Raw genomic sequence first — 111366 nt, forward strand, 5'->3', positions numbered from 1 at the left:
TGACGTACGCGGTGACGTCCTTCGCCGACCGGTACGAGTACCTGCGGTCGAGGGTCCGCTTGCGCTGGTCGATCCGGTCCAGGCCCCACGTGGCGCCGGGCTGGGTGGCCGACGTGCCGATCACCGCGTCCTGCTCGACGTACTGCACGGCCGGGTCGCCGGCCAGCCGGGCCGCCTGAGCCCGCGACATCCGGGCGTGGAAGCCGCGGACGGTGGCCTGGTAGTTGTCCAGGACCTGCCCGCCGTACGCGGAGGTCAGGTCCCGCGAAGCGGAGGTGACGCGCTGCGCGGCGCCGGAACCGGGCTTGAGCACCACGATGTAGCTGTCCGGGATGGCGCCGGCGGCGCCGGCCTGCAGGATCGTCCCGGTGCGCGCAGCGGCCGGGGCCGGCGCGGCCGCGGCCGGACCGGTGAAGCCGGACAGGGTAGCGGTGGCGGCGCTCGCGACGGCCGCGAAACGGACGGCCAGGCGACGGGCGTCGGAACCGAACATCAAGTGTCTCCTCACGGGATGTGCCTGGGCTCCAGGGGGAATGCCGAGGCGACTTGAGGGAAATGGTGAGGACGAAGAGGAGCGGTTCCGGGTCGCGCCGGGTTGCACAGCCGTTGCGCAGGTCCGGGCGAGCCGTCGGACGTTTCACAGTGATCCGATGGGCTAAGCGCTAAGGGGTTCCGGGGGTGGGCCGATCTACCCGCTGTCAGGACCGCTGCACACCGCCAATGAGCACGCCGCACACCGCCTTTGAGCAAGGAGAGCGATATGACCACCCTGCTGTCGCCCGACATCCACACCGTCGGCGAACTGACCGATCGCTGTGATCGCTGTGGCGCGGCCGCCAAGCTCGAGGTGACCCTGAGCAGCGGCGGCGACCTGGCGTTCTGCGGCCACCACGCGAATCGGATGCATACCGACATCGCCCGGGTGGCCAGCAAGATCCGCCTGGCCGAAGGCTTCACCTGGGCCGGCAAGTAACGGCGTAAGCCGCGATATGCTCTTTTCCTCACGTCATGGGGGTATAGGTGCATATCGCGGCACGCGGCGTGGGCAGGATGTCCCGGCTGATCGCCGGGTGCGCCGGGGTCACGGTCACCGTGCTCGGCGCCCTGAACACGCGTACGTCCGATCTGAGTGCGCCGCCGGAGGGGCTTTCGCCCGCTCCGGCGCTCGCGTTGATACCCGCCGGGCTGGCCCTGCTGCTGCACGTCACGCCCCCGGCCGGCGGCCTGCCCGGCCGGCTGCGCACCGGCGCGGCCGCCGCGTTCGCGCTGGCCGCGGTCGTCCTGGGAGCCACCGCCGCGGACCGGCACCCGGCCGCCGCGCTGGCCACCGTGCTCTCCGGCCTGGCCCTGGCCTGCCTGGACGTGCGGCTGCCCCGCCGCGCCGGGGCGGCGCCGGTCCGCATCGCCGATCCCCTGCTGCTGGGGGCGGCCACCATCGCGCTGGTCGCGCTCGTGCCCCGGCTCTTCGCCGCGTCCTTCCCGAGCGGGCAGGGCCCGGCCGGGGTGATGCCCCTCTGGCTGGCCGGCGGTCTGCTCGCGCTCACCGCCGGCGCCATCCTGGCCCGGCCCGAGGCCGGGCCGTTACGCACCCTGGACCGGTCCGGCCCGCGCACCGCGGTGCGCCGGCTGGCCCCCGCGCTGGTCGCGGCACCCCTGATCGCCGCCCTGGTCAGCGCGTTCGCGGTACGCACCGGCCTGAGCCGGCCGGCCGCCGCGGTCAGCACCGGCGCGATCCTGGCCGCTCTCGCCCTGCTCGCTCTGCTGGCCTTCCTGGTACGCACCCTCGACCGCGCCGACCGCCGCCAGCGCCGCCTGGTCGCCGAGCTGCGCGACCGCCAGGACTTCGCGGACACGCTGCTGCAGTCGATGAACGAGGCGGTGATGGTGCTGGACGCCAACTACCACGTGATCGACGTGAACCGGCGCTGGCGTGAGCTCACCGGCCAGCAGGACGACGTCCGCGAACCGCCGCCGCTGCCGCCACCGGGCAGCGGCGGCGACTGGCTGCTGCCCCGCGCGGACGGCACCGCGGTGCCCGTGCTGGCCACCATGGCCGCCATCCCGGACGCCGCCGGGGCACCCCGCGGATACGTCGCCACCTGCGTGGACATCGCCGAGCGCAAGGAGGCCGAGGAGGCGCTCAGCGAGCACGCCGCGGAGCTGGAGCGCGGCAACGCCGAGCTGGCCGCGGCCCTGGCTTTCAAGAACGACCTGACCTCGATGCTGACCCACGACGTGGCGCAGCCGATCAGCTCGATCGCCAGTCTCGCCGAGCTGCTCTGCGCCGACTGGTCCGACCTGCCGGACGACATCCGGCTGGAGCTGGCCACGAAGATCGACAAGAACACCCGGCGGCTGGTCAAGATGATGAACGACCTGCAGCTGCTGTTCCGGCTGGACACCGGGGCGGTGACCGCCCGGCGGGTGCCGGTGCCGCTGCTCGAGGTGGTGCGCGCGACCAGCGCCGAGACCCCGGGCGCCGGTGAGGTGGAGGTCGCCATCGACGAGAACGTCTCCGCGCTGGCCGACCGGGGGCACCTGGCGGTGGTGGTGGCGAACCTGCTGAAGAACGCGATCACGCACGGCGCGGCGCCGATCCGGGTCAGCGCCGAGCGGCAGCCGGACGGGACCGTGCTGCTCTGCGTGCAGGACAGCGGTGCGGGGATCCCGCAGGACGTGCTGCCCAGCCTGTTCGGGCGGTTCATCCGCGGCTCGGGGCTGGGCCTGTTCATCGTCCGGCACCTGGTGGAGGCGAACGGCGGCTCGGTCCGCTACGAGCACGCCGTACCCCGCGGCGCCCGCCTGTTGATCACCCTGGAGGCCGCGCCGCGCTAGGGCGCCGCACCACCGGGCCGGCCCCGCGGGGCCGGCCCGGTGGGTGGCTGCCGTGGGCGGTCAGCCGTTGCCCCGCTCCTCTTCGCTGATCATGCCGGTGCCCCACAGGTCCCCGCTCCGGGCGCCGCGGCCACCCATCGGGGCCGTCCCGGCCGCCCCGCCGCTGATCGGGCCGGCGCCGGGCCCGCCGGCCGGGTGGCGCAGCGGGTTGTCGGTGAGGCCGGTGCCGGTCGGGTCGGCGTTGCCCATGTCCGCCGCGCCGGTGTCCCAACCGGCTCCCGGCTTCGGCCCGCCGCCCTGGCCGGGCGCCGGGTGCCGGTGCACGCGGGCGGCGACCGAGGCCGGTGAGGCGTAGTCGGTGCCGCGGCCGAGCAGCGTGTGCGAGGGGCCGGGCAGGCGCTTGCCGCTGACCCCGGTGGGCATCGCCCGGCCGCCCAGCACACCGCTCTCGACCAGGCCCTTGAAGGTGGTCAGGTCGGCCTTGAGCCGGCGGTTCAGTGACTCCTGACCGTGCCGGTCGCTCGGCATGAGGAACGCGATGTCGGCTTCGAGCTGGGCGACGACCTGGGTCTTGGTCTCCCCCAGCGGGCGCAGCGTGATGGTCTCGGCGAGCAGCGGCCCCTCCATCGTCGACCAGGAGACCCGCTCGTCCGGCGCCCGTTCGATGATCTGGGCGTCGAACTCGCGGCTCTTGCCGTCCACGTCCATGATCCAGTGCGTCTGATCCCCGCCGGTGCTGGTCACCTGCCGGACTCCGGTCATGAACCGCGGATAGTTCTCGAACGCGGCGAGCTGCTCGTACACCGTGTGCAGCGGTGCACTCACCTCGATGGCCTGCTGAACCATACTCATCGCATCTCTCCCATGCTGAAGTGCTGGCATGACAGAGAGTACGGAGACGAGTGCTACCCGTGTTCGCTTTCGCTCAGACCCGACGCAGGTACTGCCACCCGCCCACCTCGGCGGCGTACCGGGCATCACTCGCGGGCACCAGCGTCACACCGGCGTCCCGCAGCATCCCGACCAGGCGCGGGGACGGGCTGCGCCACGCCTCGCTGACCTCGACCAGGGTGCCGGTGCCACGGCAGGCGGCGGCCAGATCGGCGAGCAGCGCGGGCGACACCGCGGCGTCGTCCACACCGGCCTGGGCCAGCAGCGCGAGCGGGCGGGCGAGCTGGGTGGGCACGTACCGGCAGGCCCGTTCCAGGCCCCGCACGGTCGCCGCGACCAGCAGCTCGGCCACCTGCCCGGGGGTCATCTCACCGGTCGCCAACCGGGCCCGCACCGTGCGGGCGTCCAGCAGCTCGGCGCCGTACGGCAGGGCGGAGAGCGCCACCGACAGCGCGTCGAGCTGAGCCAGGTCGGCGGGCAGGGCCAGCCAGCCGTCCGGGCGGACCACCTCGACCTCGGCGGCCACCCGCAGGGTCATCTCGGTGCGGTGCCGGGCCCGGCGCACGGCGTCGGCGTACGCGGTCAGCCAGGTGGTGTCCGGCCCGACCTGGTCGGCGAAGGTGAGCGAGGTCAGGCCGGCCCGGTCGGCGGCCGAGGCCACCACACCCACCGCGTCCCGCCCGGCCGAGAAACCGGTGTGCACGTGCGCATCGACCGTCAGGTCCAGCGCACACGCGGTGCCCACCGCACCGCCGCCGATGACTGATTCCCGCTCTGCGCCCACGATCGCTCCCCGACTGGTGTTCTCCGTCGTGGAGAAGAATGCGGGCCGCGCGTTGTCTCCGGGGTCAGCCGGTGGTGCAGGTCAGGTGCGCCCGCCGCCGCCGGCGACGGGGGCGCACCCGGCCGCCCTACGGCTGGCCGTCCGGCTTCTTCAGCATCCTGGCGACCGCGTCCACGGCGTCGTCGGTGGGCGACGCGGCGGCGCGGTTCGCCTCCTGCAACTCGCGGTACACCTCCTCGCGGTGCACCTGCACGTCACGCGGGGCCTGGATGCCGAGCCGGATGACGTCGCCCCGGGCCTCCAGCACGGTGATCACCACGTCGTCGCCGATCATCACGCTCTCCCCGGCCCGCCTGGTCAGCACAAGCATCGACGCCCTCCTCCGTCCACGGAACCGACAGCATGGCAAAGGCGCGGTCGCGACGGAACGCGACCGCGCCTGCGACGGAGGATCAGAAGGCTCGATTCATGATGGCGCGCACCGGATAGCCCGATCCGGTCAGCACCACCTGCTGGGCGCGCATGCTGTCCCGGTCCACCACGATCGGGGCGAGGAGGTTGGCCGTCGTCTCGTCCTGCCCCGCGGTGATGACCGCCAGCAGCAGGACACGGTCCGGGTCCTTGGTGTTCAGGGCGGCGAACACGGCTTCGTCGATCTCCGGGGCGTACTCCGGGAAGAACGGCTCCGGCGGCGCGACCAGGAAACGCAGTTCCGGGTTGTCGATCGATGTGAGGGCGTAGAGCAGACCGTCGTCGTTGAGTCGCACCAGGACGAATTCCCGGTGTGCCGGAAACCCCGGCATGGGCGTCGCCATCGTGATGGTCGGCAGGCCCAGCGACGGGTCGGTCATGGTGGCCTCGATCGGTCGGGACATGGTGCGAGTAGTCATGGTCACCTCAGGAAATCGATGAGCGAGGGCTGGATCACCTTGGCCGTGGCGGCCAGGGCGGCCTGATACGAGGTCTGCTGGAGCTGCAATTCCATGATCGCCTTGGGCAGGTCGACATCCTCGATATCGGACAGCTGCGACGACACGGACATCAAGCGATCCTCAGCGGACTGCTTCATCTGGGTAACCCGATTGTATCGGGCGCCTACGTCCGAAAGAGTGGATTTCAGGAGATCAGACGCTTTGTCGAGGTTCGTCAGCCCAGTGGCCAGAGCGTCCGAGTCGCCGGATCTCATGGCATCGATGACATCGTCCAGCACCGTGAAGAGCTGCGCCGGATTGCGCACCCGATCGGCCTCCGCGACCGGGTTGCCGTCCGCGTCCACGTAGTTGCCGCTCGCATCGACGAGGTAGTCCGTACCGAACGCCTCCGGGCCGCGCACATCGACGCGGACCTTGGCGTTCGGCCCGATCGCCCGCATCGTCTCGCCGGCTGGCTCGCCGATGTACCGGCCGGTGGCGTCGTAGGCCTCGTGGTCCGGCGTGGAACCGCCGAACACCGGCCGGTCCAGGTACCGGGAGTTGGCGAACTGGACCAGGTTGGCCTTGATCTGCTCCAGCTCGGCCGCCCGGGCCTTGTTCGCCTCCGAGGTGCCCGTCCCGCCCATGCTGCTGGCCTCCAGCGTGAGGTTGCGGGCCACGGTGACCAGCTCCTGCGAGTGCTGCAGGTTGTCCTGCACCACGCCGAGCCGGCCGGCCGCGTCGTCGGCGTTGGTGGAGTACCTCCTGTTGGCCCGCACCTCGCCGCGCAGCTGCAAAGCGGTGACCGTGCCGGTCGGCGAGTCCGACGGGCGGTTCAGCTGCTTGCCGCTGGAGATCTGGTCGGTGGCCTGCTGGCTGCGGTTGAGGTTGCGCTGCAGGCTGGCCATCACCCGGGTGCGCACGCTGCTCTCGGTGACCCTGGGGCTGCTGCTCATGACGTACTCCCTTACCTACCGACCAGACCGGTACGGTTGATCAACTGGTCCAGCATCGAGTCGATGGTGGTGAGCACCCGGCTGGCGGCCTCGTAACCGCGCTGGTAGGTGAGCAGGTTGGTCATCTCCTCGTCCAGGTTGACCCCGGCCTCGGCGTCCCGGGCCGCGTCCACCTGGTCGGTCACCGCGTTCTGCACGTCGCGCCGGCGGATCGCGGACTGCGCCGCGACGCCCAGCTCACCGATCAGCGACTTGTACTCGGCGTCCGCGCCGACCCGCGAGTCGGCCAGCTCGGCGATCTCGTCGGCCCGGTTGCCGTTCAGCACCTTGGGCGCGCCGGCCGGATGGTCGGCCGTGGGCGCGCCGGTCGGATCGCCCGAGGAGATCGCCAGCTTCACCGGGTCGGTGACCGCCACCCGGATCCGCGCGGCGGTCACGTCGGCCGGCAGCCCGTTGTCGTTGCGGACGAAGAAGGAGTCGCCCGGGGTGCCGTCGATCGCGTACGCGTTCTTGTAGATCGCGTTCACCGAGTCGGCCAGCTTCTTCGCGACCGCGTCCAGCCGCTGCGTCATGGTGTCGAGCGTGCCGCCCCTGGCGAGCAGCTCCATCGAGGCGCCGACCGCGCCACCCGCGCCCACCGGGGCCCTGGTGTCCTTCCAGCGCAGGTTGACCTCCGCGCTGGCCAGGTCCTCCAGGCGGGTTGCGCTGCCGCTCTCGATCTCGATCTGCCGGGTGGTGAACCCGCTGACCAGGGGCGCGCTGCCGACGAAGACGTTGATCCCGCCGTTGGGCGTCTCGGTGACGCTCGCGCCGATCAGCTCGGAGAGCTTGAGGATCTGCTGGGCGCGCTGGTCCTGCAGCTCGTTGGCGGCCAGGCCGGCCTGCTCGGCGATGACGATCTGGTTGTTGAGCTTGGCCACCGCCTCGGCCGCCTTGTTGACGTCGTCGACGTAGGTGTCCAGGCCGGTGCGCGCCGACTTGTACTGGTTGTTCAGCGAGGTGGCCGCGTCGTTGAGCGTCGAGGCGACCGTGGTGGCCTCCTCCAGCAGCGCGGACTTGGCCGACAGGTCGCTCGGGTTGGCGGCGACCGCGTTCCAGCCCTCCCACATGTCGGCGAGCCGGCCCTGCAGGGCGGTGTCGCTCGGCTCCGCGAACACGTCCTCGATCAGGCTGTACGCGCCGGCTCGCGCGTTGTGGTACGCCGAGCTCGCGTGCTCGGTGTAACCGCGCTGGTCCAGCGCGGCGTTGCGGAGCCGCTCCACCGAGGTGACGGTGACCCCGTTGCCGACCGCGGTGGTGGTGGCGTACACGCCGGGCACCAGGTTGGCGTTCTGCGCCTGCATCACCACGCGCTGCCGGGTGTACCCCTCGGTGCTCGCGTTCGCGATGTTCTGCCCGGTGACGTCCAGGCCGCGCCGTTGCGCGTAGAGGGAGGTCAGAGCGGTGTTGAGTCCACTGAACGTGCTAGCCATCAGATCGCCTCATCAACGAGGGTGGGGCGGCGTACGCCGCCGGTGACGGTCTGGCCCTGCGGCCCGTACGTTTCCACAGTCTCGGCGAACACGAGCATGGTTTCGCGAGCCGCGCGCTGCCCTGCGGTGAGCAGGTCGCGGTTGACGTCGGCCAGGGCCCTGATCTCCGACGTCAGCAGCAGGAACGCCTTGCGGTGCTGGTGCAACAGGTCCGACCAGGGGTCGGGAGCCGCGTCGGCGAGCTCGCCCAGCGACGCCTCCGGGGAGAGCCCGAGCTCCGCGGCGACCTCCTGGGCGTACGCGGCCCGGATGACCTCGGTCTGCCGGATCTGGTCCAGCACCACCTCCACCTCCCGGGTGGCGTGGCTGAGCCAGCGCGATCGGTTCGCCGCGAGGAGCAGTTGCTCCTCCTCAAGCTTGAACAACAGCATCTCCAGAAGCTCGCGAGAGCGCCACAGGACGCTGGCCAGATCGGTGAGGCTCACCCGGTCCTCCGTCGGTTCGCTGGTCGGATCGCACCCTTGCGGCAACCCGCTCATTCGGACAGGTCGGCATGTTCGCCGTACCGCTGAGCGGTTTCCCCCAATCCGCATATATCCGGTTCGGCCGAAAAGCCGGAGAAATCTTCGGAGAATCCTCAGTGCCCGTCGGACGACCGCCGAAGAGATGAGCGCAACACCACGGCTCATGGACGGGCCGGTTCAAGACCCCAGTCAAGGAGGAATCACCCAATGGGTCTTCGTATCAACCAGAACATCGCCGCACAGAACGCCTACCGGAACCTGTCGGTGACCGACAGCCAGATGTCGAAGTCGCTGGAGAAGCTGTCCAGCGGTTTCCGGATCAACCGGGCCGCGGACGACGCGGCCGGCCTCTCGATCTCCGAGGGGCTGCGGGCGCAGACCGGCGGCCTCAAGGTCGCGGTCCGCAACACCCAGGACGGCATCAGCGTCGCCCAGACCGCTGAGGGCGCGCTCAACGAGGTCACCTCGATCCTGCAGCGTATGCGTGACCTCTCGGTCCAGGCGTCCAACGGTGGCGCGGCGGACGCCGAGGCCAAGAAGGCCGCCCAGAAGGAGATCGAGCAGCTCAACTCCGAGCTGACCCGGATCGGCGACACCACCGCGTTCGGTAAGTCGAAGCTGCTCGACGGCACCTTCGGCGCGACCAACACGGCCGCGCCCAGCACCAAGAAGGCCGGCATCCCGGCCTCCTCGCAGGCCGGCTACACCTTCAACATCACCGAGGTCGGCGGCAAGGCCGTCCCCGGTTCCGGCATCGCGGTGACCGTTCCGGCGGTGAGCTCCACCGCGTCGGCGGCGGACGTCGCGGCGACCGTGAACACCGCCCTCAAGACGGCCCTGCAGGGGGCCGGCTACCAGGGCAACGAGGTCAGCATGCAGGCCTCCGTCGCGGCTGACGGTAGCGGCGCGACCTACACCGTGACCGGCAACGGCAAGTTCACCCTGAACGAGTCGGGCACCGGCCTGGCCGACCTGGGCCTCGCCGTCACCACCGGCACGCTGACCGGCGACCAGCCGAACGGCGCGGCCAGCAACAACGGCCAGTTCCAGGTGGGCGCCAACGCCAACGAGAAGATCAACATCACCATCGGCGCGGTCAACTCGACCGCGCTGGGCACCAACGCGATCGACCTGACCAGCGACCCGGACGCCGCGATCACCATCCTGGACCGGGCCATCAGCACGGTCTCCGACCAGCGTGCCTCGCTCGGTGCCACGCAGAACCGGTTCGAGCACATCATCAACAACCTCAACGTCGCCGTCGAGAACCTGTCGGCGTCGGAGTCCCGGATCCGGGACACCGACATGGCGCAGGAGATGGTCGCGTTCACCCGCAACCAGATCCTCACCCAGGCCGGCACGTCGATGCTGTCGCAGGCCAACCAGGCCTCGCAGAACGTGCTCTCGCTGCTGCGCTAACCGAAGTACAACCCGTGACAACTGAACCGCCCGCGTAAGCGGCCGAAGAGGTGGGGGTAGCCGGACGATCGGCTACCCCCACCGCATGTCACACCGCCCCACCCCGGCAACCGAAAGGCGATACCGTGACCAGTTCCGTCGATGGCCTCGTCAGCGGTCTCAGCACCTCCTCGATGATCACGCAGCTCATGCAGGTCGAGGCTGCTTCGCAGACCCGCCTCAAGACCAAGGTGAAGACGGCCCAGACGGCGGTCAGCTCGTACCAGTCGGTCAACAGCAAGCTGCTCACGCTCAACTCGGCCGCCGACGATCTGGGGCAGCTGCCCACCTGGCGGGCGGTCAAGGCCACCGCCAGCTCCAGCTCGGTGACCGCCACCTCGACCGGGGGCACCAACACCGCCGCCGGCAGCACCACGTTCGACGTCGTCGAGCTCGCCAAGGCGCAGGTGTCGACGCTGTCGGTGGACCCGACCGCCCCGATCACCACGGCCAGCAGCATCCGCGTCCAGATCGGCAGCGCCGATCCGGTCGACATCCAGCTCGGCCCGGACAAGTCCGCGGCCGGGGTCGCGGCGGCGATCAACGCCAAGGGGATCGCGGTCAAGGCCGGCGTGGTGACCACCGGCGGCAGCCAGAACATCCTGCAGCTGAGCGGCACCAAGACCGGCTCGTCGAACGCCTTCACGGTCACCGGGCTGAACTTCGGCGACCCGGTCGTCGCGGCCACCGACGCCAAGCTGCGGGTCGGCGCGCTGGACGGCGACGGCAACCTGACCGCCGGCAGCTACGAGGTCACCAGCGCCACCAACACCTTCACCGGGCTGCTCACCGGGGTGTCGGTGACGGTCTCGAAGAAGGAGACCGGGGTCACCGTCAACGCCGAGGCGGACGTCAGCGGCATCGCCGCCAAGTTCCAGGCGCTGGTGGACGCGGCCAACGCGGCGCTGACCGAGGTCACCGCCCAGACCAAGTACGACCCGGACACCAAGACCGGCTCCCCCCTCACCGGCGACTTCGCCGTCCGCCAGCTGAGCCAGACCATCATGAGCGCGATCAGCGGCGGGCTGACCTACGCCAACCCGGACTACGTCAAGCCGGCCGCCGGCAGCGGGCTGCCCGAGGAAACCGAGACCAACAGGAAGAACGTCGTCTTCGGCAGCCTCTCCCGACTGGGCATCCAGCTGGACCGCAGCGGCCAGCTGACCTTCGACGCGGCGAAGTTCACCGCGGCGTACAACGCCGACCCGACGAAGATCCAGCAGGCCGGCATCGGCTTCGCGGACAACTTCGAGGCCATGGCCACGAAGCAGACGACGAGCATCTCGGCAGTGATCAACGGCCGGAAGACCGAGATCGACTCGATGAACTCGCAGATCGCCAACTGGGACACCCGGCTGGCGGCCAAGCGTGAGTCACTGCAGAAGCAGTACACCGGCCTGGAGACCGCGCTCGGCAAGCTGAAGAACCAGTCCAACTGGCTCGCCGGCCAGCTCGGCTGAGCACTCTCCGGAGCACCGACCGCAGCACCGATCCGCAACTGGGGGAAAGATCGATGACCGCGCCAAACCTGCGCAACCGCTATCTCGACGACTCGATCAGCACGGCTTCGCCGGCGAAGTTGCTGCTGATGCTCTACGACCGCCTGGTTCTCGACCTCATGCAGGGTGAGGAGGCGCTGCGGAACGGGAAGCGCGAGGAGGCCCACCAGCGGATCACCCACGCCCAGGACATCATCCTGGAGCTGCGGACCACGCTCCACGTCGACGCCTGGGACGGCGCGCCGGGGCTGGCCAACCTGTACGGCTTCCTGCTCACCGAGCTGATCGGCGCGAACATCGCGCGCAGCCCGGAGCGGGTGGCCGCCTGCCGTGACCTGATCGAGCCGCTGCGCGACGCGTGGCGCGAGGCCGCCCTCGCAGCCGGGTGAGCACCGGCATGGGCCAGGACTGGCGGGGCGCCTGGTCGGCGGCCCTCGACGAACTGGAGATGGACGTCGCGGCGGTCGAGGCCATGCTCGCCGACGAGCACCGCCACGCCGAGACGCCCCCGGCCGACCTCTGGAAGCCGCCCACCGAACTGGGCGCGCTGCCGCTGGAGCTGCGGCCGCGTGCGGACGAGATCCTCACCCGGCAGCTGGCCGCGGCGGAGGAGATCGCCAGGCGGCTCACCGCGAACCGCCAGCAGTCGGCGATGACCGCCCGGATCGAGACCGGCGAGGCGGTCAAACGCCCGGTCTACCTCGACTGCGCCATGTGAGCACGAACGAACGTCCCGGATCCCCGCCCGTGGGGTCCGGGACGTTCGTGTGTGCAACCGCGCGGCAACCGTCTGACACTCAGCGGATCGTCGGGCACGCCGAACTGCATGGTACGAGCACGGATTGCTCAACCGAACAGCCATGGATCGGCGCCCAGACGGATCGACCAGGAGCTGCAAGTGTTCGACGACATCTCTTCGTCTGCACTGCGCGTCGCTGTCACCGGCCTGTCGGCCCGGCAGAACGCCATTGCCAACAACATCGCGAACGTCGAGACCCCGGGCTTCCGGGCCCGTAAGGTCAAGTTCGAGGAGGCGCTCCAGGGCGCCATCGCCCGTGGCCGGTCGCCCCTCGGTGTGAACCCGAGCGTGCAGACGTCGCTGGAGCCCACCCGTCTCAACGGCAACAACGTCAACCTCGACGAGGAGACGCTGTCGCACATCGACACCACGATGCGCTACCAGCTCACCCTGCGGGCCATCGACAGCAAGTACGGTCTGCTGCGCGACGCCATCAAGGGAGCCTGAGGATGAGCATCTTCAACGCCATCGGGGTCGCCGGCACCGGCGTGACGGTCTACCGCAAGTGGCTGGACGCGGTCTCCGACAACATCGCGAACATGAACAACACCAGCCGTACCTCCGAGGGCGCGTTCCAGGCCCGTTACGTGCAGGCCCGGTCCGCGCAGGACGGCAACGGCGCCGAGGTGGCGGGGGTGCAGCTCGGCAGCGCCGAGGGGATCCTCGCCTACGAGCCGGACAACCCGCTCGCCGACGCCGAGGGCTACGTGCGCCGGCCGGACATCGACATGGGCAGCCAGATGGCTCAGATGATCATGGCGCAGCGTTCCTACCAGGCGAACCTGTCGGTCGTCGACCGGGCGCGGGACGCCTACACGGCCGCCATCAACCTCGGGAAGTGATCATGATCAACCCTATCGGCGCGGTCTCCGGTTTCACCGGAATCTCCGGCATCTCGGGAATGTCCGGTATTTCGGATGAGTTGGACTTCACCGAGGCGGCCAAGACGCCCAGCCCGAACACCGACTTCGCCCGGATGCTCTCCAAGGGCCTGGAAAGCGTGCAGGACGCCCAGGACAAGGCCAGCGACCTGGCCGTCCAGGTGGCCAACGGAACGCTCCAGGACCCGGCCCAGTACACGATGGCCGCCAACGAGGCGTCCCTCGGGCTCCAGATGACACTCGCCATCCGCAACAAGGCCGTCGAAGCCTTCCAAGAGATCATGAGGATGCAGGCCTGATATGACTGACCGCCTTCCCGCACCGGTACGCCGCATCACGGACACCTTCAAGTCCTTCACGCCGGGACAGAAGGCTGTCACGATCTTCGCGGTTCTGGCCATCCTCGTCGGCGGGTACTTCTTCGCCACGTGGGCGGCGAAACCGTCGTACGCGATCCTCTTCAACAACCTGTCGACGAAGGACGCCAGCGCCATCGTCGAGTCCCTGCAGAAATCCGGCACCTCCTACGAGCTGGCGAACGACGGCCAGACCATCATGGTGCCGCGGGACCAGGTGAACACCCTGCGGCTGCAGCTCTCCGGCGAGGGCCTGCCGAACGACGAGGGCACCGGGTACTCGCTGCTGGACCAGCAGGGCATCACCACCAGCGACTTCATGCAGCACGCGAACTACCAGCGGGCGATGGAGGGCGAGCTGGCCAAGACGATCAAGTCGATCGACGGCGTCGAGGCGGCCACCGTGCACCTGGTGATGCCGGAGAAGGACGTCTTCGCCGACACCGAGGCCAAGCCGACCGCGTCGGTGCTGGTCGCCTCGAAGGCCAGCGACCCGCTCAGCGGCGACCAGGTGCAGGCCATTGTGCACCTGGTCGCGTCGAGCGTCGAAGGGCTGGACCCGACCCAGGTCACCGTGGCCGGCGCGGACGGCAAGATTCTCTCCACGGGCGGCGGGGCGGCCGTCGCCACCGGCGGGGACAGCGGCTCCGAGGCGCAGACCGTCCAGTTCCAGAACCGGATGAACGCCTCGCTGCAGGCCATGCTCGACCGCCTGGTCGGCCCCGGGCACGCGGTCGTCACCACGACCGCCGACCTGGACTTCGACCAGACCGAGACGCGCAGCAAGAAGTACAGCTCGGACCCGTCCCTGCCGTCGCTCTCCGAGACCACCAGCTCGGAGACCTACAGCGGCAGCGGCACCGGCAACGGCGGCGTGCTCGGCCCGGACAACATCCAGGTGCCGAACGGCGCCGGCTCCAACGGCCAGTACGCCAACAAGAACGAGGCCCGCAACAACGCCCTGAACGAGGTGGTGGAGACCCGCCAGAGGGCGCCGGGCAGCATCCGCCGGCTCAACGTGGCGGTCCTGCTGGACAGCACCACCGCGGCCTCGGTCGACCCGACCCAGGTCCAGCAGCTGGTCAGTTCGGCGGCCGGCATCGACGCCACCCGTGGCGACTCGATCGCGGTCAGCGCCATGCCGTTCGACAACAGCGCGGCCCAGGCGGCCCGGGACGAGCTGGCGGCCGCGGCGGCCGCCGAGAAGCAGAACAAGCAGCTCACGCTGATCAAGACCGCGGCGCTCGCCCTCGTGGTGCTGATCCTGATCCTGCTGGCCTGGCGGGCCAGCCGGCGCGCCAAGCGGCGCCAGCAGCTCACCGCCGAGGAGCGGGCGCACCTGGAGGAGATGCAGGCCGCGCTGGACGCACAGCGGCAGGCCGAGCTGGAGGCGACCCAGGCCATGCACGCGGCCGGGATGCTCGAGGGCATCGCGCCCGAGGAGCACAACGAGGCCCGCGAGGAACGGCACCGCGAGATCGAGCAGATGGTCAAGGACAAGCCGGACGAGATGGCGACGCTGCTACGCGGCTGGATGTCCGCCGACGCGACCCACCACTGACCCCCACAGCAGGCAAGACGGTTCGAGGAGTAGGCGTTGACCACACCCGCGCTCACCACGCTCTCCATGACGGGCGTCCGTAAGGCCGCGATAATGCTCGTCCAGTTCGGCAAGGAACAGTCCGCGCAGGTGCTGGCGAACATGACCGAGAAGGAGGTCGAGCAGCTCTCCGCCGAGGTGGCCCGGCTGGGCAAGCTCGACCCGGTCCAGGTCGACGACGTGATGGACGAGTTCTACGCCATGGCGACCACCCGGTACGCCGGGTCCGGCGGCATGGACTACGCCCGTGAGCTGCTGGAGGCGTCGCTCGGCAAGGAGCGGGCGGCGCTCATCCTGGACCGGCTCGAGGCGTCGATGAACGACATCCCGTTCAACTTCCTCAGCAACGCGGACCCCCGGCAACTGCTGTCCTACGTGCAGTACGAACATCCGCAGACGATCGCGCTGGTGCTCGCCCACATCCCGGCCGGCCTGGCCTCGTCGATCCTGGCCGGACTGCCGCTGGAGGTGCAGACCGAGGTCGCGCACCGTATCGCGATCATGGACCGTACCTCGCCGGACATCATCCGCCAGGTGGAGAGCGCACTGCAGCGCAAGCTCTCCAGCGTGCTGCAGCCGGACGAGCTCTCCACCGTCGGCGGCCTGCAGCCGCTGGTGGAGATCATCAACCGGGCCGACCGGACCACGGAGCGGCTCATCCTGGAGGCCCTGGACGCCCGCAGCCCCGAGCTGGCCGAGGAGATCCGGCGCCGGATGTTCATGTTCGAGGACATCGTGAACCTGGAGGACCGGGCGGTTCAGCTGGTGCTGCGCCAGGTGGAGCCGGCCGACCTGGCCACCGCGCTCAAGGGCGTCCCGGAGACGGTGCGCGACAAGGTCACCAAGAACCTGTCCGAGCGCGGCCGGGAGAACCTGCTCGAGGAGATGGACCTGCTCGGCCCGGTCAAGGTCAAGATGGTCGAGGAGGCACAGGCGAAGATCGTCAGTGTCATCCGCACCCTGGAGGACTCCGGCCAGATCGAGATCCAGCGCGGCGGCGAGGCCGATGAGCTCATCGCCTGACCGCCCGGTGATCCGCGGCGCGGTGGCGGACAACGCCACCGCCGCCCGGTTCGCCACCGACCTGCGCCGGCCGGACCCCAACGATCCGAAACTGCTGGAGGAAGCGAAGCAGCAGGCCCGGACCACCGGGTACGCCGAAGGGTGGGCGCAGGGCAAGCGCGACGCCGCGATGGCCGCCGAGGCCGGCGCGGCGCGCGCGCTGGCGGCCGAGGAACAGCACGAACAGCGGCGTACGGCGGCGCTCGCGCATGCCGTGAACGCGCTCGGCAGGGCCGTCACCGAGCTGGAGAACCAGCTCATGCCCACCTTCACCGAACTGCAGGAACTCGTGCTGGCCAGCGCGTTCGAGCTGGCCGAGGCGATCGTCGGGCGCAGCCTGCACGACGATCCGGAACGCGGCCGGGACGCGCTGCGCCGGGCGATGACCGCCGCACCGGAACAGGGCAACGTGGTGGTACGCCTGCACCCGGACGACTACCGGAACCTGGTCGGCGACACCGGCGGTGTCTTCGACTACCAGGGCCGGCAGATCAGCCTGCAGGCCGATCCCACCCTCCAGCCCGGCGACGCGATCGCCGAGACCGGGACCGCGACCGTCGACGCGACGGTGGCCGCGGCGGTCGCGCGCGCCCGGGAAGCCCTGCGGATCTGACCAGCCGACGAAGGGCCGCCGCGATGACCGACGTCTTCCACCACCGGATGCGCAACGCCGTCGCCGCCGCCCGGCCCACGGTCAGTGGCCGGGTCACCGGGGCGGTCGGGCTCCGGATCACGGTCAGCGGCCTGGAGGCCCGCGTCGGTGAGCTGCTGCAGATCGGCGACGGGCCGGAGGCGGTGCTCGCCGAGGTCGCGGCCCTGGACGGGCAGCAGCTCTCCTGCCTGCCGCTCGGCCCGATCGCCGGGATCGGCGCGGGCACGCCGGCCACCAGCACCGGTGGGCCGCTACGCATCTCCGTCGGCCCGGACCTGCGCGGACGCATCCTGGACGGCCTCGGCCGCCCGATGGACGGCGGCCCGCCGCTGCGCGGTGAGCTGGTCGGGATCGAGGCGGCCCCGCCGTCGGCGATGGAGCGCCAGCTCGTCGACCGGCCGATGTCGCTGGGCGTACGGGTGCTCGACACGCTCGTCCCGTGCGGGCGCGGCCAGCGGATCGGCATCTTCGCCGGCTCCGGCGTGGGCAAGTCCACCCTGATGAGCATGATCACCCGGGGCACCTCGGCGGAGCTGAACGTGGTCGCCCTGGTCGGTGAGCGCGGCCGCGAGGTGCGCGAGTTCATCGAGCACGACCTGGGCGAGGAAGGGCTGGCCCGGTCGGTGGTGGTGATCGCCACCTCGGACGCGCCGCCGCTGGTCCGGTTGCGCGCCGGCTCGGTGGCCACCCGCATCGCCGAGTACTACCGGGACGAGGGCTCGGACGTGCTGCTGATGATGGACAGCGTGACCCGGGCCGCGATGGCGCAGCGCGAGGTCGGCCTCTCGGTCGGCGAGCCGCCCGCCACCCGGGGCTATCCGCCGTCGGTGTTCGCCATGCTGGCCTCGCTGCTGGAACGGGCCGGGCCGGGCGCCCGGGGCAGCATCACCGGCCTGTACACGGTGCTGGTCGAGGGCGACGACCACAACGAGCCGATCGCCGACGCGGCCCGCTCGATCCTGGACGGGCACATCGTCCTGGACCGCAAACTCGCCACCGCCGGGCACTTCCCGAGCATCCAGGCCCTGGACTCGATCTCCCGGGTGGCCAACAGGATCACCACCCGTGAGCAGCGCGCGGACGCCGCCGAGCTGCGCCGGCTGATGGCCGCCCACCGCGAGGTCCGGGAGCTGGTCGAGATCGGCGCCTACGTCCCGGGCACCAACCCGGAGGCCGATCGCGCCAACGCGGCGTGGCCGCAGATCACCGCCTTCCTGCGCCAGGACCTGGACGAGCGCGTCGACGCCGACGACGCCTGGGCGGCCCTGCGCGCCCTCCTGGCCACCACCTGACCCGCCGTTACGCCCGGTGGTCCGGCCGCGGACCCGCCCGGCCACGCCCCGCTCCGGTCGCCCGTGAGTTCCCGCCGGCGCCGCTGGGTGGTGGCGCTCGTGCCGGGCGTTTCCCCGAGGGACGCGACGGGCCGGGCGTTTCCCCAGGGACGCGACGGGCCGGGCGGGATGCCCGTTGCGGCTTGCGAGCTCGTTGCGGGTTGGGTGCAGGGGCTCAGCGGAATCCCGGGCGCGCCGAACCGGTGAGTTGAGGGCCCACCGCCCCGCTAGGAGGCCAACGTGAACCGCATGTTCCGACTCAGTCCGGTGCTGCGCGCCCGGAAAGCGCAGGAGGACGCCGCCCGCGGCGAGCTGATCCAGTCACGCGCCCAGGTCCGCGAGGCCCAGGCCCTGGTGAAGCGTCGCCAGCTGGACCTGATCGGTGCGGACGCGCCCTCCGAGGGGTCGGCGCGGGCGATGGTCGCCGCGCTGGTGGCCCGGCAGTCACTGGCCGCCGGGGTGTTCGGGGCGCAGCGCATGGTGACCGAGGCCGAGGACGTCGAACGGGAGCGGATGGTCGCGCTGACCGACGCCGCGAAACGGCGTCGCGCGGTGGAGATGATGGCCGAGCGGCACGCCGCCACCGTCCGCGCCCACGATCTGCGTACCGACCAGGCCAACCTCGACGAGTTGGCGGTCACCTCGAAGGCACGCGATGCCGCCCGCGGCGTGGAGACGCCGGGTTCGGACCGGAACGGGAGTGATGCATGAGCCTTGGTGTCGATGGTGTGCTGTCTCGTGTCGCCGAGCTGCAGGATGCGCTCGGCCTGAACCCGCCGCCGGCGGCGCCGGTCGCCGCGTCCCGCGACGGGTTCGCGTCGGCGCTGGCCAAGGCGACCGGGGCGGCGCCGCGCGGCCGGGTGGTCGCCGGCCCCAGCGGTGGCGACGTGGTCGCGGCGGCCCGCAAATACCTGGGTACGCCGTACGTCTTCGGCGGCACCGACCCGGCCAAGGGCCTGGACTGTTCCGCGCTGGTCCAGCGGGTCTACGCGGATCTGGGCGTGAAGCTGCCGCGCAACTCGTGGCAGCAGGCGACCGCGGGTCGTCCGGTGGCGAGCCTGGCCGACGCCAAGCCGGGCGACGTGCTGGCGTTCGACTCGCCGGTGGACCACGTGGCCATCTACATCGGCGACCACAAGATGATCGCCGCGCCGAAGCCGGGCGACCACGTGAAGATCCAGTCGGTGTACGAGAAGCCGACCCACATCCGGCGGATCATCGACGACGTGCCGCCCGCCGCCGTGCAGGACATGTCGTCGCTGCGCCCGGCCGGTCTGCGCGGGGCGGCCGCCGGCGGGCTCGCCGGGGTGCCGTACGCGGACCTGTTCGTCAAGGCCGGCGCCAAGTACGACGTCTCCCCGAAGCTGCTGGCCGCGGTCGCGAAGGTGGAGTCCGGCTACGACCCGAAGGCGGTCAGCAAGGCCGGCGCGCAGGGTCTGATGCAGCTGATGCCGGGCACCGCGCGCGGGCTCGGGGTGGACAACGCGTTCGACCCGGAGCAGGCGGTGTACGGCGCCGCGAAGATGCTGCGCGGCCTGCTGAAGGAGTTCAAGTCGGTGCCGCTGGCCCTGGCCGCGTACAACGCGGGCGGCGGCGCGGTGCACCGGTACGGCGGCATCCCGCCGTTCAGCGAGACCCAGGCGTACGTCCCGAAGGTGCAGAAGGCACTGGCCGCACTCGGCGGCTGAACCGGCAGTCCTTCGGCGAAGCAACCACCGCAGCAGTGAGGAGCCCCACCATCATGCCGAGTTCCGTGACCGGCCCCGAGCACCGACCCACCACCGAGGCCACCCGCCGACCGGGTGGCCGGCGCGACGACGGCGCGGACTTCGGTTCGGCGCTGTCCGCCGAGCTGAGCCGCCCGGACCGGGACGAGCCGGCCGCCGGATCCGGGCACGGCCGGCACCTGCCCGCCGCGGAACGGGCGGCCACGGAACGGGCCGACCTGGAGCGGATCGGCGCCGACCGGACCGCCCTGAACCGAGCCGCCACCGAACGAGCCGCCACCGAACGAGCCGCCACCGAACGAGCCGTCGAGCGCGGCACGGCCGGGCGGGCCGACCAGCGCGCCGCCGACCAGCGCGCCGCCGCACATCGCGCCGCCGCCGAGCGGGCCGCCGCCGACCGGGCCGCCGACCGCGCCACCGGACAGCACGCGGCGAACCGGGACGCGATCGGGCGTGCGGCGGCCGAGCGCTCCGCCGGCGACCACGCCACGGCGGACCGGGCCGCCGCCCGGGCCGCGGGCGACCGCGCCGCCGCGCGCCGGGCCGCCGCGGACCGCGCTGCCGCGGACCGGGCCGCCGACGCTCATGCCGAGCGGGTGAACGACGGCCGGCCGGACCACGCCACCGGGCGCACCCGCACGGAGCGGGCCGCGCACCGCGACGCGACCGACCGGGCCGCGGAGACCGCCACGGACCCGGCCGACGACGCGCCGGACCGCACCGGCGAGCCGGTCACCGCGGCGTCCGTCACCGCGCTGTCGCTGCCCACCCCGGTCGCGCCGCCGCCCGCCGACGCCGGGACCGCCGACACCGAAGCCACCGCCGCCGTCGCGGGCGTGGGCGGGGTCACCGCCGCGGCCGGTCCGGACCCGGCGGCGCCGGCTGCCGGCGCGCCCGCCGCGACCGGCACGTGGACGCCCGGCGCCGGGACGGCCCCCGGCGCCGATCCGGCCGCCTCCGGACCCGTCCAGGGTCGGCCCGTGGCCGGTCCGGACGCACCCGTGGCGGCCACCGCGGCCGGCGCTGCCGGGCCGGCGACGGGCCAGGCCGCGGGACCGGCGACCGGAACCGCCGCCGGCACGCCGGCGACCGGTGGCGTGCCCACCGGCGTACCGGCCGGGGTCACCCCGCAGGCCACGCCGGCCGGCCCCAGCACCCCCCGCCCGGCCTGGCTCTCCGCCGCCTCGGCGCGGACCGGCACGGACCCCGCCGGGACCGCGCCGGCCGGCGGCGACCCCGCGGCGGCCACCGGCACGGCCGCGGACCACACCGCGACGGCGCCGACCGGCGAGTTCGCGCCGGTCGCCCCGGGCACGGCGCCGGACACCGGCACGGGCGCCGGGGACGGCACGGACGCCGGTGGCGGGCCGGGACAGCCGGGGACGGAGGTGTCCGGCGCCGCCGAGGCCGTACCGCAGGACTCGCCCGCACCGGCCGGGCCGCCCACCGCGACCGCGGCGGCGCAGCCGGCCGACGCCGGGCTGCCACCGGTCGCCCCGCAGCCCGGGGTGACCGGTCCGCAGGCGACCGCGCCGGCCGCGCCCACCGCCACGGCGGCGCAGAACCCGGTCCTGTCGGCGCCGCCGGCCGAGCAGATCGCCATGCGGATCGCTCCGCTGCGGCTGGACGCCGACGGCGTGCACCGGCTCACCGTGCAGCTGCACCCGGTCGACCTGGGCCCGGTTCAGGTGGTCGCGGAGATCCGCAACGGCGACATCAGCGTGCAGCTCACCGGCGCGACCGACGCGGGCACCGAGGCGATCCGCTCGGCCCTCGACGACCTGCGCCGTGACCTGCAGGACTCCGGGTTCGGCAACTGTTCGCTGGACCTGCGCCAGGGCTCGCCGCAGGACCAGGGGCGGCAGCGGTTCGAGGCCGGCGGGTTCGGCCGTCGCGGGGGCGGGGGCGACACCGAGCGCCCGGCCGAGCCGGCCCCGGTGACCACCCGGCGGGTCGACCCGGCCGGCGGGCGGCTGGACATCCACGCGTGAGACGCGGACCGGCGCCGGCCCCGCAGGGGGCCGGCGCCGGTCCACCGGGACTGCTGGTGGGCGCTCAGTCGGTGTCCATCGGGGTCGGCTCGACCGGGGTGGCCGGGGTCTCCTCGGTGACGCCGTAGCCGGCCGTGACGAACCGGAAACCGGCCAGCAGCACCGCGGCGATCGGCACCGCGATCAGGAACCGGATCAGCACCTGGGTGAGGTCCAGCTGGTCGAACATCAGCCGGTACAACGCCGGCAGGCTGATCAGCAGGGCGAACACCAGGACCGACGGTCGGATCATCGGCGGGCGGCGCGGGTGGCCCGGCGGGGCGAGGCGGCGGCCGGCATGACCTCGGCGGCGATCCGGGCGCAGAGCATCGCCGCCCAGGCGTGCGGGGTGGCCGGCTTGCCGTCCAGCGAGAAGATCGGCACGTCCAGCCCGAGCACCGACGCCGGATCCGCGGTCAGCTCCACGCTGTGCACCACCAGCGCCTCGACCTCGCCGAGGCTGCGCAGGTGGCGGGCGGTGTCGGCGGTCTTGCGGGTGGCGTCGACCACGGCCCAGAGCGCGGTGGCGCCGAGCGCATCGCACATCTCGTTGACCCAGAACTCGTCGGTGCCGCCGACCGGGGCGTCGATCACCACGACCCACGCGTGGTCGGAGGACTGCAACTTCTCGGCGCGTGACTCGGCCGCGTCCCGGCTGGAGATCAGCCGGGACGAGTGCAGCCCGGTCCCGGCCGTGGAGGGCGCCGCCAGCAGCAGGTGCGTCTGGTCCACGTGGATCTGCTCGAGCAGGTGCTTGGCGATCGGCACCGCGGTGTGCACCTCGCCGGCGAGCACCAGGATCTCCCCCGGGCCGTCCGGGATGCCGGGCGCGGCCGGGCGGGAGGCGAGCACGCTGAGCACCCCGGCGTAGGTGTCGCCGCCGGTGATCTGCCGGGCCATCTCCTCGGGCATGCCGACCGTCATCAGGTTGCGCTGCACCGGGTCGAGGTCGTCGCTCATCCGGACCGGCGCCGGCCTGGGCGGGGGCGGCGGGGCGGCCGCGACCGGGGCCGGGGCCGGGGAGACCGGAGCCGGCTCCTCGGACAGGCCGTACACCTCGGCGGCGGAGCGGATCGGGGCCACCGGGGCGGGCTGGAACGCGGCCCGGGGCGGCGCGGCGGTGGGCTCGGAGGTCCGGATCGGCGGTGGGGCCTCGGTGTGCGGTACGGCGCGCCGGGCGGACGACACGGGCGTCTCGGCGGCCGGCGAGACCGGGGCCGCGGGGGCCGGCGGTGACACCGGGCGTCCCGGCCGGGCCGGCAGCGCGGCGGGCAGGCTGGGGCGGGCGCCGCCGTTGATCGGCGACTCGGTCGTGGTGGCCGGGGTGAACGGGCGTACCCCGGACGTCTCGGCCGGCGGCCGGTCGGCGGGCTGGCGCACCCGGTGCCCGGTCCGGTGCGTCTCGCCGAGGTGGCTGGCGACGTCCAGACCGGCCATCAGCTCGGCGAAGGCCGCGCCGGTGTCGCCCATGCCGGCCTCCCGGCTCTCCTGCCGGGTCAGCGGCTCGGAGCGGGCCGGCCCGCCCAGCCCGAGCTCGGGGCCCAGCCTCGGCGCGGACGGCGGTTCGGCGGTGAACCGGTCGCGGGACTCGACCTGTTCGAGCAGCCGGTCCAGCGGGTTTGCGCCGCTCTCGGCGACGGTCTGTTGCGCCATGTCCTCACTGTCCTCTTGTGCGTCCGGTACCTCGACGGAGAGCTCGTAATGCTGCTTCGCGAAGAAGCCGCCGATGCCACCGCTTCGTACCTTGTCGGCGGAGATGATCCGGACGCGCGAGCCGTACTCGTCACGTACCTGAGCCAGTAGCGGCTCGATGGCCGGTCCCTCAAGCAGCACCCGCGTAGGCACCGTTCACCACCCCTATCGTCTCGATCTGTGCGGTGGAACCAGAGATTTCGCTGTACGACAGCACCTGCACCCGGCGGGAGCCGGCACGCAGCAGTCGCATCAGCGGCAACCGCAGTTGTGGCGAGCAGGCCAGGACCGGGTTGAGGCCCTGCTGCTCGGCGGCCTCGGCGAGCCGGCTGGCCTCGCTGACGATCGCCTCGGCACGCATGCCGTCGATCGCCATGAAGGCGCCGGTCTCACTGGGCCGCAGTGATTCGAGCAGGCTCTGCTCGAGCATCGGGTCGAGCGTGATCACGGTGAGCCGGCCGCCGGTGGCGTACTGGGCGGCGATGGCCGGGCCCAGCGCGCCACGCGCGGCCTCGACCAGGCCGTCGTGGTCCACCGAGATCTTGGCGCGCAGCGACAGCGCCTCGAAGATCCGGACCAGGTCACGGATCGGCACGCCCTCGTCCAGCATCGCCTGCAGCACCTTCTGGATCTGGCCGAGGCTGAGCAGACCCGGGGTCAGCTCCTCGACCACCACCGGGTGGGTGCGCTTGACCATCTCGGTCAGGGCCCGGACGTCCTCGCGGCCGAGCAGGCGGCTGGCGTTGCTGCGGACCACCTCGGCGAGATGCGTGATGATCACCGAGGCCCGGTCCACGACCGTCGCGCCGGACAGTTCGGCCTGGTAGTGCAGTTCGGCCGGGACCCACTTGCCGGCCAGGCCGAACACCGGCTCGACGCCGGCCCGGCCGGGCAGCGCCTGGAGTCCCTCACCGATCGCCAGGACCGTGCCGGGCGGCGCCTGACCGGCGCCGGCGTCGACGCCGGAGATCCGGATCGCGTACGACGACAGTGGCAGGTCCAGGTCGTCCCGGGTACGGACCGGCGGCATGATCACACCGAGTTCCAGGGCCATCTTGCGGCGCAGGGCGCGCACCCGGTCGAGCAGGTCGCCGCTGCTGACGTCGACCAGGTCGACCAGGTCCGGGGCGAGGGCCAGCTCCAGCGGGTCGATCCGCATCTCGCCGAGCAGCTGCTCGGGCGAGTCGGCGGCAGGCATCTCGACCGCCTCGGCGAGCGGCGTGGCCTCCTCCGGGATCGGCTCCTTGACCCGCTGCGCGATCACCAGCACCACCACGCCGACCAGCAGGAACGGCACCTTGGGCAAGCCCGGGATGACGCACAGGGCGAGCGCCGCGGCGCCGCCGATGCGCAGCGCCAGCCGGTTCTGACTGAGCTGGGCGGTGACGCTCTGGCCCATGTCCCCGGAGGTGGCCGAGCGGGTCACGATCAGACCGGTGGCCACCGAGAGCAGCAGCGCCGGCACCTGGGAGACCAGGCCGTCGCCGATGCTGAGCATGCTGAACTGGTTCATCGCGTCGGCGGGCGCCAGGCCGTGCTGCAGGACGCCGACCGCGAACCCGCCGATCAGGTTGATCAGCGTGATGATGATGGCCGCGATGGCGTCGCCCTTGACGAACTTGGAGCCACCGTCCATCGCGCCGTAGAAGTCGGCTTCCGCGGCCACCTCGGCGCGCCGCCGCTTGGCCTCGGCCTCGTCGATCAGGCCGGCGTTCAGGTCGGCGTCGATCGCCATCTGTTTGCCGGGCATCGCGTCGAGGGTGAACCGGGCGCCGACCTCGGCGACCCGCTCGGCGCCCTTGGTCACCACGATCATCTGGACGATCACCAGGATCGAGAAGATCACCAGGCCGATGACCAGGTTGCCACCGACGACGAAGCTGCCGAACGCGTGGATCACCTTGCCGGCGTCGCCGTCGCGCAACACCAGCCGGGTGGCGCTGATGTTGAGCGCCAGCCGGAACAGGGTCATCACCAGCAGCAGGGCGGGGAACACCGCGAAGTCGAGCGGCTTCTGAACGAACATGCTGGTCAGCAGGACCAGCAGCGCGACCGTGATGTTGAGCGCGATCAACAGGTCCAGCAGGAAGGTGGGCAGCGGGACCACCATCATGATGATGATGCCGATGACCCCGATGGGTACGGCGAGCTTGCTGATGCTCCGGTTCTTCACGACACCTTCCAGGCAGGGGCAGTCCGATGGCCATCCGGGCCCAGTCGTCGCCGTCCTGGCGTCGTTCTGTTCGGCGATCCGTCGCCATCACTGAGACCCTTGTGGCACCGCCACGCCCCGATCTTCCCCGGTAAGCGCCCGCGATGTGAGGAAATCTCCTGAATTCCGGTTACGTCATAGCTGGGGTGGGGTTCGGGTTGCGGTGCACGCCCGCCGCCGAGCCGCGTGCCTTGAGGCTCATCACGAACGCCAGCACCCGGGCCACCGCGCCGAAGAACTCGGCGGGGATCTCCTGGCCGATCTCGCACCCCGAGTTGAGCGCCCGGGCCAGCGCGATGTCCTGCACCATCGGCACCCGGTTGTCGGTGGCCAGCTGCCGGATCTTGGCGGCCACCGGGCCCTGCCCCTTGGCCACCACCCGCGGGGCGCCCTTCTGCGGCTCGTACCGCAGCGCGACCGCGACGTGCACCGGGTTGACCACCACCACGTCCGCGGTCGGTACGTCGGCCATCTGCCGGTTGCGCGCCATCGCGAACTGCCGGGCCCGGATCTGCGCCTTGATCAGCGGGTCGCCCTCGGTGTTCTTGTTCTCCTGCTTGACCTCTTCCTTGGTCATCCGCAGCTGCTTCTGGGTGCGCCGCCGCACCACGAAGTAGTCCGCCGCGGCCATCACGATGCCGGCGACCGCGGCGGCCCGGATCAGCGCGAGCGTCGCGTCGGTGACGATGCCCAGCAGCGCGGCGAGCGGCAGCCGGCCGGCGGTCATCAGCTGCGGGACGATGTCCTTCATCGTCATGTACAGCACCCCGCCCAGCACCAGCGTCTTGAACAGCGACTTGGTCAGCTCCCAGGCCGCCTGCGGGCCGAACATCCGCTTCAGCCCGGTGAACGGGTTGAGCCGGTTGAACTTCGGCATGAACAACTTCGTGGCGACCCGGATGCCGCCCTGCGCGCCGGCCGCCGCGATGCCGACCGCCATCATGGTCAGCGCCAGCGGCAGCACCGCCCACGCCGCGCTCATCAGCCCGTCCTTCAGGATGGCCAGGCACTTCGCCGCGTCCGGGTTGGCGATGGTGTCCGGGACCTTGCCGATCAGCTCCTCGGCGTTCTCCATCGCCTTGGACAGGGTGCGCGGCAGCATGACGCTGGCGGCCAGCATCCCGACCCAGGCGCCCAGGTCCGGGCTACGCCCGATCTGACCCTCCTGCCGGGCCTTCTTGAGCCGCTGTTGGGTCGGCTGCTCGGTCTTCTCGCCGGACATCGTCACCCCCTCCCATCAACGTGTTCGGCCGCGGTCACCCGCCGCTGAGCCGCACCACCGCGGTCACCGCCCGGTCGACCAGGGTGTCCAGCACGCCCGGGAGCATCGAGATGGCCAGCCCGGCGAGGGTGACCAGCAGGAAGATCTTGATGGGGAAGCCGAGCTGGAAGGCGTTCAGCGCGGGCGCCACCCGGTTCAGCAGGCCGAGCGCCACGTCGGCGAGGAAGAGCACGGCGATCAGCGGGCCGGCGATCTGCAGCGCGGACAGGAACATCTCGCCCACCCCGGTGAGCAGCAGCCGGCTGAAGGTCTCCATGGAGAACGTGGTGTTCAGCGGCAGCGTGCGGAAGCTCTGCAGGAATCCGCGCAGGATCAGCTGGTGCCCGTCGCTGGCGAACAGCAGGGTGACCGCGATCAGGTTGTAGAACCGCCCGAAGACCGCGTTCTGGCTCATCCCGAGCGGGTCGTACGCCGTCGCCAGGGTGAACCCGCCGAACAGGTCGAGCAGGTCACCGGCGGCCTGCAGGGCGGCGAACAGCAGCGCGGTCAGGAAGCCCAGCGCGACCCCGACGAAGACCTGCAGCGCGGCGCTGGCGATCAGCGCCGGCGTCTCCAGCACCGGGACGGTCCCCCGCAGGTACGGCGCCATCGGCAGGGTGAACCCCACCGACATCAGCGCCTTCGCCGGGCCGGGGATGAGCCGGGAGTTGAACGGCGGGCACACCATCATCCACGCGCCGGTCCGGCACGCGCCGAGCATGATCGCCATCAGCTCGGCGATCGTCAGGTCGTAGTTCATCCCCGATACGAGCCGACCAGCGCCGTGATGATCAGCCCCCAACCGTTGACCAGGACGAACAGCAGCAGTTTGAACGGCAGGGCGATGGTCACCGGGGGCAGCATCATCATGCCCAGCGACATCAGCGAGGCGCTGACCACCATGTCGATGATCAGGAAGGGGATGAAGATGACGAACCCGATGATGAACGCGGCGCGCAGCTCGGACAGCGCGAACGCGGGCACCAGCGTGGTCAGCGGCACGGCGTCCTTGTTCGCCGGCTGCGGCTGGCCGGACACCTTGATCAGCAGGGCCAGCTCGTCCTCGCGGGTGGTCCGGTACATGAATTCGCGCAGCGGCTGGACGCCGTCCTTGAAGGCCTGCGACTGGGTCTTCTCCCCGCGCAGGTAGGGCTGCACGCCGAGGTCGTTCATCGCGGAGACGGTCGGGCCCATGATGAACAGGCTCAGGAACAGCGCCAGGCCGGCGATCACCTGGTTGGGCGGCAGCGTGCTCAGCCCGAGCGCGTTACGGGTGATCCCGAGAACCATGAAGATCTTGGTGAACGAGGTGCAGAGCAGCAGCACCGCCGGCGCCACCGAGAGCAGCGTCAGGCCGAGCAGGATCACCAGGCTGGCGGCCGGGCGGCTGCCGTCCGGATTCGTGCCGTTGACGTTGACGTTGATGCTCGGCGGCGACGTCGCCGGCGCCTGCGGCACCGGCAGCCGCGGTCGCTCCACCGCCGGGCCCCGCGCCGCCGGGCGCGCGGGCGCCTGCGGCGCGATCCGGGGTACGCCGATCGCCGGCCGATCCTCCACCCCGGCCCCCGGCACTCCGGGCGCCGCGCCGGCCGGGGCGGGCAGGGCGAGCGCCAGCCCGCCGCCCACGAGAAGCAGCAGCACCACACGTCGCAGGGCGCTCCCGGCCCGGTCCGCGGGGCCGCTCGGCGGTCCGGCTCGGTACTGCTGCGTGCGGTCTGTCATGGCGCTATCGCCTCGTCGTCCGGTCGCGCAGGAACTCCAGGGTGGAGCTCCAGGTCCGTGGGGAGAGCAGGGAGCCGGCCAGCCGGCCGGTCCGGTGGTGGTGGTCGCCGGGCCCCGCGCCGGCCTCGGCCGCGGGATGCCGCCCGGGCAGGATCATGTCCGGTTCGATCAGCTCGGACCGTTCGACCACCACCGGGTCGCGGTGCTCGGGCTCGGTCTCGAACGCCTCCAGCTCGGTCTCGCCCAGGTAGCTGATCTGCTGGTCGGTGACGCCGAGGACCAGCGCGCGGTCGGCCACCCGGACCACGGCCACCGCCGAGCTGCGGCTCAGCTGCTGGCGGTTCAGCACCGTCAGCGTGCCGTAGCCGCGCCCACCGAACGGGCGCCGCAGCGCCCGGGCCAGCCCCCACATCATGAACAGCACGACGAACAGGGAGAAGGCGACCTGGAGGAGGAGCCGCATCAAGGTCGTGACTCCTACTCGGCGCCCGGGGAGACGATCTCGGTGATCCGGATGCCGAAGTTCTCGTCCACCACGACCACCTCGCCGCGGGCGATCAGCCGGCCGTTCACCAGCAGGTCGGCCGGGCTTCCGGCGGCCCGGTCCAGCTCGACGATCGCGCCCGGGGTCAGCGAGAGCAGCTCCCGTACGCTCATCCGGGTCCGGCCCAGCTCGGCGGAGACCTCCATCTCCACGTCGTACAGCATGTCCAGCCCGCCGCTGCGGGAGCTCATCATCGACGGCGCCCGCTGCGCCACCCCGCCGCCACCGGCCGCCGCGGCCAGCACCGGGTCCTCACCGGGCCACGGGCTGAGCGCCATCGCCAGCACCGCGCGGACCTCCTGGTCGTCGCGCAGCGGGATGGCCACCGCGCCGTCCTTGGCGGCCAGCGCGCTGAGCGCCACCTGCGGCTCCATCACCTGACCGGGGTCGAGCACCACCGGCCCGAAGACCCGGGACGCCGCCTCCAGGGCGGGCCGGACCGCCGCGGTCAGGTCCAGCTCACCGAGCGGGCTCTCCCGCAGCGCGTCCGCGAGGTCCTGGCCGACCACCACCACGACCTCGCCGGAGGCCGCGCCGCTGAACCGTGCGGTGACCGCCTGACCCGCGATCATCGTCCCCGCGTCGGGGATCACCGGATCGCCGGCGACCAGGGCGCGGCTGGTGGGCAGGACGGCCAGCGCGGCCTCGGCGGCGTTCCGGGCGAGAGACAGCTGCGGCACGGTGATGGCGGGGGCGGTCATGGGTGGCCAGACTCCTTGGAAGAGTGCTCGTTGGGCGACGGCACGACGAGACAGGCGAGCCGGGCGCCCTGGTTACCCGGAACGGCATGCGCGAAGACGATGTCGTTCACGGTCACCTCGAGCGGCCGGCTGGTCGGATGCCCCAGCGGCACGACGTCACCCGGACGTAGATCCACGATGTCATCGGTACGCATCCGGATGGGCTGGAATCGCACTGCTACGTCGATCGGAGCGGCGGAAAGTCCGGCCGTGAGGTTGCGCAACGCCCGATCCTTGGCCTGCCGCTCGGCCGCGCTGAGCACGATCGTCTCGGTCCGGGAGAGCACCGGCAGGATGGTGTTGAACGGCAGGCAGATCGTGGAGATGCACTCCTCCGCGCCGATCTTGGTCTCGAACGAGGCCACCACGATCGCGTCGCCGGGCGCGTGCGCGCGCAGGAACTGCGCGTTGTACTCGATCTCCTTGAGCTTCGGCGAGATGTCCACCAGGCTCTCGAAGCCGTAGCGCAGCTCGCCCAGCATCCGCTCCATCAGGCCGCGCAGCAGCGGCATCTCGACCTCGGTCAGCGGCCGCTCCGGCTGGGAGCCGCCGGGGCCGCCGAGCATGTGGTCGATCGCGGTCATCACCGCGGACTGGGCGATCTCCAGCAGCACCGTGCCGGGCAGCGGGTCCAGGGTGACCACCCCGATGATCGTCGGGTTGGCCAGCGAAGCCACGTACTCGTCGTAGTTCAGCTGCTCGATGGAGATCAGCGAGACGTTGCTGACCGCGCGCAGGCGGGTGGTCAGCAGGGTGCCGCAGCTGCGGGCGTATGTCTCGAACGCGATCTGCAGGGTGCGGACATGCTCACGGGAGAGCTTGATCGGGCGGCGGAAGTCGTACGGCGCGGGCCCGCCGCCCTGGCTCCGGCGCGAGATCTTGCCCGGGGTACGTGCGGTGGTGGTCACGTCGTCCTGATCGGCGGACTTCGCGAACCGCTGAGCGGTGGGGCCGTTTTCGGCCGCCATTGCACGGATGGGCGGGTCCCCGGTGAAGGGACCCGCCCGATCGCCGCCCGTGGTTACTGCGTCACGAAGGAGGTGTAGTAGATGCCCATGACCATCTTCTTGCCGTCCTCGGTGTAGGCCTTGACGAGCTTGGCCACCAGGTCTGCCTTGAGCTTCTCGCGGCCCTCCTCGGTGGCCAGCTCGGCCACCGTCCGGCCGGTGTACTCGTCGATCGCCAGCTCGTACGCCTCGCTCAGGTCGACCGCCTCCTCACCGGCGTCCTCGGTCTGCTGCAGGGCGAAACCCAGCTTCAGGTAGTGCCCGTCGGCCAGGTTCACCGTGATGGTGTTCTCGGCCGCGGTGATCGCGCCCTTCTTCGGCGCCGACGCCTCGGCCGAGTCGCCGCGGAGCATGAAGAACGCCCCGGCACCGCCGCCGCCCAGCACCACCAGTGCCAGAGCGATGACGATCATCATCATCTTGTTCGACTTCTTCGGCGCTTCCGCAGCCGTGTCCTTGTCGTCCGCCATCAGAACTCCTCCCTGGTCAGTCGTGCGTGGTGGTGGTGCCGGGGGTGGTACCGGTCGTGCCGTGCTCGGCCGCGGCCCGCTTCGCCGCGGCCTCCGCGGCGGCCTTGGCCTGCGCGGTGGTCTGGCCGGTGTGCAGCTTCGCGTCGCTGCCCGCCGCCGCCGGCAGCAGCGCCGCCTGGTCGGCCGTGAGCATGGTCAGCACGACCACGTCCACCCGGCGGTTCATCGTGATCGACCGCGGGTCCTTCGGGTCGATCAGCGGCTTGGTGTCCGAGAAGCCGACCGCGCTGAGCCGCTTCTTCGGGATCCCGTGCCCGGTGAAGAACCGGACCGTGGTGGAGGCTCGGGCCGCGGAGAGCTCCCAGCCGCTGGGGTAGTACTTGGTCTTCGCCTTGAGCTGGTTGGTGTTGCCGTCCACCTCGATGTTGTTCGGCAGCTTCGCCAGCGTCGGGGCGATCGCGTTGAGGATCTTCTCGCCGCCCGGGCGCAGGTCCGCCCGGTCGCCGGCGAAGACCACCTCGTTGGTGACCACGGTGATCACCAGGCCGCGCCGGTCGATCGTGAACTTGACGTTGCCGAGCAGCTTCTGCGCGGCCAGCGCGTCGGCGATCCGGTTCTCGATCGCCTTGAGGTTCTCGGCCTCCGCGGCAGCCTTGTCGGCGTTCGCGGAAGCCCGCTTGCGGTCCTCGGCCAGGATCGCCCGCTTGACCGCTTCCTTCTGCTTCTGGGTCAGGCCCTCGGTGCCGGAGGTGCCGTCACCGGGGTTGGAGCCCGGGTCGATCTGCACGATCTGGGCGGTGTTCGCCGCGCCGTCCAGCGGAGCGCTGTTCCCGGTGAACGCGGCGCTCTTGGAGCCGAATCCCGCGGACAGACCCTGGGCCAGCTGGGCGAACTTCTTCTGGTTGACGTCACTCATCGAGAACAGCACGACGAAGAGGACGAACAGCAGGGTGAGCATGTCGGCGTACGACACGAGCCAGCGCTCGTGGTTGACGTGCTCCTCGTGCTCCTCGTGACCGCCCTTCCTCTTACGCCGGGCGCCACCACCGGAACTCATCGCCTCAGGCCGCCTTCTTCGAGGAGGCCGCGGCCTCGGCCTTCTTCATCTCGTCCGGCGGGAGCAGGCTGCGCAGCTTCTGGGCGACCAGACGCGGGTTCGAGCCGGCCTGGATGGCCAGCACACCGTCGATCACCAGCTCCATCTCCTCGGCCTCGACGGCGCTGAGCCGGGTCAGCCGGGCCGCCATCGGCAGCCAGATGATGTTGGCGCTGAGCACGCCCCACAGGGTGGCGACGAAGGCCGCCGAGATCGAGTGGCCCAGGGTCTCCGGCTGGTCCAGGTTCTCCAGCACGTGCACCAGGCCCATGACCGTACCGATGATGCCGATGGTCGGCGCGTAGCCGCCCATGTTCTCGAAGAACTTGACGCCGGCCTTGTCGGCCTTCTTCTTCGCGGCGACCTCGGCGTGCAGGATGTCGTGCAGCTCGTCCGGGTCGGTGCCGTCGATGGCCAGCTGCAGGCCGCGCTTGAGGAACGGGTGCTCGACCGTCTTGACCGCGTCCTCGAGAGCCAGCAGGCCCTCGCGGCGGGCCCGCTCGGCGAGCTTCACGACGTTGTCGAGCAGCTTGGTCGGCGGCGTCACCTTGGCGGTGAAGGCCTTCTTGAGCTGGTTGACGAAACCGGTCGCGTCCTTCAGGACACCGCCGGCCATGGCGGCGGCGAACGCCCCGCCGAAGACCAGCAGCATCGACGGAATCAGCAGGATGGAGGCGGGCGAGCCGCCCTCCAGGATCTGGACGGTGAAGACGATCACCAGTCCGGCGACCACTCCGACGATGGTTGAGATGTCCATCAGCGTTCCTTCCGGTGCAGCGGGAGCACCTTGGCGTCGAGCTCGTCGTCGGACGAGGAGGGGGCCGTGGGCTCGGGCTCCATGCGGCTCGCCTGGGCGATCAGCGAGGCGCGGTAGTGACGCACCGAGTCGATGAATTCGGGCACGGACTCGGCGATGACGTACTTCGTGCCGTCCACCAGGGTGACGACCGTGTCGGGCGTGCAGTCCACACGCTCGACCAGGTCCGGGTTCAGCGCGAACACGGCACCGTTGAGGCGAGTTACGAGGATCAAGACAGTCCGTCCTTGGGTCGTCCTTGGCTGGCGAAGGCCGTCCGTGGCCCTCGCCTGTTACTTCGGTCCGACCTCGGTTGCCGATGAGATCGGGCCGGTCGCGATCCGGGTGCGACTGACGGCGCCGTGCGCACACGACGGCGGCCGGGGCGGGCAGGGCCCGCCCCGGCCGCCGGCCGGAGATGCTGCGTCTAGCGCTTCATGCTGACGAGTTCCTGGAGGATCTCGTCGGACGTGGTGATGATGCGGGAGTTGGCCTGGAAGCCGCGCTGGGCGACGACGAGGTTGGTGAACTCCTGGGCGAGGTCGACGTTCGACATCTCCAGGGCGCCACTGATCACCTGGCCCATGCCGGCGCTGCCGGGCTGGCCCACCTGGGCGTAACCGGAGTTGACCGTGCTGCGGTACATCGAGTTGCCGACCTTCTCCAGGCCGTCGACGTTCTTGAAGGTGGCCATGGCGACCTGCCCCAGGACCTGCTTGAGGCCGTTGCTGTAGACGCCGACGATCTGACCGGTGTCGGACACCGTGTAGGACAGCGAGGTCAGCGCGCCGGCGGTCTGGCCGTCGGTCTCGAACACCCGGGCGTCGGACAAACCCGAGTACGACGTGACGTCGGAGATGTCGACCGTGTACTGGCTGGTGCCGCTGCCCAGGGTGATCGTCCGCTGCACCCCGCCGGAGCCGTCGCTCGGCTTGCCGTTGGAGAAGTTGATCGTCGCGTCACCGGCGATCGGGTTGCCGTTCTCGTCGGACAGCGACACCGCCCACGTGGACGTGGTCGGGTCGGTCGTGTTGTCGTAGCCGACCGGGCTGCGCTTGAACGTGGCGGTGACCGTGTGCGTCCCGCCCTGCGCGTCGTACACCTTGACCGGGATGGTGGTCTCGTAGTCGTTGACGCCGCCGTTGTCCGGGTTGTTCGGGTCCGGGATCTTGTCGCTGCTCAGATTGCCCTTGAGCGTGACCGTGGTGGTCGCCTTGGGCGGGATGGTCGCGCCCAGCGGCATCCGGATGTCGTCCGGCTTGCCGGCCGCGTTGACCACGCCGTCCTTGGCCGTCCAGCCCTGCACCGGCTCACCGGTGGTGGTGGTCAGCAGGCCGTTCGCGTCGAAGAAGAAGGAGCCGGCGCGGGTGTAGAGCGACTCGTTGCCGCTGCGGGTGATGAAGAAGCCGTCACCCTGGATCATCATGTCCCCGGACTTGCCGGTGGTCTGCGCCGAGCCCTGGCTGAAGTTCTGGCTGATACCGGCCACCCGGACACCGAGACCGACCTGCGCCGGGTTGGTACCGGCCTGCCCGTTCTGCGGCGCGCCCGCGGCGCCGACCATCTGGCTGAGGGTGTCCTGGAACTGCACCTGCGACGCCTTGTAGCCGACCGTGTTCACGTTGGCGATGTTGTTGCCGGTGACGTCCATCATCTGCTGGTGCGCGTGCAGGCCGCTGATGCCGGAGTAGAGAGAGCGCAGCATATAGGGGTTTCCTTCGCTTTTCAGGTGAGGGGAGAGAAAAACGGAATTAGGCGGTCTGCTGAATCTCCGTGACCTTGGACAGCTCTACATCCGTGTTCCCGACCTTGAGCGTCGGTTCGCTGTCTCCGTTGAGCTTCGCCGCGGACACCACCCCGGTCTGGTACTGACCGGTGGGGTCCAGGTACGTGACGGTCTTGCCGACCAGCGAGCTGGCGTTGACCATCCGCTGGCCCTTCATCATGCTGATCATGTCTTCCAGCTTCTCGACCTGCGTGAACTGCGCGGTCTGCGCCAGGAACTGGGTCGAGTCCGCGGGATTCGACGGGTCCTGGTATTTCAGCTGGGCGACCAACAGCTTCAGGAAGGTGTCCTTGTCGCCGAGGTCCTTGTTCTTGGCCGCCTGTTTCGCGGCCTCGGCGGCCTTGGCCGCGGCTGCCTGTGCGGCTTCCGAAGAGGCGCCGGTAGCGCCGAATCCAGAGGTCGGCGAGGTCATTGACTTCTCCTGTCCCTTGGCAAGCTCAACCTAAGCTTCGGCCCGGTCCAGGAATTGCTTAGGCACAAATTTGCGGGCCCGCCGATCCGGCGGGCCCGCAGCGGGAGATCTTCGGTTGGCTCCGCGCCCGGCGGGCGCGGCGGTGCGGCGGCGTCAGGGCGCCAGGGAGAGGCTGAGCTTGCCCTTGCCGTACCGGCTGACCTCGACCATCAGGTCCAGCCGCCGGCCCAGCGCGAGCAGGACCGCCCGGGCGTCCCCGGGCAGCTCCATCCCTGGGTAGATCACCTGGTAGAGCTTGACGTGCGGCGCGCCCTCCTTGTTGAGCAGGCTGGTGAAGATGTTGCACAGCTCGAACACGTTCTCCGCCAGGTTCGGGAAGAGCTGTTTCTCGTCGATGCTGTCCTCGGCCGCGCCGGCGGGCAGCAGGCCGAGCGCGGCGCCGGCGTTCGCCGCCAGGCTCAGCTGCATACCCAGGGTCGCGTAGATCTTCTGGCCGGCGTCGGTGAAGATGGCGACCGTGGCGGTCCGCACCTCGTCCGCGCTGAGCGGCTCACCGGGGCTGACGGTCACCTCACGGCCGAGGAGGTCCTCGAACAGATTGCGAACGGCTAGAGAGCCGGGAAGAACCGAGACGTCTGACATGTCGCAATCATCCCAAAATAGGAGCGAAAACTTCGTCGAATCGCTCAGCGGTGAAGGGCTTGACGATGAAGAACGCCGAACCCGCGGCCTCCGCGGCGGACTTCATCTCGGGCGTGCACTCCGAGGTGACGAACCCGAACTTGACGTTGTTGCCGGCCGCGCGGAGCTGCCGCAGCACCTCGATGCCGGTCATCTGCGGCATGTTCCAGTCCGAGATGACCAGGTCCGGCTGGTCCTTGGTGGCCATGTCGTACGCTTCCTGGCCGTCGGCAGCCTCGATCAGGGTGTGATCGCCGAAACCGGCCTGCCGCAGGGTACGGACGACGATCTGCCGCATCACCCGGCTGTCATCGGCGATGAGGATCTTCATGCACCCTCCTCCTTCGTGTCGGTGCTGCTCTGCCACATCGAAATGGACACCGGCTCGCCCTCCCAGAGTCCATAGACGCCGCTGATGCGTTCGGTGTTCGGGAAACGCGCCGAGGCCTCCGGCGCGAGCACAACCTGCGGGAGCGACAACTGCGCGCCCGGCGGGAGCATCGCCTTGACGTTGCCGCCGACGATGTTCGCCAGCTCTCCGAGCGTGTCGGAGATGTCTTCCTCGCTGACCTCGTCGAGTTCCATGGCCAGGAAGGCGGCCGCGGCCCGCTGGGCGGCGGCGCGGGACGAGGCGTAGACGACGTGCCCGTTCCAGGACCCGGTGATGGAGACCGAGGAGTGCACCTCGGAAGGCTGGTTCTCGTCGTACGTCTGCATCAGCGGGCTGACGCCCTCGGGGTCCAGGTACGATTCCCAGACCTGTTCCACCATCTCAGCGAGGTCGTTCTCGTCCACTTCGACTTCGACACTCATGAGTTCGCTCCGGTCGGCACGAGGCCCAGCAGGGCCAGCTTCTCGATCATGGCGCCCTCGGTGAAGGGCTTGATCACGTACTCGTGGGCGCCCGCGGCGAGCGCCCGGACGATCTGACTCTGTTCGCTCTCGGTGGTGACCATCACCAGGGTCATCTCCCGCAGCCGCGGATCGGCCCGGACCTTCGTGACGAACTCGAGCCCGTTCATGTTCGGCATGTTCCAGTCGATGAGGGCCACCTCGGGCACCTCCGTCATGTCGGCGAGCAGGTCGAGCGCCTCTTTGCCGTCGCCGGCCTCCACCGCCTCGAAGTTGAGCTTCGTGACGATGCGCTTGAGGATCATGCGCATCGCGCGCGAGTCATCGATCACCATGGCGCGCATCGGCGTCATCCCCTTCTTCCGGCGCCCGCGGGCACCGCGTTGCGAATTCGGTACGCGGAAGTGCGGCCAGCCGCCACCCGCTCGTAGTTGTCGTCGATCCCGATCGTCGTCTCGGCGGCGCCGAGGAACAGCCACCCGTCCGGGCGCAGCACCCGGGCGGCGTTCTGCAGCACCTGCCGCTTGGTCGCGACGTCGAAATAGATGAGCACGTTGCGCAGGAAGATCACGTCGAACGGCTGCATCGGCGGGAAGGGTGCCGTCAGGCTCATGTGCTTGAACGACACGTTCTTGCGCAACGCCGGGATGACGCGCCAGTGCGCGCCCGCCCGCTCGAAGTACTGGACCAGTTGGGTGGCCGGCAGCCCGCGGTTGACCTCGACCTGGCTGTACTCGGCCTTCTGCGCCCGCTCCACCATCGCGGTGGAGATGTCGGTGCCCTGGATCTCGTAGGACCAGCCCGCCGGCAGTGACTCCTGCAGCGTGATGGCCAGGCTGTACGCCTCCTGCCCGCTGGAGCTGGCCGCCGACCAGAAGCGCAGCTTGCGCGCGCCGGCCCGGGACTTGACCAGTTCCGGCAGCACCACGTCGGTGAGCGCGGCGAACGGCTCGCGGTCGCGGAAGAACGAGGTCTCGTTCGTGGTCAGCGCATCAATGATCTTGCGTTGGTGCTGCGGGTTGGGGCGGCGCTGCAGGTCGGCCAGGAACTCCGCGACACTGGGCGACCCGACCGCCCGGGCCACCGGGATCAGCCGCGCCTCGACCAGGTACTCCTTGCCGGGCGCGAGGACGATCGACGCCTCCCGGCGGACCAGGTTGGAGACGAAGGCGAAGTCCGACTGCGAGAGCGTCATCGCGCCACCGCCGCGGACCGCCCCACCCGCACCCGGTTGAGCAGCGCGCCCGCAATCCGGTCCAGGGGCAGCACCTCGTCCGCCAGGCCGGCGGCGACCACCGCACCGGGCATACCCCAAACCACCGAGCTCGCTTCGTCCTGGGCCAGAACCTCGCAGCCCGCGTCTCGTAGCACTTTCGCACCACCCCGTCCGTCTTGTCCCATTCCTGTGAGCACGGCGGCGAAGGCGGTGCCGCCGTACAGTGCCGCCACCGACCGGAACATCACGTCCACGGCGGGCCGGCACGAGTTCTCCTGTGGCGCGTTGCTGAGCTGCGTCAGCGTCGAGGTGCCCCGGCGGTTGAAGACCAGGTGCCGGTCCCCCGGGGCGATGTAGACCGTGCCGGGGTTGAGCTCCATGCCGTCGCCGGCCTCCACCACCTTCAGCGGGGTGCTGCGGTCCAGGCGCTCGGCGAACATCTTGGTGAACACCGGCGGCATGTGCTGGGTGATCACCACCGGCACCGGGAGATCGGCGGGCAGGCCGAGCAGGACCTTGGTGAGCGCGTCCGGGCCGCCGGTGGAGGACCCGATCGCCAGGATGTCGATCCGGCCCTGCGGCCCGCGGCGGGCCGGCGGGCGGGCCGGCGCCGGACCGGCCACGGCCGGGCGCGCCGGTGACGGCGGCAGTCCGGGGCGGGCCGGCACGGCGCCGGGACGCAGCCCGGCGGCCGGGGCCCGCGGGGGTACCGCGGCCGGCGGGCGGCGGCGCCCCCCGAGCGCCTGGATCTTCGGTACGAGCTGCTCCCGCACCGCCGCGATGGACTCCTTGATCGAGCCCACGTTGCTCGGCTTGGTGACGTAGTCGGTCGCTCCCGCGGCGAGCGCCTCCAGGGTGGCGCTCGCGCCCGCCGCGGACAGCGTGCTGAACATGATCACCGGTAGCGCGGCGTGCCGCTTGCGCAGCTCGCGGACGGCCTCGATCCCGTCCATCTGCGGCATCTCGATGTCCATCGTGATCACGTCGGGCTTGAGCTGGTCGATCTTGGCTTGGGCCAGCAGGCCGTTCGCCGCGGTGCCCACCACCTGGATGCCCGGCGCCTCGCCGAGAGCGTCGACGATCAGCCGACGGACCACCACGGAATCGTCGACGACGAGAACCGAGATCATTCGACCGCTCCCTTCAACCGAGCCAGGCCGGACCGAGTGCCGCGACGACCGGCGCGAGGAGCCGGTGCGCCGTTGCGGTGTCCAGCAGATCGCGGACCACGAGCGCCTGGACGGCGCCGCTGAGCATGTTCCAGACCCCGCCGGCCCGGTCGGCCAGCGAGACGCCGGCCGTGTCCACCGCCTGGACCAGCAGCATCTGCGCCGCCGCCGCGGTGCGGACCCGATCCGAGAGGTACGCCGCCCAGGACGCCGAATGCACGGCGGGCGACCAGCCGGCGGTGTTGCGCCGGGCGTCGTCTGCGGCCGTCGAGACCCGCACCCGATCCTCCGGCCGCAGCGTGCGCAGCCGGTCGAGCAGGGCGGAGACGGTGTAGTGGTGCGGGCCGAGGTCGATCGGCGCGCCGGCCGGGAGCTTGCGCATCGCGGCCACCCAGCCGGCGCCGAGGCGGCGGCGGGTGTCGTCGTCCAGCACCTCACGCAGGTAGCTGGCGACCGCCGCGTCGCAGAGCAGCGCGGTGGCCGCGGCCGCCTCCTCGGTCTGCCGGGCGGCCCGGCCGGTGCCCTCCCAGGTCCACGACATCACGTCGTAGCGCAGGCAGGTGAGCAGCGAGTCGACCGAGCCGATCGGCGCGCGCTCCACCAGGGCCAGGTTCCCCGCCGGGTCGTCCTTCGACATGCCCTTGAGGTTGGGCATCCGGCGGGCAGCGCTCTCCACCTCGACCCAGAGCGGGCCCCGGACGCCCTCGTCCGGGAGCCGCTCGGCGAGCACGGGCAGGTCGTCGCGCTGCAGGCGCAGGGCGCGCAACAGCACGTCGGCCGCCGCCGACCCACCCGGCAGGCGGGTCAGGTCGAAGCCCAGGACGGGGGCGCTGACCAGGCTGTACATCAGTTGGTGGCGCGGTAGGTGTCGACCGCCTGGTTGACGTCGAGGGCCAGCATCAGGCGCCCGTCCAGCTTGAACGTGCCCACCACCAGCTCCCGGGTCGGGCCGCTGAGCGTGTCCGGCGGCGGCTCGAACGTCTCGTCGTCCAGATCCACCACCTCGCCGATCTTGTCGACCAGCAGGCTCACCGGTTCCCCGTCACCACGCAGGATCACGTTCATCACCGGACCCTGCAGCGCCTGCCGGGCCAGCCCGAGCTGGACCCGCAGGTCGACCGCCGCGATCACCTGACCGCGCAGATTGAACAGCCCACCGACGGCCGGCGGCGCGAGCGGCACCGGGGTGTACTCGTTGTACGAGAGCACCTCCTGCACGGTGTGCACCTCGACCCCGAAGAGCTGGCCGTCCACCTCGAAGGTGGCGAACTGACGACTCGCCATCTCAGGCCTCCACCAACATCTCGTCGGACGCGTCGCTGTAGAAGTTCGGGTCGGCGGCGAGGATCGCCCGGCGCACGTCGAGCAGCTCGGTGACCCGCTGCTGGATCACCGCGGTGCCGACCAGGCCGTCCTCCTCCGCGTCGCGGCGGGCCGTGGTCGAGTTCTCCGCGATGTCCACGATCCGGTCGACCACCAGCGCCACGCTCCGTCCGCCCTCGCTGTAGACGACCACCGACACGGTGTCGCCCTCCGGCTCCTCGCCGTACGCCCCGAGCAGGTGCGACAACCGCACCAGGGGCAGGATCTGCCCGCGGTACTGGACCACCTCCCGGGAGCCGGCGTGCTCGATCCGGTCACGCGGGAATTCCTCCAGCCGGGTGACCGTGTCCAGCGGGATCGCCACCCGGCGCTCGCCGACCGCGGTGACCAGCAGGCGCTCGGTGCCGCCACCGCCCGAACCGCGCTTCTCCACCACGTTCTCGCGCTCCGAGTCGACCGCCAGGTGCGAGCGGCGGGCCAGCGAGGAGACGTCCAGGATCAGCCCCACCTTGCCGTCGCCCAGGATGGTGGCGCCGGCGTACAGGCCGATGTCCTTGAACCGGGTGTTCAGCGCCTTGACGACCACTTCCTCGGTGTTCAGCACCCGGTCCACGACCAGGCCGAAGCGCCGGCCGTCGGCCTGCAGCACCATGATGTAGACGCCCTGGTCGCCGCCGACCTCGAGGCCGAGCGCCCGGTCCAGGCGCACCAGCGGGAGCAGCTTGCCGCGCAGCCGGTAGACCGGCGCCCCGGAGGCGTACTCCACCTTGGTGGTCTGCCCGTCGACGAAGACCAGTTCGAGCACCGCGACCTGGGGCACCACGTAGCGCTGGTCGCCGCAGTCGACGGTCAGCGCCTGGATGATGGCCAGCGTCAGCGGGATGGTGAGCCGCCAGACCGTACCCTCGCCGGGCGTCGAGTCGACGCTGACCGCGCCGCCGATGTTCTCGATGTTGGTCTTCACCACGTCCATGCCGACACCGCGGCCGGAGACGTTGGTGACCTTGGCGGCGGTGGAGAACCCGGGCTGGAAGACCATCGCCATGATGTCGCGCTTGTCCATGTTCGGGATCTGCTCCGGGCGGAGCAGCCCGTTCTCCACGGCCTTCTGCGCGATCCGGTCGACGTTCAGGCCGGCCCCGTCGTCCGCGACCTCGACCGCGACGTGCCCACCCTCGTGGTACGCGCGCAGGGTCAGCGTGCCCTCCGGGCCCTTGCCGGCGGCCAGCCGGCGCTCCGGCTCCTCGATGCCGTGGTCGACCGCGTTGCGCACCAGGTGGGTCAGCGGGTCCTTGACCGCCTCCAACAGGCTCCGGTCGAGCTCGGTCTCCTTGCCCTCCATCACCAGCTGGACCTGCTTGCCCAGCGAGTTGCTCAGGTCCCGGACGACCCGGGGCAGCTTGGACCAGATGTGCTCGATGGGCTGCATCCGGGTCTTCATGATGCCCTCTTGCAGCTCACTGGTGATCATGCCGAGCCGCTGGGCGCTGCGCACCAGACCGGAGTCGCCGGTCTCCATCACGCCACGGACCAGCTGGTTACGGGCCAGCACCAGCTCGCCGACCATGTTCATCAGGGTGTCCAGAAGGTCCACGTCGACCCGGATGGCGCTGTCCGCGATGCTGCGCTTGGGGGCCTGCGACTGCAGCGCCTCGTTCACCGCGGCCGGCTGCGCCTTGCCCTCCTCCAGCAGGATCGTGCCGAGCCTGCGCTCGTCACCCTCGATCTGCTGCTGCAACGCGGAGGTCACGTCGCCGGGCTGCGCCGCGCCGGCCTCGACCAGGATCTGGCCGAGCGGCTGGCGCTGCTCGGCGACCGGCTCGGGCGCCGGGCGCGCGGCGGGCGGCTCCGGCAGCGGGACCGGCGCCTCGGCGGGGGCCGCGGCGGCGGGCGCGGGGGCCGCGGCGGCCGGCGCCGCGGCGGGCGCGCCGTCCGACGGCGCGTTCATCTGCGCGTGGACCTTCGTGATGATGCTGTCGATGTCGACCTCGTCCTCGGTGCCCTTCTCCTCGATCGAGGAGAGCAGGGCCCGGACGCCGTCGATGGTCAGGAGCAACGTGGTGATGGTCTCCGGCGTGACGGGCTGGACGCCGTCGCGCAACCGGGAGAGCAACGACTCACCGGCGTGCGCCAGCTTCTCCAGCCGGGAGAACGCCAGGAACCCACTGGTGCCCTTGATGGTGTGGATCGCCCGGAAGATCCGGGAGATCAGGTCACGCGAGTCCGGTTCCTGCTCGAGGCTCACGAGGTCCCGGTCGATCTGATCCAGGTTCTCGTGCGACTCCATCAGGAATTCGCCGACGATCTCGCCAAGGTCTTCCACGTCAACTACCTCCTGCTCGGCTTCACAGCACTCATCGACCCCGACGGTCGCCAACTGAGAAGACTCGCCCGGTACGCCTGGTTGCCAGTTGTCAGGCCTCGCCGCCCGGGCGCCGGTAGCGGTAGCCGAACCCGCGGACCGACTCGATCGGCGACTCGTCCGGGTCGGACCAGCCGAGCTTGCGCCGCAGCCGCAGCACCGCGAACTTGACCCGCTCCTGGCCGATGCCGGTCGGGTCGTCCCACGCCTGGGTCAGCAGCTGGTTCGGCGAGAGCACCGCGCCGGCGTGCCGGACCAGCGCGTTGAGCAGGCGGAACTCGGTCGGCGTGAGGCGCTTCTCCTCCCCCTTGACGTAGACCCGGCGCTTGGTCGGATCGAGGTGGACCAGGCCGTCGTCGTAGATCTGGCTGGCCCAGTTGCTCTGGCCGCTGGACGAGCGGCGCAGCAGCGCCTCCACCCGGGCCAGCAGCTCGTTGTTGGCGAACGGTTTGGTCAGGTAGTCGTCGGCGCCGCCACGCAGCCCGCGGACCTTCTCCGCCTCCTGGCCGTGCGCGGTGAGCACCAGGACCGGCACGTCGGACACGTCGCGCAGCCGCTCCAGCACCTGCCAGCCGTCCATCTCCGGCAGCCCCACGTCGAGCACCACCAGGTCGGGATGCTCGGCGTACGCCTCCTTCAGGCCGGAGCGGCCGTCCGCGGCATGCGCCACCTCGTACCCGGCGCGGCTGAACAGCAGCCGCAGGGCGAGTGCGATGTCCGGGTCGTCCTCGACCACGAGTAGGCGACTCATCGTGTGCTCACCCTGCCCCCAACCCGCGCTCGCGCCCGTTCTCGGGCACGGCCGAATCCCCTCGCGCTCGCCCCGAGCGCCGGGAAGTCGGTGTCTTGCCTGGCACCGTCCGCGCGACCGCGAACGGGAGAAATTCGAAGGCGCAAAAACACCATAGCGTGATGTGTTCGCCTATTTACGGACAGTGACAGTCTAGCGGGCAACGGCCTGGCCCACGGCCGGTCCACGAGGATCTTCGGCCAACACCGATGCGCGGCGGGGCGCCGGCGGGGCGCCGGCGGGTCGGCCCGCGGGGGCGCGCGGCGGGTCGGCCCCCGCGGGCCCGCCCATCCCCCCAGGATTTCACGTCGGCTACGGCTTTTCTGCCGTTCCGCGAAAGATGTGACACGCGGCGAAGTACGGGGTCCGATATCCCTGGTGGACGAATCGCGTCCACACGGATCCGGAGGAAACCCGTGTTCGACAAGGTGGTACGCCGTGCCTCCGCGCTCGTGGCCGCGCCCGCACTGATCGCCCTGCCCGCCGCGCTGTTCGCCCTGCCGCACGCGGTCAGCGCCCAGGGACCGGTGGTCCCGAACCGCCCGCCGAGCCCGCCGCAGCCGACGGTCACCGTCACCGCGTCTCACTCGCCGGTGACGTCACCCGGTCCGGCGACCACATCGCGCACCCCGGCCGCCCCGATCACGCCGAACATCGCCGCCGCGCCCGCCGGCGCGGCCACCCCGGATCCGGAGAAGGCCCGCGCCCGCACCCTGATGCACCAGGTCATCCGGCTGACCAACCGGGAACGCGTGGCGGCCGGCTGTCCCCGGCTCACCGTGGACCACGAGCTGATCGTGGCGTCCGTGGCGCAGAGCTACTACATGGCCCGGACCCGGCTGTTCAGCCACGTCTGGCGGGACGGCTCGACGTTCGCCATGCGCGCCCGGCGAGCCGGCTACCGTGCGCCCGCCGGGGAGAACATCGCCTGGGGCTACCCGACCGCGGCCGAGGTGATGCGGGCCTGGATGGCCAGCCCGGGACACCGGGCGAACATCCTCAACTGCGAGGCCCGGAAGATCGGCGCCGCCATCGTGTACGCCTCGGACGGCACGCCGTACTACACCCAGGCGTTCGGCTGGCAGTGACCGGCGCGCTCAGAGCCCGCAGTTGATCAGAACCGGCTCGGGGTGCAGTTCGACGCCGAACCGCTCGCGCACCCCGTCCCGGATGATCCGGGCCAGGTCCAGCAGCGCGGCCGTGTCACCGGAGCCGCGGTTGGTCAGCGCCAGCGTGTGCTTGGTCGAGATGGAGACCCCGGCCCCGGCGAAGCCCTTGGGGAACCCGGCCTGCTCGATCAGCCAGGCCGCCGGGATCTTCACCGTGCCGTCGGCGCCCGGCCAGTGCGGCATCTCGCCGCGCGCCGCGGTCAGCTCGGCGAAGAACGCGGCGCCGACCACCGGGTTGGTGAAGAACGAGCCGACCGACCAGGTGTCGCGGTCCTCCGGGTCGAGCACCATGCCCTTGCCGGCGCGCAGCTTCAGCACGGTCTGCCGGGCCTGCTCCAGGGGCACCCGGTCACCGGCCTCGACGCCCAGCCGGCGGGCCAGCTCGGCGTACCGGATCGGGGCCGAGCGCCCGTCCCGGCGCAGCCGGAAGTCGACCGCGGTGACCAGGTAGCGGTCGTTGTGCTTGAACACGCTGGAGCGGTAGCCGAAACGGCACTCGGCGGGCGTCATCACCAGCTGCTCGTCGGACACCCGGTCGTAGGCGTGCACCGCCGCGATGGTGTGCGCCACCTCCTGCCCGTACGCCCCGACGTTCTGGATCGGGGTGGCGCCGGCCGAGCCGGGAATGCCGGACAGGCACTCGACGCCGGACCAGCCGTTGCTCACCGCGTATCCGACGAAGTCGTCCCACGGCTCGCCGGCCGCGGCCCGGACCACGACCTCCCCGGCGTCCTGCGCCACCACCCGGACGCCACGGTTGCGCAGCAGCAACACCTCGCCGTCGAAGCCGGCGTCGCCGATCACGACGTTGCTGCCACCGGCGAGAACCAGGATCCGGCGTCCCTCGACGGTGGCTTCACGCACCGCGCCGACCGCTTCGTCCGTGTCGACCGCCGTGGTCACCGTGCCGGCCGGCCCGCCGAGGCGTAGCGTCGTGTAAGCCGCCAGCACGCGGCCCGCAGCCGGGGATGTGTCAGTCAGATGATCGGCATATGCGTCGGGCACGACGTTCACCCTAAGCTCATAGCGGGCAGAGTGATTCACCGGCGGGGGAGAGTGAAGCACCGGCGGTCCGGCCGAGCGGGAGACGACTGCGATGAACAGGTTGCACGCGACCAAGGACTTCTGGCTGGCGGCGCTGCGCGCCGACGGCCCGGCCCTGTGGGACGCCGTCGCCGAGACCGGGCCGGACACACCCGTGCCGGAGGTGCCCGGCTGGACCACCGCGGACCTGGCGTACCACGTGACCGATTCGCTGCGCTGGGTGCGCGCCATGATCGCCCGCGGGGTGACCGACCGCCCCGGGCCGCAGACCGCGCCGGACACCCGGCCGGCGTGGGGCGAGGCGCTCGACCAGCTGCGCCGGGAGCTGACCGGCACGATCGAGACGCTGGAGGCGCTCGACCCGGACCTCCCGGCGTGGAACTGGGCGCCCCAGCCGAAACGGGCGGTCTTCTGGGACCGGCGGATCGCGCACGAGGTGTCGGTGCACCGGTGGGACGCCGAGGCGGCCGCCGGACGCCCGACCCCGATCGAGACGAAGCTGGCCACCGACGGGGTGGCCGAGATCCTGGACACCTGGCTGCCGGCCGGCCGCCGGCAGGGCCCGACCGATCTGCACGGGGTGGTCCACCTGGTCGGCACCGACGCCGAGCAGGAGTGGTTCGTCCGGCTGCGCGGCGCGGGCATCGCGCTGCTGGACACCGGGACGATCCTGGACACCGACGACCACCACGCCCGGGCGAAGGCCATCGGCACCGCCAGCGACCTCCAGCTGGCCCTGATGGGCCGCACACGTCTGGACCACCTGGCCCTGACCGGCGACCCCCGCCTCATCCAGGCCCTGCGAACCGGCTGACCACGCCGGCCCCGACACCCGCGATGCGCCACCGATGAGTGCAGCCGAGCCAGCACAGCCGCCAAGCCCGACCGAGCCGGCACAGCCGCGAAGCCGAGACGGCCGCGCTGGTCCAGGGCCGGACGGCCCTATGATGAACCGGTTAAGCTCAGTGGATCAAGGAAGCGGTGAAGACATGACGGCAACCGTCACGTCCACGTCGGCCCAGCCGGCGCGTGCGGGGATCACCTTCCCCGACGGCTTCATCTGGGGCGCGGCCACGGCCTCGTACCAGATCGAGGGGGCGGTGCGGGAGGACGGCCGCGGGCCGTCCATCTGGGACACCTTCAGCCGTACGCCCGGGAAGGTGTACGCCGGTCACACCGGTGACGTCGCGTGCGACCACTACCACCGGTACGCCGAGGACGTGGCGCTGATGGCCGACCTCGGCCTGGCCTCGTACCGGTTCTCGGTCGCCTGGCCGCGGATCCGCCCGGACGGCACCGGCCCGGTCAACATCAAGGGACTGGACTTCTACGACCGGCTCACCGACGAGCTGCTCGGCAAGGGCATCGACCCCGTGGTCACGCTGTACCACTGGGACCTGCCGCAGACCCTGGAGGACCGGGGCGGCTGGACCAGCCGGGCGACCGCCGAGGCCTTCGCCGAGTACGCCGAGGTGGTGTACCGCCGGCTCGGCGACCGGGTGGCCACCTGGACCACCCTGAACGAGCCGTGGTGCTCCGCCTACCTGGGCTACGGCTCCGGCATCCACGCCCCGGGCGTGCGCAACCCGGCGGCCGCCCTGTCCGCCGTGCACCACCTGCTGCTCGGTCACGGGCTGGCGACGCAGGCGCTGCGGGCGGCCGGCGCGCGGCAGATCAGCATCACGCTGAACCCGTGCGAGGTGTCCCCGCTCGACCCGGCGAACCCGGCCGACCGGGACGCGGCCCGCCTGATCGACGGGCTGGCCAACCGGATCTTCCTGGACCCGCTGCTGCGCGGCCGGTACCCGGCGGACGTCCTGGAGCACATCTCCCGGCTGACCGACCTGGCGTACATCCAGGAAGGCGATCTGGAGATCATCAACCAGCCGATCGACGTGCTGGGGATCAACTTCTACAACCCGTCGTACGTCTCGGCGAAGCCGGGCGCGCCCGGCTCGCCGGACTACCCGGGCAGCGAGGGCATCGCGTTCCGCCCGCCGGTCGGCCCGGTCACCGACATGAACTGGCAGATCGAGCCGGCCGGGCTGACCCGGCTGCTCACCCGCCTGCACCGGGACTACCCGGGCACCCCGCTGATGATCACCGAGAACGGCGCCGCCTACCCGGACGGCCCGTCGGACAGCGGCGAGGTCGCCGACCTGCGGCGGATCGAGTACGTGGACGGCCACCTGCGCGCCTGCCACGACGCCCTGGCCGCCGGAGTGGATCTGCGGGGATACTTCCTCTGGTCCCTGATGGACAACTTCGAATGGGCCGAGGGGTACCGCAAGCGCTTCGGTATCGTGCACGTCGACTACACGACGCAGCAGCGTGTGCTCAAGGACAGCGCGAAGTGGTACCGCGAGGTGATCCGGCGTAACGGCCTGGAGTGATCCCGATGTGAGGAGCGTTCTGTGACGACGCGGGAGCGGCCGACCCTGGAGGCGGTGGCCCGGCGTGCCGGGGTCTCCCGCGCGACCGTCTCCCGCGTCGTCAACGGCTCGACCACGGTGGCCGCCACCATCCGGGAGGCGGTCACCCGGGCGGTCGACGAGCTGGGGTACGTGCCGAACCAGGCCGCCCGGAGCCTGGTCACCCAGCGGACCGACTCGATCGCGCTGATCCTGCCGGAGACGGCGAACCGGGTCTTCTCCGACGATCTGTTCTTCCCGGCCATCATCCGCGGGGTCGGCACCGAGCTGGAGGCGGCCGACAAGCAGCTCGTGCTGATGATGACCGGCTCCGAGGCCGGTCATCACCGGGTCGAGCGGTACGCGGTGGCCGGCCACGTCGACGGGGTCATGTTCGCCTCGATCCACGGCGCCGACCCGCTGCCCGGGGCGCTGGCCCGGCGCGGCATCCCGGTGGTCTGCAGCGGTCGCCCGATGAACGCCGGGACCCCGGTGCCGTACGTCGACGTCGACCACGCCGGTGGGGTGGCCGCCGCGGTCCGGCATCTGATCGCCACCGGCCGGCAGCGGATCGCCACCATCGCCGGCCCGCAGGACATGGTGGCCGGCATCGAGCGCCTCGCCGGGTACACCGGCACGCTGCGCGAGGCCGGGCGCCCGGAGATCGTGGTGGCCGGGGACTTCACCCGGGAGTCCGGGATCGAGGGGATGCGCGCGCTGCTCGCCCGGGAGCCGTCGCTGGACGCGGTCTTCGTCGCCTCCGACCTGATGGCGCACGGCGCGCTGCTGGCGTTGCGGGAGGCCGGGCGCCGGGTGCCGGACGACGTCGCGGTGATCGGCTTCGACGACTTCGAGATCAGCCGGTACAGCGATCCCCCGCTGACCACGGTCCGCCAGCCGATCGCCGAGATGGGCCGTACCCTGGCCCGCCAGATGCTCCGGCTGGTCGGTGGCGGGACCGAGCTACCCGAGCCGGTCGTCCTGCCCACCGAACTGATCGTCCGCGACTCCGCCTGACCCGCACCGGCCACGACCCCGGCGGGGCGGCGGACCCGCGCCCGCGGCCCACCCGCGACTTGCGGACCGGCGGGTCACCGGCTCACCGCGGGCGGACCGTGGCCACCTCGATCGGCTTGCCGAGCGCGCACCGGGCCAGCAGGGTGGCGCCGGCGATGGCGGCCGGCATCAGCAGGATCGCGCCGAGCGGGACGAGGAAGGCGCAGAAGACCGCGGCGCCGAAGCCCAGGGTCAGCGGCGTGTTCTTCCCGCCGAGCACCGCGCGGCGGTGCCGCAGCCGCTGGCCGCGACGCTGGAACGGGACACCGGTCAGCTCCAGGGCGAGCAGCCGGCCACCGACCGCGCCGGCCAGCACCGGAACCACCGTCTGGCCGACCACCGGCAGGAAGCCGAGCAGGAAGAGCGGGATGCCGGCCAGGACGGACAGTCCGATCAGGCGCAGCGAGTCGGCCAGGCTGCGGCGCAGCGCCCGCCAGAAACCGACCTCGACGGCGTCCGGCACGCCACCGAAGCGGTCCTCGACCAGCTCGGAGATCTTCTCGTAGAACGGGTCGCCGATCAGCAGGGTGACCGCGGTGAACGTGAGGATCCCGAGCAGCAGGGCCAGCCCGAGCAGCCCGGCGCCGGCCAGCACCTCGACGAAGTCCCGCCAGAAGCCGCCCCAGCCGTCGGCGAACCACGTCACCTTCGCCGACAGGTCCGGCAGGAACCGGATCAGCACGACCAGCCCGGCCGTGTAGAGCGCACCGGAGATCAGCGCCGGGAGCAGGCCCAGCCCGAGCATCCGCGGATGCCGCAGCACCAGACCCAGCCCACGGCCGAGCAGGGCGGCCCCGGTGGCGAACTGGCGTACCGCGGACAGCGGCCGATTCGGATCATCCATCACGAACGGGCAGCTTAGTAGTGCCTGTCCCGTCGCCCGCGGGCACGCGGCTCACGATCCGCCGGCCGCTCGCCACCGCGGCCCACCGCCGCGGCGGCGCCCACGCTGCCCGTCCGGGGCGGCGCGCGGCCGGCCCCGGGGCGGCGCGCGCGGCCGGCCCCCGGGGCGGCGGGGCCTACCAGCGGAAGAAGCGGTCCGGGTCGGTGATCGGACGGGGCCTGGAGGGCGACGGGGCAGCGCTCGTGCTCGGTGCGACGCTCTCGGACGGCGTCGGGATGGGTTCCGGCGGACCGGTGATCTGGGTCGGCGTGGGCACCGGCGGCATGCTCAGCGCCGGCGGGGACGAGGAGGCCGCGGCCGTGGCCGAGGGGGCCGGGGCGGTCACGGTGACGGTCCTGGTGATCACCCTGCTGCTGATCACCACGACGGGCCGCGGCGCGTCGTTCGCCGTCGTGGCCGGGCGGGCCGGTTGGTCGGTGTAGCCGTCGGCGGACGGCTCGTCGCGGACCGGGGCCACGCCGAGGGCAGCACTGCCGCCGGCCCCGCCGGTCGCCGGGATGGTGGCGGCGGTGGCGCTGGGAGACTCGGGCGTGCCCAGCGCCCAGCCGACCACGACGGCGAACGGCAGGCCGATCGCCACAACGCCGAAAAAGACGAATTTCGGGGACAAGCGCACGCCGATAACATCGGTGGACAGCAGGAAAAGTTACGGTTTCCGGACATTAATGTACGGAATGGATGCCCATCGCCTCCGCGGCGCGGTCTCGGCGGCGTCGTCGCCGGGCGGCATCACGTCCGCCGGCCCGGTGCCCAAGATGAACGACCGTTGAACGTCAGCGGCGGCGCGCAGCGGATCCCACCCTCCCGGCGTGTTCCTCCACGAGGATCACCCACAGGGAGGGTCAATGGATTTCGAGGAGTTCGCGTCCGCGCGATCACCCGCGTTGCTGCGGTACGCGACGCTGCTCAGCGGGGACCGGGAGGAGGCCCGGGACATCGTCCAGGAGGTGCTGGCCCGGGCGATGCTGAGATGGCGGCGGATCACCGCGAACGGCGAGCCGTACGGGTACGTCCGCCGGATGGTGACCAACGAGTTCCTGTCGCTGTTGCGCCGCCGCCGCCGGATCTCGTTCGTGCCGCTCACCCAGCGGGATCTCGACGGACCGCACGCGCCCGCCGCGCCCGTCGTGGACGCCGACGGGGAACTGTGGCAGCTGCTCGGGACGCTGCCCAGGCAGCAGCGGGCGGTGATCGTGCTGCGCTACTACGAGGGCCTCACCGATGCCGAGATCGCCGAGGTGCTCGACTGCCGCCCGAGCACGGTGCGGGGTTACGCCAGCCGGGCGCTCACCACGCTGCGCATCGAACTCACCGACCCGCCGGCCGGTGTCGTGCCGGCCACCCTGGGGGGACTGCTGTGACGAAGACTCTGGACGACCTGCGGGACACCCTGGGCCGGTACGCCGCGCAGGCACCGGCCGACGCCGGCCTGCTGCCGGGCGTACGCACCCGGGCGGTGCGCCTGCGACGGCGCCGCACCCTGATCCGGACGGTGGCGCTCACCGCGGCGATCGCGGTGGCCGCGGGGGTGGCGCCCCGGCTCGCCCCGGCGGACGGCACCCCCTCGGCGTCCGCGCGGGCGTGGTACCGCACACCCGGGCAGACCAGCATCACCCTGCGTGACAACTCCCCGTTCATGCTGCTGGAACGGACGAGCACGCCCCGCGCGCAGTGGGCGATGGTGCGCAACATCCTGGACGTGCGCGGGAGCGGTCCCGGGGCGCCGGGCCGTAACGAGGGCGCCGAGGTACTGGTCTTCGACCCGGGAGCGTTCGACGCGGACGAGCTGACGAAGGGTACGCCGGTCCCGATCGGCGATCAGCGCGGCTGGTACGTCCCGAGCCTGCACGCCGGGGTGAAGGACTCCGGCTTCGACGGCGCGGCCGTCGGCTGGCACGACCGCAGCGGCGCGTGGGTGCTGGTCATGGGTCGCAGCCGGGACGATCTGGTGGAGGTGGCCCGCGACGTCCGGATCGTCGACGGCATGGACGCGGTGTCCCCGGTGACGCTCGGCTGGGTGCCGCCGGGACTGCGGATCTACCGGGCCGGAGTGGACACCTCCCTCCCGGTCCGGCTGAGCGCGTCGTTCGGGCTGGGCTATCCCGGCGACCGGGAACCGGATCTGACCATCGACCGCATCACCGGGAATCCGCTGCCGTTGCAGCTGGACGTCACCCGGCTGGACCGCCGGGAATGGTCCAACTACGAACACGAGCTGGCCGGTCAGGCGCCGAAGCGGATCAACGGGGCGGACACGTGGTACCTCCCCCGGCCCAATCAGGTCTTCACCCGACGAGGGTCGGAGCGCGACGGCGCGGACATGGTGGTGCGGGCCGGAGAGTGCATGGCCCTGCTGCACGTCCGGGACCGCGCCCAGATCACCCGGGCCGACCTGGAGCGGATCCTGGCGAACGCGAGATTCGCCAGCTGCACCGACGCCACCGGGTGGCGGCCGCTCCTGGGCTGACATGCGGACCGGCGTTCGCCGGGTCTAGGCGTTCAGGAAGGTGGAGACGCGGTCGCGCAGTTCCTGACGGTTGGTCCAGAGAACGGTGGGACGGTCGTAGATCTGCAGGTCCGCGCCCAGGAGCTCGGCGAGTTGCGCGGCCCACGACGACGGGTGGATCTCGTCGCCCAGGCAGCCGATCACCAGGGCGCGTCCCCGGAACGCCCGGAGCAGCGACACATCCGGGACCGCGGGGGCGGACCACAGCGACTCCAGTTCGGCGGACAGGCCGTCGCGTTGCAGCTGTTCGACGCGCTGACGCAGGTAGCTCCAGCCGGCCGGGGTGTTGCGGACCGCGGCGGGCAGCTCCGCCTCCACCGCGTCGGCGATCATCGCGGCCTCGCCGGACTCGACCGAGGCCAGCAGGCGGCGCAGACGCTGGGCGGCGGCCGCGGGGCGGCGGCCGTCCAGCGGGGCGGGGAGGTAGAGCACCACGCGCTCGAAGCGGTCCGGGGTCTCGGCCAGCAGGCGGCACAGCGCGCCCGCGCCCATGCTCACCCCGAGCGCCCGGCCGGCCCCGGTCAGGTCGGCGACCCCGCGCAGGTCGGCGGCCAGGTCGCCGAAGCTCCACGGGCCGGGCGGCACGTCCGACCGGCCGTGCCCGCGGAAGTGGAAGAACGCGCGGCGGCCGGCCACCCCGCTGCCGAGCGGGCGGGTGCCGGCGATGTCCCCGGCCAAGCCGTGGGCGAACACCGTCATCGGATCCCCGGCGCCGGTGATCAGCTGCTCCACGCGTACGCCGGAGGGCAGAGCGACCAACTCGGTCGCCGGACCCGGCAGCGTCGGCCGGCCGGAACGCGGCCCGGTCCGGTCGACGCGCTGCAGGCGCGGCCCGCCGTCGGGCGGCGGCGGGCCGAAGCGTGCCCTCACCGGCGGCCCCGGGAGGCCGCGGGAGGCACGCCCAACCGCTGCGCGGACGGGCCGCGGGTCACCAGAAGCCCTTGCCGTCCGCGATGTCCCGGAGGCCGGGGCGGACGTCGAGCAGATAGATCAGGGACGCGGCGATGCCGATCAGCCCGAAGATGCCGAGCGCCGACTGCCCCAGGTAGGTGAGGAAGATGGAGACGCCGATGATCGCCGCCCAGGCGCCCTTCGGCAGGGTGCCGAGGGCTTGGAAGCCGGCGCCGCGCTGGGTCAGGCAGTGGACGAAGGCCACCGCCTCCAGGATCAGCGCGAAGATCAGGATGATCAGTTCGATCCAGCCCTGAACCTCTCGGAAGAAAATCGGCGCGGAAGATGCCATGCCGGAGAGTCTATGCCGCGGGCCCCGGCAATGCCGGGGCCCGCGGATCATGTCGCGTCGCTTACTCGGCCGGCTTCACGGTGGCCGGGGTGGCCTTGGCGCGCTTGCGCGGCTTCGGGGCGGCCTCGGCCGCCTTGTCCTCCTCGGTCGCCGCCTCGACGGCCTTCGGCTGCTCGGTGGTCTCGATGTCGGAGTTCACCACGTCGGCGGTCTCGACGATGCCGGTGCCGACCACCCTCTCGCCGCGGGCCACCAGAGCGGTGTACGCCGCGACGGCGCGCTCCTGGGCGATCTGGGCGAAGGCGCTGGCCGCGGTGGTGGCGTTGGTGCGCAGCGCGGCGAAGTCCGCGGTGGCGGCCTTCTTCTGCAGCTCGGTGGCCTGCTCGTTGGCGGTGCGCAGCGAGGCGACCGCGCGGTCGCTGAGCTCGGTGAGCACGGCCGGCAGCTTGCGCAGCTGCTGGTAGGCGAGGTCACCGGCGCCGGCGGCGGCGTAGAGCGGGGCCGGAATGCGGGTCTTGGTCTGCTCGGTCATTTCGTCTCCTCGGCGATCGGGGTGGTCCGGGGCGCGCCGCTGCGCGGCCCGAGCCCGGCTTGTCCGCGCAGCTCGGCCTCCAGCAGCTCGGCCTCGTCCGGCTCGGCCGCCGGAGGATCCGGGAACGACTCGGGAGCCGGAGCGGGCGGCGCGTTGCGAGCGTTCTCGTTGCGGAACGTCTCGTAGATCTGCGACAGGGACTGCTTCTGTGCGATCGTGAGCTCCGGGTCGACCGCGATGGCCGCCAGCACACCCTGCTGGCCCTCACCATCGAGCAGTCCGGCCCGCAGATACATCGCGGGCGTCGACACACGCAAGGCGCTGGCGATCTGCTGCAGCACCTCGGCGCTCGGCTTGCGCAGGCCACGCTCGATCTGGCTGAGGTAGGGGTTGCTGACCCCGGCCTTGTCGGCGAGCTGCCGCAGCGAGATCTTCGCGGTCTGCCTCAGGTCCCGGATGAAGGTTCCGATGTCCTGCGGCAGGTCCTTGGGTGTGGCCATACCTCGAAGCTAGCCCGGAGTGCTAACTCTTGCAAGCAGAACGCTTGCAAGAGTTAGCGTGAGCCCGGTCACCAGACCGCGCGCACCACACCCACCGGGCGTCCGCCGCCCAGCACCGGCTCGGCCAGGTCCGGCGCCACGACACCGAACCGGCGCAGCGCCTCGGCCAGCACCGGCATCCGGGCCCGCGCCGAGCCGTCGGCGATCTTCACGGCGATCCCGCCGGCGCCCGGCATCGCGGCCGCCACCACGCCGTCCGCGCCGCTCTTCACCAGCAGCCCGGGAACCTCGCGCATCAGCCGGGTGTCCTCCGCCCCGGTGCCGGCCACCAGCTCCGGGTACGCCCGCATGGCATCGGCCACCCGGCGCTCCGGTGTGCCCGGCTCCGCCTCCACCAGGCGCAGGAACGCCCGGGCCAGCGCGTCCGGGGAGACCGCCAGCACCGGTGCGCCGCAGCCGTCCACCCCGGTCGCGGCGATCGGCTCGCCGGCCAGCTCGCTGACCGCGTCGGCGAGGGCGACCTGCAGCGGGTGCCCTGGATCGAGGTACGACTCCAGCGGCCACCCGTTGGCGACACAGGTGGCCAGCATCCCGGCGTGCTTGCCGGAGCAGTTCATCAGGACCGGCTCGGGCCCGCCGCCGGCCCGCAGCCAGGCCTGCCGGCTCGCCTCCCCCATCGGCAGCTGCGCCGGGCAGCCCAGCGCCCCGACCCCCAGCCCGGCGGCGGCCAGCATGGCCCGCACCCGGTCGGCGTGCAGCGGCTCGCCGTCATGGCTGCCGCTGATCAGGGCGAGGTCGGCCGCCTCGCGCGGGACCAGCCCGGCGCGCAGCATCCCGACCGTCTGCAACGGCTTGTTCGAGGACCGGGGAAAGAACGGGCGCCCGGTCTCGCCCACGCCGGGACGGCCGGTCAGCGCCACCACACCGTGGTGCACGCTCTCCACGAACCCGGAACGCACCACCTCCGCGACGACGCTCACCGCGCCGGAACCCCCAGCAGCTCGCGGGCCTGCGCCGGGGTCAGCGGCGGGCGCTGGGCCAGCTGGGCGAACCCGACCGCCCGGGCGACCAGCTGCATGTTCGACTCGACCGGGCGGCCCTTGGCGTACGTGATCGTGTCCTCCATGCCGACCCGCAGGTGCCCGCCGGCCGACAGCGAGGCCAGCATGACCGGGATGGTGCTGCGCCCGATCCCGGTCGCGGAGAACGTGGTGCCCGCCGGCAGGTCCCGCATCGCCTGCTCGCACGCGACCAGCGCGGCCGCGGTCCCGGGCATCCCGCCCGGGACGCCCATCACCAGGTCGACGTGCACGTGGCCGCCGAACGGCAGCCCGTGCCGGCTCAACAGCCGCTGCAGGGTGCTGAGCTGGCCCAGGTCGAAGATCTCGTACTCCGGCACGATGCCGCGCTCCTGCATCCGGGTGTGCAGGTCGACGATGAAGTCCCAGCGGTTGAGGAACACGTCGTCACCGAAGTTGACGGTGCCCATCGTGCACGAGGCCATCTCCGGGCGGGCGTCGAGCACGGCCAGCCGGTCGGCCTCCGGGTCGGTCACCGCGCCGCCCGACGAGAGCTGCACGATCAGCCCGGTCGACTCGCGCAGCGCCGCCACGGTGGCCCGCAGCCGGCCCTGGTCCAGGGTCGGGCGGGCATCCGCGTCACGGATGTGCACGTGGATGATCGAGGCGCCCAGCGCCTCGCACTCTTTCGCGGTCGCGACCAGCTCGTCCAGGGTCACTGGCAGAGCCGGCACGTCCGCCTTGCTGCTCTCCGCGCCGGTCGGGGCGACGGTGATCAAGGTGCCGGTCATGCCGGTCATCCTGCCACGTGATTTACGCCTCGATGGCCGCCGCGGAATCGCCGACGGTGAGGCGGGCGTCGTCCGGGACGTTGCGCTTGACCACGGCCAGCGCGATCATCCCCAGCTCGTGGTGCCGGGTCCCGGTGCCGACGAACCCGACCGCCCGCCCGTCCAGCTCGACCGGGGTGCCCGGGGCCGGCGGGTGATCGGTGGCGATCCCGTCCAGGTGCAGCAGCACCAGCCGGCGCGGCGGCCGCCCCAGGTGGTGCACCCGGGCGACGGTCTCCTGCCCGCGGTAGCACCCCTTGTCCAGGTGCACCGCGGCGGCCATGAACCCGGCCTCGGCGGGGATGGTCCGGTGGTCGGTCTCGCGTCCGAGCCGGGGCGCCCGGGCGGCCACCCGGATCGCCTCGTACGCCCACAGACCGGCCGGCGGCACCCCGAGCTTCGCGATCACCGCGTCCTTGGCCGGACGGGGCACCAGCAGGTCCACCCCGAGCGGGACGCGCCGGGCCAGGCCACCCTCGAACGGGCGTACCGCGTAGTGCGAGGTGGCCTCGGGCGGCACGGACCCGGCGGCGAACTTCGGACCCGGCACCGCGCCCACCCGGGGCGCCGCGAGATCGGGGAACAGCTCGGCAGCGCCCGGCCCGACCAGCGACAGCACCGCGATCTCGGCGGTCGCGTCACGCGGCTCCACCTTGGTGAAGAACCGCATCATCTCCAGGTACCGCAGCAGACCGGCGCCGGCGCCCGGCTCGGTGTCCAGCCACGCCGTCGTCCCGTCCTCGGTGACGAACGCGTGGTGCTCGACATGCCCGTGCGGGGACAGCACGAGCAGCTCGCTGCCCTGCATCGCGGACAGGCCGGCCAGGTGCTGCGTGGTCAGCGTGTGCAGCCAGCCCGCCCGCTCGGCGCCCGGCACCGCCAGCACGTCCCGGTGCGAGCGGTCGACCAGGCCGACCGCGGTGTCCAGCAGGCGCTGCTCCCGCATCGGGTCGCCGTAGTGGGCCGGCACCCCGGCGTCGGGCGAAGTCGGGTCGAGATCCTCGACCATCACGACGGTCACTCGGACTCCTTGCACTTGCCGCAGACCCCGAACAGGGAGACGTGTCCGACATCCACCCGGAAGTCCCGCTCGGCACGCAACCGGTCGCAGACCGGCAGCAGCACCGCCGGATCCATCTCCTCGATCGAGCCGCAGGACCGGCAGACCAGGTGCACGTGCTGGTCCGCACCGGCCGGGTGGTAGGTCGGCGAACCGTGCGAGAGATGGGTGTGATTGACCAGACCGAGCTCCTCCAGAAGCTCCAGCGTCCGGTACACGGTGGTGATGTTGACGCCGGCGACCCGCTCGCGGACCGCGTTGTGCACCGACTCGGGGGTCGCATGGCCGAGCTCGTGCACCGCGTCCAGGATCAGCTGGCGCTGCGGGGTGAGCCGCAGGCCACGCTCACGGAGCATGGCGGCAAGCGCAGTGGCGGACACCCCACGAGCATAGTTCGCTACTTTCACGGTGATGAACGAGCGGATCCTGGTGTCGGCGAGCGATCTGCTCGGCGACGGCGTGTTCGAGACCCTGCACCTGCGCCCGGCGGGCCCGTGGCTGCTGGCCGAGCACCTCGACCGGCTGGCCCGGTCGGCGGCCCTGCTGGATCTGCCGCCGCCGCCCGCCGTCGACGTGCCGCCCGCCGAGGGGCGGACCGCGGCGATGCGGATCATCTACACCCGGAACCTGCTGCACGTCGGCGTCTCGGACATCCCGGCCGCCGTCCTGCGGGAGCGCCGCGAGGGGATCCGGGTGCTCAGCGCCGATCTCGGCGTGGCCGCCGGGCGGCGCCCGCCGTGGTCGCTCTCGGCAGCCAAGTCGCTGTCCTACGCGAACAATTTCGCGGCGCGGCGCTGGGCGGCGCGGCACCAGGCCGACGATGTGATCTGGCTCTCGATCGAGGGGTACGTCCTGGAAGCCCCGACCGCCTCGGTCGTCTGGCTCGCCGGCGACACGCTGTGCACGGTCCCGCCCGCGCAGGCCGGCATCCTGGACGGCATCACCGCCGCGCACCTGCTGTCCCTGGCACCGTCCGCCGGGCTGCGCGCCGCCCATCGGATGATCACACTGCCCGAGCTGGCCCGGGCCGACGCCGTCTGGCTCGCGTCCTCGGTGCGCGGGCTGGCCGAGGTGGTCGCGCTCGACGGCGCCGAGCGGGCGCGCTCGCCGTGGACGCCGCGCCTGCTCACCCTGCTGGGCTTCTGAGCGCTGACCCTGCCGGGCCTGCCGTGCACGAGCCGCCGCGCGGCGGCAGGGGTGAGGTCGCGGCGCGCCGCGACCTCACCGGGACGCTAGCCGCCGACCCGCAGCAGGCGGGCCGACATGTGCGGGGTGAGCCCGCTGTTGTCGATCGAGATCTCGTGCGCGTAGAGCAGCGCCCCCTCGACGATGCCGAACAGCCGGTGCCCGCCGGTCATGTGCAGGCCGGACGGCGTGTACGCCACCGCGTCGGTGCCCATCTCCAGCCGGGTGGTGGCGGCCTTGCCCAGGTAGAGCTCGGCGACCCCGTCCGGCCGGATCATCGTGGCCTCCATCTCGTCGCCGGGCCGGCCGTCGACCAGCACCGGGCGCCAGAAGCCGGACTCGGTGAGCGCTTGCCCGATCGGCTGCGACTCGTCGTCGAGCAGCCAGGCGCGCGACTCGTAGCGCAGGAAGTCCCGCCCGTCGTGACTGATCCGGATCTCCTGGGCGAAGTTGTAGTCCTCCGCCGCCGGGAAACCGCCCTGCCCGCGCCCGCGCCACAGCCCGACGAACGGCAGCAGCCCGAGCAGCGACGGGTGCAGGTCGGGACCGACCCGCAGGTCGTGGGTGTCCTCGTAGGGTGAGGGATCCACCGGCGGGGCGTTCAGCCACGGCGGCGGCCCCAGTGGGTTTTCCGTCTCGCCGCTCACCAACGCCCCCTCGAAATCCGCACTGCCAGATAACCGAACCCGCCCGCCAGCGCGCCCATCCCGGCGACCAGCAGGCTCACGAACCCGATCTCCGTAACCATGACCGGCCCATCTTATGCTGGCCCTCATGGCACGTTTGCTGGTCGTCAAGGCCACCGCGGGCGCGGACGCCCCGGAACGCTGCAACCAGGCCTTCAACGTGGCCAGCACGGCGGCGACCGCCGGCATCGACGTGTCGCTGTGGCTGACCGGCGAGGCCACCTGGTTCGCCCTGCCGGGCCGGGCGGCCGGGTTCGAGCTGCCGCACGCCGCCCCGCTGCCCGACCTGATCGAGGTGCTGCTGGAGGCGGGCCGGATCACCGCCTGCACGCAGTGCGCCGCGCGCCGCGACATCGGCCCGGCCGACGTCATCCCGGGCATCCGCATCGCCGGCGCCGCGGTCTTCGTCGAGGAGATCATGTCCGAGGGCGCACAGGCCCTCGTCTACTGACGCCGGTCCACCGCATCCGCGCCGCATCCGCGCCGCCGGGCACGCCGCCGCCGCGACCGACGGCGCGGACGGCGCGGCGCGGACGGCGCGGCGCGGCGCGGCTCGGACGGCGCGGCGCGGACGGCGCGGCGCGGACGGCGCGGCGCGGCGCGGACGGCACGGCACGGCGCGGACGGCACGGCACGGCGCGGACGGCGCGGCACGGCGCGGACGATGCGACACCGCGACCGGCGGCGCGGCGCGGACGATGCGGCGCCGCGACCGACGGCGCGGACGGCGCAATCAAACGGCGCGGCCCGCACGCATGGCGAGCGCGGCACACGCGGCGAGGGCCGGCCCGCGGGGGAACGCGTCAGGAGACGCGGCAGGCGGTGGTCACGCTGACCTGCAGACGCTCCCCCTCGGCGTCGACCACGACCGAGTCGGACCCGTTCCGGTACGCCCATCCGCCCGCCCCGGACCACACCGCGGCCGTCGCGCCCGGCAGCCCGCGCGGCCCGTCCCCGCTCGCCCCGGCGGTCGCGCGGTAGGTGGCCGCCACCCCGCCCGCCGGGCACGGCACCGACTGCACCGCCACCGCGGGCCCGGCCGGCCCGCCGAGCGCCGCCACGGTCTCGGCCAGCGTGGCCGGCTCCGGCCCCGGCTCCGGACCGCCCCCGTCCCGGCCGGGCCCCACGGGCCGGCAGCCGGTGTCCGCGGACAGCGTCAGCACCTGATCGTCGGCGCCGGCCTGCGCCTCGATCGCGATGAAGTCCCCGGCGTCCGCGAACAGCGACAACCGGGCGCCGGCCCGGGTCGGCACCACCCCGGCCCGCCAGCCGCCCGGCAGCGCCGCCGCGACCCGGTCCAGCGCGGCCTCGGCCTGCCCCTGCGGCACGTACAGGACGATGTCCTGGCCCGCGTTCCGGCCCGGCAGCACCGGGGTCAGCCGGCACTTCTCGACGCGTGGAGCGGCCAGCCGCACCACCCACGGCCCGGTCTGCGCGGCCGCCAGCAGGGTCCCGGCCGCCTCGCGCAGCACCGGCATCGCCTGCCGGAGATCGCGCTGCTCCGCCACGGTCGGCGGATCGTTGCGCGCGGACCACCACGACATGCCGGACAGCGCCACGACCCAGCCGGTCAGCGCGGCGACCAGCACCCGCCGGCGCCGCCGCGGGGCCGGCGGCCCGCTCAGGTTCCCCGGCGCCGTCACGGCAGCCATGGTGACACGCGGATCCCAGCCACCGGGGGCGGCGCTATGCCCCGGCGCCCGGCATGGCGTGGTACTGCGGGGCGGCCAGGCGGGCGGTCACCTCGGCGTGCCGCCACGCCGGTCGCGGCGCCGAGTTCCCGTGCCGCCGTCTCGACGGGCGTCTCCCCCGCCTCGACCGCCCCGCCGGGCAACCCCCAGACGTCCGGGGCGTACGGCGCCCGGTCATCCCGCAGCAGCACCGCGCCGTGCGCGCCGGCCGGGAGGGTGGATGCGATCTGCACCGTCGCGGCGCTCAGCTCCCGGCGAGGCGGGCGAGGGCGCCGAGGGCGACGTCGGACCGCGTCGTGTACCAGAACGGCGGCAGCGACCTGCGCAGGAACGGGCCGTAGGTGCGGGCCGTCTCCAGGCGCGAGTCGAGGACCGCGACCACACCCCTGTCCCCGGTGGAGCGGATCAGCCGGCCCACCCCCTGGGCCAGGCGGACCGCCGCGATGGGCACGCTCACCGAGGCGAAGCCGGAGCCACCGGACGCGTCGACCGCGGCCGAGCGGGCGGCGGCGAGCGGCTCGTCCGGGCGCGGGAACGGCAGCCGGTCGATCACCACGAGCTGGCACGAGTCACCGGGCACGTCCACGCCCTGCCAGAGCGACATCACGCCGAACAGGCAGCTCGCCTTCTCCTCCCGGAATTTGCGGACCAGGATCGGCAGTGTCTCGTCGCCCTGCAGCAGGATCGGCAGGTCGGTCTTGGCGCGCAGCAGCTCGGCGGCCTGCGTGGCGGCCTTGCGGGAGGAGAACAGCCCGAGGGTCCGCCCGCCGAGCGCCTCGACCAGCTTGAGCAGCTCCTCGGCGGCGGCGTCGGGCAGGCCGGACGCGGCCGGCCGGGGCAGGTGCGCCGCGACGTAGAGGATGCCCTGTTTCGGATAGTCGAACGGGGAGCCGACGTCCAGCGAGGTCCAGCCCTCGCCGGAGGCCGGGCCGGCCGCCTCCGGCCCGGTGGCGGCGACCGGCAGGCCGAGCGACCGGGCGACCGTGTCGAAGCGGCCGCCCAGGGTCAGCGTCGCCGAGGCGGCCACCACCGTGCGGTCGGCGTACAGCGCCTGGCCGAGGGTGCCGGCCACCGACAGCGGGGCCACCACCAGCGCCCGCCGGCCGGAGCCGAACTCGGACTTCTCCACCCAGGCGACGTCGGAGTCGTCCTCCTCCAGCAGCCGCTGGGCGGTCGAGGAGAGCTCGTCGAGAACCGCCTTGGCCTGCTGTTTGCGTACCGGATCGGGGTCGTCGGACTTGATGTCGCCGATCGCGGTGAGCCCGGCGCGGGTGGCCGACTCCAGCACGGTGACCGCCTGGCGCAGCGCGTCCGGCAGGCCGGCGGTGAGCCGGCCGGCCGGGACGTCGGCGAGCCCGACGGTGAGCGCGTCGGCGGCCTCGGCCAGCGACTCGGCGGCGGCCGGCGGGATCAGGGTGCGGGCGCGGCGGCCGGCCCGCTCGATCGCCTCCGGGGTGAGCTCGGCCTGCGAGGCCGAGGAGACCCGGTCGGCCAGCTCGTGCGCCTCGTCGACGACCAGCAGCTTGTGCGGCGGGATGATGTGCCGGTCGGAGAGCATGTCGACGGCGAGCAGGCTGTGGTTGGTGACCACGATGTCGGCCTCGCGGGCGCGGACCCGGGACGCCTCGGCGAAGCACTCCTGCCCGTACGGGCAGCGGGCCACCCCGACGCAGTCGCGCGCCGGCATGGAGACCGATCGCCAGGCGGTGTCGTCCACCCCTGGGTCGAGCTCGTCCCGGTCACCGGTCTCGGTCTTGTCGGCCCACGCCCGGATGCGCAGGACCTGCTTGCCCAGCCGGCCCGCCTCGCCCAGCCACTGCCCGGCCCTGGGGGTCGGTGGCGCGTCGTCGAAGAGGGTGTCGGCCGGGGCCTCCGAGTCGGCATGCTCCAGTTTGGCCATGCAGAGGTAGTGGTGCCGGCCCTTGAGGACGGCGAACGTCGGCCTGCGCCCGAGCACCGGCTCGACCGCCGCGGCCAGCCGCGGCAGGTCGTGCTCGACCAGCTGGTTCTGCAGCGCGAGGGTGGCCGTGGAGACCACCACCGGACCCTCCACCAGCAGCGCGGGGGTCAGGTAGCCCAGGCTCTTGCCGGTGCCCGTGCCGGCCTGCACGAGCAGGTGCTCACGGTCCCGGATCGCCCGGTCGATGGCCGCGACCATGGCCTGCTGACCTGGGCGGGCGGAGCCCCCGGGAACAGCGCCGACCGCGGCGGTGAGGAGCTGCTCGGCGGTCGCCTTCTTCTTGGTTGCTGCGGGCACCCAGGAACCGTACCCGGGACCACCGACAGAACCGGTGCACCGTTAGGGTGCACCCATGCCGAGCGAGATGGTCCGGGTCATCTACACCAAGTACGACGGTTCGGCCCATCGCGACTATCCGGCCCGCCGGCTGGCCGAGGACGACCTGGGCATCTGGGTCGGGGTGACACAGGGCACCGCGTCGGTCTACCACGGCCGCCCGTCCGTCGAGCAGATCCCGTTCGTCCTGCTCGTCCCGCATCACGCGTGGTGGACCGGCATGTTCAACCCGCCGCCGCGGACCAGCGAGGTGTACTGCGACATCACCACCCCGGCGCGCTGGGAGGGTGACACGGTGCACATCGTGGACCTCGATCTGGACGTGGTGCGCCGCCGCGAAACCGGTCTGGTCGAACTACGCGACGAGGACGAGTTCGAGGAGCACCGGACGCTGTTCGGTTACCCGGACGACCTGGTCGGCCATGCCAACGCGGCCGCTCGGGAGCTGCTCGGCAAGCTGGCGGACGGCACCGAGCCGTTCGCCTCGCTCTACCGCAAGCGGCTGCTAGAGGTCACCCAGTGACACCTTCGCCGGGTTCTGCTGGGTGAAGATCCCGGTGATCCGGCCGTCCTCGACCGCGACGGTGAGGACCGCGAGCAGCCGGGTGCCGTCCCGGCGCCGCCCGCGCAGCAGCATCGCCGCGCCGCCCTCGACCAGCACCGGTTCCAGCTTGGCGTCGAGCACGTCCGCCATCCGGTAGGTGAACAGGCCGTGGAAGAAGCGGCCCACCTTCGCCGGCCCGTGCACCGGGCGCAGCGCGCTGCGGGCCAGGCCGCCACCGTCGCTGATCGCGACGACGTCCGGGGCCAGGACGGCGGCCAGCGCCCGCACGTCGCCGCTCTGCGCCGCGGTGAGGAACGCCGCCAGCACACGCCGCTGTTCGGCCAGCCCGGCGGTGTGCCGTACCCCGCCGTCGGCCACCGCTCGCCGGCCCCGGGAGGCGTGCTGCCGGGCCGCCGCGGGCGTGGTGTCCAGCACCTTCGCCACCTCCTCGAACGGCACCGCGAACGCGTCGTGCAGCACGAAGGCCACCCGCTGCTCGGGGGTGAGCCGTTCCAGCACCACCAGCAGCGCCACGCTGACCTGGTCGGCGCGCTCGGCGTGGGTGGCCGGGTCGGCGTCCGGATCGACCGCGAAGGCGGGCAGCCATTCGCCGGGGTAGGTGGTCCGGCGTACCCGGGCGGAGTTGAGCTGGTCCAGGCAGATCCGTGAGGTGACCGTGGTCAGCCAGCCGCGGGCGTCGCGCACGTCGTCCTGCTGCGCGAAGCGCAGCCAGGCCTCCTGGACCGCGTCCTCGGCCTCGGCGCGGTTGCCGAGCATCCGGAAGGCGACGGCGGTCAGGTACGCACGGTGGGTCTCGAACTCGTTCGCGGCGGACGACGGCATGGGGCAATTCTGCGCGGGTTGCCCAGGGGCGGGTATCACCTGTGCCACAGTATGAAACGTCATATCAGGTGCTAATCGGGTGGTGATCACACGTGCGGGACATGGCGACCCTTGCCGGCAGCCTGGCCGGACTGGCCGGCGCGGGCGGGGCCATGACGGTCGTCCTCGCCCGCCGGACCCGTCCGTGCCTGCCGGGCGGCCACGCACTGGTCCCGGACCGGATCACCGACCCGCTGCCGGTGGTGCTGCGGCTGGGGCTGGGCGGGATGACCGTACGGGTGGTCCCCGGCCCGCACGGCGAGCTGTTCCTCGGGCCGGGCGCCCCGCAGCCGGGCCGCACCCTGCGCCGGCTCGTACTGGCCCCGCTCTTCGCCCGGGCCCGCGCCAACGCCGGCCGGCTCTGGAGCGATCAGCGGGAGCCGTTCCAGCTGGTGATCGAGTTCGTCGGGCGGATCCGGGACCCGGAGTCGCTGCTGCGCGCCTACCGGATGCTGGACCAGCAGCTGCGCGACCACGCGCCGCTGCTCACCCACAGCGCCGACGGACGGCTGACCCCGGGCGTGGTCTCGGTGACGGTGACCGGCATCGTGGACGCCCGGGAGCTGCTCGCCGCACAGCCGATCCGGTACGCGTTCGCCGAGTGCAGCTTCGACGACCTGGGTTCCAGCTCGGTCCCGCGGGAGCTGGCGCCGGTGGTCAGCGAGCCGTGGGCGCACCGGTTCGGCTGGGACGGCTGCGAGCCGATCACCGCCGAGGAGCGCCATCAGCTGCACGCGCTGGTCCAGGCCGCCCACGAGGACGGGCGTGCGGTGCGGATCAGCGGCTTGCCGGACGGCTCCCGGCGGGCGCGTGCGGCGATCTGGTCGGAGCTGTACGCGGCCGGTGTGGACGCGGTCGCCGACACCGATCTGGCCGGGCTGGCCCGGCACCTGCGGCGGCTGATGGCCGGGCCGGACGGCGCCGGGTCGCCGGTCCGGGGCGTACGGCACGGCGTCGGGCGGCCGGTCGATCACCACGAATCGGTTTAGCACGGTGTCGAAAGGGTGAACTCCCGGGGACCGATAGCATGCCTGCGGAGATCAATAGAAAAACCCGCCGATCGAGGTCCCTGCCGTGAAGTTCTCATTCCGTCCCGTCGAGGGCGTCTTCTACGACCTCTTCACCAAGGCCTCGCTCAACCTGGTGCGAGGCACCGAGCTGCTCAACGAGCTCACCCTGCCCGGAGTCGACGTCCAGTCGGTCAGTGAGCGCCTGAGCGATGTGGAACACGACAGCGACGCGATCACCCACGAGCTCTACAAGAAGATCAACTCCACCTTCATCACGCCGTTCGACCGGGCCGACATCTATTCCCTGGGCTCCCAGCTGGACGATGTCATGGACCACCTGGAGGCGGTCGGCAACCTGCTCTACCTCTACGGGCTCACCGAGCTGCCGTCGCTGCCCCGGGAGATGCACGAGCTGATCACCGTGCTCGACCAGCAGGCGAAGATCACCTCGGAGGCGATGCCGCGGCTGCGCACGATGAAGGACCTCGAGGAGTACTGGATCGAGATCAACCGGCTGGAGAACGACGGCGACCGGTCGTACCGGATGCTGCTGGTCCGGCTCTTCTCCGGGGAGTACGACGCGCTGACCGTCCTCAAGATGAAGGAGGTCGCCGACGAGCTGGAGGCGGCCTGCGACGCGTTCGAGCACGTGGCGAACACGGTCGAGACCATAGCGGTCAAGGAGTCCTAGGCCTTGTCACCGGAACTCGTCGCCGTCCTCGCGGTGATCATCGCCGCGATGGTGTTCGACTACACCAACGGTTTCCACGACGCGGCGAACGCCATCGCGACCAGTGTCAGCACCCGCGCGCTGACCCCCCGGGTGGCCCTGGGGATGGCCGCGGTCGGCAACTTCGTCGGCGCGCATCTGGGCGAGAAGGTCGCCAAGACGGTCGGCGACGAGCTGGTCCGGCTGCCACTGGGCATACCCAGCCTGGGCATCGTGTTCGCCGGCGTGCTCGGCGCCATCGCCTGGAACCTGATCACCTGGTACTTCGGGCTGCCGTCGAGCTCGTCGCACGCGCTCTTCGGCGGGCTGGTCGGCGCCACCATGGTCGCCAGCGTGGGCACCGTGCAGTGGTCGAACATCCTCCACAAGGTCCTGATCCCGATGGTGCTCTCGCCGATGGTCGGCCTGGTCCTCGGCTTCGTCGCGATGGTCGCGCTCATGTGGGCCTTCCGGCGTGGCCACCCGGGCAAGCTCAACCGCGGGTTCCGGATGGCGCAGACGTTCTCGGCGGCCGCGATGGCCATCGGCCACGGCACCCAGGACGCCGCGAAGACGATGGGCATCGTGGTGCTGGCCCTCTACACCGGCGGTTACCAGAGCAGCGCGACGCACATCCCGGAGTGGGTCTACTGGGCGTCCGCGACGGTGCTGGCGGCCGGCACGTACACCGGCGGCTGGCGGATCATCCGCACCCTGGGGCGGAAGATCATCGACCTGGGTCCGGCCGAGGGCTTCGCCGCCGAGACGGTGGCCAGCTCGGTGCTGTACTTCAACGCCTGGGTGCTGCACGCGCCGATCTCGACCACGCACACCATCACCTCGGCGATCATGGGCGTGGGCGCGACCAAACGGCTGAGCGCGGTCCGCTGGAACGTGGCCGGCAACATCGTGACCGCCTGGATCACCACCTTCCCGGCCGCCGCGCTGATCGCCTGCCTCTGCTTCTTCGTCGTCCGCCCGCTGTTCGGCTGAGGCCGGGCCGCTCGCGGCCGGCGCCGGACCGCAGACCCGTTCCGGGTACGACCGGTGTGGTCTCTCCGGTCGTACCCGCAGACGGTGTTCGCGCTCAGTAGGCGACGCCGACCTGGTCACGGATCGAGTCGAGCAGGTTCATCACCTCGAGCGTGGTGTTCTGCGAGACCAGCGGGCTCTCCAGCTCCCCGGCCAGCAGGCAGCGCTGCACCTCGGCGGCCTCGAACTGGTAGCCGCTGCCGGGGAAGTCGAACTCGAACGTCTCCGGCGCCTTGTTCGGCCGGCTCAGCGTGAACGAGCGCGGCACCATGAAGCCCGGCGGGATGTCGATCCGCCCGTCGGTGCCGGTGATCGACGCGGCGTTCCGGCTGGCGCCGTTGATGCTGCAGGTCAGCGCGGCGACCGCGCCGGACTGCCAGCCGAGCAGCACACCGGTGTGCTCGTCCACCCGCTCCGGGGTGAGGTGCGCCCAGGACTGCACCGAGATCGGCAGGCCGAGGATCAGGTGGGCCAGGTGGATCGGGTAGACGCCCAGGTCGAGCAGCGCCCCGCCACCCAGCTCCCGGGAGCGCAGCCGGTGCTCGGCGGCGAACGGCCCCTGCAGCCCGAAGTCCGCGTGGATCGCGCTGACCCAGCCGATCGCGCCCTCCTCGACCAGCTCGGCGACCTTGCGGATGGCCGGGTTGCAGCGCATCCACATGCCCTCCATGAGGAACACCTCGCGGTCGCGCGCGGCCTGCACCAGCTGCGCCGCGGACGGCAGGTCCAGCGTGATCGGCTTCTCCACCAGCACCGCCTTGCCGGCCTCGATGCACTCCAGCGCGCCGGCCAGGTGGAAGGCGTGCGGGGTGGCGACGTAGACCACGTCCACCCCGTCGTCGGCGGCCAGCGCGGAGTAGGACCCGTGCGCCCGGGCGAACCCGAACCGCTGCGCGAAGGCATCCGCGGTGGCCTGGTTGCGCGAGCCCACCGCGGCCAGTTCGGCCCCGGGGACCAGGGGGAGGTCGGCGGCGAAGGTGGCGGCGATCCCGCCGAGGCCGAGAATGCCCCAGCGAACGTTCTGTCCGGTCATGATCGATACCGTATCGCCCGGGGCGGTCACGGTGGCAGGATCGACCGGTGACCGAGCCGATGCCACTTCCGCCCGCGATGATGAAGAGGGCCCGGGAATTCACCGGTCCCGCCGCGCCGGCCCGCCCGGCCGCCACGGTGGTCCTGCTCCGACCGTCCGGCCCCGGCTTCCAGGTGTACGTCCTGCGCCGGCGCAGCACGATGGCGTTCGGCGGGGTGTACGCCTTCCCGGGCGGCGCCGTGGACCCGTCGGACCGCCCGCGGACGCTGCGCGACGACTGGGCCGCGCGTCTCGGCGTGCCGCGGGAGCAGGCCCGGGCGGTGGTCGGGGCGGCCGCCCGGGAACTGTTCGAGGAGGCCGGTGTGGTGCTGGCCGGCCCGGCCGCGGAACCGGACCGCACGGTCGCCGACGCGGACGACCCGACCTGGGAGTCCGACCGGGCCGCGGTGCTGCGCCGCGAGCTGACCATGTCCGACCTGCTGGCCCGGCGGGGGCTGCGGCTGCGCGACGACCTGCTGCTGCCGTGGGCCCGCTGGATCACCCCGGAATTCGAGCCGAAGCGTTACGACACCTGGTTCTTCGTCGCGCTGCTGCCCGGGGCGCAGACCGCCCGGGACGTCTCCGGTGAGGCCGACGGTACCGCGTGGATCGACCCGGCGGGCTCGGCCGACCTGCCGATGCTGCCACCCACCCGGCACACCCTGCGCCAGATCGCGGCCTGCGGCGGCATCCCCGGCGTGGTGGCCGCCTCGGCGCACCGGGACGCCGCCACCCCGGTGATGCCCCGCATCGACATCTCCCCCGACGGCACCGCCACGCTGGCCATCTGACGCGCTCCGGCCCGCGGCCGGCCCGCACGGCCGCGGTGCCCGGCGCCGTCCACACCGGGCACCGGCCGCGCGAGCCGGCCGCCGCTCTCCCGGAACGGCTCAGTCAGCCGGTCCGGTGACGACGGCCTCCACCCGGACCACCGCGCCGGCCGGGGCCACCGGCAGCAGCGTGCCGTCCACCCGCTCGCCGTCGACCAGCAGGTGCGTGACGCGGCCGGTCACACCGGCCGGCTTCTGCACGGTGATCTCGTACGTGGCCCCGCGGTAGGCCCGGGTGGCGCGGAATCCGGACCAGGCCGCGGGCAGCACCGGGTCGATACGCAGCCCGGTCAGCTCCGGCCGGATCCCCAGGATCCACTGGGTGATCGCCACGAAGTTCCACGCCGCGGTCCCGGTCAGCCAGGAGTTCTTGGCCTCGCCGTGGGTCGGCGCGTCCCGGCCGGCGATCATCTGCGGGTACACGTACGGCTCGCAGCGGTGCACCTCGCTGATCGCCTCCCGCACGGACGGGTTGATCCGCCGGTAGTAGTCGAACGCGCGGTCGCCGTTGCCGACCATCGTCTCGGCGATCATGATCCACGGGTTGGTGTGGCAGAAGATCCCGGCGTTCTCCTTGTACCCGGGCGGATAGGAGGAGATCTCCCCGAGCTCGATCCGGTAATCCGAGTACGCGGGCTGCTGCAGGACGATGCCGTGCGGGGTGGCCAGCCGCTCGGCCACGCTGTCCAGCGCCCGGACCGCCAGGCCGTCGTCGAGCCCCACCCCGCCGAGCACGCACATGCCCTGCGGCTCGATGAAGATCTGCCCCTCGTCGTTCTCGCCGGAGCCGACCGGGCGGCCGTGGAAGTCGTACGCCCGGCGGAACCAGCCGCCGTCCCAGCCGTGCTCGGTGACGGTGCCGGTCATCTTCTCCGCCGCCGCCCGGTACTCGGCCGCCTCGTCGCCGAGCCCGCGCAGGTCGGCGATCCCGGCGAGTTCCTTGGCGGCGAGCACGAACTGCCCGGCGATGAAGACCGACTCGGCCGACCCGCCGGTGGCGTTCTCGGTGGTCTGGAACGGCTCGCCCGGGGTGTCGGAGAAGCAGTTCAGGTTCAGGCAGTCGTTCCAGTCGGCCCGGCCGATCAGCGGCAGCCCGTGCGGCCCGAGCCGCTCCCGGGTGTAGTTCAGCGAGCGGCGCAGGTGCTCGTAGAGCGGCACCTCGCTGCCCGGCACGTTGTCGAACGGCACCGGCTCGTCCAGGATCGACGTGTCACCGGTCTCCTTCAGGTACGCGGCGACGCCCAGGATCAGCCACAGCGGGTCGTCGTTGAAGCCCTGGCCGATGTCGTTGTTCCCGCGCTTGGTCAGCGGCTGGTACTGGTGGTACGCCCCGCCGGTGTCCATCTGGGTGGCCGCGATGTCCAGGATCCGCTCCCGCGCCCGTTCCGGGATGATGTGGACGAAACCGACGAGGTCCTGATTGGAGTCCCGGAAGCCCATGCCACGGCCGATCCCGGACTCGTAGAACGACGCCGACCGGCTCATGTTGAAGGTGACCATGCACTGGTACGCGTTCCAGATGTTGACCATCCGGTCGGTGTCCGTGTCCGGGGTCGCCACCTGGAACCCACCGAGCAGCCGCTCCCAGTGCGCGCCGAGCGCCGCGAAGCCCTCGGCCACCGTCTCCGGCCGCAGCCAGCGCTCGATGGTCGGGCGGACGTGCCGCTTGTTGAGCGTCTGCGAGCCGGGCGGGTCGAACTTCTCGGCGCGCGGGTTCTCCGCGTACCCCAGTACGAAGACCACCTCCCGGGTCTCCCCCGGCTCCAGGGCCAGCTTGACGTGGTGGCTGCCCATCGGGGCCCAGCCGTGCGCCACCGAGTCGAAGGCCGCGCCGCGCTCCACCGCGGCCGGCCGGTCCCAGCCGCGGTACGCCCCGAGGAACGTGTCGCGCTGGGTGTCGAACCCGGCCAGCGGCTCGGAGCAGGCGAAGTAGGCGAAGTGGTCGCGCCGTTCCCGGTACTCGGTCTTGTGGTAGATGACCCCGTCGGCCACCTCGACCTGGCCGGTGGAGAAGTTGCGCTGGAAGTTCGTCGCGTCGTCCTGCGCGTCCCACAGGCAGAACTCGACCGAGGAGAAGAGCGAGAGGTCGGCTGCGGTGTCACGCTCGTTGGTGACCCGTACCCGCCACACCTCCAGGGTCTCGCCGAGCGGCACGAAGAACAGTGTCTCGGCGCGGATCCCGCCACGGGCGGAGGCGATCGTGGTGTACGACAGGCCGTGGCGGCACTCGTACTCGTCCAGGTCCCGCTGGGTCGGCTGCCAGGACGGCGTCCAGTAGTCGCCGGTGGCGTCGTCGCGGACGTACAGGTAGCGGCCACCCAGGTCGAACGGGGCATTGTTGTAGCGGTAGCGGGTCAGCCGGCGCAGCCGGGCGTCGCGGTAGAACGAATAGCCACCCGCGGTGTTGGAGACCAGCCCGAAGTACGCCTCGCTGCCCAGGTAGTTGATCCAGGGCAGGGGCGTGTCGGGGCGGTCGATGACGTACTCGCGTCTGGCGTCGTCGAAGTGTCCAAAGCGCACCTGGTACCTCCGCATCATGTTGGGAGCGCTCCCACATGTGAGCCTAGACACCGAGCGGCCATTTGAGGTGAGCCGAACGGGCCATCCTGGCGCGGCTCTCCGCCCCTGGTGCCCCTTTCCCGCCGCACGGCGGGACTTTCCGCTTCCCCGACGCGACGCCCGTGGCCCGGCTCGCCGCCGCGGGCGGCACTGCCCGCCCTGCACGGCCGGCGCCCGGCGCGCGCCGAAGAGGCGCTCGCGGCCGGGGCGTGAAGCCGCCGACGCGCCGCGGCCCGCGGGCGTCACCTGGCTCTCCGGATCCGGCACCGGCGGACCGGTGCGGAACACCCGGGCGACCACGTCAGCCATCCCGGGCTGGTCCCACGCGTCGCCGAAGGCCCCGCCGACCGGCGGGGCGGTCCCGGCGAGACAGCGCGGCGCCGGCTCCCGGTCGTACCGGGAACCGGCGCCTGCCGCGCGGTGTGCTCAGCCGAAGCGACCGGTGATGTAGTCCTCGGTCTTCTTCTGCGACGGGTTGCTGAAGATCTTCTGGGTGTCGTCGTACTCGATCAGCCGGCCCGGCTCGCCGGTCTTGTCGATCGAGAAGAACCCGGTCTTGTCGCTGACCCGGGCGGCCTGCTGCATGTTGTGCGTGACGATGATGATCGTGAAGCGGTCCTTCAGCTTGAACATCAGGTCCTCGATCGCCAGCGTCGAGATCGGGTCGAGCGCGGAACACGGCTCGTCCATCAGCACGACCTGCGGCTCGACCGCGATGGTGCGGGCGATGCAGAGACGCTGCTGCTGGCCACCGGAGAGGCCGGCGCCCGGGCGGTCCAGGCGGTCCTTGACCTCGTCCCAGAGGTTCGCCGAGCGCAGCGACTTCTCGGCGGCGTCGTCCAGGATCGACTTCTTCTTGACGCCGTTGAGCTTGAGCCCGGCGACCGCGTTCTCGTAGATCGACATGGTCGGGAACGGGTTGGGCCGCTGGAAGACCATGCCGATCATGCGACGGACGGCCGTGATGTCCACGTCCGGGTCGTAGATGTTCTGGTCGTCGATGGTGAGCCGGCCCTCGATCCGGGCGCCCGGCAGGACCTCGTGCATACGGTTGATCGACCGGAGGAAGGTCGACTTGCCGCAGCCCGACGGGCCGATCAGGGCGGTGATCGTCTTCGGCTCGACGGTCATCGAGACGTTGTCGATCGCCTTGAAGGAACCGTAGTAGGAGGAGACGTTGCTCGCCTCGATGCGCTTGGCCATGGGGAACCTCTTTTACCGGGTCAGTTTGTTGCGGCGGGCGAGCAGCTTGGCGCCGATGGTGAGCACCAGCACGAGCGCGACCAGGGTGAGCGCGGCCGTCCAGGCGCGGGCCGGCGCGTACTTCGAGGCGTCACCGGCCTGCTGGAAGACGTAGAGCGCCAGCGACGACTGCCCACCGGCGAACGGGTCGAAGTTGATCCGGGCGAGGCCACCCGCGACCAGCAGCACCGGGGCGGTCTCCCCGGCCGCGCGGGCGATGGCCAGCATGACACCGGTGACGATGCCGGGCGCCGCGGTCGGCAGCACGACCTTCAGGATCGTCTTCCACTGCGGCACGCCCAGCGCGTACGAGCCCTCCCGCAGCGGGCCGGGCACCAGGCGCAGCATCTCCTCGGTGGACCGCACGATGGTCGGCAGCATCAGCACGGTCAGCGCGAGCGAGGCCGCGAAACCGGAGTACTGCGGCTGGCCGTCGTTGAACCAGCGGCTGACGATCAGCACCCAGAAGGAGAGGACGAACAGACCGGCCACGATCGACGGGATACCGGTCATCACGTCGACGAAGAAGCGGACCGTGGTGGCGAACCGGCCCCGGCCGTACTCGACCAGGTAGATCGCGCCGAGCACGCCGAGCGGCACGGCGAACAGGGTGGCAATGCCGACCTGCTCCAGGGTGCCGATGATGGCGTGGTAGGCGCCGCCGTTCGGGTCGCGGGCGCCGATGTTGGCCATCGAGGTGCCGAAGAAGTCGCCGTCGAGGCGTTCCACGCCCTTGGAGACCAGCGTCCAGACCACCGAGGCCAGCGGCAGGACCGCCAGCAGGCAGGCGGTGTAGACCAGCGCCTGCCACATCCGGTTGCGGGCGGCCCGCTTGCCCTCCACGCGGCCGGCGGCGAAGTTGAGGCCGAGCAGGTACAGCACACCGCCCAGCACCACCACCAGCACCCAGTTGCCGATGCCGGTGCCGAGCACCACGGCGGCCGAGACCACCAGCGCGGCGACCGCGACGAGCAGGTTGGCCGTCACCGGGAAGGTGCGGCTGCGGAGGTGGTCCGGCGTCATCACGACGTCCGGCATCTCACGGTCGAGAAGGCTCATGCCGCACTGTCCCGGAACTCGCGACGGCGGTAGATGATGGCCCGCGCCGTCATGTTGACAACCAGCGTGATCGCGAACAGCACGAGACCGGAGGCGATCAGGGCGCCCCGGCCGGTGTCGTTCGCCTCGCCGAAGGAGTTGGCGATGTTCGCGGCGATCGAGTTGCCGCCGGACTCGATGAGGTTGAAGGAGACCTCCCAGGTGATGCCGAGGGTCAGCGCCAGGGCGATGGTCTCGCCGAGGGCCCGGCCGAGGCCGAGCATCACCGCGGCGATCACACCGGGCTTGCCGTACGGCAGCACCGCGGTGCGGATCATCTCCCACTTGGTGGCGCCCAGGGCCAGCGCGGCCTCCTCGTTCATCCCCGGGGTCTGCTGGAAGACCTCCCGGGAGAGGGAGGTGACGATCGGCAGCACCATGATCGCCAGGACCAGGCCGCCGAGCATCAGCGACTGGCCGAACGGCCCCTCGCCGCCGAAGACCGGCAGCCAGCCGAAGTAGTGGTTCAGCCAGAGCGAGAACTCCCGGACCGGCTCCTGGAAGACGTCCCGCCCCCAGATGCCGAAGACCACGCTGGGCACGGCGGCGAGCAGGTCGATCACGAAGCCCAGCGGGGTGGCGAGCCGGCGCGGGGCGTAGTGGGTCAGGAACAGCGCGATGCCGAGCGCGATCGGCACCGCGACCACCAGCGCGATGATCGAGGTCAGCACGGTGCCCAGCGCCAGCACGGCGATGCCGAAGGCGGGCGGGAGCTCGTTGGGCATCCAGCGGTTGTAGGTCAGGAAGTTTTCCTCGTCCGCCCGGATCGCCGGGACGGCCTTGGAGATGAGGAAGACGGCGATCGCGACGATGATGATCAGCACCATCGCGCCCGCGGCTGTCGAGAGGCCGCGGAAGCCGGTCTCCAGGGAGAACCGCGACTTCTTCGGCAGGGCGCCGCCACCGCCGGCCGGGGGCTCTTCGTAACGGCTCGGGTACGCGCCATAGCCGGCGCCCTGAGCGTTGCCGCTCAGGTCGCCGGCGGTGGCGTTCGCCGAGCGGGAGGGGATGTCACCCATCTACGCGCTCGCTGTCGTCTCGAAGGGATTAACGAACCGGGGTTCAGGCGAGCGTGTCGACCGAGGCCGCGACCTTGGCACGCACCGACTCGGGCAGCGGGGCGTAGCCCAGCTCGCCGAGCGCCTTCTGCCCCTCGGCGGAGGCGGTGTACTTCAGGAAGCCCTGGATCGCCTTGCCCTTGCCGGCGTCCGCGTTCTTGCTGCAGACGATCTCGTAGGTCGCCAGGACGATCGGGTAGGCCCCGGCCTGGGTGGTGTTGTAGTCGATGTCGAGCTTCAGGTCGTTGCCGGTGCCGACCACCTTCGCGCCCTCGATCGCCTTGCCCGCGGCCTCACCGGTCAGCTCGGTGAACTCGCCGGCGCCGTTCTTGACCTTGGCCATCTGCAGGTCGTTGTTCTCCGCGAAGGAGAGCTCGACGTACGAGATGCTGTTCGGCGCGCTCTTGATCTTGGAGGCCACGCCGTCCGACTTGTTCGCGCCGGTGCCGCCCGGGGCCGCCCAGGTCTTGGCGTGGTCGAAGGTCCAGTCCGCCTCGGCGGCCTTGCTCAGGTACTTGGTGAAGTTGTCCGTGGTGCCGGACTCGTCGGCGCGGTGCACCGTCTCGATGGTCGCGGCCGGCAGCTTGGCGTCCTTGTTCTCCGCGACGATCGCCGGGTCGTTCCACTTGGTGATCTTGCCCGCGAAGATCTTCGCAATGGTGGAGGCCGACAGCTGGAGACCGTCGACGCCCTGGACGTTGTAGACCACGGCGATCGGGCCGACGACCATCGGAAGGTTGAGCACCGGGGCGCCGCACTTGGCGTCGGCGGCCTTCTGCTCGTCCTCCTTCAGGGCCGAGTCGGAACCGGCGAAGTCGGCCAGGCCCGAGGTGAAGGCCTTGATGCCGGCGCCGGAGCCGTTGCCCTGGTAGTCGATCTTCGCGTCCGCACACGAGGCGCTGTACGCCTTGATCCACTCGTCCATGGCGTTCTTCTGGGCGCTGGAGCCCTGAGCCGACAGGGTGCCACCGACGCAGGTGCCCGCGGACGGGGCCGCGGCGCCGCCCGCCTCCGACTTGGTGTCGGTGTTGTCCGAGCCGCAGGCGCTGAGCGCGATCGTCGCAGTCAAAGCAATGCCGGCAACCAGACCGGACCGCTGGAACTTCACGGTTGTGTCCCCTTCGGGTTCAGTGCAGCCGGTCGCTCACCGGCTCGAGGAGAAAGCTAAGAGTGCGAGGTGACCTGCGAGCCGGGCGCAAATGAACTGGCGGTGAACACGTCGGCCCCAAAAGGTGGCCACACCCTGAGGGGTAGTTGTCCGTTAAGTGAACCGCGCGCCTGGTACCCGAAAAGTCGGATAATCCCGTCCGTCCGTGACCTCAGCGAGATGGCGGCTTGTCCGGGGCGTTACACAAACCGCCCGCCCTCGCGGCGCGAGAGCGGGCGGCGGGACGTGCGGCCGGGAAACTACCGGCGGTACATGACGTCGGTCTTGTGGATCTGGAAACCCAGCCGCCGGTACAGCGCCACGGCGGCCGGATTGGACTCGTCGACGTACAGATGCGACCAGGCCAGCCCGGCGGCGGCCAGATGCCGCAGGCCGGCCACGCTGAGCGCGGCGCCCAGGCCGCGCCGGTGCCCGGCCGGGTCCACCCCGAGCACGTAGATCTCGCCCAGCGCCGGGTCCGGCCCGACCGGCGGGTGCACCTTGGTCCAGTGGAAGCCCAGCACCGTGTCGGTCACGTCCACGGCGAGCAGGAACCCGGTCGGATCGAACCACGGCTCGGCCTCGCGCAGCAGCAGGTCGTCCAGGGTCCAGCGGCCCTGCTCCGGGTGGTGCGCGAAAGCCCGCGCGTTCACCTCGAGCCAGGCCCGCTCGTCTCGACCGGGACGGAAGGCGCGGACCGTCACGCCGGCCGGCAGCGGGATCTGCGGCAGCGGCTCCAGCAGCGAACGGCGCATCTGCCAGAGCACCCGGTCGCGGGCGAAACCGTTGCGCTCGGCGAACGCGCGGGCGCCCGGATCGTCGCCGTGCGCCCAGAACCGCAACGGCCCGGCGCCGGCCGCGGCGAGCAGCGCGGTGCCGTTCCCCCGGCGGCGGTGCGCCGGGTGGACGACCAGCTCGCCGGCGCCGTCCTCGACGAAGGCGTAGCCGGCCGGGGAGAGCAGGTGCACACCCCCGCCGCCGTTACGGACGCGCAGCACCACGTCCTCGGACAGCGGGTAGACGCCGTCCGCCTCGGCAGCGGCGGCGGCCAGGGCCAGAACCTCGTCGGCCTGCGCGGCGGACAGCCGGTCCGCAGCACGGACCGGCTGCACGCTCGTCATGACGGATCAGACCGGGAGCGAGACCGGCTCGTTGTCCGGCAGCTGGCGGCCGGACGGCGGGACCACGAACTTGTAGCCCACCTGGCGCACGGTGCCGATCATCGACTCGTACTCCGAGCCGAGCTTGGCCCGCAGGCGCCGGACGTGCACGTCGACGGTCCGGGTGCCGCCGAAGTAGTCGTAGCCCCAGACCTCGCGCAGCAGCTGGTCGCGGGTGAACACCCGGCCGGGGTGCTGGGCGAGGAACTTGAGCAGCTCGAACTCCTTGTAGGTGAGGTCGAGCGGGCGGCCCTTCAGCTTGGCCGCGTAGGTGTCCGGGTCGATGTTCAGCTCACCGGCGCGGATCGAGCCGCCGGCGCCGGCGGTCGCGTTGTTGAGCCGGCCGACGCAGAGCCGCAGCCGGGCCTCGACCTCGGCCGGGCCGGCGCTGGCGAGGATGACGTCGTCGACACCCCAGTCCGCGTTCAGCGCGATCAGGCCGGCCTCGGTCACCACCGCGATCAGCGGCACGCCGATGCCGGTCGCGTGCAGCATGCGGCAGGTGGCACGGGCTTCGGAGAGTTCGGAACGTGCGTCGACCAGGACGGCGTCGGGGCTCGGCCCGGACACCAGGGTGCGCACGTCGCGAGGGGCGGTTCGTACCGAGTGGGGCAGCAGGTCCAGGGCGGGCAGCACGGCGGAAGGCTCACCGGCACGTGCCGTCACCAACAGAAGGATCTCCACACTCACCTCCGTCCTCGCGGCGCGAAGCCGCTCGGGTGACCCGGTTTGCGCAGCTGGGAGCTTCGCCACCGGAGAACTGGGGCCCGGCGTCACCGACGGGTGGGTTGCGGTTACCTTAACCGATACATCAGTGTGCGCGACCGGTTCGCGTTCCCGAGTGATGTAACGAACGCCTGCTAGGTGGCCTAACGCCCGGTTCGTAACAAGCCTTTTACACAGGCCGTCCGGTGGTGCCGGAAAGCCTCGGCCGTGGCGGCGATTGGGCCGCCGGGCGGACTCTGGCACGATCGCTGTCGTGTTCCCCTCCATGCCGCAGGACGACCCCTGGGACGCCGACGCCTCCCGCGACGTCGCGCGCCTGACCCCGGGCCGCCCGAAGGCCGGGATGTACGGCGCCGTGCCGGACGACACCGACCAGCGGCCCTCCTCCGAGCCGGAGCCGGACGAGGAGGAGTTCGACGAGATCGAGGTCGTGCCGGTCCGCCGCAAACTGTCGGTGGCGATCGGCGGGTTCGCGGGGCTGCTCGCGCTGGCGCTGATCGTCGGGACGCAGACCACCGGGCCGGACGGGCGTACGCCGTACGCGGTCGTGCTCTTCGGGGTCCAGCTGCTCGGCCTGCTGGCCTGGACCATGGCGCTGAACCCGCCGGCCCCGGCGACCACCGCCGCGATCAGCGGCGCCGCCGGCCTGGCCGCCTGCTACCTCGCGGCCACCGCCGACCACGCCGGCCTGAAACCGCTGCTGTACGTGGCGGTGGCCGGTTTCGCGGCCGCGCTGATCGGCCAGGTGGTCCGTCCCGAGGACCGCCACCGGGTCGGCGACTCGTGGCGCACCACGCTGCTGATCGTGCTCGGCGTGGTGGCGTACGCGCTCCCGATCGTGCTGACCCGGCAGTCGCTGGGCGCGCAGGCGATCCTGGTCTGCTGCACCGGCGCCGGGCTCGCGCTGCTGATCGCCCGGCTGACCGACGCGGTGTTCCCGAAACCGCGGATCGCGGCGCAGGTGCCCCGCGGCGCGGCCGGCATCGTGCTCGGCGCGATGGTCGGCACGTTCGCCACCGCGTGGCTGGGCAGTCAGATGGTGCTGCCGTTCACCCCGGCCAAGGGCGCGGTGGCCGGCCTGGTGGCGGCGGTCGCGGCGATCCTGGTCGACCTGGCGGTCAACTTCGGTGAGGCGGGCCGCCGGCTGGCCGGCGAGGCGCCGACGTTATGGCTGGCCCGGCACATGACCGGCCCGCTCGGCGGGTTCGCGCTGAGCTTCGCGGCCGCCTATCTGCTGGTGCACTTCTATCTCGGCTGAGCCGTCCGTTTCGCCGGGGCGTGGATCCGGGCATGTACGGTCCTCAACAGTTCGCCGAACCGGGAGGGCCCGTGGCCGAGGTGTACCAGAGCGACCAGCGCCCGCGGCGCCGCCGCCGGGGCCGCGGCCTGCTGATCGCCGTCGTGGTGCTGCTCCTGCTGCTGCTCGGCGGCCTGGCCGTGGTGGACCGGTTCGGCGCGTCGTTCGCCGAGGGGGTCATCGCCGACAAGGTCACCGAGCAGGTACGGCAGCGCCAGGCCAGCAGCGACACCCCCGAGGTGGACATCGCCGGGGTCCCGTTCCTGACCCAGGTGCTGCGCGGGCGGTACCAGGACATCCGGATCCAGCTGCGCAACTTCGCCGGCCCGACCGGCACCGGCGGGAACATCCGGCTGGCCCTGCTCGACATCCACGCCCGGGACGTCACGGCGCCGCTGGACGCGCTGCGCAGCGGCCGGGGCGACGTGGTGGCCGGCACCCTGAGCGGCACCGGGACCATCGACTACCCGCAACTGGCCGAGCTCATCGGGCAGCCGGGCCTGAAGCTGGCCGAGAAGGACGGCAAGCTGGTCGGCTCCGCCCGGGTCAACGCGCTCGGACAGCAGCTGGACGTGTCCGGGACGGCGACGCTGGACGTGGTCGACGGCGGGATCCGGGTCCGTTTCGCCGACGTCAGGGCGTCGAACCTGCCGGACGTGCCGGTGATCCAGAACGTCGTCCGGTCGTACGCCGAGAAACTCGCTCTCGATCTCGCCGCCCCGCAGCTGCCGTTGCAGCTCAAGGTGCAGTCGGTGGCGCCGGTGGCGCAGGGGCTGAACGTGACCTTCGGCGCCCGGAATGTCAACCTTGGTGCCGGCAGTCTGTGACCCCCGCCTCGTCCCGGATCGTGGTCGGTACTGTTCCACGCTCCGGAGCCGCTGGTAGGGTCCGTGCCATGAGCCTGTTGCTCACGAAAAGGCGCGCGGTCGACCTGTGCCGCGTGGCCGCGTGCCTGTGTCGCCCCGTCAACTGACGGGGCCGCTCGGTGCTGAGCACCTTCTCTAGATAGCCCGGGGCAACTTCTTTGTCCGGCAGTGGCGCCGTCGCACAGCAGCCCGTGATCCCACCTGTCTCCATGGGTCCCGCGCGGAGTGCGACCAGATCTCCGTGCGCTGACTCTCCCCTCACCCACTTTTCAAGGGAGTGAACCGATGAGTCGCGACACCGCACTCGTGTCGGCCGACTGGGCCGAGAAGAACCTGGAAACGCCCGGCATCGTCTTCGTCGAGGTGGACGAGGACACCACCGCGTACGACGGTGGCCACATCCCGGGCGCCATCAAGATCGACTGGAAGCAGGACCTGCAGGACCCGGTCCGCCGCGACTTCGTCAACCAGGAGCAGTTCTCCGCGCTGCTGTCCGAGCGGGGCATCAGCAACGACGACACCGTGATCCTCTACGGCGGCAACAACAACTGGTTCGCGGCGTACGCGTACTGGTACTTCAAGCTGTACGGCCACGAGTCGGTCAAGCTGCTCGACGGCGGCCGCAAGAAGTGGGAGCTGGACGCCCGCGTCTACACCAAGGACGTCCCGGAGCGCCCGAAGACGAACTACGTCGCCAAGGCCCCCGACCTGTCGATCCGCGCGTTCCGCGACGAGGTGGTGCAGGCCATCGGCGCGAAGAACCTCGTCGACGTGCGCAGCCCCGACGAGTTCGCCGGCCGCCTGCTCGCCCCGGCGCACCTGCCGCAGGAGCAGTCGCAGCGGGCCGGCCACATCCCCACCGCGATCAACGTGCCGTGGAGCAAGGCCGCCAACGAGGACGGCACGTTCAAGTCCGACGAGGAGCTCGCCAAGATCTACGGCGAGGCCGGGTTCGACGAGGGCAAGGACACCATCGCGTACTGCCGGATCGGTGAGCGCTCGTCGCACACCTGGTTCGTGCTGCGTGAGCTCCTCGGCAAGGAGAACGTGAAGAACTACGACGGTTCCTGGACCGAGTACGGCTCGCTCATCGGCGTGCCGATCGCGCTCGGCGACGAGCCCGGAAAGGCGTGATCATGACCTCCCCTGCCAACATCGCCGCCGGCTGTGCCGCGCCGGACCAGTCCGCGCCCCTCCCCGCCAGCGTGGACCTGGAGAAGGAAACCGTCATCACCGGCGTGGTGAGCACCGCCGAGGGCGAGGCCGTGGGCGGCGCGTACGTCCGCCTGCTCGACGCCTCCGGCGAGTTCACCGCCGAGGTGGTCACCTCTCCCGAGGGGGTGTTCCGCTTCTTCGCCGCGCCCGGCTCGTGGACGCTGCGCGCGCTCAGCCGGTTCGGCAACGGCGAGCTCGCGGTGGACGCCACCCGCGGGGTGAACGAGGTCTCGCTGAACGTCGCGGCCGCCTGACCCACGCTCTGTCACGGGCGGGATCCCTCCGGGGGTCCCGCCCGTTTGCGTTCTTCCCGGTACGACCCGGGAGTCCGGCCCGCGGGGTTCCCCGCCGCGCTCCGGACCGGCGCCGCAGCCACCCACCGCCCGCGGGCTTTCCCGCCGCGCTCCGGACCGGCGCCGCAGCCACCCACCGCCCGCGGGCTTTCCCGCCGCGCTCCGGGCCGGGGCCACGGCCACCCACCGCCCGCGGGCTTTCCCGCCGCGCCCTGGACCGGCGCCACGGCCACTCATCGGCCCTGGCGTGCCTGCCGCCCCGGCCGGTGCTCGCGGTGTGGTCCAGCGAGCCGGGAGGCAACACTGAGCGCCGGCCGAGGGGATGTCAGCTCCCGGTGCGGGCGCTGACCACGACGGCGTCCGGAGGGATCTCCGGACGGCGGCGGGAGAGCCGGCGGACCCCGGTGTTCAGCACCGCGATCAGCGGCACCGCGACCAGCGCGCCGATGATCCCGGCCAGCACCACCCCGCAGGCGATGCCGATGATCACCGCGAGCGGATGGATGGCCACCGCCCGCCCCATGATCAGCGGCTGCAGCACGTGTCCCTCCAGCTGCTGCACCAGGATCACCGCGCCCAGCGTGATCAGCGCGACCACCCAGCCCTGCCCGACCAGCGCGACCAGCACCGCCACCGCGCCCGACACGCTGGCCCCGACGATCGGCACGAACGCGCCCAGGAAGACCAGCGCGGCCAGCGGGAACGGGAACTGCACGTCGAGGACCAGCAGGGCCAGCCCGATGCCCAGCGCGTCGATGAACGCCACCAGCACGGTCGCCCGCACGTACGCGCCCAGCGTCGCCCAGGACGCATCCCCGGCGTCGGCTATCGACCAGCGCGCGTTCACCGGGAACAGGCGCACGATGAAGCGCCAGATCCGGCGGCCGTCACGCAGGAAGAAGAACGTCGCGAAGAGCACCAGCAACAGCCCGGTGAGCAGCTCGAAGACGGTCGCCGCGGTGGCCAGGCCGGTGGACGTCAGCTGTGAGGTGTTCTCGTTCACCCAGTTCTGCGCCGAGTCGATCGCCCTGTCGACCTCCTGGTCGGACAGGTGCAGCGGACCGGTCTGCGCCCAGTCCTGGATCTGCCGGACGCCGGCGCTGGCCCGCTCGGTCAGCTGCGGGACCCCGTCGATGAACTGGTTGACCACCAGGGTCAACGTGCCGGCCACCGCGCCGAGCCCGCCGACCAGCACCAGGAACGTGGCCAGCGAACGCGGCAGGCGCAACTTGAGCAGCCAGCCGACCGCCGGGCCGAGCAGCGCGGACAGCAGCAGCGCGATCGCCAGCGGGATGACCACCACGTCGACCATGCCGATGAATTTCAGCCCGGCATAGCCGATCAGGCCGACCACGATCAGCCGCCAGCTCCACGCCGCCGCGATCCGCAGCGAGTGCGGCACGTCCACATCGTCCAGGCTGGTCGTCGAGCTGTGCAGCACGGCCGGCTCGGGGGCCGGCGGGGCGAAGTCCTCCTCGTCCGGTTCCGGCTCCCGCGCGGGCCGGTACGTCCGTGCCATCCGGGCCGCCTCCCGTCCCGTGTCGTAGGCCCTCTTCAGGTTGTCCCGGACACGCTGCAAGCGGTTCAACCGCCTATCCCCTCGCCGTTCGAGTACGCGACCATCACGGTAGTGCCCGGGCGCACCGGACACCCCCCGTGACCCACCGGCGCGATCACCGACCACGCCGAACGCCCGGCCGGACGGCGGCGTACCGTCTGCACTCGTGAGTGCCGACACCTCTCGAACCGATTCCGGACTGCCGATCCGGATGCTGCACGACCGCGTCCTCGTCCGTCAGGACGGTGGGGAGGGCGAACGCCGCTCCACCGCGGGCATCGTCATCCCCGCCACCGCCTCGATGGGGCGGCGGCTGTCCTGGGCCACCGCGGTCGGCGTCGGCCCGAACGTCCGGTCGATCGTGGTCGGCGACCGCGTGCTGTTCGACCCGGACGACCGCTCCGAGGTGGAACTGCACGGCAAGGAGTACGTCCTGCTGCGCGAGCGGGACGTGCACGCGGTCGCGGCCACCCGGGTCGAGTCGGACGGCACCGGCCTCTACCTGTAGGGCGGCGGCTGCCACCCGGCGTGGTCCGGCTGCCGCGGCCATCCGCCGGAGCCCGGCGGGTACTGCGCCGGATGCTGCGGGCCCGCGTGCGGCTGGCCCGGGTGGGACGGCGGGACGGGCTGCTGCTGACCCGCGTACGGCGGCGCCGAAGCCTGCTGACCCGCGTACGGCGGCGCCGAAGCCTGCTGACCCGCGTACGGCGGCGCCGAAGGCTGCTGACCCGGGTAGGGCGGCGCGAACGGCGGCGGGACGGGCTGCTGCTGGTTCGTGCTGGGCGGCGGGACCGGCGCGAACGGCGGCGGTCCGGCCGGGTGGCCGTAGCCGCCGGGATGGCCGTACCCGGCGGGCTGACCCCAGCCACCCGCGTACGCCGGCATCGGCGGCGGCAGCCGGACCGGGACCGGCATGACCGGCTCGGCCGGTGACGCCACCGTGCGCACCACCCCGTCCGGGAAGGTGATCCGGTAGCTCTGGCCGTCCCACCAGGACGGCGGGGTCTGCGGGTCGCGCCCGGTGAAGACCGAGCGGTACCCGGTGATCGCGGCGAGCAGCTCGCCCTCCTCCGCCGTGGCCTTCGCCATCTCCCGGGGGTCGCCGGCCAGGCCGCGCTGCATGCCGTCGCGGATCAGGGCCAGCCGGGTCGCGGCGAACTGGAAGCTGCGCATCGCCCGGCCCCCGGCCGGACCGGCCACCCGCCGGGCCCACTGCCGGGCCGAGTGCCGTCGGCCCAGACTGCCCAGCGCGGCCACCTCGGGCGGGGCGAACCAGCCGGCCCGCACGTAGTGGTGCAGTACCCGCTCGGCGATCCGGCCCTCCCAGCTGCGCAGCGCGATGGCGAAACCGACCACGGCGAAGAAGAACGGCACCATGAAACCGAGGTAGCCGTACAGCATGATCAGCGTCTCGCCGGTGGCCGCGGACAGCGTCGGCAGCAGGTTGAACGTGCCGTGCAGGATCATCGCGAGCAGCAGGCCGCCGACCGGGGCGAGCCAGCGCACGTGCCGGTCGGCGGAGCGCGCCGCGATGCCCAGGCCGATGCCGGTCATCGAGGTGAACAGCGGATGCGCGAAGCCGGTGAACAGGATCCGGACGATGAAGATGGCGAAGACGTTCGTCAGGCCGGTGGCCGGGCCGTACTCGTTCGCGCCCGCGGCGTAGCCGTGGCCACCCAGGTAGAGCACGTTCTCCACCATGGCGAAGCCGAGCGCGGAGAGCCCGCAGTAGACGATGCCGTCGGTGATCCCGGACCACTCGGCGCGACGCCGCCAGAACAGCAGCAGCGGGCCGGCCGCCTTCATCGACTCCTCGATGAACGGCGCCACCAGGACCGCCACCAGCGCGTCCGGCAGGCCGATCTTGCCGAACAGCCAGGCCGCCCCGGTGTTCACGCCGAGCGCCACCGCGGTCGCCACCGCGGCGCCCCAGGCGAAGCAGAAGACCAGGTATTTGACCGGCTCCGGCTCGTAGCGGTCGAGCCAGGCGAACGCGCTGGCCAGCAGCGGGACCGGCAGGATCGCCGCGGTCAGGCCGATGGCCAGGCCGGGCAGGCCGATGCTGTAGCCGAGGAAGACCAGCATCCCGATGGCGGCCGCGGCGATCAGCGCGATCGCGCCGGTGACCGGCAGCCAGCGGCGCCAGCCGTTACGGCGGCCGGGGATCGGCGCGACGGTCTGCACCGTCCCGGTGGGCAGGGGCGGCACGGCGTCCGCCGGGACGGCCTCAGCGCTCACGCCGGGCGGCGGGTAGGCCGACGCGTCGCCGTCGATCGGGGCGTAGACCGGTGCGACCCCGTCGGCCGGCCAGGACTGCGGCGCCGGGGCGAACTGCCCAGCCGGCGGAACCGATGAAACAGGCGGAGCCGATGAAACAGGCGGAGCGGAAGGAACAGGCGGAGCGGAGGGAACCGGCGTAGCCGATGAAACAGGCGGAGCGGAAGGAACAGGCGGAGCGGAGGGAACCGGCGTAGCCGACCGGACCGGCGCAACCGGAGAACCCGGCCCGGCCGACGGGACCGGCTGAGCCGACGAAGGCGGCGCGGCCGAGCCAGCCGGCGGGGCGGCGGAAGCCGGCGCGGGCTCCGGAGCGGAGGCGGGATGGTTGGCCGGGTCAGGTGCCCCGGCCGGCGAGACGTCGGCCATGACCGCCAGCGTAGTCATCGGGGGCCTGGCCGGCGTGCCCGAGGAGGACGGAAGCGGTCAGCCGCCCATCGATCAGCCGGCGTCCGGCTCGGACCGCGGGCCGGGCGCCGGACCAGGGGGCGGACCGGACGACGCGCCGGACGCCGGGCCAGGGGACGCGCCGGACGCCGGGCCAGCGGACGCGCCGGACGCCGGGCCAGCGGACGCGCCGGACGCCGGATCAGCCGGAGACACCGATCGTGAACGGCCGGTCCGCCGCCGCGCCCCGTGCGGCCGGCCGTGCCAGCCCACCGCCGCCCGCACCTGGCGGCCGGCCTCGGCGTGCTCGACGCCGGTGGCGCGCAGCAGGTCGGCCACCGAGGTGCGGATCTGTGCCACCACCACCCCACCGGAATACCCCACCCCGGTCTGGTAGGCCCGCCCCGACTCGGCCGCCGCCCGCAGCGCGCGTTCCCGGGCGGCCACCGGCTCGGCGCCGCGCGCCCACTCCTGCCGGAGCAGGTCCACCGCGTCGCCGAGGTGCCGTACCGAGGCGGGCAGCACCTCCGGCACCCGCTCCCGGTCGTTCAGCGCGGTCTGCGCGCGGCGGATCATCACCCGCACGTTGCGCAGCGCGTAGGTGAGCTGGGGCGCACCCTCGACGTACTGGGCCAGGGCACCCCGGGCGCGCCAGCGGGCCGGGGCGAAGGCGACGTTCTCCCGGGCCGCGTCGATGGCCGTACGGAAAGCGGCGAACGTCCCCTCCGCGGACCGCAACCGGGCCAGCGCCGCCTGGATGACGTCCGGGTCACCCTCGGCCAGCCCGAGCGCGGCCTCGTGGAGCCCGGCGGTGAAGGCGCGCAGCGCCGGATCGGCGGCCCGCCGCACCACGCTGAGCGGATTGATCGGCAGCAGCACGGTCATCACCGCCAGGCCGATCCCGCCGCCGACCAGCGCGTCGAGGAACCTGCTCCAGGGCTGGCCGGTGCTGCTGGTCAGGGTGGCGACCAGCACCGCCGAGGAGGCGGACTGCACGATCAGCGGGGCGCCGCCGCCGACCGTGGTCGCCACCAGCACGGCGAGCAGCACCATCAGGCCGATCTGCACCGGGCCGCTGCCGATCAGCACCATCAGGCCGTCACCCAGCCCGATCCCGACCGCTACCCCGAAGACCAGCTCGGCGGTCCGGCGCATCCGCTGACCCACCGAGGAGCCCAGCGTGATCACCGCGGCCACCGGGGCGAAGAACGGCACCGGGCGGCCGATCAGGTCGTGCGCCACGAACCAGGCCAGGCCGGCGGCGAGACCGGCCTGCAGGGCCAGCATGAACCCGGCCCGGGCCCGCGACGCGGCCGCGCCGGCCCGAACCCTCGCGGCGCTGATCATGCGTGCCACCTCCGTGCCAGGATGGCCATCGTGACATCTCTGCCCGACCGATTCCGGACCGCCGCCCGTGGCGCCGGCGCCACCGCTGCGGACGCCGACCTGGACTCCGCCGCAAACTACCTGCTCGGCCGCTGGACCGAGCCGCAACGGCACTATCACGACGTGACGCACCTCTCCGCGGTGCTGGACGTGGTGGACCGCTTCGCCGCACTGGCGCCGCATCCGGACCGGGTGCGGCTGGCCGCCTGGATGCACGACGCGGTCTACGACCCGCGGGCGCTGGGCGACGCGAACGAGCGGGACAGCGCGGAGTTCGCCGAGGGGCTGCTGCTCACGCTGGGCGTGCCGGCGGAGGCGGCGGCCGAGGTCGCCCGGCTGGTCGGGCTGACCGCCGGACACGCGACCGAGGAGAACGACCCGGACGGGGAGCTGCTCTGCGACGCCGACCTGGCGATTCTCGCGGCGGACGAGGAGGGCTACGCCCGGTACACCGCCGCGATCCGTCGCGAGTACGCGCACGTGAGCGACGCCGACTTCCGTGCCGGACGCGCCCGGGTGCTGCACGAGCTGCTCAACCTGCCGTCGATCTACCGCCTCGCGCCGATCCGCGACGGGTGGGAGGAGCGCGCCCGCGCCAACCTCCGCACCGAGCTGGAGACGCTGGCCTGACCGGCGCCCGCCGGCCCGTCGCACCGGCCGGCGGGCCTCAGCGCGGGTGGTCCGGCCGCAGGCGTCGGTGCAGGTGTTTCGGGCGGCGCAGGCCGGCGGCGCGCAGTCGCCACGTCAGCTCCCGGGACGGCACCAGCAGCGCGCCCAGCCACAGGGCGCTCGGCACGCGGAACGCCGGGATGTCGTAGTGGTCGCGGTCGAAAGCGCGCCGCGGCGAGCCCAGCATCTCGGCGAACGCGTGCAGCTCGGCGTAGGAGACGTCGCTGACCAGGTGTGACCAGAGGTGGCCACGACCCGGCCAGCGCGGCTCGTCGACGAGGATCAAAGGTCGGCTTCGAGCAGGTGGGCGCGCCGGTCGGCGGCCAGCCCGCGGACGTCCGGAGCACCCACCCGGGCGGCGTCCGCGCCCAGGTCGTCGGGCATGGTCTGGGACTGCCGCTCGGCGGTGACCCGGGCCAGGTAGTGCTCGACCTCGCGCCGGCGGACGGTCTCGTCCCAGCCGAGCACCGCGCCCATCACCCGGGCGGCGTGCCCGGCCGACTCGGCGCCGCGGTGCGCGGTCTCGATCGAGATCCGGGTACGCCGGGTCAGCACGTCGTCGAGGTGCAGCGCCCCCTCGGCGAGCGCGGCGTACGCCACCTCGGCGGCCAGGTACTCCGGGGCGCCGGCGAGCGGGACCGCGAGCTGCGGGTCGGCGGCCATCATCGCGAGCAGGTGGACGGTGAGCGTGCCGTACCGCTCCAGCAGGTGCTCGATCACCCCGGTGGTGACACCGTGCCGCCGGGCGATGTCCTGCCGGTCCCGCCACGCGGCGGCGTACCCGTCGGCGCCGAGCAGCGGCAGCTGGTCGGTCCGCGACTCGCGGAACGGCCCGCCCATCCGGCGCACCGCGCGGTCGATCACGTCCGCCGCCATCACCCGGTACGTCGTGTACTTCCCGCCGGCCACCAGCATCAGCCCGAGCATCGGCTCGACCACGGCGTGCTCGCGGGACAGTTTCGAGGTGGAGTCGGCCTCACCGGACAGCAGCGGGCGCAGCCCGGCGTAGACGCCCTCGATGTCGTCGGTGGTCAGCGGCCGGTCCAGCACCGTGTTGACCTGGTCCAGCAGGTATCGGATGTCGCGCGCGGACGCGGCCGGGTGGGCCCGGTCCAGCTGCCAGTCGGTGTCCGTGGTGCCGATGATCCAGTGGCCGCCCCAGGGCAGCACGAACAGCACCGACGTGGCGGTGCGCAGGATCAGCCCGGCCTCGCCGGTGATCGCCGAGCGGGGCACCACCAGATGCACCCCCTTGGAGGCGCGCACCCGCAGGCCGGGGCGGACGCCGACGTCGCGCAGCATCTCGGACATGTCGTCGCTCCACACCCCGGTGGCCGCGACGACCGTCTTGGCGCGCACCTCGAACTCCGCGGAGTCGGGCGCCTCCAGGTCCTTGACCCGCACGCCGACCACCTCGCGCGCCTCGCGCACGAACCCGGTGACCCGGGCGCTGGTGACCACCGCGGCGCCCTGGGCGGCGGCGGTCCGGGCCAGGTTGACCACCAGGCGGGCGTCGTCCATCTGCCCGTCGTAGTACCGGATCGCGCCGGTGATCTTGTCGGCTCGCAGGCTCGGGAACAGGTGCCGGGCGCCGTCGCGGGTCAGGTGCCGGTGCAGGGGCATCCCCCGGCCGCCGCCGAAGACGCCGGCGAACACGTCGTACGCCGCGACGCCGAGCCCGTAGTAGGCCCGCTGCCAGACGCGTTTCGCCGGGTTGGCGGCCGGCAGCGGCACCAGGATCGGCACCGGGCGCACCAGGTGCGGGGCGATCCGGGTGGCGAGCAGGCCGCGCTCGGTGAGCGCCTCGTGCACCAGGTGCAGCTCCAGCTGCTCCAGGTAGCGCAGGCCGCCGTGGATCAGTTTGCTGGACCGGCTGGACGTGCCGGCGGCGAAGTCACGCGCCTCGACCAGAGCCACCTTGAGCCCACGGGAGGCGGCGTCGACCGCCGCGCCGGCGCCGGTGACCCCACCGCCGATCACGAGGACGTCGAATTGCTCGGCACGCAGCCGCCGCAGATCAGCGGTGCGGCGGATCGGGGAGAGCCGGCCGGCCGTAAAGCGGGAGACGGAGGGATCGCGCACCCCTGCAAGGTTAGCCCCCGCCGGTATACGCCCGGCGGATGAATGTGGTCCGGCCCACACCGGCCCGATTCACCCGTTAGCGTCGCAGTCATGCACCGCACCGGCGCCGCGGTCCTGCTGGTCTGCGCGCTCGTCCTGGCCGCCGTGGGCCTCGCCGGGTACCCCGGGGAGGCCGCCGCCACCGCGGGATTCGCGCTGCGCTTCGAGGCCAACACGAACGGGTCGATCCTGCTGCGCGGCAACGCCAACCTGGTGTGCTCCCCGCTGGCCCTCGGCTGCCCGGCGGGACGGGACGCGACCGGTAACCGGCTGGACAACAACGACTTCTCGATGGTCGCCGCGGATGCCGACCGCGATCTGACGACGCTCAACGACAGCACCGCCACGGTGGCCCTCCCGCCGGGCAGCTCGGTGCTCTTCGCCGGGTTGTACTGGAGCGGCAGCCTCGCCGTCGGCAGCGGCGTGACGGCCCCGCTCCTGGGGCTCCGGCGCGACCGGGTTCGCCTGCGGACCCCGGCGAGCACCGCCTGGCAGTCGATCACCGCCACCACGGTGCACGGCTCCGGCAACCCGTATCAGGGGTTCGCCGACGTGACCGCGCTGGTGGCCGGCGCGGGCAGCGGGGTGTACGGGGTGGCCGACATCCAGACCGCCACCGGCGCGGGCCAGTACGCCGGGTGGGCGCTCGCGGTGGCGTACCGCAACCCGGCCGAGGTGCTGCGCGCGCTGCGGATCTACGACGGGCTGGGCACGGTGAGCGCCTCCTCGGGCGACGTGGACATCCGGGTGAGCGGCTTCGAGACGCCGCACTCGGGTTCGGTGCGGGCCGAGGTGGGGACCGTGGCGTACGAGGGTGACCTGGGCAAGCGGGGTGACGCGCTGCAGATCGACGGCCAGCCGATGTCGGACGCGGCGAACCCGGTGGACAACTTCTTCAACAGCACGGCGACCGGCAGCGGGCGCGACCCCGGTTACGCCAACCTGTTCGGCGTCGACATCGACCAGTTCGACGCGACCGACCGGCTCGGGCACGCGGTCACGTCGGCCACCCTGACCCTGACCACCACCAGCGACACCTACTACCCGGGCGTGGTCACGTTCGCCATCGACCTGTACGCGCCGAAGCTGGTCGCCACGCTGACCGGCACCGACCTCAACGGCGGCGACCTGCTGCCCGGCGACATCCTGGAGTACCGGGTCGAGGTGCGCAACGTCGGCAACGACGTCGCCGACGACACCGTGCTCTCCGACGCGATCCCGACGTACACCGGCTACGTGCCGGGCTCGGCGCGGATCCGGGGGTCGCCGGTCGCCGACCCGGCCACCCCGGCGCGGCTCGACTTCGCGCTCGGCGACATCCCGTATCAGGGGGTCACCTATGTGACCTTCCAGGTCCGGGTCGACCCGGCCACGCCGCCCGGTTACGCGATCACCAACCTGGTGACCCTGAGCTACACCGGGCACACCGCGGGCGTGGCCGTCTCCGGGCTGGCCGGGACCGCGGCGAGCGTGGTCGCGCCGGCCCAGTCCGACCTGGCCGCCGCGCTCACCGTGACGCCGGCCGCGGTGCAGCGGTCCGCGCTGCCGGCCGCGGTCACCTACCTGCTCACGGTCACCAACGGCGGCCCGTCGGCGGAGCCGGACGCGCGAGCCGAGCTGTCCCTGCCGGCCGGGGTGGCCGCGGGACCGCTGCCGGCCGGGTGCACCGGGTACGGCTCACAGGTGACCTGCCTGTTCGGCCCGTTGCTGCCGGGCACGCGGGCCGGCGCCGCGATCCCGGCGACGGTCCAGGCGGCGGCCACGGCCCGGCCGTCCGCCGCGCTGCGGGCGTACGGCACGAACACCGATCCGGTCCCGGCCGACAACGTCGCGAACGCGCCGCTGCGGGTCAACCTGGCGCCGCGGGCGGTGGCCGACACCGGGACGCCGGGAGCCGTCGCGGTGCTGGACAACGACGACGACCCGGACGGCCCGGACAGCGCGCTCACCGTCACGATCACCACCGCGCCCCGGCACGGGTCGGCGATCGTGCTGGCGGACCGGACGGTCGAGTACACCCCGGCGGCGGGGTGGGCCGGGGACGACACGTTCACCTACACGATCACCGACGCCGACGGCGGCAGTGACAGCGCGGTGGTGACCGTGCGTACCCCGAACGCCGCCCCGGTGGCGGTCGACGACGCCGCCGCGGTGGACACCGGCGACACCGTCACCGTGCCGGTCACCGCGAACGACAGCGACCCGAACGGCGACACGCTCACCGTGACCGCGCTGGCCGACCCGTACGACGGCACGGCCGGGACGGTCACCTTCATCGGCGGCACGATCACGTTCACCCCGGCGCGGAGCTTCGTCGGGATCGCGACGTTCACGTACACCGTCAGCGACGGTCAGGCGACCGCCACCGCGCGGCTGGCGGTGGAGGTGGCCAACGCGATCCCCACCGCCGGCGACGACGCGGCGACCGTGCCGTACCTGGGGGCCACCACCATCGGGGTGCTGGTCAACGACTGGGACATCAACGACGACCCGCTCAGCATCGTCTCGGTCGCCGCCCCGGCGCACGGCACCGCCGCGCCGTCCGGGCGGAACGTGGTCTACCAGGCCACCGAGATCGGCTTCTCGGGAACCGACACCTTCGGCTACACGATCACCGACCCCAACGGCGGGACCGCCTCCGCGCTGATCACGGTCACCGTCGGCAACGCGCCACCGGTCGCGGTGGACGTCTCGGTGACCACGGCGTACCTGACCCCGGCGCCGGTGGACGTGCTGACCGGCGCGAGCGACCCGAATCCCGGCCCGACCTTCCTGGTCATCGGCGCCAGCGATCCGGCGCACGGTGTGGTGGTGCGCAACCCGGACGGCACGCTGACCTACACCCCGGACCCCGGCTGGTCGGGCCCGGACCGCTTCACCTACACGCTCAGTGACGGGCGGGGTGGCACCGACACCGGCGTCGTCACGATCGACGTGGCCAACGCCCCGCCGGTCGCCCGCCCGGAGTCGGTCACCCTGCCCGCCGGCGTCACCTCGACGATCGACGTGCGGCACAACGACGAGGACCCGAACGGCGAACCGCTCACCGTCACGATCGACTCCCCGCCGGCGCACGGCACCGCGAGCGTGGTCGCGGGCCGGGTCGTCTACCGGCCGTTCCCCGGATACGCCGGCACCGACACGCTCGACTACCGGATCACCGACCCAGCCCTCGGCTCGGCCGTCGCGACGGTCACGATCGCTCTGGTCAACGCGGGTCCGGTGGCCCGGCCGGACACCGCCTCCACACCGACCGACACGGTGGTCGCCATCGATCTGACCGGCAACGACGACGATCCGAACGACGACCCGCTCACCCTGACCGGCTGGACCGCGGCCGCCTACGGCACGGTGGCCGCCGGTCCGGGCGGCGGCGTGAGCTACACGCCCGCGCCCGGCTTCACCGGCACGGACGTGTTCGCCTACACGGTCACCGACGTGCACGGGGTGCCGGACACCGCGATGGTCACCGTGGTGGTGCGCAATGCCCCGCCGGTCGCCGTGGACGACACGTTCCGGGTGCGCGAGCAGGGGGCCACGTCACTGCCGGTGATCGCCAACGACCGGGACCCGAACACCGGCCAGCCGCTGAGCGTGCTCTCCGCCGACCCGCCCGGGCACGGCACGGTCACCGTCACCGGGCCGCTCACGGTCGACTACACCCCGGCGCCCGGAACCCGGGTGGACACCTTCGACTACCTGCTCACCGACGACCTGGGCGGCACCGACACCGGCACGGTGACGGTCACCGTGGACCTCGCGCCGGCCGCGGCCGACGACAGCGCGGAGACCGGGGCGGGCGCGCCGGTGACCGTCGACGCGGCCGCGAACGACGTCGATCCGGAGGGGGCGGGGCTCACCGTGAGCTGGACCGGATCGCCCGCGCACGGTAGGGCGTCGCTGCAGGGCGACAACCGGATCCGGTACGTCCCGACGGCCGGCTTCGCCGGGACCGACACCATCGCGTACGAGGTCCGCGACCCGATCGGGAACACCGCCCGGGGCCGGGTCACCGTGCGGGTGCGCCCCGCCCCGGCGGCCCGGCCGGACTTCGCCGCCGTACGGGCCGGACGGCAGGTGGACGTGGACGTGCTGGCCAACGACACCGGCTCGGTCGCCGGTGGGCTGACGATCAGCTCGGTGAGCCGGCCCCCGGCCGGCAGCGCGACGCTCACCGGTGGCCGGATCCGGTACACGGCCCCGGCCATCTGGGCCGGCCAGGCCGAGATCCGGTACGCCGTGACCGACCCGCTGGGCGGCACCGCCGAGTCGACACTGACCGTCATCGTCACCGACGTCACGCCGTTCGCCGTGCCGGACTCCTGGGTCACCGCGTACCGGACGGCGGTCACCGTGCCGGTGCTCGCCAACGACCTGGTCGAGGAGGGCGCCCTGCGGGTCGTCGAGGTCGGCCGGCCGGACCACGGGACAGCCGTGAGCGACGCGGGGCGGGCGGTCGTCTACACGCCGCCGGACGGCTTCTCCGGCGTCGCGCGGTTCGGCTACACCGCCGCGGACGACGCCGGGCACCGCACCTCGGCCACCGTGACGGTCACGGTCGGCGCGCCGCCGGTGGCCCCGGACCGGGCGGTGACCACGCCGCCCGGCGAGGCCGCCGTCATCGGGCTGCCGGCGGCGGACAGCCTCGGCCGGCCGTTCGCGGAACGCCGGATCACCCCGCCGGCGCACGGAACGGCGCGGCTCAACGCGGACGGCTCGGTCACCTACACCCCGGACCCGGGTTTCGTCGGTGAGGACCGGTTCACGTACGAGATCGTCGACGCGGACGGCAACGTCGCGCAGGGCACGATCGTGGTGACCGTCCCGCCGCCCGCCTCGCCCGGCCCGTCGCCGGCGGTCCCGTCGTCGAGCGCGCGGCCCGGGCCGTCGCCGAGCCGGTCCGCGTCCGCCGCGCCACGGCCGTCCACCGCGCCGGCGCCGCCGTCGGTCTCCCCCGCCCTGCCGGTGGGCGGGTGGCCGGATCTGCCGACGACCGGCGGGCCGGATCCGCGGGTGCTGCTCGTCGTGGCCGCGCTGCTCGCCGGGCTGGGTGCGCTGTTGCGGGCGGCCGGCGGCCCCGTACCGGAGCAGCGCCGGGAGCCGGGCGGCTGACGACTGCCGCGCCCCACCGGCCCGGCGCCGCTCGGGCGCGACCGGGTGGAAACAGCGGAACGGGCGGGCCGCTGAGAGCGACCCGCCCGTTCCGGACAGCTGTTACGACCGGACTCAGAAGTCCATGTCGCCGCCGCCGGGGGCGCCGGCCGGGGCCGGGGTCTTCTCCGGCTTGTCGGCCACGACGGCCTCGGTGGTCAGGAACAGCGCGGCGATCGACGCGGCGTTCTGCAGCGCCGAGCGGGTGACCTTGGCCGGGTCGATGATGCCCGCGGCCAGCAGGTCGACGTACTCGCCGGTCGCGGCGTTCAGGCCGTGCCCCGCCTCGAGGTTGCGGACCTTCTCCACCACGACGCCGCCCTCGAGGCCGGCGTTCACGGCGATCTGACGCAGCGGGGCGTCGAGCGCGATCTTGACGATCTGCGCACCGGTCGCCTCGTCGCCGGCCAGGTCCAGCTTGTCGAACGCGGTCTTGCCGGCCTGCACCAGCGCGACGCCACCACCGGGGACGATGCCCTCCTCGACGGCCGCCTTCGCGTTACGAACGGCGTCCTCGATGCGGTGCTTGCGCTCCTTCAGCTCGACCTCGGTGGCCGCGCCGACCTTGATCACCGCAACACCGCCGGCCAGCTTGGCCAGGCGCTCCTGCAGCTTCTCGCGGTCGTAGTCGGAGTCCGAGCGCTCGATCTCGGCGCGGATCTGGTTGACCCGGCCCTGGATCTGCTCGGCGTTGCCGGCGCCGTCGACGATGGTGGTCTCGTCCTTGGTGATGACGACCTTGCGGGCCTGGCCCAGCAGGGACAGGTCGGCGGCGTCCAGCTTCAGGCCGACCTCCTCGCTGATGACCGCGCCACCGGTGAGGATGGCGATGTCCTCCAGCATGGCCTTGCGGCGGTCACCGAAGCCCGGGGCCTTGACGGCGACGGACTTGAAGGTGCCACGGACCTTGTTGACGACCAGGGTGGCCAGGGCCTCGCCCTCGACGTCCTCGGCGATGATGACCAGCGGCTTGCCGGACTGCATGACCTTCTCGAGGATCGGCAGCAGGTCCTTGACCGCGGAGATCTTGCTGTTGGCGATCAGGATGTAGGGGTCGTCGAAGACGGCCTCCATCCGCTCGGCGTCGGTCATGAAGTACGCCGAGATGTAGCCCTTGTCGAAGCGCATACCCTCGGTGAGCTCCAGCTCCAGGCCGAAGGTGTTGCTCTCCTCGACGGTGATGACGCCTTCCTTGCCGACCTTGTCCATGGCCTCGGCGATGATCTCGCCGACCGTGGAGTCACCGGCCGAGATGGACGCGGTGGAGGCGATCTGCTCCTTGGTCTCCACGTCCTTGGCCAGCTGCTGCAGGCCCTCGGAGACGCTGGCCACGGCGGCCTCGATGCCCCGCTTCAGGGCCATCGGGTTCGCGCCCGCGGCGACGTTGCGCAGGCCCTCGCGGACCAGAGCCTGGGCCAGGACGGTCGCCGTCGTCGTGCCGTCACCGGCGACGTCGTCGGTCTTCTTGGCGACCTCCTTGACCAGCTCGGCGCCGATCTTCTCGTACGAGTCCTCGAGCTCGATCTCCTTGGCGATGGACACACCATCGTTGGTGATCGTGGGAGCGCCCCACTTCTTCTCGAGAACGACGTTGCGGCCCTTCGGGCCGAGGGTCACCTTGACCGCGTCGGCGAGCTGGTTCATGCCCCGCTCGAGGCCCCGACGAGCCTCCTCGTCGAATGCGATGATCTTGGCCATACGGCGTTGTCCTCCTGGACATCCGCGGCGTCGGGCCGCATCGGCCCGCCCCCGCACATTGAGGAAGTCTGCGGACGTCACCACCTGGCGATGTGACGTCCTCAGGCCGAGCCGGATAGCCCGCGACGACCGGTTTCGTGCCGCGGCGCCGATGGCGGCGCCGTGACCGGAACCCCACCGTCCCGACCTGTTGGCACTCACGGGTCGCGAGTGCCAATCACTTGTTTAGCACTCCCGGGTGCCGAGTGCAAGAAACCCCATCTTCCCGCGAAACCCACGAGTCCGGCCCGGAATCCGGGTAAAGATCTTCACGCCCAGCTCGGACGGTCATCCCGGCGGTCACCCCGGCCCCGCCGCGCACCGGCCGTTCACCGTCCCGTTCGCGGCAAGACGGTTGCCGCCGGCCGCCGCGGCGGGTAGTCAGGACGACATGGGAAGTTGGACGGTACGCCGGGTCACCCCGCAGGACGCCGGCCGGCTGCGTGCCCTGCGGCTGGAGATGCTGGCCGACAGCCCGCTCGCCTTCCTGGAGACGCTGGCCCAGGCCGCCGCCCGCTCGCACGAGGGGTTCCGGCAGCGGCTCGCCATGTCGGCCAGCGGCCCCGATCTCGCCCAGTTCGTCGTCGACCCGGGCGCCGGCCCGCTGACCGGGCACGCCGGCGGCACCGCCATCCCGGACGAGCCACAGGTCACCGTGGTCTTCTCGGTCTACCTGACACCCGCGAGCCGGGGCGGCAAGCTGCTGCCCGGCCTGATCGAGGCGGTCGCCGACTGGTCCACCGCGGCCGGCCGGCACGAGCTGATGCTGGAGGTCGTCGTCGGCAACGACCGGGCCGTCCGGGCGTACCAGAAACTCGGTTTCGAGGACACCGGGCTGCGCCTGCCGCACCCGACCGTGCCGGTCCTCACCCAGCTGCAGATGCGCCGGCGGATCTGATGGCCGGCCGCCCCTGGCATGTCGCCCGCACGGTACTCACCGCCGCGAACGGGACCACCGGCGCCGGCCTCCTGCTCGCCCTGCTCACCCGGACGAGGATCCGGCGGGGCCGGCACGGGGTGCTGATCGCCGAGGGCTGGCGGCTCCGGATGCCACCGGCGTCCTGCTTCACGGTCGGCTCGGTGATCATCACGCGCCGCTCCGCCGAGTGGCTGCTGCACGAGCAACGGTCCGCCCTGCTGGCCCACGAGAGCCGGCACGCGGGCCAGTACGCGGTGCTCGGCCCGCTGTTCTGGCCCGCCTACTGGCTCGCCTGTGGCTGGTCCTATGTGACGACGGGATCGTTCGGCGTCCGCAACTGGTTCGAACGCCACGCCGGCCTGAACGACGGCGGTTATCCCGAGGAGCTCCCGCCGCGCCCATGGCTGCGGCGGTTCCGCTGAGGGGGTTTGGTCGGGAGGACGGGCGCACAGCGCCTCCGGCACGGAGCCATTGGGTCAGCGCTGGGTCGTTGGGTCCCTCGGAGATTGTCGCCAAGCTCGGGTGAGGGGCCTCGTACGGCGTCGCGTCCTCCCGCGACATGCATCCTGCCCATCCGGGGATCGGCGCGCAAGCCCTCCGGGGGAGGAATATTCGACAACCGGCAGATGTCCGGTCACCGAGTGCTATCCCAGCAGGCCGGCCTCGCGCGCGCCACGCAGCGAGGGCTTGATCCGGTGGGTCGGCCCGGCCTCCCCGGCGATCGCGTCCAGCGTCTTCAGCCCCTCGCCGGTGTTGTAGACGACCGTCTCCTTCGCGGGGTCCAACCGGCCGCTCTCCACCAGTTTCCTGAGCACCGCGACGGTGGTGCCGCCGGCCGTCTCGGCAAAGATGCCGGTGGTCTCGGCGAGCAGGCGGATGCCGGCACGGATCTCGTCGTCGTTCGCGTAGTCCATCCACCCGCCGGTGCGGCGCACCGCCTCGATCGCGTACGGCCCGGCGGCCGGGTCCCCGATGTTCAGCGACTTCGCGATCCCGGTCGGCTTCACCGGGACGATCACGTCGGTGTCGTGGTGCAGCGCCACCGCGATCGGATTGCAGCCGGCCGACTGCGCGCCGAAGACGGTCCAGCCGCCCTCCGGCGCCTGCGCCAGTCCGATCTCGACCAGCTCGCTGAACGCCTTGTCCACCTTGGTGAGCAGCTCACCGGAGGCCATCGGGATGACCACCTGGGCCGGGATCCGCCAGCCGAGCTGCTCGGCCACCTCGTAGCCCAGCGTCTTGGAGCCCTCGGCGTAGAACGGGCGCACGTTCACGTTGACGAACGCGGTGTCCTCGAACTCGTCGGTCTCCACCAGCTCGCTGCACAGCCGGTTGACGTCGTCGTAGGAGCCCTCGATGGCGACCAGGTCGCCGCCGTAGACCGCGGTCGTGACGACCTTGCCCTGCTCCAGGTCGGACGGGATGAACACGATGCTGGGCACCCCGGCGCGGGCCGCGTGCGCGGCCACCGAGTTGGCCAGGTTGCCGGTGGAGGCGCAGGAGAACCGCCGGAAGCCGAGCTCCTTCGCGGCGGTCAGCGCCACCGACACCACCCGGTCCTTGAACGAGTGCGTCGGATTCTGCGAGTCGTCCTTGATCCAGAGCGGAGCGGTCAGGCCCAGCGCGGCGGCCAGCGCCGGGGCGCTGACCAGCGGGGTCAGACCGGGGTCGAGGGTCACCCGGGTGGCCGGGTCCTGACCGGCCGGGAGCAGCGCCGCGTAGCGCCAGATGTTCTGCGGGCCCGCCTCGATCTCGGCCCGGGTCACCCGCGCGAGCGCGGCCTCGTCGTAGGCCACCTCGAGCGGGCCGAAACACTCGTAGCAGGCGTGCTGGGCGGCGAGCGGGTACTCCGCGCCGCAGGCACGGCAGACCAGGCCGCGGGCGGGCGAGGTGGTGGCGGCGGGTGTGCTGACGGTGGACGTCATCGAGGCCTTCCTCTCATCTTTCCCCGGCGGCGACCTACCGCGGAGGCCGGAATTAGCACCTGCCGCGCGCGGCCTCGTCATCGAGACATGCGCGGTGGTTGCCGGGGCTTCATCGGGCCGTTCCCTCTGCCCCTCTGGATGAGGTATTCAGTTGTTCCCCGAAGCTTACGACGAGATCCCGCCGCCGCCCCAGGAAGATCCCGAGTTGTGAGCGACCTCCTTCCGCGGGCACCCGACCGGCGGCGGCCGGTCCCCCGTTCGCCGGATGCCGTCAGGAGGTGACGTCCTTGCGGGTGAACCGGTGGAACGCCAGCCCCCAGAAGATCGCGGCGTAGACGATCGCCGAGATCGCCCCCTTGGCCAGGTCCTCCGTCTGCACCGGGGTGGACAGCAGGCCCAGCCAGGCGTCGCTGTAGTGGGTCGGCAGCGCGTTGCGGATCGAGCCGAGCGCGGTGATCTGGTCCAGGATGCTGGAGAGGATCCAGAGCAGCACGGCGCCGCCGACCGCGCCCAGGGCGGCGTCGGTCAGCACCGAGAGCAGGAACGCCAGGCCGGCCACCACCAGCAGCACCACGGCCAGGTAGGCCAGGATGCCGAGCAGCCGCAGCACCCCCGCGCCGGGCGGGATCGGCGCGGCGACCGTGCTGCCCAGCGGGTGCCAGCCGTAGCGCAGCGTCCCGACCAGCAGCCCGGTGCCGGCCAGCACGGCCAGCGCGAGCAGCGCGTACCCCAGCGCCACCACCAGCTTGACCGCGAGCAGCCGGGCCCGCGGGACCGGGATCGCCAGCAGGTAGCGCAGGCTGCCCCAGCTCGCCTCGCTGGCCACGGTGTCCCCGGCGAACAGCGCGAAGACCACCACGAGCAGGAAGCCGGCGGAGACCGCCAGGCAGAACAGCGCGAAGTTCAGCCCGCCCGAGGTGGCCAGGTCGACCAGGCTGCTGAACGCGCCCCCGCCGTCGCCGTCGTCGTCGTTCTCGCCGCCGCCGAACTCGAAGGCGACCAGGATGATCAGCGGCAACAGCGCCATGAAGCCGAGCGCCAGCTGGGTGCGCCGGCGCGACGCCTGGCGGCGGATCTCGGCACGGATCGGCAGCGTGCGGGACGGGCGGTAACCCGTCGCGGCAGAGGCGCTCATCGGTCTCCACTCCCCCGGGAGTTGTCGCCCACCAGGGCCAGGAACGCATCCTCCAGGCGGCGCCGCGGCACCACCCGGTCCACCCCGACACCGGCGCGCACCAGCGAGGCGACCACCTCGGCGCGCGGGGTGCCGTTCATGTCCACGATCAGGCCGGACGCGCCGTCCGCAGTCACCGAGCGCACCCCCAGGCCGCTGAGGACCTCGGTGGCGGCCGGCACGTCGGTCACCTCGATCGCCACCGACGGCGACTCGCCGACGATCTCCTCGACCGGGCCGGCCGCCACGATCCGCCCCTTGTTCACCACGACCGCGTGCGTGCAGGTCTGTTCCACCTCGGCGAGCAGGTGGCTGGAGACCAGCACGGCACGGCCGTCGGTGGCGTACCGCTGGAGCACCCGGCGCATCTCGGCGATCTGCGGCGGGTCCAGGCCGTCCGTCGGCTCGTCCAGCACCAGCAGCTCCGGCAGGCCCAGCATGGCCTGCGCGATGGCCAGCCGCTGGCGCATGCCGTGGCTGTAGTTCTTCGTCCGGCGGTGCACCGAGGCGCCCAGACCGGCGATCTCCAGCGCCTCGGCGAACCGGGCGTCCGCCCACGGGCGGCCGGTGGCCCGCCAGTAGGCCTCCAGGTTCTGCTGACCGGTCAGGTGCGGCAGGAAGCCGGGGCCCTCCACCAGCGCGCCGACCCGGGAGAGGATCTGCGCGCCGGGCACCAGCCGGTGCCCGAAGACGTAGATCTCCCCGGCGGTCGGGCTGGTCAGGCCCATCAGCACGCGCAGCGTGGTGGTCTTGCCGGCGCCGTTCGGCCCGAGCAGGCCGACGACCTGGCCGCGCTCGACGGTGAAGCCGATCTCCTCGACCGCCACGAACCCGTCGCCGTACGCCTTGCGCAGGCCGCGGACCACCAGCGGGGTGTCGGCGTACGGTTTCGTCACCGCCGTCACCCGGCGCCGGCGGCGGGCCCGGTGCACCAGCAGCAGGACCGCGAGACCGAGCAGGAGGGCCAGGACGAGCGCGCCGAGGGCGTACCACCAGGCGGCCGCGGGCGAGGCGATCGGCGTGCCCACCAGGGTGGGCAGCGTCAGCTGCCCGTCGACCGCCACGGTGTAGGTGGCCGGCGCGGCCGGGGAGAGGAACCCCTGGTCGCTGGTGGCGACGACGACCTGGAGGGTGTGCCCGGCCGCCATCTCCCGGACGATCGCCGGCAGGGTGACCGTCACCGGCCGCGCCCGGGCGATGTCCGCGGGCAGGCCGGTCAGCCGGACCGGGGCGACCAGGCCGGCGCTGAGCGTGGGCGTGCCGGCCGGGTCGACGTCGTAGAGCTTGACGAAGAGCACCGCCTCGCCGGTCGGGGAGGCGGCGCGCAGCCGCACCGTGGGCGCGCCGGCCACCTCGATCGCGCCGGAAAGCGGGGCGGTGGCGAAGGTGGCGTGCTGTCCCGGCACGTCGGTGGCCACGTTGCCGCTGAGCAGGGAACTGAGTCGGCTGCCCAGGCCGGGCAGGGCGGAGATCGCCGCCGGGTTGCCGTTCGGCGGGTTGGCGATCCGCCGCGCCGGCCCGGTGAGGTCCAGACCGGTGGCGCCGGTGCCGGTGACACCCGGGTACGCCTGCGTGGAGTACCCGTTGGTCACCAGGTCCCGGTCCGTCGCGCTGAACCCGGCCACCCGCGACCAGGTGAAGTCGTCGCCCGGCGCGCCGCCCTCGCCTCTCAGGTAGTGGTCGAGCCACTGGGCGGTGAGGTACCGGACCCGGTCCCGGTCGTTGCCCGGGCCGGACCCGCCGTCGTGCCCGCCGGTGAACCAGGCCACCTTGACCGGGGTGCCGTTGGCCGCGATGCCCCGGGCGTTGGCGTCCGCCTCGGAGAGCGGGAAGAGCGTGTCCACCGCGCCCTGGATCAGCAGCGTGGGCGCCTTGATCCGGTCGAGCACGGTGGCCGGGCTGGACCGGCGCAGCAGCTCCCGGGTGGCCGCGTCCGGCACGCCGGTGGTCGCCATCGAGAGGTAGGCGGCGCAGACGTCGGCGGCGAAGCGCCCGCAGGCCGGGTTGCCGCCGCCGGCGCTCGCGCCGAAGAAGACGCCGGCCCAGCCCTTCTTGAAGACCCCGGTGTCGGCGGTGTCCGCGGACTGCGGGAGGAAGGCGTGGCTCAGATCGTTCCAGGTGATGGACGGGACGATCGCGTCGACCCGGCGGTCCTGGCCGGCCAGCAGCAGCGCGAGCGCGCCGCCGTACGACCCGCCGACCACGCCCACCCGGGGGTCGCCGGGCGCGTCGGTGCGCACCTCCGGGCGCTGCGCCAGCCAGTCCAGCAGGCGCTGGGCGTCCCGGACCTCGTAGTCCGGGCTGTCCAGGTGGATCTCGCCGGTACTGCGGCCGAAGCCCCGGGCGGTCCAGGTGAGCACCGCGTAGCCGCGCTCGGCGAGCGACTCGGCGTCCGGGCGCACCGAGTCCTTGCTGCCGCCGAACCCGTGCGCGAGCAGCACCGCGGGCACCCGGCCGGAGCGGTCCCGGGGCAGCAGGAAGCGGGCGTCCAGCTCGACCGGCTGGTCGCCGGCCGGTCCGGAGCGGACCGTGATCCGCAGCTCCTGGGCGCTCCAGGCGGCCCGGTCGGGCAGCACGGCCCAGATGGTCGCGGCGGCGAGCAGCACGAGCACCACCGCGGCGGTGACCGCCCGGCGCCGGGTCACCCGGAGGAACGCAGACATGGCGCCCAACCTAGCCCGGCGAGGCTGAGCACGGGCTGTGAACGTGCGCCGTACCGCCCGGCTACCGTCCGCCGGTTAGCGTTGGCGGTCGGGAACCGCAGTCGATCGATCGGAGGCATCCGCGGTGGCAGACGATCTCACGCTGACCGTGACCCTGCGGCCGGCCGCCCTGGACGCCCGGCGGGGCATCGTCCGTCTGCACCCGGAGGTGATGGCCGCCCTGGCGCTGCACCCGGGCGACCCGGTGCGGCTGGCCGGGACGCGGGTCACCGCCGGGATCGTGGCCCGAGCCGAGGCCGGCGCCGGCCGGGCGCTGCTGTACGCCGACGACCTCACGCTCGGCAACCTCGGGATGCGCGACGGCGGCCAGGTCACGGTCACCCCGATCCCGGTGACCGCGGCGCGCCGGGTGATCCTGGCCGGCGCCCCGGAGATCGTCGCCGTGGTGTCCCCGGAGATGCTGCGGCTCGCGCTGCTCGGCAAGGTGGTCAGCGCCGGGGACGACGTGTCGCTGCTGCCGCAGGACGTGCTGCCCGAGGCGGGGCACCGGTCGCTGGTCGAGGCGGCCCGGCGCAGCCTGGCCAACCGGGTCGGGTACGCATGGACCAGCACCCTGCTGACCGTGGTGGACGTGGCCGCCACGGACGCCGCCCTGGTCACCATGGACACCGTGGTGGGGTGGCAGGACGGCCCGGCGGCGGCGGCCACCGGCACGGTCGCGGTCCGTGGCGTACGCCCGCAGGGTCCGGCCTCCACCGATCCCGAGGTGCCGCCGCCCAGCATCGACGACCTGCCCGGTCTGCGTGCCCAGGCCAAGGAGCTGGCGGAGCTGCTCGACCTGGGCTTCCATCACCGCGAGGTGCTGGCCCGGCTGGGTACCCGGGTCAGTCTCGGCGTGCTGATCTCCGGGCCGTCCGGGTCCGGGAAGTCGGCGCTGGTCCGGGCGGTCGCCGCCACGGTCGGCGCCCCGGTACGCCCGGTGTGGGCACCCGAACTGGCCGCGCTCACCAACGACGCGGCGGCCGGCCGGCTCCGCGCCCTGGCCGCTGAGCTGCGCGGCGGCGATCCGGCGGTCCTGCTGGTCTCGGACGTGGAGGCGCTCGCGCCCCGGGACGGGTCGGGACCCCTGCCCACCGTGTTCCGCCAGGTGCTGGCCGAGACGGTGGCGTCCGGCGCGGCGGTGGTCTGCACCACCAGCAAGCCGGAGTCGGTGGACCCGTCGCTGCGCGCCCCGGACCTGCTGGCGCTGCAGCTGACCGTGCCGCTGCCGGACGCCGCGATGCGCCGCGAGCAGCTGGGCGTGCTGACCCGTGGGATGCCGCTGGCCGAGGACGTACGCCTGGACGACGTGGCCGGCCGTACCCCCGGTTTCGTGGCCGCCGACCTGGGCGCGCTGGCCCGCGAGGCCGGGGTCCGGGCGGCGCTGCGGCAGAAGGAGTCGGACGCGCCGACCGTGACCATGGCGGACTTCGAGGCCGCGCTGGACGTGGTCCGGCCCACCTCGATGGCCGACTCGACGCTGGAGGTGGCCGCGGTGACCCTGGACGACGTCGGCGACCTGGCCGACGTCAAGCAGGTGCTGACCGAGTCGGTGCTGTGGCCGCTGACCTACCCGGACACCTTCGCCCGGCTCGGCGTCTCCCCGCCCCGCGGGGTGCTGCTCTACGGCCCGCCGGGCTGCGGCAAGACCTACCTGGTCAAGGCGATCGCCGGGACCGGCAAGGCGAACGTGCTCTCGGTCAAGGGCGCCGAGCTGCTCAGCAAGTGGGTGGGCGACAGCGAGCGGGCGGTGCGCGAGCTGTTCCGCCGGGCCCGGGAGGCCGCGCCGACCCTGGTCTTCCTGGACGAGGTGGACGCGCTGGCGCCGGCCCGCGGCCAGGGCAGCGACGGCGGCGTCACCGACCGGGTGGTGGCGGCGCTGCTCACCGAGCTGGACGGGGTGGAGGACCTGCGCAACGTGGTGGTGATCGGGGCGACCAACCGGCCGGATCTGATCGACCCGGCGCTGCTGCGGCCCGGCCGGCTGGAGCGCCTGGTCTACGTGCCGCCGCCGGACGGACCGGCGCGGGCCGCGATCCTGCGGGCGACGGCCCGGGCGGTGCCCCTGGACGACTCGGTCGACCTGGACGCGCTCGGGGCGCAGCTGGCGGGTTTCTCGGCGGCCGACTGCGCGGCGCTGATCCGGGAGGCGGCGCTGGCCGCGATGCGCGACTCGCTGGAGGCCTCCACGGTCACCGCGGCGAACGTGCGGACCGCGCGGGAACGGGTGCGGGCCTCGCTCGACCCGGAGCAGGTCGCGTGGCTGGCGGCGTACGCGGAAACGCACCAGCCCTGACCGGGGTCAGCGGCGACGGGTGCGGGCCCGGGCCGAGCGCAGCCGCCGCAGGCGGCCGATCAGGACCGGGTCGTGCGCCAGCGCGGCGGGGTTGTCCAGCAGGGCGTTGAGCAGCTGGTAGTACCGGGTCGAGGAGAGCCCGAAGGTGTCCCGGACCGCCTGCTCCTTGGCTCCGGCGTGCTTCCACCACCGGGCCTCGAAGGCCAGGATCTCCCGGTCGCGCTCGGTGAGGCCGGGCGTCCCGGTGTCCCCGGTCCCCGGCCCGCCGGCCGGGCCCGGCCCGGTGGCGCGGGGGGCAGGGATGTGCTGCTCCTCGGCCGGCTGGGACCCGGTCGGTTCGGCGGCGGGCTGCATGGCGCTCCCTGGCGGCAGGTATCGGTACGGGTGGATGTCCACGCGGGGATCATCAGCATAATCGCCACCGGCGATCCCCGCGTACGCTACCTCAGGTGATGTCCCGCTTACGCATCGTCAGCATCGCGGCACCCACAATGATGATCGCCACCGCGGCGAACACGCCCCCGGCGAGCTGCCAGGTGATGGTCAGCGTCGGCGGCTCGCACCCGCTGGTGGCGGAGAAGTCGCACGGCGCGTTGTAGTCGGTCACCTCGTAGGACTTGAACATCCACGCCGCGATCCAGGACGGCAGCAGATAGGCCTCGTAGAACCGGGCCTTGGCCAGCTCCAGCACGATGGCCAGGCCGAACTGGAACACCACCACCACGCCGATCGCCGCGCCCAGCGCCGCAGCCGTGTGCCGGCCCAGCGAGGCGAGCCCGAAGCCCAGCGCCCCGGCCACCAGCACCAGGCCGAGGCCGCGCAGGCCCATCAGGCCGATCGACTGCCAGGCCCCCGGGGTCATCCGCTCGGTGGTCCCGCGCAGGTTCGCGATCAGCCAGAACAGCCCGGTCCAGGCGGCGCCGGCGAGCACGGCCAGCCCCAGCGACGAGACCAGCAGCGCGGCCAGCTTGGTGGACAGCACCCGGATCCGCTGCGGCCGCCAGAGCAGGAGGTTCATCATGCCGCCGCTGCTCCATTCGGCGCCGACGAACGACGCCCCGATGATGAACGCGACCAGTGCCAGCAGCGCGGCCAGGGTGATCAGCATCGCCGGGTAGTTCTCCCGGAAGTCGAACTGCGACGGCATGTAGTTGACCGCCCGGTAGTCGTCCCGGGACGGGGTCCAGAGGTTGGCGCAGTCGCCGCCGTACTGCTCCGGCGACGTGGCGCAGTTCTGCCTGTCCCGCTCGGCCGTCTGCACGTCGCGCTCGTAGCTGCGGTCCGCGTCGGCCTGCGCGGTGGCGATCACCTCCGGGGTGGCCTTGTGGTTCGAGTACGCCACGCCGGCCGCGATCAATCCCAGCGCCAGCAGCGCGAGGAGCACGAAGAACCTGGTGAAACGCCGCTTGACCAGCCGGCGGGTCTCCGCCCGGTACAGACTCACTGACCCCACCCGCCCCGCGTCGCCGCCGACACCTGATCGACCTGCCGGTTCCCCCCGTCGACCGGCGCGGTGCCGGTGAGTTCGAGGAACACGTCCTCCAGGTCGGCCGAGACCGGGGTCAGCTCGGCGACGTAGATCTGCCGCTCGGCGAGCAGCTTGGTGATCTGGGCCGGATTGCCGGCGTTCGCCACGGTGAAGTGGTCGTTCTCCAGCGTGATCGCGGCGCCCGCGGCGCGCAGGATCTCCGCGGCGCCGGGCAGGTCCACCCCGGGCTCCAGGCGTACCCGCACGGTCGTGGAGGTGTGACTGGCCAGCACCTCGGCGACCGAGCCCGCGGCCACCCGACGCCCGGCCGCGATGATCGTCACGGAGTCGCAGATGAGCTGGATCTCGCCGAGGATGTGGCTGGAGAGCAGCACGGTCATCCCGGAGGCCGACAGGTCGCGCATCAGCGTGCGCATCTCCCGGATGCCACCCGGGTCCAGGCCGTTCGCCGGCTCGTCCAGGATCAGCAGCTTCGGCTCCTTCAGCAGCGCGGACGCCACCGCCAGGCGCTGCTTCATGCCCAGCGAGTAGGTCTTGACCCGCTCCTTCGCCCGGTCGCGCAGGCCGACCAGTTCGAGCACCGCGGGCACCCGGCGCGGGTCGACGCCGCCGGCGTCGGCGAGCAGCGACAGGGTGGTCTCGGCGGTGAGGTTGGCGAAGAACTGCGGGCTCTCCACGATCGCGCCGACCTGTCCGGCCACCTGCGGCAGGTGCTGCGGCACCGGCTGGCCGAGGATCGCCATCCGGCCCTCGTTCGGCTTGATCAGGCCGAGCAGCGTACGCAGGGTGGTGGTCTTGCCCGAACCGTTCGGGCCGAGGAAGCCGTGCACCTGACCGGCCTCCACGACCATGTCGAAGCCGTCCAGGGCGTTCCGGACGCCCTTGCGGCTGCGATAGGTCTTACGCAGCCCTGATATCTCGAGTACGGCGGTCATTCGCCGCACCCTAAGTGATCAGCGCCAATCCCGGGGCCCCCTCGGCCGGCGGGTCACGCGCAGATCACCTCGACCCCGGCCTCGCGGAACGCGGCCACCACCGAGGACGACGCCCCGGAGTCGGTCACCAGGGTCTCCACCTGGGTGATCGGGCAGATCCGGGCGAACGCGTGGCCGCCGAGCTTGGACGAGTCGGCGATCACCACGACGCGCTTGGCGCGGGCCACCATCAGGCTGTTCATGGCGGCCTCGCCCTCGTGGTGGGAGGCGGCGCCGAGCTCGACGTCGAGGGCGTCGACGCCGAGCAGGACGATGTCCAGCGTCACCTCCCTGAGCAGGGCGCCACCGAGCGGGCCGACCACCTCGAACGACTGCGGGCGCACCACCCCGCCGGCCACCACGATCTTCATCCGGGATCGGACCAGCAGCTCGTTGGCGATGTTCAGGGCGTTGGTCACGACGGTGAGCTGGGAGCCCTCGCCGCCGGCGTTCAGGTCCGGGCGGACCGCCAGGGCCCGGGCCACCTCGGTGACCGTGGTGCCGCCGTTCAGCCCGACCACGGTGCCCGGGGCGACCAGGCGGGCGGCGGCCTCGCCGATCCGCTGCTTCTCGGCGGAGTGCTTGGCGCTCTTGTAGCGCAGCGGCAGGTCGTAGGAGACGCCGTTGGCGACCGCGCCGCCCCGGGTCCGGGTGATCATCTGCTGCTGGGCGAGCTGGTCGAAGTCACGCCGGATGGTGGCCTGGGAGACGTCCAGCCGCTCGGCCGCCTCCTCGACGGTCACCCGGCCGCTGTCCGTCAATAGCTCCAGCAGGGCATTCCACCGCGCGTACCGGTCCACCCGACACTCCCCGATGCACGTTCCATGATAAGTGTGTGCACATTAGTGCGCGAAAGACCCGGAAGCAAAGCGGCCCTATGCGCGAAGGGCCATGCGACACTTGCCCCGACGGCAGCGCCGTGAGCACAATAGCGCGCGAAATGCCCGGGAACCGAGCTCGAATGCGCAGCACAACCGGTGAGGATGAGCCATGACGCACGTGAAGGCGGAGATCGCCAGTCAGCCGGACTGCTGGCGGCAGGCGGCCAAGCTGACCGACTCGCCGGGACTTCCGGCCCGCGGGGAACGGGTCGCCGTGGTCGGCTGCGGCACCTCCTGGTTCATGGCCAAGTCGTACGCGGTGCTGCGGGAACAGGCCGGGCACGGGGAGACCGACGCCTTCCAGGCGTCCGACTTCCCGTACGGCCGCCGCTATGACCGGCTGGTCGCGATCACCCGCTCCGGGACCACCACCGAGACCCTCGACGTGATGCGCACGGTCGGCGAGGACACCCCGGTCACCGTGCTCACCGCCGACCCGGCCCAGCCGGCCGTCGACATCGCCGGGAACGCCGTGGTGCTCGACTTCGCCGACGAGCGGTCGGTCGTGCAGACCCGCTTCGCCACCAGCGTGCTCGCTCTGCTCCGCGCGCACCTGGGCCACGACGTCGGCGCCGCCGCGATGGACGCCGAGGTGGCGGTGCGGCTGCCGCTGCCGGTGCACCCGGCGCTGACCGAGCAGATCACCTTCCTGGGCCGGGGCTGGACCGTCGGCCTGGCCGAGGAGGCCGCCCTCAAGTGCCGGGAGACGGCCGGGTTCTGGACCGAGTCGTACCCGGCCATGGACTACCGGCACGGCCCGATCGCGATCGCCGGGCCGCGCCGGGTGGTGTGGGCGTTCGGCGACGTGCCGCCCGGACTGGCCGACGAGGTCGAGGCGCGCGGCGCGGCCTTCGTGCACAGCCGCCACCACGGCGGGTACGCCTCCCTGGGCCGCTGGGTCGGCGGCCGCGCCCCGCTCGACCCGATGGCCGACCTCGTGCTGGCGCAG

113 protein-coding genes and 1 riboswitch (2 of these 114 running past the window's edge) are annotated in these 111366 nt (G+C 72.3%); of the genes, 43 read left to right on the top strand and 70 right to left on the bottom strand.

Features of this window, described 5'->3' with window-relative positions; genetic code table 11:
* Positions 1–493, bottom strand: the start of a protein-coding gene (locus tag ACTEI_RS34110) for a S8 family peptidase (protein ID WP_122981396.1). 758 nt of this gene lie to the left of the window's left edge; only the first 493 of its 1251 coding nucleotides appear in the window; the start codon lies at positions 491–493; its stop codon lies off the left edge, out of view.
* A 267-nt stretch (positions 494–760) separates the two neighbouring features.
* On the opposite strand from ACTEI_RS34110, the gene ACTEI_RS34115 reads away from it, so the two are divergent.
* Positions 761–973, top strand: coding sequence for a DUF7455 domain-containing protein (locus ACTEI_RS34115; RefSeq protein WP_122981397.1), 213 nt, complete (start codon positions 761–763; stop codon positions 971–973).
* A 77-nt stretch (positions 974–1050) separates the two neighbouring features.
* Positions 1051–2835, top strand: coding sequence for a sensor histidine kinase (locus ACTEI_RS34120; protein WP_122982592.1), 1785 nt, complete (start codon positions 1051–1053; stop codon positions 2833–2835).
* A 60-nt stretch (positions 2836–2895) separates the two neighbouring features.
* Here ACTEI_RS34120 and ACTEI_RS34125 read toward each other — a convergent pair whose 3' ends face one another.
* The 7 genes from ACTEI_RS34125 to ACTEI_RS34155 all read right to left on the bottom strand — a co-directional run bounded on the left by ACTEI_RS34125 (position 2896) and on the right by ACTEI_RS34155 (position 8334).
* A complete protein-coding gene (locus ACTEI_RS34125; protein WP_239082160.1) occupies positions 2896–3687 on the bottom strand; it encodes an SRPBCC family protein in 792 nt (263 codons plus the stop codon).
* A 73-nt stretch (positions 3688–3760) separates the two neighbouring features.
* A complete protein-coding gene (locus ACTEI_RS34130; RefSeq protein WP_122981399.1) occupies positions 3761–4510 on the bottom strand; it encodes a hydrolase in 750 nt (249 codons plus the stop codon).
* 127 nt (positions 4511–4637) lie between these two features.
* A complete protein-coding gene (gene csrA / locus ACTEI_RS39485; protein ID WP_122981400.1) occupies positions 4638–4880 on the bottom strand; it encodes a carbon storage regulator CsrA in 243 nt (80 codons plus the stop codon).
* Positions 4881–4962: 82 nt separating this feature from the next.
* On the bottom strand, positions 4963–5400 hold the full coding sequence (fliW, locus tag ACTEI_RS34140; RefSeq protein WP_122981401.1) for a flagellar assembly protein FliW: 438 nt from the start codon (positions 5398–5400) through the stop codon (positions 4963–4965).
* 2 nt (positions 5401–5402) lie between these two features.
* Entirely contained in the window at positions 5403–6377 is a 975-nt protein-coding gene (locus ACTEI_RS34145; protein ID WP_122981402.1) for a flagellin N-terminal helical domain-containing protein, read from the bottom strand.
* 11 nt (positions 6378–6388) lie between these two features.
* Positions 6389–7849, bottom strand: coding sequence for a flagellar hook-associated protein FlgK (gene flgK / locus ACTEI_RS34150; RefSeq protein ID WP_122981403.1), 1461 nt, complete (start codon positions 7847–7849; stop codon positions 6389–6391).
* Positions 7849–8334 (bottom strand): flagellar protein FlgN, encoded by a 486-nt coding sequence (locus tag ACTEI_RS34155; protein WP_122982593.1) that lies wholly within the window; start codon positions 8332–8334, stop codon positions 7849–7851. The genes flgK and ACTEI_RS34155 overlap by 1 nt, the downstream gene beginning before the upstream one ends.
* Before the next feature lie 246 nt (positions 8335–8580).
* On the opposite strand from ACTEI_RS34155, the gene ACTEI_RS34160 reads away from it, so the two are divergent.
* From ACTEI_RS34160 to ACTEI_RS39095, 14 genes are all read left to right on the top strand, one after another.
* A complete protein-coding gene (locus ACTEI_RS34160) occupies positions 8581–9792 on the top strand; it encodes a flagellin N-terminal helical domain-containing protein (protein ID WP_122981404.1) in 1212 nt (403 codons plus the stop codon).
* A 125-nt stretch (positions 9793–9917) separates the two neighbouring features.
* Entirely contained in the window at positions 9918–11291 is a 1374-nt protein-coding gene (fliD, locus tag ACTEI_RS34165; RefSeq protein ID WP_122981405.1) for a flagellar filament capping protein FliD, read from the top strand.
* A 53-nt stretch (positions 11292–11344) separates the two neighbouring features.
* Positions 11345–11719: a flagellar export chaperone FliS gene (gene fliS, locus ACTEI_RS34170; RefSeq protein WP_122981406.1), complete on the top strand. Its 375-nt coding sequence runs from the start codon at positions 11345–11347 to the stop codon at positions 11717–11719.
* An 8-nt stretch (positions 11720–11727) separates the two neighbouring features.
* The gene (locus ACTEI_RS34175; RefSeq protein WP_122981407.1) at positions 11728–12048 is read left to right on the top strand and encodes a hypothetical protein; all 321 of its coding nucleotides are present in this window, start codon (positions 11728–11730) and stop codon (positions 12046–12048) included.
* Positions 12049–12228: 180 nt separating this feature from the next.
* A complete protein-coding gene (locus tag ACTEI_RS34180) occupies positions 12229–12576 on the top strand; it encodes a flagellar basal body rod protein FlgB (RefSeq protein ID WP_122981408.1) in 348 nt (115 codons plus the stop codon).
* Between the two features lie 2 nt (positions 12577–12578).
* Positions 12579–12971, top strand: coding sequence for a flagellar basal body rod protein FlgC (locus ACTEI_RS34185; RefSeq protein ID WP_122981409.1), 393 nt, complete (start codon positions 12579–12581; stop codon positions 12969–12971).
* Between the two features lie 2 nt (positions 12972–12973).
* Positions 12974–13309, top strand: a complete 336-nt coding sequence (fliE, locus tag ACTEI_RS34190) for a flagellar hook-basal body complex protein FliE (protein WP_122982594.1) — start codon at positions 12974–12976, stop codon at positions 13307–13309.
* A 1-nt stretch (position 13310) separates the two neighbouring features.
* Positions 13311–14927, top strand: coding sequence for a flagellar basal-body MS-ring/collar protein FliF (gene fliF, locus ACTEI_RS34195; protein ID WP_122981410.1), 1617 nt, complete (start codon positions 13311–13313; stop codon positions 14925–14927).
* Positions 14928–14963: 36 nt separating this feature from the next.
* Entirely contained in the window at positions 14964–15989 is a 1026-nt protein-coding gene (gene fliG, locus ACTEI_RS34200; RefSeq protein ID WP_122981411.1) for a flagellar motor switch protein FliG, read from the top strand.
* On the top strand, positions 15973–16641 hold the full coding sequence (locus tag ACTEI_RS34205; protein ID WP_122981412.1) for a FliH/SctL family protein: 669 nt from the start codon (positions 15973–15975) through the stop codon (positions 16639–16641). The genes fliG and ACTEI_RS34205 overlap by 17 nt, the downstream gene beginning before the upstream one ends.
* A gap of 23 nt (positions 16642–16664) precedes the next feature.
* A complete protein-coding gene (locus ACTEI_RS34210) occupies positions 16665–17972 on the top strand; it encodes a FliI/YscN family ATPase (protein WP_122981413.1) in 1308 nt (435 codons plus the stop codon).
* 288 nt (positions 17973–18260) lie between these two features.
* On the top strand, positions 18261–18722 hold the full coding sequence (locus tag ACTEI_RS34215) for a flagellar export protein FliJ (protein ID WP_239082162.1): 462 nt from the start codon (positions 18261–18263) through the stop codon (positions 18720–18722).
* The gene (locus tag ACTEI_RS39090; RefSeq protein WP_122981415.1) at positions 18719–19699 is read left to right on the top strand and encodes a transglycosylase SLT domain-containing protein; all 981 of its coding nucleotides are present in this window, start codon (positions 18719–18721) and stop codon (positions 19697–19699) included. The genes ACTEI_RS34215 and ACTEI_RS39090 overlap by 4 nt, the downstream gene beginning before the upstream one ends.
* 53 nt (positions 19700–19752) lie before the next feature.
* Positions 19753–21729, top strand: coding sequence for a flagellar hook-length control protein FliK (locus ACTEI_RS39095; RefSeq protein ID WP_122981416.1), 1977 nt, complete (start codon positions 19753–19755; stop codon positions 21727–21729).
* Positions 21730–21793: 64 nt separating this feature from the next.
* Here the strand turns inward: ACTEI_RS39095 and ACTEI_RS34230 are convergent, their stop codons facing one another.
* The 25 genes from ACTEI_RS34230 to ACTEI_RS34350 form a co-directional block, all read right to left on the bottom strand.
* Positions 21794–22021, bottom strand: coding sequence for a hypothetical protein (locus ACTEI_RS34230; RefSeq protein ID WP_122981417.1), 228 nt, complete (start codon positions 22019–22021; stop codon positions 21794–21796).
* Entirely contained in the window at positions 22018–23601 is a 1584-nt protein-coding gene (locus tag ACTEI_RS34235) for a flagellar biosynthesis protein FlhF (RefSeq protein ID WP_239082163.1), read from the bottom strand. Before ACTEI_RS34235 ends, ACTEI_RS34230 begins: the two co-directional genes overlap by 4 nt.
* Positions 23591–25633: a flagellar biosynthesis protein FlhA gene (locus tag ACTEI_RS34240; protein WP_122981419.1), complete on the bottom strand. Its 2043-nt coding sequence runs from the start codon at positions 25631–25633 to the stop codon at positions 23591–23593. The genes ACTEI_RS34235 and ACTEI_RS34240 overlap by 11 nt, the downstream gene beginning before the upstream one ends.
* Positions 25634–25802: 169 nt before the next feature.
* Entirely contained in the window at positions 25803–26894 is a 1092-nt protein-coding gene (locus ACTEI_RS34245; RefSeq protein ID WP_122981420.1) for an EscU/YscU/HrcU family type III secretion system export apparatus switch protein, read from the bottom strand.
* 34 nt (positions 26895–26928) lie between these two features.
* Entirely contained in the window at positions 26929–27693 is a 765-nt protein-coding gene (locus tag ACTEI_RS34250) for a flagellar biosynthetic protein FliR (protein ID WP_122981421.1), read from the bottom strand.
* The gene (fliP, locus tag ACTEI_RS34255) at positions 27690–28655 is read right to left on the bottom strand and encodes a flagellar type III secretion system pore protein FliP (RefSeq protein WP_122981422.1); all 966 of its coding nucleotides are present in this window, start codon (positions 28653–28655) and stop codon (positions 27690–27692) included. Before fliP ends, ACTEI_RS34250 begins: the two co-directional genes overlap by 4 nt.
* A gap of 4 nt (positions 28656–28659) precedes the next feature.
* Positions 28660–29118 carry a FliO/MopB family protein gene (locus ACTEI_RS34260; RefSeq protein ID WP_239082164.1) on the bottom strand — a complete coding sequence of 153 codons (459 nt, stop codon included), beginning with the start codon at positions 29116–29118 and terminating at the stop codon, positions 28660–28662.
* Positions 29119–29132: 14 nt separating this feature from the next.
* The gene (gene fliN / locus ACTEI_RS34265) at positions 29133–29900 is read right to left on the bottom strand and encodes a flagellar motor switch protein FliN (protein WP_122981424.1); all 768 of its coding nucleotides are present in this window, start codon (positions 29898–29900) and stop codon (positions 29133–29135) included.
* Positions 29897–30907 (bottom strand): flagellar motor switch protein FliM, encoded by a 1011-nt coding sequence (locus tag ACTEI_RS34270; RefSeq protein WP_239082165.1) that lies wholly within the window; start codon positions 30905–30907, stop codon positions 29897–29899. The genes fliN and ACTEI_RS34270 overlap by 4 nt, the downstream gene beginning before the upstream one ends.
* Positions 30908–30960: 53 nt before the next feature.
* A complete protein-coding gene (locus ACTEI_RS34275; RefSeq protein ID WP_122981425.1) occupies positions 30961–31416 on the bottom strand; it encodes a flagellar basal body-associated FliL family protein in 456 nt (151 codons plus the stop codon).
* Positions 31417–31432: 16 nt separating this feature from the next.
* The gene (locus tag ACTEI_RS34280) at positions 31433–32473 is read right to left on the bottom strand and encodes a flagellar motor protein MotB (protein WP_122981426.1); all 1041 of its coding nucleotides are present in this window, start codon (positions 32471–32473) and stop codon (positions 31433–31435) included.
* Between the two features lie 4 nt (positions 32474–32477).
* Positions 32478–33269, bottom strand: a complete 792-nt coding sequence (locus ACTEI_RS34285) for a flagellar motor protein (RefSeq protein ID WP_122981427.1) — start codon at positions 33267–33269, stop codon at positions 32478–32480.
* Positions 33269–33544, bottom strand: coding sequence for a flagellar FlbD family protein (locus tag ACTEI_RS34290; RefSeq protein WP_122981428.1), 276 nt, complete (start codon positions 33542–33544; stop codon positions 33269–33271). The genes ACTEI_RS34285 and ACTEI_RS34290 overlap by 1 nt, the downstream gene beginning before the upstream one ends.
* Positions 33545–33735: 191 nt before the next feature.
* The gene (locus ACTEI_RS34295) at positions 33736–35013 is read right to left on the bottom strand and encodes a flagellar hook protein FlgE (RefSeq protein WP_122981429.1); all 1278 of its coding nucleotides are present in this window, start codon (positions 35011–35013) and stop codon (positions 33736–33738) included.
* Between the two features lie 46 nt (positions 35014–35059).
* Entirely contained in the window at positions 35060–35506 is a 447-nt protein-coding gene (locus ACTEI_RS34300; RefSeq protein WP_122981430.1) for a flagellar hook assembly protein FlgD, read from the bottom strand.
* 153 nt (positions 35507–35659) lie between these two features.
* The gene (locus ACTEI_RS34305; RefSeq protein WP_122981431.1) at positions 35660–36148 is read right to left on the bottom strand and encodes a hypothetical protein; all 489 of its coding nucleotides are present in this window, start codon (positions 36146–36148) and stop codon (positions 35660–35662) included.
* Positions 36149–36155: 7 nt separating this feature from the next.
* Complete coding sequence (locus ACTEI_RS34310) at positions 36156–36518, bottom strand: response regulator (RefSeq protein ID WP_122981432.1); 363 nt, start codon at positions 36516–36518, stop codon at positions 36156–36158.
* Positions 36515–37000: a chemotaxis protein CheX gene (locus ACTEI_RS34315; protein WP_122981433.1), complete on the bottom strand. Its 486-nt coding sequence runs from the start codon at positions 36998–37000 to the stop codon at positions 36515–36517. Before ACTEI_RS34315 ends, ACTEI_RS34310 begins: the two co-directional genes overlap by 4 nt.
* On the bottom strand, positions 36997–37383 hold the full coding sequence (locus tag ACTEI_RS34320) for a response regulator (RefSeq protein ID WP_187645866.1): 387 nt from the start codon (positions 37381–37383) through the stop codon (positions 36997–36999). The genes ACTEI_RS34315 and ACTEI_RS34320 overlap by 4 nt, the downstream gene beginning before the upstream one ends.
* 5 nt (positions 37384–37388) lie before the next feature.
* The gene (locus tag ACTEI_RS34325) at positions 37389–38234 is read right to left on the bottom strand and encodes a CheR family methyltransferase (protein ID WP_122981435.1); all 846 of its coding nucleotides are present in this window, start codon (positions 38232–38234) and stop codon (positions 37389–37391) included.
* A complete protein-coding gene (locus ACTEI_RS34330) occupies positions 38231–39385 on the bottom strand; it encodes a protein-glutamate methylesterase/protein-glutamine glutaminase (RefSeq protein WP_122981436.1) in 1155 nt (384 codons plus the stop codon). Before ACTEI_RS34330 ends, ACTEI_RS34325 begins: the two co-directional genes overlap by 4 nt.
* 13 nt (positions 39386–39398) lie before the next feature.
* Positions 39399–40271, bottom strand: coding sequence for a hypothetical protein (locus tag ACTEI_RS34335; RefSeq protein WP_122981437.1), 873 nt, complete (start codon positions 40269–40271; stop codon positions 39399–39401).
* A complete protein-coding gene (locus ACTEI_RS34340; protein WP_093619555.1) occupies positions 40271–40708 on the bottom strand; it encodes a chemotaxis protein CheW in 438 nt (145 codons plus the stop codon). The genes ACTEI_RS34335 and ACTEI_RS34340 overlap by 1 nt, the downstream gene beginning before the upstream one ends.
* 1 nt (position 40709) lies before the next feature.
* Positions 40710–43070, bottom strand: coding sequence for a chemotaxis protein CheA (locus tag ACTEI_RS34345; protein WP_122981438.1), 2361 nt, complete (start codon positions 43068–43070; stop codon positions 40710–40712).
* Between the two features lie 91 nt (positions 43071–43161).
* Positions 43162–43860, bottom strand: coding sequence for a response regulator transcription factor (locus ACTEI_RS34350; RefSeq protein WP_122981439.1), 699 nt, complete (start codon positions 43858–43860; stop codon positions 43162–43164).
* Between the two features lie 455 nt (positions 43861–44315).
* Between ACTEI_RS34350 and ACTEI_RS34355 the strand changes: the two genes are divergently transcribed.
* Complete coding sequence (locus tag ACTEI_RS34355; RefSeq protein ID WP_122981440.1) at positions 44316–44987, top strand: CAP domain-containing protein; 672 nt, start codon at positions 44316–44318, stop codon at positions 44985–44987.
* 9 nt (positions 44988–44996) lie between these two features.
* Here ACTEI_RS34355 and ACTEI_RS34360 read toward each other — a convergent pair whose 3' ends face one another.
* Positions 44997–46073, bottom strand: coding sequence for a UDP-N-acetylmuramate dehydrogenase (locus ACTEI_RS34360; protein WP_122982596.1), 1077 nt, complete (start codon positions 46071–46073; stop codon positions 44997–44999).
* Between the two features lie 91 nt (positions 46074–46164).
* Between ACTEI_RS34360 and ACTEI_RS34365 the strand changes: the two genes are divergently transcribed.
* The 3 genes from ACTEI_RS34365 to ACTEI_RS34375 all read left to right on the top strand — a co-directional run bounded on the left by ACTEI_RS34365 (position 46165) and on the right by ACTEI_RS34375 (position 49540).
* Positions 46165–46926, top strand: coding sequence for a maleylpyruvate isomerase family mycothiol-dependent enzyme (locus ACTEI_RS34365; RefSeq protein ID WP_122981441.1), 762 nt, complete (start codon positions 46165–46167; stop codon positions 46924–46926).
* Positions 46927–47101: 175 nt separating this feature from the next.
* Positions 47102–48505: a GH1 family beta-glucosidase gene (locus tag ACTEI_RS34370; protein WP_122981442.1), complete on the top strand. Its 1404-nt coding sequence runs from the start codon at positions 47102–47104 to the stop codon at positions 48503–48505.
* Positions 48506–48526: 21 nt separating this feature from the next.
* Complete coding sequence (locus tag ACTEI_RS34375) at positions 48527–49540, top strand: LacI family DNA-binding transcriptional regulator (protein ID WP_122981443.1); 1014 nt, start codon at positions 48527–48529, stop codon at positions 49538–49540.
* An 82-nt stretch (positions 49541–49622) separates the two neighbouring features.
* On the opposite strand, the gene ACTEI_RS34380 is transcribed toward ACTEI_RS34375, so the two are convergent.
* On the bottom strand, positions 49623–50423 hold the full coding sequence (locus ACTEI_RS34380; RefSeq protein WP_122981444.1) for an EI24 domain-containing protein: 801 nt from the start codon (positions 50421–50423) through the stop codon (positions 49623–49625).
* Positions 50424–50626: 203 nt separating this feature from the next.
* Between ACTEI_RS34380 and ACTEI_RS37580 the strand changes: the two genes are divergently transcribed.
* From ACTEI_RS37580 to ACTEI_RS34395, 4 genes are all read left to right on the top strand, one after another.
* Complete coding sequence (locus tag ACTEI_RS37580) at positions 50627–50905, top strand: hypothetical protein (RefSeq protein ID WP_145830764.1); 279 nt, start codon at positions 50627–50629, stop codon at positions 50903–50905.
* A gap of 87 nt (positions 50906–50992) precedes the next feature.
* Entirely contained in the window at positions 50993–51253 is a 261-nt protein-coding gene (locus tag ACTEI_RS37585; protein WP_145830765.1) for a PTS glucitol/sorbitol transporter subunit IIA family protein, read from the top strand.
* Between the two features lie 75 nt (positions 51254–51328).
* Positions 51329–51844 carry a SigE family RNA polymerase sigma factor gene (locus ACTEI_RS34390; protein WP_122981446.1) on the top strand — a complete coding sequence of 172 codons (516 nt, stop codon included), beginning with the start codon at positions 51329–51331 and terminating at the stop codon, positions 51842–51844.
* Complete coding sequence (locus ACTEI_RS34395; protein WP_122981447.1) at positions 51841–52950, top strand: hypothetical protein; 1110 nt, start codon at positions 51841–51843, stop codon at positions 52948–52950. The genes ACTEI_RS34390 and ACTEI_RS34395 overlap by 4 nt, the downstream gene beginning before the upstream one ends.
* 24 nt (positions 52951–52974) lie before the next feature.
* Here ACTEI_RS34395 and ACTEI_RS34400 read toward each other — a convergent pair whose 3' ends face one another.
* From ACTEI_RS34400 to ACTEI_RS34440, 8 genes are all read right to left on the bottom strand, one after another.
* A complete protein-coding gene (locus ACTEI_RS34400; protein WP_122981448.1) occupies positions 52975–53859 on the bottom strand; it encodes an alpha/beta fold hydrolase in 885 nt (294 codons plus the stop codon).
* A 58-nt stretch (positions 53860–53917) separates the two neighbouring features.
* Complete coding sequence (locus ACTEI_RS34405; protein WP_122981449.1) at positions 53918–54232, bottom strand: DUF2516 family protein; 315 nt, start codon at positions 54230–54232, stop codon at positions 53918–53920.
* A gap of 61 nt (positions 54233–54293) precedes the next feature.
* Positions 54294–54764, bottom strand: a complete 471-nt coding sequence (locus ACTEI_RS34410; protein WP_122981450.1) for a hypothetical protein — start codon at positions 54762–54764, stop codon at positions 54294–54296.
* The gene (locus ACTEI_RS34420) at positions 54761–55264 is read right to left on the bottom strand and encodes a helix-turn-helix domain-containing protein (RefSeq protein WP_307837873.1); all 504 of its coding nucleotides are present in this window, start codon (positions 55262–55264) and stop codon (positions 54761–54763) included. Before ACTEI_RS34420 ends, ACTEI_RS34410 begins: the two co-directional genes overlap by 4 nt.
* A gap of 68 nt (positions 55265–55332) precedes the next feature.
* Positions 55333–56244, bottom strand: coding sequence for an asparaginase (locus ACTEI_RS34425; RefSeq protein ID WP_122981451.1), 912 nt, complete (start codon positions 56242–56244; stop codon positions 55333–55335).
* Entirely contained in the window at positions 56241–57074 is an 834-nt protein-coding gene (locus tag ACTEI_RS34430) for a beta-keto acid cleavage family enzyme (RefSeq protein WP_372443198.1), read from the bottom strand. The genes ACTEI_RS34425 and ACTEI_RS34430 overlap by 4 nt, the downstream gene beginning before the upstream one ends.
* Positions 57075–57096: 22 nt before the next feature.
* Positions 57097–58122: a CAF17-like 4Fe-4S cluster assembly/insertion protein YgfZ gene (gene ygfZ, locus ACTEI_RS34435; RefSeq protein WP_122982598.1), complete on the bottom strand. Its 1026-nt coding sequence runs from the start codon at positions 58120–58122 to the stop codon at positions 57097–57099.
* Positions 58123–58130: 8 nt separating this feature from the next.
* The gene (locus ACTEI_RS34440) at positions 58131–58553 is read right to left on the bottom strand and encodes a Fur family transcriptional regulator (RefSeq protein WP_122981453.1); all 423 of its coding nucleotides are present in this window, start codon (positions 58551–58553) and stop codon (positions 58131–58133) included.
* 31 nt (positions 58554–58584) lie between these two features.
* Between ACTEI_RS34440 and ACTEI_RS34445 the strand changes: the two genes are divergently transcribed.
* Entirely contained in the window at positions 58585–59319 is a 735-nt protein-coding gene (locus tag ACTEI_RS34445) for an aminotransferase class IV (RefSeq protein WP_122981454.1), read from the top strand.
* A gap of 86 nt (positions 59320–59405) precedes the next feature.
* Here ACTEI_RS34445 and ACTEI_RS34450 read toward each other — a convergent pair whose 3' ends face one another.
* Both ACTEI_RS34450 and mtfM read right to left on the bottom strand, forming a co-directional pair.
* On the bottom strand, positions 59406–60005 hold the full coding sequence (locus ACTEI_RS34450) for a heme-binding beta-barrel domain-containing protein (RefSeq protein ID WP_122981455.1): 600 nt from the start codon (positions 60003–60005) through the stop codon (positions 59406–59408).
* Positions 60002–60106, bottom strand: coding sequence for a small membrane protein MtfM (gene mtfM, locus ACTEI_RS39100; protein WP_275412240.1), 105 nt, complete (start codon positions 60104–60106; stop codon positions 60002–60004). Before mtfM ends, ACTEI_RS34450 begins: the two co-directional genes overlap by 4 nt.
* Before the next feature lie 14 nt (positions 60107–60120).
* Between mtfM and ACTEI_RS34455 the strand changes: the two genes are divergently transcribed.
* Positions 60121–60495: a DsrE family protein gene (locus ACTEI_RS34455; protein WP_122981456.1), complete on the top strand. Its 375-nt coding sequence runs from the start codon at positions 60121–60123 to the stop codon at positions 60493–60495.
* A 352-nt stretch (positions 60496–60847) separates the two neighbouring features.
* Here ACTEI_RS34455 and ACTEI_RS34460 read toward each other — a convergent pair whose 3' ends face one another.
* The 3 genes from ACTEI_RS34460 to ACTEI_RS34470 are packed head-to-tail and all read right to left on the bottom strand — an operon-like array spanning position 60848 to position 63992.
* Positions 60848–61687, bottom strand: coding sequence for a hypothetical protein (locus ACTEI_RS34460; protein ID WP_239082166.1), 840 nt, complete (start codon positions 61685–61687; stop codon positions 60848–60850).
* Positions 61684–61968: an NUDIX domain-containing protein gene (locus tag ACTEI_RS34465; RefSeq protein WP_122981457.1), complete on the bottom strand. Its 285-nt coding sequence runs from the start codon at positions 61966–61968 to the stop codon at positions 61684–61686. The genes ACTEI_RS34460 and ACTEI_RS34465 overlap by 4 nt, the downstream gene beginning before the upstream one ends.
* An 11-nt stretch (positions 61969–61979) precedes the next feature.
* Complete coding sequence (locus ACTEI_RS34470; protein ID WP_122981458.1) at positions 61980–63992, bottom strand: ATP-dependent DNA helicase; 2013 nt, start codon at positions 63990–63992, stop codon at positions 61980–61982.
* 55 nt (positions 63993–64047) lie between these two features.
* Here ACTEI_RS34470 and ACTEI_RS34475 point away from each other — a divergent pair, with 55 nt between their 5' ends.
* Positions 64048–64554 (top strand): DUF402 domain-containing protein, encoded by a 507-nt coding sequence (locus tag ACTEI_RS34475; protein WP_122981459.1) that lies wholly within the window; start codon positions 64048–64050, stop codon positions 64552–64554.
* Here ACTEI_RS34475 and sigJ read toward each other — a convergent pair.
* On the bottom strand, positions 64537–65418 hold the full coding sequence (gene sigJ / locus ACTEI_RS34480) for an RNA polymerase sigma factor SigJ (protein WP_122981460.1): 882 nt from the start codon (positions 65416–65418) through the stop codon (positions 64537–64539). The genes ACTEI_RS34475 and sigJ overlap by 18 nt on opposite strands.
* 101 nt (positions 65419–65519) lie before the next feature.
* Between sigJ and ACTEI_RS34485 the strand changes: the two genes are divergently transcribed.
* From ACTEI_RS34485 to ACTEI_RS34495, 3 genes are all read left to right on the top strand, one after another.
* Positions 65520–66446 (top strand): PI-PLC domain-containing protein, encoded by a 927-nt coding sequence (locus ACTEI_RS34485; RefSeq protein WP_239082167.1) that lies wholly within the window; start codon positions 65520–65522, stop codon positions 66444–66446.
* Positions 66447–66531: 85 nt separating this feature from the next.
* Positions 66532–67158 (top strand): DUF47 domain-containing protein, encoded by a 627-nt coding sequence (locus ACTEI_RS34490; RefSeq protein WP_122981461.1) that lies wholly within the window; start codon positions 66532–66534, stop codon positions 67156–67158.
* A 3-nt stretch (positions 67159–67161) separates the two neighbouring features.
* Entirely contained in the window at positions 67162–68169 is a 1008-nt protein-coding gene (locus ACTEI_RS34495; RefSeq protein ID WP_122981462.1) for an inorganic phosphate transporter, read from the top strand.
* Between the two features lie 94 nt (positions 68170–68263).
* On the opposite strand, the gene ACTEI_RS34500 is transcribed toward ACTEI_RS34495, so the two are convergent.
* Entirely contained in the window at positions 68264–69241 is a 978-nt protein-coding gene (locus ACTEI_RS34500) for a Gfo/Idh/MocA family protein (protein WP_122981463.1), read from the bottom strand.
* A 59-nt stretch (positions 69242–69300) separates the two neighbouring features.
* Between ACTEI_RS34500 and ACTEI_RS34505 the strand changes: the two genes are divergently transcribed.
* Complete coding sequence (locus ACTEI_RS34505; protein WP_372443201.1) at positions 69301–70071, top strand: NUDIX hydrolase; 771 nt, start codon at positions 69301–69303, stop codon at positions 70069–70071.
* A gap of 99 nt (positions 70072–70170) precedes the next feature.
* Here the strand turns inward: ACTEI_RS34505 and ACTEI_RS34510 are convergent, their stop codons facing one another.
* The 7 genes from ACTEI_RS34510 to ACTEI_RS34540 all read right to left on the bottom strand — a co-directional run bounded on the left by ACTEI_RS34510 (position 70171) and on the right by ACTEI_RS34540 (position 79058).
* Entirely contained in the window at positions 70171–72630 is a 2460-nt protein-coding gene (locus tag ACTEI_RS34510) for a glycoside hydrolase family 94 protein (RefSeq protein ID WP_122982601.1), read from the bottom strand.
* 465 nt (positions 72631–73095) lie between these two features.
* Positions 73096–73872, bottom strand: coding sequence for a phosphate ABC transporter ATP-binding protein PstB (gene pstB, locus ACTEI_RS34515; RefSeq protein ID WP_122981464.1), 777 nt, complete (start codon positions 73870–73872; stop codon positions 73096–73098).
* A gap of 12 nt (positions 73873–73884) precedes the next feature.
* Positions 73885–74970, bottom strand: a complete 1086-nt coding sequence (gene pstA / locus ACTEI_RS34520; protein WP_122981465.1) for a phosphate ABC transporter permease PstA — start codon at positions 74968–74970, stop codon at positions 73885–73887.
* The gene (gene pstC, locus ACTEI_RS34525) at positions 74967–76028 is read right to left on the bottom strand and encodes a phosphate ABC transporter permease subunit PstC (protein WP_122981466.1); all 1062 of its coding nucleotides are present in this window, start codon (positions 76026–76028) and stop codon (positions 74967–74969) included. The genes pstA and pstC overlap by 4 nt, the downstream gene beginning before the upstream one ends.
* A gap of 43 nt (positions 76029–76071) precedes the next feature.
* Complete coding sequence (gene pstS / locus ACTEI_RS34530; protein ID WP_122981467.1) at positions 76072–77175, bottom strand: phosphate ABC transporter substrate-binding protein PstS; 1104 nt, start codon at positions 77173–77175, stop codon at positions 76072–76074.
* 299 nt (positions 77176–77474) lie between these two features.
* Positions 77475–78335: a mycothiol synthase gene (gene mshD / locus ACTEI_RS34535; RefSeq protein WP_122981468.1), complete on the bottom strand. Its 861-nt coding sequence runs from the start codon at positions 78333–78335 to the stop codon at positions 77475–77477.
* Between the two features lie 6 nt (positions 78336–78341).
* Entirely contained in the window at positions 78342–79058 is a 717-nt protein-coding gene (locus tag ACTEI_RS34540) for a winged helix-turn-helix transcriptional regulator (RefSeq protein ID WP_122981469.1), read from the bottom strand.
* A 295-nt stretch (positions 79059–79353) separates the two neighbouring features.
* Here ACTEI_RS34540 and ACTEI_RS34545 point away from each other — a divergent pair, with 295 nt between their 5' ends.
* The 5 genes from ACTEI_RS34545 to ACTEI_RS34560 all read left to right on the top strand — a co-directional run bounded on the left by ACTEI_RS34545 (position 79354) and on the right by ACTEI_RS34560 (position 82732).
* Complete coding sequence (locus ACTEI_RS34545; RefSeq protein WP_239082168.1) at positions 79354–80358, top strand: hypothetical protein; 1005 nt, start codon at positions 79354–79356, stop codon at positions 80356–80358.
* A 71-nt stretch (positions 80359–80429) separates the two neighbouring features.
* Positions 80430–81224, top strand: coding sequence for an LmeA family phospholipid-binding protein (locus ACTEI_RS34550; RefSeq protein WP_122981471.1), 795 nt, complete (start codon positions 80430–80432; stop codon positions 81222–81224).
* A gap of 68 nt (positions 81225–81292) precedes the next feature.
* The gene (locus ACTEI_RS39255; RefSeq protein ID WP_316248150.1) at positions 81293–81370 is read left to right on the top strand and encodes an Ms5788A family Cys-rich leader peptide; all 78 of its coding nucleotides are present in this window, start codon (positions 81293–81295) and stop codon (positions 81368–81370) included.
* 178 nt (positions 81371–81548) lie between these two features.
* Positions 81549–82397 carry a sulfurtransferase gene (locus ACTEI_RS34555; protein ID WP_122981472.1) on the top strand — a complete coding sequence of 283 codons (849 nt, stop codon included), beginning with the start codon at positions 81549–81551 and terminating at the stop codon, positions 82395–82397.
* 2 nt (positions 82398–82399) lie between these two features.
* A complete protein-coding gene (locus ACTEI_RS34560) occupies positions 82400–82732 on the top strand; it encodes a DUF1416 domain-containing protein (RefSeq protein WP_122981473.1) in 333 nt (110 codons plus the stop codon).
* A gap of 364 nt (positions 82733–83096) precedes the next feature.
* Here ACTEI_RS34560 and ACTEI_RS34565 read toward each other — a convergent pair whose 3' ends face one another.
* The gene (locus ACTEI_RS34565) at positions 83097–84359 is read right to left on the bottom strand and encodes an AI-2E family transporter (RefSeq protein WP_239082169.1); all 1263 of its coding nucleotides are present in this window, start codon (positions 84357–84359) and stop codon (positions 83097–83099) included.
* A 181-nt stretch (positions 84360–84540) separates the two neighbouring features.
* Between ACTEI_RS34565 and ACTEI_RS34570 the strand changes: the two genes are divergently transcribed.
* Entirely contained in the window at positions 84541–84837 is a 297-nt protein-coding gene (locus tag ACTEI_RS34570; RefSeq protein ID WP_185046288.1) for a GroES family chaperonin, read from the top strand.
* On the opposite strand, the gene ACTEI_RS34575 is transcribed toward ACTEI_RS34570, so the two are convergent.
* Together ACTEI_RS34575 and ACTEI_RS34580 are read right to left on the bottom strand one after the other, a co-directional pair.
* Positions 84828–86567 carry a PrsW family intramembrane metalloprotease gene (locus ACTEI_RS34575; RefSeq protein ID WP_316248146.1) on the bottom strand — a complete coding sequence of 580 codons (1740 nt, stop codon included), beginning with the start codon at positions 86565–86567 and terminating at the stop codon, positions 84828–84830. The genes ACTEI_RS34570 and ACTEI_RS34575 overlap by 10 nt on opposite strands.
* Positions 86568–87047: 480 nt before the next feature.
* Complete coding sequence (locus ACTEI_RS34580; protein ID WP_187645867.1) at positions 87048–88340, bottom strand: FUSC family protein; 1293 nt, start codon at positions 88338–88340, stop codon at positions 87048–87050.
* 21 nt (positions 88341–88361) lie between these two features.
* Between ACTEI_RS34580 and ACTEI_RS34585 the strand changes: the two genes are divergently transcribed.
* Positions 88362–89009 carry an HD domain-containing protein gene (locus ACTEI_RS34585; RefSeq protein ID WP_122981476.1) on the top strand — a complete coding sequence of 216 codons (648 nt, stop codon included), beginning with the start codon at positions 88362–88364 and terminating at the stop codon, positions 89007–89009.
* 37 nt (positions 89010–89046) lie between these two features.
* On the opposite strand, the gene ACTEI_RS34590 is transcribed toward ACTEI_RS34585, so the two are convergent.
* Both ACTEI_RS34590 and ACTEI_RS34595 read right to left on the bottom strand, forming a co-directional pair.
* Positions 89047–89334, bottom strand: coding sequence for a DUF4031 domain-containing protein (locus ACTEI_RS34590; protein ID WP_122981477.1), 288 nt, complete (start codon positions 89332–89334; stop codon positions 89047–89049).
* Positions 89331–91130 carry a glycerol-3-phosphate dehydrogenase/oxidase gene (locus ACTEI_RS34595; protein ID WP_122981478.1) on the bottom strand — a complete coding sequence of 600 codons (1800 nt, stop codon included), beginning with the start codon at positions 91128–91130 and terminating at the stop codon, positions 89331–89333. Before ACTEI_RS34595 ends, ACTEI_RS34590 begins: the two co-directional genes overlap by 4 nt.
* Before the next feature lie 90 nt (positions 91131–91220).
* Between ACTEI_RS34595 and ACTEI_RS34600 the strand changes: the two genes are divergently transcribed.
* Entirely contained in the window at positions 91221–96281 is a 5061-nt protein-coding gene (locus tag ACTEI_RS34600; protein WP_122981479.1) for an Ig-like domain-containing protein, read from the top strand.
* A 114-nt stretch (positions 96282–96395) separates the two neighbouring features.
* On the opposite strand, the gene groL is transcribed toward ACTEI_RS34600, so the two are convergent.
* The gene (gene groL, locus ACTEI_RS34605) at positions 96396–98018 is read right to left on the bottom strand and encodes a chaperonin GroEL (protein WP_122981480.1); all 1623 of its coding nucleotides are present in this window, start codon (positions 98016–98018) and stop codon (positions 96396–96398) included.
* A gap of 430 nt (positions 98019–98448) precedes the next feature.
* Between groL and ACTEI_RS34610 the strand changes: the two genes are divergently transcribed.
* Together ACTEI_RS34610 and ACTEI_RS34615 are read left to right on the top strand one after the other, a co-directional pair.
* Positions 98449–98955 (top strand): GNAT family N-acetyltransferase, encoded by a 507-nt coding sequence (locus ACTEI_RS34610; RefSeq protein ID WP_122981481.1) that lies wholly within the window; start codon positions 98449–98451, stop codon positions 98953–98955.
* Positions 98955–99398, top strand: coding sequence for a hypothetical protein (locus ACTEI_RS34615; protein WP_122981482.1), 444 nt, complete (start codon positions 98955–98957; stop codon positions 99396–99398). Before ACTEI_RS34610 ends, ACTEI_RS34615 begins: the two co-directional genes overlap by 1 nt.
* Before the next feature lie 222 nt (positions 99399–99620).
* On the opposite strand, the gene thrC is transcribed toward ACTEI_RS34615, so the two are convergent.
* The 3 genes from thrC to ACTEI_RS34630 all read right to left on the bottom strand — a co-directional run bounded on the left by thrC (position 99621) and on the right by ACTEI_RS34630 (position 104738).
* Complete coding sequence (gene thrC / locus ACTEI_RS34620; RefSeq protein ID WP_122981483.1) at positions 99621–100901, bottom strand: threonine synthase; 1281 nt, start codon at positions 100899–100901, stop codon at positions 99621–99623.
* A gap of 10 nt (positions 100902–100911) precedes the next feature.
* Positions 100912–101046, bottom strand: a riboswitch (SAM riboswitch).
* 126 nt (positions 101047–101172) lie between these two features.
* On the bottom strand, positions 101173–102036 hold the full coding sequence (locus ACTEI_RS34625) for an ABC transporter permease (protein WP_122981484.1): 864 nt from the start codon (positions 102034–102036) through the stop codon (positions 101173–101175).
* Positions 102033–104738: an alpha/beta fold hydrolase gene (locus ACTEI_RS34630; RefSeq protein ID WP_122981485.1), complete on the bottom strand. Its 2706-nt coding sequence runs from the start codon at positions 104736–104738 to the stop codon at positions 102033–102035. Before ACTEI_RS34630 ends, ACTEI_RS34625 begins: the two co-directional genes overlap by 4 nt.
* A 124-nt stretch (positions 104739–104862) precedes the next feature.
* On the opposite strand from ACTEI_RS34630, the gene ACTEI_RS34635 reads away from it, so the two are divergent.
* Entirely contained in the window at positions 104863–107073 is a 2211-nt protein-coding gene (locus tag ACTEI_RS34635; protein WP_122981486.1) for an AAA family ATPase, read from the top strand.
* Between the two features lie 6 nt (positions 107074–107079).
* On the opposite strand, the gene ACTEI_RS34640 is transcribed toward ACTEI_RS34635, so the two are convergent.
* From ACTEI_RS34640 to ACTEI_RS34655, 4 genes are read right to left on the bottom strand one after another with little or no spacing between them, the layout of a single operon-like run.
* A complete protein-coding gene (locus tag ACTEI_RS34640; RefSeq protein WP_239082174.1) occupies positions 107080–107469 on the bottom strand; it encodes a DUF3263 domain-containing protein in 390 nt (129 codons plus the stop codon).
* A gap of 49 nt (positions 107470–107518) precedes the next feature.
* Positions 107519–108517, bottom strand: coding sequence for an ABC transporter permease subunit (locus ACTEI_RS34645; RefSeq protein ID WP_122981488.1), 999 nt, complete (start codon positions 108515–108517; stop codon positions 107519–107521).
* A complete protein-coding gene (locus tag ACTEI_RS34650) occupies positions 108514–109497 on the bottom strand; it encodes an ATP-binding cassette domain-containing protein (protein WP_122981489.1) in 984 nt (327 codons plus the stop codon). The genes ACTEI_RS34645 and ACTEI_RS34650 overlap by 4 nt, the downstream gene beginning before the upstream one ends.
* A gap of 53 nt (positions 109498–109550) precedes the next feature.
* On the bottom strand, positions 109551–110336 hold the full coding sequence (locus tag ACTEI_RS34655) for a DeoR/GlpR family DNA-binding transcription regulator (protein WP_122981490.1): 786 nt from the start codon (positions 110334–110336) through the stop codon (positions 109551–109553).
* Positions 110337–110526: 190 nt separating this feature from the next.
* Between ACTEI_RS34655 and ACTEI_RS34660 the strand changes: the two genes are divergently transcribed.
* Positions 110527–111366 carry the 5' portion of an SIS domain-containing protein gene (locus ACTEI_RS34660; protein ID WP_122981491.1) on the top strand. Its footprint extends 96 nt past the window's final position, so 840 of the gene's 936 nt are visible here — the first part of the coding sequence; it begins with the start codon at positions 110527–110529; its stop codon lies beyond the right edge, outside the window.

This window comes from Actinoplanes teichomyceticus ATCC 31121, from assembly GCF_003711105.1.
Taxonomy (GTDB): domain Bacteria; phylum Actinomycetota; class Actinomycetes; order Mycobacteriales; family Micromonosporaceae; genus Actinoplanes; species Actinoplanes teichomyceticus.

What these genes read in the sequence shown, in the direction of transcription:
- fliW (WP_122981401.1), bottom strand. Translation starts at nt 5,400, where the DNA reads ATGACTACTCGCACCATGTCCCGACCGATCGAGGCCACCATGACCGAC.
- ACTEI_RS34230 (WP_122981417.1), bottom strand. Translation starts at nt 22,021, where the DNA reads ATGATCCGACCGTCGGTCCTGGTGTTCGCCCTGCTGATCAGCCTGCCG.
- ACTEI_RS34125 (WP_239082160.1), bottom strand. Translation starts at nt 3,687, where the DNA reads ATGAGTATGGTTCAGCAGGCCATCGAGGTGAGTGCACCGCTGCACACG.
- ACTEI_RS34475 (WP_122981459.1), top strand. Translation starts at nt 64,048, where the DNA reads ATGCCGAGCGAGATGGTCCGGGTCATCTACACCAAGTACGACGGTTCG.
- ACTEI_RS34370 (WP_122981442.1), top strand. Translation starts at nt 47,102, where the DNA reads ATGACGGCAACCGTCACGTCCACGTCGGCCCAGCCGGCGCGTGCGGGG.
- sigJ (WP_122981460.1), bottom strand. Translation starts at nt 65,418, where the DNA reads ATGCCGTCGTCCGCCGCGAACGAGTTCGAGACCCACCGTGCGTACCTG.
- ACTEI_RS34455 (WP_122981456.1), top strand. Translation starts at nt 60,121, where the DNA reads ATGCTGGCCCTCATGGCACGTTTGCTGGTCGTCAAGGCCACCGCGGGC.
- ACTEI_RS34120 (WP_122982592.1), top strand. Translation starts at nt 1,051, where the DNA reads ATGTCCCGGCTGATCGCCGGGTGCGCCGGGGTCACGGTCACCGTGCTC.
- ACTEI_RS34275 (WP_122981425.1), bottom strand. Translation starts at nt 31,416, where the DNA reads ATGGCGGACGACAAGGACACGGCTGCGGAAGCGCCGAAGAAGTCGAAC.
- ACTEI_RS34350 (WP_122981439.1), bottom strand. Translation starts at nt 43,860, where the DNA reads ATGAGTCGCCTACTCGTGGTCGAGGACGACCCGGACATCGCACTCGCC.
- thrC (WP_122981483.1), bottom strand. Translation starts at nt 100,901, where the DNA reads ATGACGTCCACCGTCAGCACACCCGCCGCCACCACCTCGCCCGCCCGC.
- ACTEI_RS34410 (WP_122981450.1), bottom strand. Translation starts at nt 54,764, where the DNA reads ATGACCGAGCAGACCAAGACCCGCATTCCGGCCCCGCTCTACGCCGCC.
- ACTEI_RS39090 (WP_122981415.1), top strand. Translation starts at nt 18,719, where the DNA reads ATGAGCCTTGGTGTCGATGGTGTGCTGTCTCGTGTCGCCGAGCTGCAG.
- ACTEI_RS34580 (WP_187645867.1), bottom strand. Translation starts at nt 88,340, where the DNA reads ATGATCAGCGCCGCGAGGGTTCGGGCCGGCGCGGCCGCGTCGCGGGCC.
- ACTEI_RS34315 (WP_122981433.1), bottom strand. Translation starts at nt 37,000, where the DNA reads ATGAGTGTCGAAGTCGAAGTGGACGAGAACGACCTCGCTGAGATGGTG.
- ACTEI_RS34295 (WP_122981429.1), bottom strand. Translation starts at nt 35,013, where the DNA reads ATGCTGCGCTCTCTCTACTCCGGCATCAGCGGCCTGCACGCGCACCAG.
- pstA (WP_122981465.1), bottom strand. Translation starts at nt 74,970, where the DNA reads ATGAGCCTTCTCGACCGTGAGATGCCGGACGTCGTGATGACGCCGGAC.
- ACTEI_RS34285 (WP_122981427.1), bottom strand. Translation starts at nt 33,269, where the DNA reads ATGGACATCTCAACCATCGTCGGAGTGGTCGCCGGACTGGTGATCGTC.
- fliP (WP_122981422.1), bottom strand. Translation starts at nt 28,655, where the DNA reads ATGACAGACCGCACGCAGCAGTACCGAGCCGGACCGCCGAGCGGCCCC.
- ACTEI_RS34270 (WP_239082165.1), bottom strand. Translation starts at nt 30,907, where the DNA reads ATGGCGGCCGAAAACGGCCCCACCGCTCAGCGGTTCGCGAAGTCCGCC.
- ACTEI_RS34205 (WP_122981412.1), top strand. Translation starts at nt 15,973, where the DNA reads ATGAGCTCATCGCCTGACCGCCCGGTGATCCGCGGCGCGGTGGCGGAC.
- ACTEI_RS34390 (WP_122981446.1), top strand. Translation starts at nt 51,329, where the DNA reads ATGGATTTCGAGGAGTTCGCGTCCGCGCGATCACCCGCGTTGCTGCGG.
- ACTEI_RS34245 (WP_122981420.1), bottom strand. Translation starts at nt 26,894, where the DNA reads ATGTCCGGCGAGAAGACCGAGCAGCCGACCCAACAGCGGCTCAAGAAG.
- fliS (WP_122981406.1), top strand. Translation starts at nt 11,345, where the DNA reads ATGACCGCGCCAAACCTGCGCAACCGCTATCTCGACGACTCGATCAGC.
- ACTEI_RS34330 (WP_122981436.1), bottom strand. Translation starts at nt 39,385, where the DNA reads ATGATCTCGGTTCTCGTCGTCGACGATTCCGTGGTGGTCCGTCGGCTG.
- ACTEI_RS34365 (WP_122981441.1), top strand. Translation starts at nt 46,165, where the DNA reads ATGAACAGGTTGCACGCGACCAAGGACTTCTGGCTGGCGGCGCTGCGC.
- fliN (WP_122981424.1), bottom strand. Translation starts at nt 29,900, where the DNA reads ATGACCGCCCCCGCCATCACCGTGCCGCAGCTGTCTCTCGCCCGGAAC.
- ACTEI_RS34485 (WP_239082167.1), top strand. Translation starts at nt 65,520, where the DNA reads ATGGCGACCCTTGCCGGCAGCCTGGCCGGACTGGCCGGCGCGGGCGGG.
- ACTEI_RS34320 (WP_187645866.1), bottom strand. Translation starts at nt 37,383, where the DNA reads ATGCGCGCCATGGTGATCGATGACTCGCGCGCGATGCGCATGATCCTC.
- ACTEI_RS34615 (WP_122981482.1), top strand. Translation starts at nt 98,955, where the DNA reads ATGGCCGGCCGCCCCTGGCATGTCGCCCGCACGGTACTCACCGCCGCG.
- ACTEI_RS39095 (WP_122981416.1), top strand. Translation starts at nt 19,753, where the DNA reads ATGCCGAGTTCCGTGACCGGCCCCGAGCACCGACCCACCACCGAGGCC.
- ACTEI_RS34185 (WP_122981409.1), top strand. Translation starts at nt 12,579, where the DNA reads ATGAGCATCTTCAACGCCATCGGGGTCGCCGGCACCGGCGTGACGGTC.
- ACTEI_RS34560 (WP_122981473.1), top strand. Translation starts at nt 82,400, where the DNA reads ATGACCTCCCCTGCCAACATCGCCGCCGGCTGTGCCGCGCCGGACCAG.
- ACTEI_RS34420 (WP_307837873.1), bottom strand. Translation starts at nt 55,264, where the DNA reads ATGGCCACACCCAAGGACCTGCCGCAGGACATCGGAACCTTCATCCGG.
- ACTEI_RS34175 (WP_122981407.1), top strand. Translation starts at nt 11,728, where the DNA reads ATGGGCCAGGACTGGCGGGGCGCCTGGTCGGCGGCCCTCGACGAACTG.
- ACTEI_RS34625 (WP_122981484.1), bottom strand. Translation starts at nt 102,036, where the DNA reads ATGAGCGCCTCTGCCGCGACGGGTTACCGCCCGTCCCGCACGCTGCCG.
- groL (WP_122981480.1), bottom strand. Translation starts at nt 98,018, where the DNA reads ATGGCCAAGATCATCGCATTCGACGAGGAGGCTCGTCGGGGCCTCGAG.
- ACTEI_RS34555 (WP_122981472.1), top strand. Translation starts at nt 81,549, where the DNA reads ATGAGTCGCGACACCGCACTCGTGTCGGCCGACTGGGCCGAGAAGAAC.
- ACTEI_RS34500 (WP_122981463.1), bottom strand. Translation starts at nt 69,241, where the DNA reads ATGACCGGACAGAACGTTCGCTGGGGCATTCTCGGCCTCGGCGGGATC.
- ACTEI_RS34160 (WP_122981404.1), top strand. Translation starts at nt 8,581, where the DNA reads ATGGGTCTTCGTATCAACCAGAACATCGCCGCACAGAACGCCTACCGG.
- pstB (WP_122981464.1), bottom strand. Translation starts at nt 73,872, where the DNA reads ATGGCCAAGCGCATCGAGGCGAGCAACGTCTCCTCCTACTACGGTTCC.
- mshD (WP_122981468.1), bottom strand. Translation starts at nt 78,335, where the DNA reads ATGACGAGCGTGCAGCCGGTCCGTGCTGCGGACCGGCTGTCCGCCGCG.
- ACTEI_RS34250 (WP_122981421.1), bottom strand. Translation starts at nt 27,693, where the DNA reads ATGAACTACGACCTGACGATCGCCGAGCTGATGGCGATCATGCTCGGC.
- ACTEI_RS34630 (WP_122981485.1), bottom strand. Translation starts at nt 104,738, where the DNA reads ATGTCTGCGTTCCTCCGGGTGACCCGGCGCCGGGCGGTCACCGCCGCG.
- ACTEI_RS34300 (WP_122981430.1), bottom strand. Translation starts at nt 35,506, where the DNA reads ATGACCTCGCCGACCTCTGGATTCGGCGCTACCGGCGCCTCTTCGGAA.
- pstC (WP_122981466.1), bottom strand. Translation starts at nt 76,028, where the DNA reads ATGGGTGACATCCCCTCCCGCTCGGCGAACGCCACCGCCGGCGACCTG.
- ACTEI_RS34310 (WP_122981432.1), bottom strand. Translation starts at nt 36,518, where the DNA reads ATGAAGATCCTCATCGCCGATGACAGCCGGGTGATGCGGCAGATCGTC.
- ACTEI_RS34335 (WP_122981437.1), bottom strand. Translation starts at nt 40,271, where the DNA reads ATGTACAGCCTGGTCAGCGCCCCCGTCCTGGGCTTCGACCTGACCCGC.
- ACTEI_RS34610 (WP_122981481.1), top strand. Translation starts at nt 98,449, where the DNA reads ATGGGAAGTTGGACGGTACGCCGGGTCACCCCGCAGGACGCCGGCCGG.
- ACTEI_RS34305 (WP_122981431.1), bottom strand. Translation starts at nt 36,148, where the DNA reads ATGTCAGACGTCTCGGTTCTTCCCGGCTCTCTAGCCGTTCGCAATCTG.
- ACTEI_RS34280 (WP_122981426.1), bottom strand. Translation starts at nt 32,473, where the DNA reads ATGAGTTCCGGTGGTGGCGCCCGGCGTAAGAGGAAGGGCGGTCACGAG.
- ACTEI_RS34210 (WP_122981413.1), top strand. Translation starts at nt 16,665, where the DNA reads ATGACCGACGTCTTCCACCACCGGATGCGCAACGCCGTCGCCGCCGCC.
- fliF (WP_122981410.1), top strand. Translation starts at nt 13,311, where the DNA reads ATGACTGACCGCCTTCCCGCACCGGTACGCCGCATCACGGACACCTTC.
- ACTEI_RS34115 (WP_122981397.1), top strand. Translation starts at nt 761, where the DNA reads ATGACCACCCTGCTGTCGCCCGACATCCACACCGTCGGCGAACTGACC.
- ACTEI_RS34570 (WP_185046288.1), top strand. Translation starts at nt 84,541, where the DNA reads ATGCTGCACGACCGCGTCCTCGTCCGTCAGGACGGTGGGGAGGGCGAA.
- ACTEI_RS34215 (WP_239082162.1), top strand. Translation starts at nt 18,261, where the DNA reads ATGTTCCGACTCAGTCCGGTGCTGCGCGCCCGGAAAGCGCAGGAGGAC.
- ACTEI_RS34145 (WP_122981402.1), bottom strand. Translation starts at nt 6,377, where the DNA reads ATGAGCAGCAGCCCCAGGGTCACCGAGAGCAGCGTGCGCACCCGGGTG.
- mtfM (WP_275412240.1), bottom strand. Translation starts at nt 60,106, where the DNA reads ATGGTTACGGAGATCGGGTTCGTGAGCCTGCTGGTCGCCGGGATGGGC.
- ACTEI_RS39255 (WP_316248150.1), top strand. Translation starts at nt 81,293, where the DNA reads ATGAGCCTGTTGCTCACGAAAAGGCGCGCGGTCGACCTGTGCCGCGTG.
- ACTEI_RS34260 (WP_239082164.1), bottom strand. Translation starts at nt 29,118, where the DNA reads ATGCGGCTCCTCCTCCAGGTCGCCTTCTCCCTGTTCGTCGTGCTGTTC.
- ACTEI_RS34340 (WP_093619555.1), bottom strand. Translation starts at nt 40,708, where the DNA reads ATGGCGAGTCGTCAGTTCGCCACCTTCGAGGTGGACGGCCAGCTCTTC.
- ACTEI_RS34430 (WP_372443198.1), bottom strand. Translation starts at nt 57,074, where the DNA reads ATGACCGGCACCTTGATCACCGTCGCCCCGACCGGCGCGGAGAGCAGC.
- ACTEI_RS34600 (WP_122981479.1), top strand. Translation starts at nt 91,221, where the DNA reads ATGCACCGCACCGGCGCCGCGGTCCTGCTGGTCTGCGCGCTCGTCCTG.
- ygfZ (WP_122982598.1), bottom strand. Translation starts at nt 58,122, where the DNA reads ATGGTCGAGGATCTCGACCCGACTTCGCCCGACGCCGGGGTGCCGGCC.
- ACTEI_RS34650 (WP_122981489.1), bottom strand. Translation starts at nt 109,497, where the DNA reads ATGACCGCCGTACTCGAGATATCAGGGCTGCGTAAGACCTATCGCAGC.
- ACTEI_RS34405 (WP_122981449.1), bottom strand. Translation starts at nt 54,232, where the DNA reads ATGGCATCTTCCGCGCCGATTTTCTTCCGAGAGGTTCAGGGCTGGATC.
- ACTEI_RS34505 (WP_372443201.1), top strand. Translation starts at nt 69,301, where the DNA reads ATGCCACTTCCGCCCGCGATGATGAAGAGGGCCCGGGAATTCACCGGT.
- csrA (WP_122981400.1), bottom strand. Translation starts at nt 4,880, where the DNA reads ATGCTTGTGCTGACCAGGCGGGCCGGGGAGAGCGTGATGATCGGCGAC.
- ACTEI_RS34445 (WP_122981454.1), top strand. Translation starts at nt 58,585, where the DNA reads ATGAACGAGCGGATCCTGGTGTCGGCGAGCGATCTGCTCGGCGACGGC.
- ACTEI_RS34380 (WP_122981444.1), bottom strand. Translation starts at nt 50,423, where the DNA reads ATGGATGATCCGAATCGGCCGCTGTCCGCGGTACGCCAGTTCGCCACC.
- fliE (WP_122982594.1), top strand. Translation starts at nt 12,974, where the DNA reads ATGATCAACCCTATCGGCGCGGTCTCCGGTTTCACCGGAATCTCCGGC.
- ACTEI_RS34325 (WP_122981435.1), bottom strand. Translation starts at nt 38,234, where the DNA reads ATGACGCTCTCGCAGTCGGACTTCGCCTTCGTCTCCAACCTGGTCCGC.
- flgK (WP_122981403.1), bottom strand. Translation starts at nt 7,849, where the DNA reads ATGGCTAGCACGTTCAGTGGACTCAACACCGCTCTGACCTCCCTCTAC.
- ACTEI_RS34585 (WP_122981476.1), top strand. Translation starts at nt 88,362, where the DNA reads ATGGCCATCGTGACATCTCTGCCCGACCGATTCCGGACCGCCGCCCGT.